The 115343-nt window shown below is 34.7% G+C and carries 95 protein-coding genes and 1 tRNA gene (1 of these 96 running past the window's edge); 36 read left to right on the top strand and 60 right to left on the bottom strand.

The genetic code is table 11. The features are described from left to right. Positions 1-234: 234 nt before the first annotated feature. The 11 genes from Q0871_RS16080 to xerA form a co-directional block, all read right to left on the bottom strand. On the bottom strand, positions 235-924 hold the full coding sequence (locus Q0871_RS16080) for an elongation factor Tu (RefSeq protein ID WP_299325439.1): 690 nt from the start codon (positions 922-924) through the stop codon (positions 235-237). A 192-nt stretch (positions 925-1116) separates the two neighbouring features. Then, complete coding sequence (locus tag Q0871_RS16085) at positions 1117-2589, bottom strand: amidase (protein ID WP_367275157.1); 1473 nt, start codon at positions 2587-2589, stop codon at positions 1117-1119. A 233-nt stretch (positions 2590-2822) separates the two neighbouring features. Then, positions 2823-3566, bottom strand: coding sequence for a hypothetical protein (locus Q0871_RS16090; protein WP_299325441.1), 744 nt, complete (start codon positions 3564-3566; stop codon positions 2823-2825). Positions 3567-4015: 449 nt separating this feature from the next. Further along, complete coding sequence (locus tag Q0871_RS16095) at positions 4016-4486, bottom strand: type II secretion system protein GspG (protein WP_299325443.1); 471 nt, start codon at positions 4484-4486, stop codon at positions 4016-4018. Positions 4487-5280: 794 nt separating this feature from the next. Then, on the bottom strand, positions 5281-5925 hold the full coding sequence (locus Q0871_RS16100; RefSeq protein ID WP_299325445.1) for a DUF6000 family protein: 645 nt from the start codon (positions 5923-5925) through the stop codon (positions 5281-5283). 136 nt (positions 5926-6061) lie between these two features. Further along, positions 6062-6628, bottom strand: a complete 567-nt coding sequence (locus Q0871_RS16105) for a hypothetical protein (protein ID WP_299325447.1) — start codon at positions 6626-6628, stop codon at positions 6062-6064. A gap of 1311 nt (positions 6629-7939) precedes the next feature. Beyond that, positions 7940-8692 carry an endonuclease NucS domain-containing protein gene (locus Q0871_RS16110; protein WP_299325449.1) on the bottom strand — a complete coding sequence of 251 codons (753 nt, stop codon included), beginning with the start codon at positions 8690-8692 and terminating at the stop codon, positions 7940-7942. Positions 8693-8888: 196 nt separating this feature from the next. Continuing rightward, positions 8889-9593, bottom strand: a complete 705-nt coding sequence (locus Q0871_RS16115; RefSeq protein ID WP_299325451.1) for a hypothetical protein — start codon at positions 9591-9593, stop codon at positions 8889-8891. 12 nt (positions 9594-9605) lie between these two features. Beyond that, positions 9606-9674 (bottom strand) — tRNA-OTHER (locus tag Q0871_RS16120). Positions 9675-9688: 14 nt separating this feature from the next. After that, positions 9689-9952, bottom strand: coding sequence for a hypothetical protein (locus tag Q0871_RS16125; protein WP_299325453.1), 264 nt, complete (start codon positions 9950-9952; stop codon positions 9689-9691). Between the two features lie 89 nt (positions 9953-10041). Beyond that, the gene (gene xerA / locus Q0871_RS16130) at positions 10042-11169 is read right to left on the bottom strand and encodes a site-specific tyrosine recombinase/integron integrase (RefSeq protein ID WP_299325455.1); all 1128 of its coding nucleotides are present in this window, start codon (positions 11167-11169) and stop codon (positions 10042-10044) included. An 83-nt stretch (positions 11170-11252) separates the two neighbouring features. Between xerA and Q0871_RS16135 the strand changes: the two genes are divergently transcribed. Next, positions 11253-11624, top strand: coding sequence for a hypothetical protein (locus Q0871_RS16135; protein ID WP_299325457.1), 372 nt, complete (start codon positions 11253-11255; stop codon positions 11622-11624). Positions 11625-11702: 78 nt separating this feature from the next. Here Q0871_RS16135 and Q0871_RS16140 read toward each other — a convergent pair whose 3' ends face one another. Continuing rightward, entirely contained in the window at positions 11703-12326 is a 624-nt protein-coding gene (locus Q0871_RS16140; RefSeq protein WP_299325459.1) for an HmuY family protein, read from the bottom strand. Positions 12327-12362: 36 nt separating this feature from the next. Next, a complete protein-coding gene (locus Q0871_RS16145) occupies positions 12363-14477 on the bottom strand; it encodes a TonB-dependent receptor (RefSeq protein ID WP_299325461.1) in 2115 nt (704 codons plus the stop codon). Positions 14478-14592: 115 nt separating this feature from the next. Between Q0871_RS16145 and Q0871_RS16150 the strand changes: the two genes are divergently transcribed. From Q0871_RS16150 to Q0871_RS16165, 4 genes are all read left to right on the top strand, one after another. After that, a complete protein-coding gene (locus Q0871_RS16150; RefSeq protein WP_299325463.1) occupies positions 14593-15498 on the top strand; it encodes a DUF6607 family protein in 906 nt (301 codons plus the stop codon). A gap of 4 nt (positions 15499-15502) precedes the next feature. Next, the gene (locus Q0871_RS16155) at positions 15503-17005 is read left to right on the top strand and encodes an ankyrin repeat domain-containing protein (protein WP_299325465.1); all 1503 of its coding nucleotides are present in this window, start codon (positions 15503-15505) and stop codon (positions 17003-17005) included. Between the two features lie 51 nt (positions 17006-17056). After that, a complete protein-coding gene (locus Q0871_RS16160; protein WP_299325467.1) occupies positions 17057-17542 on the top strand; it encodes a DUF2271 domain-containing protein in 486 nt (161 codons plus the stop codon). A 319-nt stretch (positions 17543-17861) separates the two neighbouring features. Then, complete coding sequence (locus Q0871_RS16165) at positions 17862-20057, top strand: PepSY domain-containing protein (RefSeq protein ID WP_299325471.1); 2196 nt, start codon at positions 17862-17864, stop codon at positions 20055-20057. Between the two features lie 154 nt (positions 20058-20211). Here the strand turns inward: Q0871_RS16165 and Q0871_RS16170 are convergent, their stop codons facing one another. The 3 genes from Q0871_RS16170 to Q0871_RS16180 all read right to left on the bottom strand — a co-directional run bounded on the left by Q0871_RS16170 (position 20212) and on the right by Q0871_RS16180 (position 24007). After that, positions 20212-22179 (bottom strand): heavy metal translocating P-type ATPase, encoded by a 1968-nt coding sequence (locus Q0871_RS16170; protein ID WP_299325472.1) that lies wholly within the window; start codon positions 22177-22179, stop codon positions 20212-20214. A 44-nt stretch (positions 22180-22223) separates the two neighbouring features. Further along, a complete protein-coding gene (locus tag Q0871_RS16175) occupies positions 22224-22640 on the bottom strand; it encodes a Fur family transcriptional regulator (protein WP_299325475.1) in 417 nt (138 codons plus the stop codon). Positions 22641-23035: 395 nt separating this feature from the next. Further along, positions 23036-24007 (bottom strand): succinylglutamate desuccinylase/aspartoacylase family protein, encoded by a 972-nt coding sequence (locus tag Q0871_RS16180; protein WP_299325477.1) that lies wholly within the window; start codon positions 24005-24007, stop codon positions 23036-23038. Between the two features lie 232 nt (positions 24008-24239). Between Q0871_RS16180 and Q0871_RS16185 the strand changes: the two genes are divergently transcribed. The 4 genes from Q0871_RS16185 (at position 24240) to Q0871_RS16200 (ending at position 28422) form a co-directional block, all read left to right on the top strand. Continuing rightward, entirely contained in the window at positions 24240-25448 is a 1209-nt protein-coding gene (locus Q0871_RS16185; RefSeq protein WP_299325479.1) for a thioredoxin domain-containing protein, read from the top strand. Then, positions 25429-26367, top strand: coding sequence for a hypothetical protein (locus Q0871_RS16190; RefSeq protein ID WP_299325483.1), 939 nt, complete (start codon positions 25429-25431; stop codon positions 26365-26367). The genes Q0871_RS16185 and Q0871_RS16190 overlap by 20 nt, the downstream gene beginning before the upstream one ends. Before the next feature lie 66 nt (positions 26368-26433). After that, positions 26434-27189: a sulfite exporter TauE/SafE family protein gene (locus tag Q0871_RS16195; RefSeq protein ID WP_299325485.1), complete on the top strand. Its 756-nt coding sequence runs from the start codon at positions 26434-26436 to the stop codon at positions 27187-27189. 39 nt (positions 27190-27228) lie between these two features. Further along, positions 27229-28422, top strand: coding sequence for a DegT/DnrJ/EryC1/StrS aminotransferase family protein (locus tag Q0871_RS16200; RefSeq protein WP_299325487.1), 1194 nt, complete (start codon positions 27229-27231; stop codon positions 28420-28422). Positions 28423-28426: 4 nt separating this feature from the next. On the opposite strand, the gene ribB is transcribed toward Q0871_RS16200, so the two are convergent. From ribB to Q0871_RS16255, 11 genes are all read right to left on the bottom strand, one after another. Next, complete coding sequence (gene ribB, locus Q0871_RS16205) at positions 28427-29563, bottom strand: 3,4-dihydroxy-2-butanone-4-phosphate synthase (protein WP_299325489.1); 1137 nt, start codon at positions 29561-29563, stop codon at positions 28427-28429. 2 nt (positions 29564-29565) lie between these two features. Further along, the gene (locus Q0871_RS16210; RefSeq protein WP_299325648.1) at positions 29566-31053 is read right to left on the bottom strand and encodes an LptF/LptG family permease; all 1488 of its coding nucleotides are present in this window, start codon (positions 31051-31053) and stop codon (positions 29566-29568) included. Between the two features lie 26 nt (positions 31054-31079). Next, entirely contained in the window at positions 31080-31724 is a 645-nt protein-coding gene (locus Q0871_RS16215) for an outer membrane lipoprotein carrier protein LolA (RefSeq protein ID WP_299325650.1), read from the bottom strand. 13 nt (positions 31725-31737) lie between these two features. Beyond that, complete coding sequence (locus Q0871_RS16220; RefSeq protein ID WP_299325491.1) at positions 31738-34125, bottom strand: DNA translocase FtsK; 2388 nt, start codon at positions 34123-34125, stop codon at positions 31738-31740. 64 nt (positions 34126-34189) lie between these two features. Beyond that, positions 34190-34555, bottom strand: a complete 366-nt coding sequence (locus tag Q0871_RS16225; protein ID WP_299325493.1) for a diacylglycerol kinase — start codon at positions 34553-34555, stop codon at positions 34190-34192. A gap of 15 nt (positions 34556-34570) precedes the next feature. Further along, entirely contained in the window at positions 34571-35074 is a 504-nt protein-coding gene (gene tpx, locus Q0871_RS16230; RefSeq protein WP_133673810.1) for a thiol peroxidase, read from the bottom strand. Positions 35075-35195: 121 nt separating this feature from the next. Further along, on the bottom strand, positions 35196-35453 hold the full coding sequence (locus tag Q0871_RS16235; RefSeq protein WP_299325496.1) for a hypothetical protein: 258 nt from the start codon (positions 35451-35453) through the stop codon (positions 35196-35198). Continuing rightward, positions 35434-35748, bottom strand: a complete 315-nt coding sequence (locus Q0871_RS16240) for a thioredoxin family protein (RefSeq protein WP_036153842.1) — start codon at positions 35746-35748, stop codon at positions 35434-35436. The genes Q0871_RS16235 and Q0871_RS16240 overlap by 20 nt, the downstream gene beginning before the upstream one ends. Positions 35749-35817: 69 nt before the next feature. Continuing rightward, on the bottom strand, positions 35818-36462 hold the full coding sequence (locus tag Q0871_RS16245; protein ID WP_299325502.1) for a peroxiredoxin: 645 nt from the start codon (positions 36460-36462) through the stop codon (positions 35818-35820). A gap of 223 nt (positions 36463-36685) precedes the next feature. After that, a complete protein-coding gene (gene nhaC, locus Q0871_RS16250) occupies positions 36686-38164 on the bottom strand; it encodes a Na+/H+ antiporter NhaC (RefSeq protein WP_299325504.1) in 1479 nt (492 codons plus the stop codon). 75 nt (positions 38165-38239) lie between these two features. Beyond that, entirely contained in the window at positions 38240-39460 is a 1221-nt protein-coding gene (locus tag Q0871_RS16255; RefSeq protein ID WP_299325506.1) for an aminotransferase class I/II-fold pyridoxal phosphate-dependent enzyme, read from the bottom strand. Between the two features lie 150 nt (positions 39461-39610). On the opposite strand from Q0871_RS16255, the gene Q0871_RS16260 reads away from it, so the two are divergent. After that, positions 39611-40069 (top strand): Lrp/AsnC family transcriptional regulator, encoded by a 459-nt coding sequence (locus tag Q0871_RS16260; protein ID WP_299325508.1) that lies wholly within the window; start codon positions 39611-39613, stop codon positions 40067-40069. A 48-nt stretch (positions 40070-40117) separates the two neighbouring features. Next, entirely contained in the window at positions 40118-41524 is a 1407-nt protein-coding gene (gene lpdA, locus Q0871_RS16265) for a dihydrolipoyl dehydrogenase (protein WP_299325510.1), read from the top strand. Between the two features lie 73 nt (positions 41525-41597). Here the strand turns inward: lpdA and Q0871_RS16270 are convergent, their stop codons facing one another. After that, positions 41598-42782, bottom strand: coding sequence for a heparan-alpha-glucosaminide N-acetyltransferase domain-containing protein (locus Q0871_RS16270; protein ID WP_299325512.1), 1185 nt, complete (start codon positions 42780-42782; stop codon positions 41598-41600). 129 nt (positions 42783-42911) lie between these two features. Here Q0871_RS16270 and Q0871_RS16275 point away from each other — a divergent pair, with 129 nt between their 5' ends. From Q0871_RS16275 to Q0871_RS16295, 5 genes are all read left to right on the top strand, one after another. Next, positions 42912-43448, top strand: a complete 537-nt coding sequence (locus tag Q0871_RS16275) for an NADPH-dependent FMN reductase (protein WP_299325514.1) — start codon at positions 42912-42914, stop codon at positions 43446-43448. Positions 43449-43524: 76 nt separating this feature from the next. Further along, positions 43525-44835 (top strand): tRNA lysidine(34) synthetase TilS, encoded by a 1311-nt coding sequence (gene tilS / locus Q0871_RS16280; protein WP_299325517.1) that lies wholly within the window; start codon positions 43525-43527, stop codon positions 44833-44835. Then, positions 44832-46796, top strand: a complete 1965-nt coding sequence (locus tag Q0871_RS16285) for a cytochrome c biogenesis protein CcdA (RefSeq protein ID WP_299325518.1) — start codon at positions 44832-44834, stop codon at positions 46794-46796. The genes tilS and Q0871_RS16285 overlap by 4 nt, the downstream gene beginning before the upstream one ends. Positions 46797-46903: 107 nt before the next feature. Beyond that, positions 46904-49297, top strand: coding sequence for a penicillin acylase family protein (locus Q0871_RS16290; RefSeq protein WP_299325520.1), 2394 nt, complete (start codon positions 46904-46906; stop codon positions 49295-49297). 2 nt (positions 49298-49299) lie between these two features. Next, positions 49300-50835 carry a YifB family Mg chelatase-like AAA ATPase gene (locus Q0871_RS16295; protein ID WP_299325522.1) on the top strand — a complete coding sequence of 512 codons (1536 nt, stop codon included), beginning with the start codon at positions 49300-49302 and terminating at the stop codon, positions 50833-50835. Positions 50836-50865: 30 nt separating this feature from the next. On the opposite strand, the gene Q0871_RS16300 is transcribed toward Q0871_RS16295, so the two are convergent. From Q0871_RS16300 to Q0871_RS16310, 3 genes are all read right to left on the bottom strand, one after another. Continuing rightward, complete coding sequence (locus Q0871_RS16300) at positions 50866-52296, bottom strand: M20 family peptidase (RefSeq protein ID WP_299325524.1); 1431 nt, start codon at positions 52294-52296, stop codon at positions 50866-50868. A 169-nt stretch (positions 52297-52465) separates the two neighbouring features. Further along, positions 52466-53029 carry a hypothetical protein gene (locus Q0871_RS16305; RefSeq protein ID WP_299325526.1) on the bottom strand — a complete coding sequence of 188 codons (564 nt, stop codon included), beginning with the start codon at positions 53027-53029 and terminating at the stop codon, positions 52466-52468. A 10-nt stretch (positions 53030-53039) separates the two neighbouring features. After that, positions 53040-53486, bottom strand: a complete 447-nt coding sequence (locus Q0871_RS16310; RefSeq protein ID WP_133687347.1) for a hypothetical protein — start codon at positions 53484-53486, stop codon at positions 53040-53042. Between the two features lie 214 nt (positions 53487-53700). On the opposite strand from Q0871_RS16310, the gene Q0871_RS16315 reads away from it, so the two are divergent. The 11 genes from Q0871_RS16315 to Q0871_RS16365 all read left to right on the top strand — a co-directional run bounded on the left by Q0871_RS16315 (position 53701) and on the right by Q0871_RS16365 (position 66896). Next, entirely contained in the window at positions 53701-54894 is a 1194-nt protein-coding gene (locus Q0871_RS16315; protein ID WP_299325531.1) for an Nramp family divalent metal transporter, read from the top strand. Next, positions 54895-55638: a 5-oxoprolinase subunit PxpA gene (gene pxpA / locus Q0871_RS16320; protein WP_299325533.1), complete on the top strand. Its 744-nt coding sequence runs from the start codon at positions 54895-54897 to the stop codon at positions 55636-55638. Further along, positions 55635-56372 (top strand): 5-oxoprolinase subunit PxpB, encoded by a 738-nt coding sequence (pxpB, locus tag Q0871_RS16325; RefSeq protein WP_299325536.1) that lies wholly within the window; start codon positions 55635-55637, stop codon positions 56370-56372. The genes pxpA and pxpB overlap by 4 nt, the downstream gene beginning before the upstream one ends. Beyond that, on the top strand, positions 56365-57204 hold the full coding sequence (locus Q0871_RS16330; RefSeq protein ID WP_299325538.1) for a biotin-dependent carboxyltransferase family protein: 840 nt from the start codon (positions 56365-56367) through the stop codon (positions 57202-57204). Before pxpB ends, Q0871_RS16330 begins: the two co-directional genes overlap by 8 nt. A gap of 390 nt (positions 57205-57594) precedes the next feature. Continuing rightward, positions 57595-59271 (top strand): dihydroxy-acid dehydratase, encoded by a 1677-nt coding sequence (ilvD, locus tag Q0871_RS16335; protein WP_299325540.1) that lies wholly within the window; start codon positions 57595-57597, stop codon positions 59269-59271. A gap of 93 nt (positions 59272-59364) precedes the next feature. Beyond that, positions 59365-61098 carry a biosynthetic-type acetolactate synthase large subunit gene (ilvB, locus tag Q0871_RS16340; protein ID WP_299325542.1) on the top strand — a complete coding sequence of 578 codons (1734 nt, stop codon included), beginning with the start codon at positions 59365-59367 and terminating at the stop codon, positions 61096-61098. Between the two features lie 21 nt (positions 61099-61119). After that, complete coding sequence (locus Q0871_RS16345) at positions 61120-61698, top strand: O-methyltransferase (protein ID WP_299325544.1); 579 nt, start codon at positions 61120-61122, stop codon at positions 61696-61698. A gap of 62 nt (positions 61699-61760) precedes the next feature. Next, positions 61761-62279, top strand: coding sequence for an acetolactate synthase small subunit (ilvN, locus tag Q0871_RS16350; protein ID WP_299325546.1), 519 nt, complete (start codon positions 61761-61763; stop codon positions 62277-62279). 40 nt (positions 62280-62319) lie between these two features. After that, the gene (gene ilvC, locus Q0871_RS16355) at positions 62320-63795 is read left to right on the top strand and encodes a ketol-acid reductoisomerase (RefSeq protein ID WP_299325548.1); all 1476 of its coding nucleotides are present in this window, start codon (positions 62320-62322) and stop codon (positions 63793-63795) included. A 156-nt stretch (positions 63796-63951) separates the two neighbouring features. Beyond that, positions 63952-65217 (top strand): threonine ammonia-lyase, encoded by a 1266-nt coding sequence (gene ilvA / locus Q0871_RS16360; protein WP_299325550.1) that lies wholly within the window; start codon positions 63952-63954, stop codon positions 65215-65217. A 92-nt stretch (positions 65218-65309) separates the two neighbouring features. Continuing rightward, positions 65310-66896: an NADP-dependent glyceraldehyde-3-phosphate dehydrogenase gene (locus Q0871_RS16365; protein WP_299325552.1), complete on the top strand. Its 1587-nt coding sequence runs from the start codon at positions 65310-65312 to the stop codon at positions 66894-66896. 35 nt (positions 66897-66931) lie between these two features. On the opposite strand, the gene Q0871_RS16370 is transcribed toward Q0871_RS16365, so the two are convergent. Continuing rightward, positions 66932-67570 (bottom strand): hypothetical protein, encoded by a 639-nt coding sequence (locus tag Q0871_RS16370; RefSeq protein ID WP_299325554.1) that lies wholly within the window; start codon positions 67568-67570, stop codon positions 66932-66934. Positions 67571-67677: 107 nt separating this feature from the next. Continuing rightward, positions 67678-69831 (bottom strand): TonB-dependent receptor, encoded by a 2154-nt coding sequence (locus tag Q0871_RS16375; RefSeq protein ID WP_299325556.1) that lies wholly within the window; start codon positions 69829-69831, stop codon positions 67678-67680. A 252-nt stretch (positions 69832-70083) separates the two neighbouring features. On the opposite strand from Q0871_RS16375, the gene Q0871_RS16380 reads away from it, so the two are divergent. After that, on the top strand, positions 70084-71283 hold the full coding sequence (locus tag Q0871_RS16380) for an MFS transporter (RefSeq protein WP_299325558.1): 1200 nt from the start codon (positions 70084-70086) through the stop codon (positions 71281-71283). Between the two features lie 203 nt (positions 71284-71486). Then, positions 71487-72755, top strand: coding sequence for a serine hydrolase (locus tag Q0871_RS16385; protein WP_299325560.1), 1269 nt, complete (start codon positions 71487-71489; stop codon positions 72753-72755). A gap of 74 nt (positions 72756-72829) precedes the next feature. Here the strand turns inward: Q0871_RS16385 and leuB are convergent, their stop codons facing one another. The 4 genes from leuB to leuC form a co-directional block, all read right to left on the bottom strand. Continuing rightward, positions 72830-73885 carry a 3-isopropylmalate dehydrogenase gene (leuB, locus tag Q0871_RS16390; protein WP_299325562.1) on the bottom strand — a complete coding sequence of 352 codons (1056 nt, stop codon included), beginning with the start codon at positions 73883-73885 and terminating at the stop codon, positions 72830-72832. A gap of 56 nt (positions 73886-73941) precedes the next feature. Further along, complete coding sequence (locus Q0871_RS16395; RefSeq protein ID WP_299325564.1) at positions 73942-75459, bottom strand: alpha-isopropylmalate synthase regulatory domain-containing protein; 1518 nt, start codon at positions 75457-75459, stop codon at positions 73942-73944. Between the two features lie 83 nt (positions 75460-75542). Beyond that, positions 75543-76139, bottom strand: a complete 597-nt coding sequence (gene leuD, locus Q0871_RS16400) for a 3-isopropylmalate dehydratase small subunit (RefSeq protein WP_299325566.1) — start codon at positions 76137-76139, stop codon at positions 75543-75545. Between the two features lie 99 nt (positions 76140-76238). Further along, positions 76239-77651 (bottom strand): 3-isopropylmalate dehydratase large subunit, encoded by a 1413-nt coding sequence (gene leuC / locus Q0871_RS16405; RefSeq protein ID WP_299325568.1) that lies wholly within the window; start codon positions 77649-77651, stop codon positions 76239-76241. 172 nt (positions 77652-77823) lie between these two features. On the opposite strand from leuC, the gene Q0871_RS16410 reads away from it, so the two are divergent. Further along, positions 77824-78261, top strand: coding sequence for a DUF3592 domain-containing protein (locus Q0871_RS16410; RefSeq protein ID WP_299325570.1), 438 nt, complete (start codon positions 77824-77826; stop codon positions 78259-78261). 68 nt (positions 78262-78329) lie between these two features. Here the strand turns inward: Q0871_RS16410 and recG are convergent, their stop codons facing one another. Further along, positions 78330-80435 carry an ATP-dependent DNA helicase RecG gene (gene recG / locus Q0871_RS16415; RefSeq protein WP_299325572.1) on the bottom strand — a complete coding sequence of 702 codons (2106 nt, stop codon included), beginning with the start codon at positions 80433-80435 and terminating at the stop codon, positions 78330-78332. Between the two features lie 78 nt (positions 80436-80513). Here recG and Q0871_RS16420 point away from each other — a divergent pair, with 78 nt between their 5' ends. Further along, positions 80514-82583, top strand: coding sequence for a M1 family metallopeptidase (locus Q0871_RS16420; RefSeq protein ID WP_299325574.1), 2070 nt, complete (start codon positions 80514-80516; stop codon positions 82581-82583). Positions 82584-82585: 2 nt separating this feature from the next. Continuing rightward, on the top strand, positions 82586-83500 hold the full coding sequence (locus tag Q0871_RS16425) for a patatin-like phospholipase family protein (protein WP_073246758.1): 915 nt from the start codon (positions 82586-82588) through the stop codon (positions 83498-83500). Between the two features lie 93 nt (positions 83501-83593). On the opposite strand, the gene Q0871_RS16430 is transcribed toward Q0871_RS16425, so the two are convergent. The 4 genes from Q0871_RS16430 to Q0871_RS16445 all read right to left on the bottom strand — a co-directional run bounded on the left by Q0871_RS16430 (position 83594) and on the right by Q0871_RS16445 (position 87863). Further along, positions 83594-84112 carry a hypothetical protein gene (locus Q0871_RS16430; RefSeq protein WP_133673845.1) on the bottom strand — a complete coding sequence of 173 codons (519 nt, stop codon included), beginning with the start codon at positions 84110-84112 and terminating at the stop codon, positions 83594-83596. A gap of 82 nt (positions 84113-84194) precedes the next feature. After that, positions 84195-84965, bottom strand: coding sequence for a hypothetical protein (locus tag Q0871_RS16435; RefSeq protein WP_299325583.1), 771 nt, complete (start codon positions 84963-84965; stop codon positions 84195-84197). Positions 84966-84990: 25 nt separating this feature from the next. Beyond that, complete coding sequence (locus Q0871_RS16440) at positions 84991-86547, bottom strand: FMN-binding glutamate synthase family protein (protein ID WP_299325585.1); 1557 nt, start codon at positions 86545-86547, stop codon at positions 84991-84993. Positions 86548-86552: 5 nt separating this feature from the next. Continuing rightward, complete coding sequence (locus Q0871_RS16445) at positions 86553-87863, bottom strand: amidohydrolase (protein WP_299325587.1); 1311 nt, start codon at positions 87861-87863, stop codon at positions 86553-86555. 208 nt (positions 87864-88071) lie between these two features. Here Q0871_RS16445 and Q0871_RS16450 point away from each other — a divergent pair, with 208 nt between their 5' ends. Next, the gene (locus Q0871_RS16450; RefSeq protein WP_299325589.1) at positions 88072-90399 is read left to right on the top strand and encodes an ATP-dependent helicase; all 2328 of its coding nucleotides are present in this window, start codon (positions 88072-88074) and stop codon (positions 90397-90399) included. A gap of 45 nt (positions 90400-90444) precedes the next feature. Next, positions 90445-91068, top strand: coding sequence for an L-threonylcarbamoyladenylate synthase (locus Q0871_RS16455; protein ID WP_299325591.1), 624 nt, complete (start codon positions 90445-90447; stop codon positions 91066-91068). A gap of 77 nt (positions 91069-91145) precedes the next feature. On the opposite strand, the gene Q0871_RS16460 is transcribed toward Q0871_RS16455, so the two are convergent. The 3 genes from Q0871_RS16460 to Q0871_RS16470 all read right to left on the bottom strand — a co-directional run bounded on the left by Q0871_RS16460 (position 91146) and on the right by Q0871_RS16470 (position 93561). Continuing rightward, on the bottom strand, positions 91146-92000 hold the full coding sequence (locus Q0871_RS16460) for an OmpA family protein (RefSeq protein ID WP_073246774.1): 855 nt from the start codon (positions 91998-92000) through the stop codon (positions 91146-91148). Positions 92001-92100: 100 nt separating this feature from the next. Continuing rightward, positions 92101-93102 carry a glycosyltransferase family 2 protein gene (locus Q0871_RS16465; protein ID WP_299325595.1) on the bottom strand — a complete coding sequence of 334 codons (1002 nt, stop codon included), beginning with the start codon at positions 93100-93102 and terminating at the stop codon, positions 92101-92103. Positions 93103-93114: 12 nt separating this feature from the next. Further along, the gene (locus Q0871_RS16470; RefSeq protein WP_299325597.1) at positions 93115-93561 is read right to left on the bottom strand and encodes a type I restriction enzyme HsdR N-terminal domain-containing protein; all 447 of its coding nucleotides are present in this window, start codon (positions 93559-93561) and stop codon (positions 93115-93117) included. A 26-nt stretch (positions 93562-93587) separates the two neighbouring features. Here Q0871_RS16470 and holA point away from each other — a divergent pair, with 26 nt between their 5' ends. After that, positions 93588-94589, top strand: coding sequence for a DNA polymerase III subunit delta (gene holA, locus Q0871_RS16475; RefSeq protein WP_299325600.1), 1002 nt, complete (start codon positions 93588-93590; stop codon positions 94587-94589). Positions 94590-94592: 3 nt separating this feature from the next. On the opposite strand, the gene Q0871_RS16480 is transcribed toward holA, so the two are convergent. From Q0871_RS16480 to Q0871_RS16515, 8 genes are all read right to left on the bottom strand, one after another. Then, positions 94593-94970 carry a DoxX family protein gene (locus tag Q0871_RS16480; RefSeq protein WP_299325602.1) on the bottom strand — a complete coding sequence of 126 codons (378 nt, stop codon included), beginning with the start codon at positions 94968-94970 and terminating at the stop codon, positions 94593-94595. Between the two features lie 236 nt (positions 94971-95206). Further along, positions 95207-97618: a thiamine pyrophosphate-dependent enzyme gene (locus Q0871_RS16485; protein WP_299325604.1), complete on the bottom strand. Its 2412-nt coding sequence runs from the start codon at positions 97616-97618 to the stop codon at positions 95207-95209. A gap of 157 nt (positions 97619-97775) precedes the next feature. Further along, on the bottom strand, positions 97776-100595 hold the full coding sequence (locus tag Q0871_RS16490; RefSeq protein ID WP_299325606.1) for a metalloprotease: 2820 nt from the start codon (positions 100593-100595) through the stop codon (positions 97776-97778). Between the two features lie 38 nt (positions 100596-100633). Continuing rightward, complete coding sequence (locus tag Q0871_RS16495; protein ID WP_068482968.1) at positions 100634-101320, bottom strand: TIGR00730 family Rossman fold protein; 687 nt, start codon at positions 101318-101320, stop codon at positions 100634-100636. Positions 101321-101351: 31 nt separating this feature from the next. Further along, positions 101352-104183, bottom strand: coding sequence for an excinuclease ABC subunit UvrA (gene uvrA / locus Q0871_RS16500; protein WP_299325610.1), 2832 nt, complete (start codon positions 104181-104183; stop codon positions 101352-101354). Positions 104184-104360: 177 nt separating this feature from the next. Then, positions 104361-105197: a universal stress protein gene (locus tag Q0871_RS16505; RefSeq protein ID WP_299325612.1), complete on the bottom strand. Its 837-nt coding sequence runs from the start codon at positions 105195-105197 to the stop codon at positions 104361-104363. Positions 105198-105265: 68 nt separating this feature from the next. After that, positions 105266-106318 (bottom strand): response regulator, encoded by a 1053-nt coding sequence (locus Q0871_RS16510; protein ID WP_299325614.1) that lies wholly within the window; start codon positions 106316-106318, stop codon positions 105266-105268. Between the two features lie 3 nt (positions 106319-106321). After that, positions 106322-107833, bottom strand: coding sequence for a PAS domain-containing sensor histidine kinase (locus tag Q0871_RS16515; RefSeq protein WP_299325616.1), 1512 nt, complete (start codon positions 107831-107833; stop codon positions 106322-106324). 93 nt (positions 107834-107926) lie between these two features. Here Q0871_RS16515 and Q0871_RS16520 point away from each other — a divergent pair, with 93 nt between their 5' ends. Continuing rightward, positions 107927-108328: a hypothetical protein gene (locus Q0871_RS16520; protein ID WP_299325618.1), complete on the top strand. Its 402-nt coding sequence runs from the start codon at positions 107927-107929 to the stop codon at positions 108326-108328. Here the strand turns inward: Q0871_RS16520 and Q0871_RS16525 are convergent. The 7 genes from Q0871_RS16525 to Q0871_RS16555 form a co-directional block, all read right to left on the bottom strand. Then, positions 108325-109806 (bottom strand): mannitol dehydrogenase family protein, encoded by a 1482-nt coding sequence (locus Q0871_RS16525; RefSeq protein ID WP_299325620.1) that lies wholly within the window; start codon positions 109804-109806, stop codon positions 108325-108327. The genes Q0871_RS16520 and Q0871_RS16525 overlap by 4 nt on opposite strands. Next, positions 109799-111526 carry a hypothetical protein gene (locus Q0871_RS16530; RefSeq protein WP_299325621.1) on the bottom strand — a complete coding sequence of 576 codons (1728 nt, stop codon included), beginning with the start codon at positions 111524-111526 and terminating at the stop codon, positions 109799-109801. The genes Q0871_RS16525 and Q0871_RS16530 overlap by 8 nt, the downstream gene beginning before the upstream one ends. 201 nt (positions 111527-111727) lie before the next feature. Next, positions 111728-112543 (bottom strand): hypothetical protein, encoded by an 816-nt coding sequence (locus tag Q0871_RS16535; protein ID WP_299325622.1) that lies wholly within the window; start codon positions 112541-112543, stop codon positions 111728-111730. Positions 112544-112564: 21 nt separating this feature from the next. Next, on the bottom strand, positions 112565-113299 hold the full coding sequence (locus Q0871_RS16540) for an SDR family oxidoreductase (protein ID WP_299325624.1): 735 nt from the start codon (positions 113297-113299) through the stop codon (positions 112565-112567). Between the two features lie 33 nt (positions 113300-113332). After that, positions 113333-114112: a haloacid dehalogenase type II gene (locus Q0871_RS16545; RefSeq protein ID WP_299325626.1), complete on the bottom strand. Its 780-nt coding sequence runs from the start codon at positions 114110-114112 to the stop codon at positions 113333-113335. A 51-nt stretch (positions 114113-114163) separates the two neighbouring features. Next, a complete protein-coding gene (locus Q0871_RS16550) occupies positions 114164-114766 on the bottom strand; it encodes a TetR/AcrR family transcriptional regulator (RefSeq protein ID WP_299325628.1) in 603 nt (200 codons plus the stop codon). Positions 114767-114925: 159 nt separating this feature from the next. Then, positions 114926-115343, bottom strand: the 3' end of a protein-coding gene (locus Q0871_RS16555; RefSeq protein WP_299325630.1) for an AraC family transcriptional regulator. The gene runs 497 nt beyond the window's last position; 418 of the gene's 915 nt are visible here — the last part of the coding sequence; the start codon falls outside the window, past its right edge; its stop codon occupies positions 114926-114928.

Raw genomic sequence — 115343 nt, forward strand, 5'->3', positions numbered from 1 at the left:
CGCGGGATAACAGTTTGATAAATCAACCTGTTTCCTAAATTATTAAAGAAAAAACTTGTTTTTCAACACAGTACCTATGATTAGTACGGGAATAAAAAGGCACTTTTGTTTCCGTTTAAGCGATTAGCCGAATCTTTTTGTTTGTTTTTATTTTTCTATTTAAAAGCCAAATCCAAAAGATTTGGCGGACTCAATAAATATACCCAAACTTAGGATTAAACACCAAAGCCCGTATTAATTATAGCCATTGTTACCTGCTGGCTTTTCCAGAGTTTCGTTTCCGAACTCATTATTAAAGTCCCTGACCCGTATAGATTTTTCGTTTCCCCCGATATATTTATATTCCGCACACATTAGAATGTCTCTCCAATCAGTTTTTGCCATTTGAAATACTTTCTTTCTGTCAATTTTACCGATTGTAAATAAATATATAATTGCTCTTATTAATCTAGGGTTTCTTAATGAATCTTCTGACATGATTAGTTCTTGCAATTCACTTATTATTTTAAAATCTGTTCTTAAACCTCCATAAACAATTTTTATTCTATCAAGAATGTCTTTCGGATATAAGTTTAGGTTTATTAATTCCTGTTTGATTTTTGGGTCAGATTTTAAGTCACTATTAATAATTTCTATAATTTGTCCATAACCAACGGTTCTTGGACCTTCACAGAATTTAAACTCCATATTTTCATACAATCTGTTTGAAAAATACTCCGTACTTAAAATTGCAATTTTGGCTTTTATTTTTTCTCCTGGTTCGACCGTATCTTTTCCGATATAAGTTTGTTGTCCTGTAGTTAAAATCTCGGGATAATTTTCAAATTCGATATGAGGGCGATATCCAGATTTTGCATAGCCTTTCCGACCTCCTTTTTCAGTAGTTAGAAATTCTAATTCAGCAATAAAATCTATTCCAGTCATATTTTTTTTCAGCTTGCAGGTAACGGTCTAGTATAAGAATAGTAAGGGATTAAAATGCACTTACTTTCGGTTTTAGCACTTAGCCAAATTTACAATTTTACCGTTATTTTTGTTTTAATCGTCAAATTGTAAATTTGGCGAACTTTGTTAATATGCACCAACTTTGGGTTTGGCACTTAACCCTTATTATTTTTATACATTGTTGGCAACAGTAACTTTTTCAGGTATTTCAAATCCATTCGTAAATTGCTCTAAATATTTCGCTATTTCTAATAGTTTTTTGTCAGTCCATTTTCTTGAATGAATTTGCATTCCTACTGGCATTCCATTTTTCTTTTTCCCAATTGGAATTACTACTATTGGGTGTCCAGAAAATGCAGAAGTAAAATTAAAAGAAGCGATTGCTTTAGTATAGCCAACTTTCTTTTTGTTTACAATAAAGGGTTTTCCTGCTCTTTGATGCTTGTATGCTTCAAAAGAACAAACAGGCGTTATCCAAAGGTCATATTTAGTTAAAAAGTTATCATATATTTCTGAAAACTTATCTTTGTAATCAATTGCTTTTGCGTATTTGATATTAGATAATCTTTGTCCGATTGCCATTCCTTTTGCCCATAAATGGTCTCTATACTTTAGTCTAATAAACGAATACATAAAAGTTGCCAAAAGAGGTGCTTTCGGATTATTAATGCCGATTTCAAAACCTATTATTTTACTGCATTCAACATATGCTTTTTCCTCATCATATATTGGATGGTCATTTTTAAAATTGTGAGGCTCTTTTTTTATTTTAGATATAAATTCTCTAAACAATGCTAAATACTCATTATCAACTTCGGTTTTATTTATTGTTTCTGAATATGCGATGTTTAAAGGTTTTTTATCATCCCATTGAGAACTATTGAAATCAATTTGAGGAAGTTCAGGAAGTTGATATTTTGAATTATTCCCGAGTACTTGCATCATCAATATCAAGTCATCAACATTTTTAGCTAAAGGACCAGGTGTTACAATATGTCGTCTGCCTTGTGGTTTTTTATGTACTTTTAAATGTCCTCTATTAGAAAGATAATTTTCTGTTGGTCTTAAACCACAAATACCATTAAAATGAGCAGGAACTCTAATTGAGCCACCTGCATCAGCTCCTAACTCTAATGGACTAAAGCCAGAAGAAACAGAAACAGCAGAACCACCAGAACTTCCGCCCGCAACTCTTGATAAATCATAAGGATTATTTGTTTGCCCATTCCAAAAGTTGGTACTTTGCCAATCTATACAATAAAGTGCTGTATTGGTTTTTCCAATGATTATTGCTCCTTCTTTTTTGAGTCTTTTTACTAATTCGGCATCTTCTGTCGCAATATAATTTCTTAAAAAGGGGTCTCCATTTGAGTTTTTTAATCCTTTTACTAAAAAACTATCTTTTATTGTCATTGGAAGTCCGTGAAGCAATCCAAGTTCTTTCCCAAGTTTAATGTCTTCGTCTTTTAGCAATGCTTCTCTTAGAATTTCTTCTTCGTTTTTTAAATCACAGATTGCATTTATTTTTGGGTTATTCTTTTTTATATGATTCAAAAAAGCAGTAACAACTTCAACTACTGAAATTTTCTTTGACTTGATGTTCTCAACAAGTTCATTCGCGGATGTAAATACTATATTTTTCAGGGTTCTGTTTTTATTGTTGCCAACGTCTCGGCTATGGTTAGTACGGGAATTAAAAAGCGATTAATTTCCGATTAAGCACTTAGCCAAAACTTTTTATTTTGTTTTATTTTTTCATTTTAAAGCCAAATCAAAAGATTTGGCGGACTTCATTTAAAGCTCGAAACTTTAGGTTAAGCACCAAAACCCGTATTAATTATAGCCATTGTTATGCACTTTTCTTTCTTTATTCTAATCTAACTTTTTAAATATTCAAACAATAAACCTGAACAGTTTTGGTTCTTCCACAATTCAAAAGAAACTAATTTGTTTTGAGGCAAAAGTCTATTTCTGTCAATATTCAAGTCAACACCAGCCAATAACCCAAGTTTATTTTTATTTGCAATTTCAATGAAACGAATTATTGCTTCTGCAATTTCATTATTTTCAAATTTCAAATTTTCTTTATCCAAAAACAGAAGTTCAATATCCTCATTAGATATCCAATTTGATATGCCAAATGTATCTTGCATAAAGAAATTATTCCAAGAATCTAAGTTACCAATTATGTTGTGCGAATAAGTGTTTGTTTTTAACTCAAAATTACGAGCGACACCTCCTTTTCCTAGAGGTATATGAGGGTAGAAGTCAGAGCATTTTTCAAAAACATAATACTCAAAGAAGCTACAAAACTCGTAATGTCCTTTAAGTTTACCTATAAAATCTAGTTGTAAACTCCAGTTATGAAGTGAATGAAAAGCTGAGTGTTTTTTAAAACTGTCATCAAAAGAATTAGAAATTTCATATATGTTTTCAAGCTGTGAAAGTGCCATTTCATTGACTTCTTTTACCGTAAGATGTCCAATCCCACCAATAATATTGTTTTTTAAAAATTCCTTATATGATGGAATTAAGTCGCCAATTTGTCCTTTAAGTTCTTGAATAGTTTCAGAATAAAACTTGTCTTGGTCAAATAAATGTAATGTACACCAATATCCCATTTTTCTAAATTTTTACTTCATTGTGCATAACGTGTTTGTGTATGATTTCGTTGCGTGGTTTAAGCACTAAAGTTAGCAAATAAATCACAGATAGAAAGTCCGCGAGGACTTTCGTAAGTAGGCTATAACTAGCAATGAATTATACACGGTGTTGTAGCACGTTTTTATTTATGCTACACTCAATATATTTATCATTCCTCCAAAGATTATTAAAATTACCATTGTCAAATAACTTCGTTTGTTGGATATTTTTCTGTTCATTAATTTTATTCCAAAATATATGTTTACAATACTTAAGATAATATTTAAGAATATTACCCAATTCGGATACATAAAAGCAAAAAGTATATCTGTATAATGATATTTGTAATAAAGCAATATCATTTCATAAATCCAGTAAACAGATAATATTATTTGAATTAAACCTAAAACTGTATTAATCTTGTTTTTCATTTCACAGACTTAATATCATCTTCAGTTCCAAATTGTCCGTCAGAGCCAGCAGATGTGATTAAAAATCTGTTTCCATTTTCGATAATCTTAAATTCATATTCTTGATTCCAAGCATCTTTTTTCCAATCTTGTCTTAAAGGACTATTTCCGATTAATTCATTCAGTTCTGTTGGATATTTTCCTAAATTTTTATTCCAATTTTCCATTCTTTCGCTCATTTCCGATATTTCTTTTTGCGTTTTTTCTGGAAATACAGATTTTCTTTGATAAGTAAAAAACAAAATAGCACTTAAACTCCCAATAACTAAAACAGAAATAAACATTAATGCACTTGGTTGCATAAAATATTTTTGAATCGGTCTTTTAATTCCGTCTTCTTTTTCCTTTTTTGTAATTCGTTTTTGATGCTTATAATCTTCACGAATTAGTCCAAATTCCGCTAAAGTCGAAAGTATTAATTCTATCATTTAGTTCGTTTCTCAAATGTGCTACAACGTCAAAGCTATGAGTAGTGCGTTTGAGAAATCCGACGGATTTCCGGTTACGCGCTTAGCTAAAGCTTTTGGTTTTGATTTGTTTTTGGTTCTGTCCAAAGCTAAATCCAACAGATTTAGCGACCTGATAAATATAGCCAAACCATTTTATAAAAGCCCAAGCAACGCATTACTTATAGGTCATGTTAGCGGCATTAAGCAGCGCATACCAGACCGCACGGACAAGCCGAACGAACAATACCAGTAGTTTTGCCGCTTTTTCCATCCAGCGACAGACTTGACGGACATAAATATAGTTTAGTCGACTAATAATACCTAAACAAAGAATTACGAACCAAAAGTCCGTCTGCATAACGATTGCGCACAGATTGCGTTCTGGCGGCAAAAGGGAAAACCCCGAAAGTTGCTCTTTTTTTAAGCCCGAACCAAAAAATCAGGACTTGTTTAAAATACTGAAACCGTGGATTTTTTGCTTTTCTGATAAACGTTATTACTTAAGAACTATTTGTCTTTTTTAGCACCTAAAAGCAAAAAAGGAGTAGGGTAGAAGTTGCTCTAATTTTTATTTGCTTATTACCGCTAACGGTTTAGCTATGAACAGTACGGGAGCAAACTAGCGTTTGCTTTCCGCCACGCACATAGCGAAATCTTTTTGTTTTGATTTATTTTTTCCTGTCCAGAGCAAAATCCAAAAGATTTTGCGGACTTCATAAAAATACACAAACCTCAGCGTTTAAACCCAAAGCCCGTATTGTTTATAGGTTTTGTTATCTGCTGGCTTTTATGCGCTCGAGTTGTACCATTTGATTTTCAAATCCGCTAAAACTTAATTCAATATCCTGCGCATATTTATCTGAAACCCATTCTTTGAATTTTGGCATATATTCTTCAAACAGATTTGTACCGTTTTGCTTGTCAGTCCATTTGATTGCTGACATAGCAACACGTTGGTCAAAATGCAAATCTTTCTTGGTTAGATAATAATCCAAATATCTTTTGAGGTAGTTGATTCCTTTCTCAGTATTGAATGAAGCTAGCGCAAAACAATATCCTCCACCTGCATAGCAAACTTCACTTTTCAATAGATGAGTTCCAATAATATCTTCTAATTCAACATAATTTTCGATTGCTGAAAAATAAGCTCCTACAATTCTAGTTCTCCAATTAAAGTCTCCAAAAAGTTGTTTCGCAATTTCAATATTTACCTCTGACTTTACTTTAGAATAGTTTGAAATAAATTCATCCGTATTATGTATTCCGACCATATAAAAAGGTATAACCCATTTGTCAATAAATTTTTTATCAATTTCAGATTCCGATTTATATGATTCTAGTTCTTCAAATGGATTTTGATGTCTAACAGTCGCACCAGCGCTATGTAATTCAATTGCTTTTTTAGTTTTGTCGTCCATCTAAATTTGTTTTTTGAGCTTGCAGATAACGGTCTTGTGTATGGTTAGTTGCGTGTTTAAGCAACTAATTTAGTAAACAAAAACGAACGCGAGAAAATTCCGAAGGAATTTTCCAAATAGGCAACGACCAAAGCAATTAATTATACACGTTGTTGCCAACAGTACTTTCTTCGATTATCGACTGTATTTCCTTTATTAAAACTCCCTTTGTTTGAGAAACATTCCAATTCTTTTTTCCGGTCAAAGTGATATAGAAAGTTTTAGTTTCCGATTCTTTTATTAAATACAACATTAATGTTCCTCTGTCATTTGTTTTAGAATTTCCACTATACCAAATAAAAAGTCCGTCAGTTGAAAAGTCCGAAATAAATCTTTTCAGATTGTCTTTACTTTCTTGTATTATATGCAATGCGTTTTGGTTTTCCTTTTTCACGTACTGTTCAGACGTTTTTTGATAAAATTCAGATGATTCGACACGATTCGGATGAAAAGGTGGAATAGTTAAAATATCTTGAAAATTCCACGATGAAATTGCGTGCAATTCTGTTCCAGCATAATTCATCCACTTTCCGTCAAACCAATTGTCAATTCGATTCACATAAATGTCTTTCGGATTCCAAAGGTTAATTCGGTTCTGAATTATTTTCTCGCAGTTGAGAATAAAAATCTGATTATCGTTTTCTTTTTCTGTCAGCAGTTTCATTTGCGGTATTGTTGGCAACGGCTCGGCTATGATTAGTGTGGGGCGGTGGTTTACAATTCCCATTGAGTCACAGCTCGTAGCCAAATCTTTTTGTTTTGTTTTAATTTTTCTTTTCTAAAGCAAAATCCCAAAGATTTTGCGACCTCATAAATATACACAGACCTTAGCTCAAAAACCTAAACCCCACATTAATTATAGGTCTTGTTAGCTGCTGTGGTTCTACCCGAGTAAGCACGTACTTTTCCGTTTTGCCGACCACTTTATAAATACCACATTTGAGTGAGTTGAATTTCTCATATTTCTAAAAGCTTTCTGATTAGTTTTATACGTTTGAGTAGAGTCCATTTGCGCAACGATTAGGTATGCTTAGTGTCCATTTACGCAAACAAGCTAAAGAGTCCATCTGCGTAACGATTAGATAGGAGTGAAGTCCATTTGAGTTCAGATTAGGATTTCTTTATAATTATTATGCAGCAGTATTTGTAAACAGCGAATTTTAGAAAAAAGAAATAAGGGAATTATTTTCCACTAGAAACTTTTTTTTTTTTTTTTTTTTTTACCATTGCAGCTAACGGTGAGGCTATGCGTAGTGTGGGTTTAGGTTTTCGTAAACTCTCCGCTATGCAATTAGCCAAATCTTTTTGTTTTGTTTTTTCTTTTTATTGTTTAAAGCAAAATCCCAAAGATTTTGCGGACATCATAAAAATATGCAAACCTTTTGATTAATCACCTTAGCCCACATTACGTATAGGTCTTGTTAGCATTAGTGATTCTCGTTCTGATTGGCACGTTTTGCTTGCGTTTTGATTTTTACTTTTTTGACTTCTTATAATTTTACTTTACTCAACTTTTGATTTACTCCGTCACCGTTCTGCTTACGTTCTAATCAGCATACTTTTCGCAACAATTAGATTCGCATAAAGTCCATTTGCATAAACAAGCTAAGAAGTCCATTAGCGCAACAGTTGCGTTTGAGTGTGTCCATCTGCGTTCTGATTGCGATTAGTTTCACAATTTATAAACCACTTTTATGCAGAAAATGAATTTTTAAACAGCCGAACTACTAGATTTATATTCCGCTAAAATATTTTTTTTTATCATTAATGCTAACGTCTCGGCTATGGTTAGTGCGGGAATAAAAGAGCACTTTTGTTTCCGTTTAAGCGATTAGCCGAATCTTTTTGTTTGTTTTTATTTTTCTATTTAAAAGCCAAATCCAAAAGATTTGGCGGACTTCATAAATATACCCAAACTTAGGGTTAAGCACCGAAACCCGTATTAATTATAGGCATTGTTGGGCATAGTATTTTTTTAATCATCGTTTAATTCTAATTTCATTTTGTAAGTTTTCAGTCCAATTTTATCAGTGGTTTTAATTGCACTTCTTAAACTTTGGTCCATTTCTCCAGCTATTATAAAACCTTTGATTTTTCTTTCTGGAAATTTCTCCATTAATAAACCAATATACATTGAGATTTGACCAAAAACTTTATAATTTGCTATTCCAGATTTCAGTTCGATAACTAATAAATCTCCATTATGTTTTTCAAGAAGTATGTCAATCCTTTTTCCACCAATTAGATATTCAACACCTTCATTGTTTTCCCCAATAATTTTATATTCAGGAAACAAATCATTGATTTGAGAAACCATTGAATTTTTTAAATCCTTTTCGTAACTAAAATTTGTCCATGTTTCGATATTGTCAATTTCTTCCTCAAGTGATTGTTTAATGTCAAAAGATTTGGAAGAATTCTCACTTGGTATAAAGTTTGAATTTTTATAAGATATATATAATTTCACAGCTTGTTTCAAAGTTGCTGAACCTGTTCTTACATTTCCGTTGATTGGAATCTTATGTTTAGCTTCTAGGTTGTTTCTTTGGTCTTCTGTTGAATAACTTAACCTTTCTAAAAGTGAGAAGCCTTTGTCTTTTACATAATGTTCATCTAAATCTCCTTCATAATTTTCTACTGTTCTACAGTTTGAAATTCTACTTTGAATAGTTCTAAAATCACTCCCATTTTCTTCATCTAACCAAATCTTAAATTCTTCTAAATTCATTCTTTTTTGCGGTATGTCAATATTATGCCCAACGGTTAGTATATGAAAAGTAGGGCAGTTGGTAAGCTCTTACTTTCGGTTTTGCACTTAGCCATATTTTTCATTTTATTTTTATCTTTTCGTTTTCTAAAATACAAATTAAAAATATGGCGGTCTTCACAAAAAAGCACTAGCCTTTGTTTAAGCACTTTTCGCCCTATTTTTTATATACATTGTTATAAGCTTTTTTTAATATTCTTTCTTTCCTTTTTTCAATAGTCCAATCTTTACTTTTCATTATATACTCTTCGAGACTTACTAAGTTAGACCAATAAAAATTATGAAAACCAACTTGAGGAGATTGAACTAAGTCTCGTATTATGTACGAAAGGTATTGATGAACCTCTGACCAAATTGTTAGTTTAATTACATTTAGTTCCTTGAGTCTTAATGTAGTGTTTTCATTTTCTTTAGTATTGTCACTATTTAAAGCGTGAACCCATTGACCGTGAGCTATTTTATTTCTTAGCTCCTGAGGTTTTTCAATATATTCTTTTATGATTTTGTGAATTTTGTTTCTTCGATTCAATAAATCAGGAATATTTTCCCAATCACCAACTTTAGTCATTGCTTTGTCAATCATCAATTTCCAACTAATAGCTATAGACCTTTGTTTCTTTATCAATTCAATTTCTGTAAAAGAGAAACCATTAGGTGTATGTAAAATCTGAATAAATTGAGCTTCTGAGAATGTACAATAAAGTAAAGCCAATAATTTTGTTTTTATCTCTATTTGATAATCATTATTCTTCCTTTTGAATTCAGAGTTTATATCTTTAATGAGATTATTTTTAACTTGCTTTAACTGCCTTACGTTTTTACTTTGAAGAACATATAAGTCATAAATTTCCTCTTTAGTCATAAAATCATTTTGTGGGGGAGACGAGACTCGAACTCGTCATCTCTAAAAATAGCGCATTAGTCCCAAGTTATGCTATCTCCCATATTTTTAAGTTATCATTTACATTTAGGGGCACATTGTGCAGTCCATTTTTGTGAATATTCTTTGTCACAATCCTTACCTCCATCAGCTTTACATTTCGCTAATTCAGTCATAAGTTTTTGTGTACATTGAATACACGCATTATCTTTTTCTAGTCCTTTTTCTTGAAGCTTATTAATCATTTCTATTGATTTAGCTTCTGTCATTGTTTCTTCTTTTTTTGATTGCCCGCAACTAAGTAGTAACAAGGAAATAGATAGTACATAAAGTAGTTTCATAATATTGTTTTTAATGATTTACAGTTTTTTTAAATTGCTTATAACAATTGTATATATGCACAATTGCACATATTTCTACTTTAGCTACACTAATCTAGTAGATTTTTTATTGACTTAAAAGTATTTGTTGCGACATGAGTGTATATTTCTGTTGTTTTGCTTGAGCCATGACCTAATAATACTTGAATTTGTCTAAGGTCTACATTAGATTCTAACAAATGTGTCGCAAAACTATGTCTAAGGGTATGCGGAGTTACCTTTTGTAAAATTCCTGCTTTGTAGGCAGCTTGCCTTACTATCTGTATTATACTTGTTGCACTGTATTCATTGCCTTTACGGCCTTCAAACAAAAATTCCTTAGGGTTCCATTCTTTAAAATATAGCCGTAAATCTTGCACCACTGTTTCAGATAATAGTGTTACCCGGTCTTTATTACCTTTGGCACACTTTACATTAATGAGCATTCGTTTGCTATCTATGTCCTTAATTCTTAGGTTTATAAGTTCACTTCTACGTAAGCCTGCACTATATAATAAAGCCAATATACATTTATGTTTTAGATTCGTTGTGCAATTAAGCATTTCAATAACCTCTTCTTTTGAAATTACGGTAGGTAGCTTATGTTCCTTTCTTGGTCTTTCAATGTCATAAAAACGATTGGGCATACCAAGAACGGTCTCATAGTAGAATTTAATTGCATTTATGGTTTGGTTTAAATAAGAGTTAGAAACGTTTCTTCGTATTAACTTTTGAAGATATGTTCTTACATCACTTTCATTTAGGGTAGTTAAATCTCTGTCCTTAAAATGATTAATGAACATTTCAAAAAAGTTGACATACGTTTTTACGGTGCTGTTAGCATATCTTTTAAGCTCTAGTTTTAATAGGTATTCCTCTGGGCAAACCCTATAACCTTCAGGTGTATTTCTTTCTCTAAACCACTGTACGTCTACAATTTCATTATTTGTGTTTATAGGTCTATTACTTAAAAATTTATTATAGTTGATCCAAACAACACCTTTAAATGTGTTGAATATAATACCAAGGTTTTTCTTTGTATTGTGAATGTAAACCATATGGTATTTATTACTCCACCTAGGTTCAGGAAGCCCTTTAATCAAGTTTTGTATAAGCTTGTCTTGGGTAAATTGTATGCCGATCATCTTTTGATCTTTGATCATTAGATGATGTAGCGTAATGGATTTTGGTGTTTTCATAATGCCAAGAGTACTAATTAATAAAACATAAAGTAGAATATTATGCGTATATTATTCGCATAATATTCGTCTAATTAGTTTGTATGAAAAAAACATGTCCAGAATGTAATGAAGAGGTTATCGGTAGAGCGGATAAAGTTTTCTGCTCAATAAAATGCAAATCCATACAGCAATATGAAAAAAGTCAGAAAGAAAACACCTTTTATTTTATGGTCGATAAGCAGTTGAAGAAAAATAGAAAAATATTAAAGCGCTATAATAGATCTGGATTTACCACTATAAGAAAAAATATACTTTTAGAGGATGGCTTTAATCCCAGATTTTTTACACATTATTGGAAGAATCAAAAAAATGATGTGTACCTGTTCTGTTATGATTTTGGATTTTTAAAAATCAATAAAAACGAGACAACTAAATATGTAATTGTACAATGGCAGGATTATATGAACGAGTAGCTATTTGTTTAATGACGACGAAAAAGGGCAACCCTAACGTTGCCCTTTTTTAATGTTTTGATTCTGAATTTTATAAAACTATTCTAAAGATGTGTCACCTTCATTTTGGTTGTATACATAGTTAAAAGTGTAATATGGTGTTGCATCGGCAAATGGATCAGGCACTGCTGGGGCATCTTGGTAGTAGCTTATAAATTCCACTTTAGCGTAATTACCTTCTGTAGTTTTAAAAACAAACACTTTACCAGGTATAGCGGTAACGGTAAAGCTTTCAGAATTGTAATTGTACCAGCCATTATCGCTACCTGTTGGTATGGCAAATGATGTTTCTGAGTCTTGGCTGAAAGTAAGGTCAGCGGCAGAGGTTACACTGGTAAATGTTCCAGTTACTATTGCAGCGCTAACATCTCCGTTTCTTGTTGGTTCATCTGTTGTACCTGTTGCAACGCCACCGTTTACTGCAATTGTTGTTCCTCTAAAGGCAATGTCCCAATCAGTATCACTAGTGGTTTCTGCGCCTGTTTCAAAATCGAATTTGGTGAATTCGCCACCAACGGGTTCGCCTTGTCCTCCTGTTTGTGGGGCGTATAGATTGCTTACCGTTTCAGTTAATAAGGGTTCTGCTGGGGTGATGTCATCGTCGTTGCTACAAGAGGCGAATGCCACTGCTAAAAATGCTACTGCTAAAATGTTCTTCGTCATGGTCATGTAATTAATACCTGCGCGTGGTCAGGTGGGTTAAAATTGATAATTTAGTTTTAGGTATCCTTGAATTCCCGGCATTGTCGGGATATTGTTATCGGTATAGTCCAAAAGGTTATTTGCACCTACCTGTAATGTGAGATTTTTATAAAATATTTTGCTTATCGCTGCATTTACGGTTACGAAACCATCTATGAAACTGGTATCATAATTATCTATGAGGTCGTTGCCATTGGTGTCATATTGGGCGTATTTACTTCTATATAATATCCGCATATTTACATTGGTGCTAGTATTAGGTATATCATAATACACCTTAAAATTAGCATTGTGTCGAGAGCGATTCACCAAGCCGAAATAGTCTGACTGTGCTAGTGCAACCGACTGCCCACTTTCAGCATCCCGCACAAATACTTGATTATCTGCTACATCTTGTTTTTTCTGCTTGTCAAAAGCATATAGCAATTGGTACCCGGCACTAATGTTCAGTTCATCGGTAAGTTTGAAGCTTGAATTGATTTCAAAGCCTGTGGTATATATTTCATCAAAATTCATGTAACTGAATACATTTTGACCATTTATTTTACGGGCGATAATGCGTGTATCTATCAAGTTTTTGAAATCGTTTCTAAAGAAATTTACCTCTGTATTTCCACGACCGTGCTTTAGATTAAAACCTAGGTTGTACCCAATAGAACTTTCTGCTTCTAAAGGTTTGTTAAGTTCATCTTCGGTAACCAATACACTAAGGATCTGTTCTTGTTCTACTAACTCTTGTAGTTTGTCTAAAGCTACATTATAGCCTAGTACGGTGTATCCAACGGCAGAATTGGTAAAGTCGAAATACAGCTGCCTAAAATCTGGTGCTTTAAAACCGTAGCCAACAGAACCCTTGATCGATAGATTGTTATTTAATTGGTGACGCAAAGCCAATTTAGGGCTGAACTGGTTGTTGTATTCTGAGTGATTATCAAACCGTGCACCGGCTATAATATTCAACTTTTCAATAGGATTAAAATCGTACTGTGCATAAAGGTATTGAGAGGTGAAGTTGACTGTTTCATCAAAATATGTTCTGTCTAGCTCATCTAATTGTAAACCCATACCAGCAGTTAAAGTTCCGTTTTGTAACCCAGTATTATTTTCGTTTTTAGATGCAAATGTGTAGCTGCCACGTACCTCTGGGCGAAATAGTTTTTGGTTAAAATCACTATCACTCAATACATCTGTAGAAATAGGATCTGCCAATAATTCTGTAGCCATATAATTTGTATAATAAAGCTCGTAGGCCATGGTAAGATTTGGGGTCCATTTATGGTCTAGTCTGGCGTGAGTGTTCCATTCACGTTCTTTGGTATCACCTGTATATTGTATACTGTCTAGTGTAAAACCTGCATCTTGGTTTTGATCATAAAAACGTGCGGAGGTGAATAGGGATAGTTTATCGTTGAAATCATAATACAAACGACCATTTAAAGTGTAGTTGGTAAACGGATTCACGGTTTGCCCTTCTACATCTTCATTTAGATCATACCCGTTAGATGAAAATCTATTAGCGAAAAATCCGTAACGAAACTTTTTAAATGCTTGTTTCAAATCTAGATTAATATCCTGTTGAGTGAAGCTTCCTATTCTGTAAGATGCATTACCACTTAAGGCTTCCGTTTGTGGTTTTCCCGTAATAATATTTATCACTCCGCCTAAGGCCTCAGAACCATATAAAGAGCTCGCCGGACCTTTAACAACTTCAATCTGTTTGATATTCCCTACGGTTAATCTGCTTAAATCAAAATTACCTGCACTTCTACCCACAAGAGGTACACCATCTATTAGAATAAGAATATAGTCAGATGCGATACCTTGTATTTGCACCCCTTGAAATCCGCTTTCATCAGCAACGGTTATTATACCTGTTTGCTCGTTCAGTATTTCATTTAAACGAACAGTACCAGATTTAATAATCTGTTTTTTGCCCACCAAGGTAACGGGTAGGGGAAGAGATGATAATTGACGCTCGGTTCTGGTCGCGGTAACAATAACTTCATCTAGTTGTTGTGATAAAATAGAGTCTTTGGAACTTTCTACCTGACTTTGAGCAAGTGTCAGTTGATAGGTAATAAGTAGTAAGTAGGGAACAAACTTATATCGCATTATTCTTATTTAGAATTATTCTTAATACTCGACAAATATATAAACAATTCTTATTTAGAATAAATAAAAATAACTATTTTTGTCATCGAACCAGAAAACAATAAATAATAATCTAATGAGAACACCCATTTCTATTGCCATGGCACTGGTTATTTTTGTAAGTGCCTTTTCACAAAAAGATAAAATGAAGAAAGATCGCGATGCAATAAAAAGCATGTGCGGTTGTTATGAAGTAACTTTTAACTTCGCAGAAACCTTTAATTATAGTACAGACTCGCTGTATAAACCATCTAAAACAAAAGTAGATAAAGGGCTAGAGTGGGCAGAGCTTATAACCGATAAGAATGACAAAATATCTATTCAACACTTGTTACAAGTTGGTGACCCTGCAGAACCTTACATTGTAAAACACTGGAGACAAGATTGGTTGTTTGAGAATACAGATTTGTACTCCTACAATGCTAATAACACTTGGACATTTAAGAAGCTGCAGGCAGATAAGGTGAAAGGGCAGTGGACACAAAAAGTATTTCAAGTAGATGATAGTCCGCGGTACGAGGGTTCTTCTACTTGGGTTCATGTAGATGGTAAAAGTTATTGGGAAAATACTGCAGATGCGCCACTACCTAGGCGTGAGTATACAACTAGAAGTGATTACAACTTAACCGTTCGTGGTAACCGTCATGAAGTAACGGATTATGGGTGGTTGCATGACCAAGATAATACTAAAGTAATGCGTGAAGCTGGTAAAGAAGATGTTATGCTTGCTCAAGAAAAGGGATATAATACTTATGTAAAAGTTGATGATAGCAGATGTGCCGCAGCTGCTGCTTGGTGGAAATCAAATACAGATAAATGGGCTTTAGTGCGTACCAAGTGGGATGATGTATATGGTCGTAATCAAGACCTTTCTTTAGAACAGAAAGTAGATAATAAAGTATTGTATAAGTATCTTTTTGATGATGAATATGATCAAAAAGGGGAGATAGAAGAAGTAATTGAATCATTTGTAAAAAAATAAGAACATGAAAACCGTAAAACAAATAGCCTTAACCGCTCTATTGTTTGTAAGCTTCACTGGTATTGCACAGCAGAAAAATGAGTTGATAGATCGTAAATTTTGGAAGAGTAATCCAGATGTTGCTACCATAAAACAAAAAATCGCTGAGGGTAATGACCCTGCTGAGATGGATAGCAATTCTTTTGATGCTACTACTTTAGCAATTACCAGTAAGGCAGATACAGAGGTAGTTAAATATTTATTATCTCTTGAAGGTAACGCTGTAGATAAGAAAACTCATGATAGTCGTATTTATTTACACTGGGCAGCGTATTCTGGCGATGCTGACTTGGTACAGTTTTTATTAGATAAAGGTGCATCGGTTACGGCTTTGGATAGTCATAGATATACACCGCTTGCTTTTGGAGCAAATGCTGGACTTACAAACCCTGCAATTTATAATGCTTTTGAAAAGAAAGGTGTGAATTTAGTGGAGGAGAAAAATGAACATGGTGCTAATGTTTTACTATTGGCTGCACCTTCTCTTAAGACAGAAAAAGAATTGAATTTCTTCCTAGATAAAGGTTTGGCTTTAGATAGTAAAGATGAAGATGGTAACGGAATTTTCAACTACGCTTCTAAAAAAGGAAATATAGATTTTTTAAATCTTCTTATTAAAAAGGGAGTTGATTACAAGTCACTTAATGATAATGGAGGTAATGCTTTTATGTTCGCATCGCAAGGTGGCCGCGGATTCAGTAATGGCCTACCAGTCTATAGCTATTTAAAAGGTCTTGGTTTGGAACCTAATATTGTAGAGAAAAATGGGAGCACACCGTTGCACCGTTTAGCTTTTGGTACTAAAGATGCTGCTATTATTGAGCTTTTCTTAAATGCTGGTGCAGATGTAAACCAAGCGGATGAAAAAGGGAATACTCCGTTTTTAAACGCTGCTGCTAGAAACCAGCTTTCTATGGTTCAATTATTATCTAAAAATGTGAAGGATATCAATGCTGCCAACAAGAGTGGGGAAACTGCACTTATGCTAGCGGCTCATAGTAACAAGGCAGATGTGGTTGAGTTTTTAATAAGTAAGGGAGCGGATATCAATGCTCAAGATACTGCCGGTAATACGGCTGCTTACTTTTTGGCAGATTCGTATAATAAAAGAAACGCCAAGGCTTTTGATGCTAAGTTAGCTTTATTGAAGTCTAAAGGATTAAAATTCAATACCGTTCAAGGTGAAGGTAATACGTTATATCATGTGGCTGCTAAGAAAAATAACCTTGAGTTATTGAAAAAAGTGTCCGATTTTAATATCGATGTCAATGCTAAGAACGATGAAGGTTTAACTGCTTTACATGTAGCTGCAATGAAGGCAGAGAATGATAAGTTGCTTAAATTCTTACTTGCTAAAGGTGCGGATGCAAAGAGTACAACTGATTTTGATGAAACGGTATATGATTTGGCTAGTGAAAACGAATTATTGCAAAAAGAGAATAAGTCTCTTAATTTCTTAAAGCAATAGAATCCTAAATCATATTTATAAATCTCTTATAGAGAACAAAATTTTATATACATGAACAAATTTTTAAAATATATTCCGGCAATTCTATTGGTCGGGTCCTTATTGACCGCATTCAATCCTGTAGATAAGACTCCTGTAAAGTGTCTAATACAATTAACAAATTATTCAGGTGAAGGTGCTTATTTAATCGTATCTATTGTTGATGCCGATAATGAATATGTAGAAACGATTTACGTTCAAGGTAAAGACAGCGAATGGTATAGTGAAATTACAGAGTGGTGGAAATTCTACGGAAAAAATCGCCCGAATATAGATGCTATTTCTGGTGAGACTATTAGTGGTGGAGAACGTGCACTGAATGTTTTGCAAATTCCTACGGATAAAATAGACCAAGGTTATCAACTACGTTTTGAAACTTCTGTTGAGGATCAAGGGTATTATGCAGATGATATTCAGTTTCCGTTAACCACAGAAAACTTAACCACCAAAGTAGAGGGTAAAGGTTTTATTCGTTACGTACGTATGTTGCCTCAGTAATTGTTTTAAATTATTGTTTTTGCGAAGAGCATTTCACGACGAAGCAATCTGCTGAATAATAGTTGCATGTGAGTTTTGCGTGACCATGAATCAGAATGACGTCTTTGCGAGGAGCATTTTGCGACGAAGTAATCTGTCAAATTTATGTAGTGTATGAGTTCTCGGCTACAAATAAACAGATTACTTTATTATGTTCGTAATAACGTTTTACAGTTAATGCGTTTATTTTTTACAATCACAATTATAAATTCCAGAATGTCTTAGTACAGACATTCTGGAATTTTTAAAATAATAAGATCACAAAATTACATTTCCATTTATGACCATTTCTATTTGGCGCTTTAGTCATCTTACGCTTGCCCTGGTTTCTTCACTATTCTTGATAGTGGCTTCCGTGACCGGAATCATTTTAGCGGTAGAGCCCATTTCTCACCAAGCAAAAGGCTATGCGGTAGAAAATTGGGAAGAAGTATCATTGGCAACTACTATAGATGCATTAAAGAATTCTTATGATGAGGTTTTAGAATTAGAAGTAGAATCATCAGGATTCGTAAAGGCTTCTGTTTTGACTATGGAGATGGAAACATTAGATATATATGTGAACCCTATTACAGGTGAACAATTAGGTGAGGTTGAAGAACGACCGTACATATATACATTTGCAACTAACGTACACCGTTCTTTATTTCTAAAAAGTATAGGTCGATTTTTTGTTGGTCTTATTTCTTTACTCTTATGTATTATTGCGATTACCGGGCTTGTGCTGCTTGCTAAGCGCCAAGGCGGATTCTTAAAATTATTTTCGAAAGTCCAGAAAGATTATTTTGAGTTACGATACCATGTACTATTAAGTAGGTGGTTCTTTATTCCTATTATAATTCTTGCTTCTACCGGAGTTTACCTATCCGCCGAGAAGTTTAATTTATTGCCGGATACTGTAGTCGAGAAGCAAGATGTTGCTCCTAATGGAGCCTCTAAGGTTTATGAACATATTACCGAGGTTCTATTTTTTAAGGAAACTACTTTGTCAGATATTAGACAGGTAGAATTTCCTTTTTCTAGTGATCCAGAAGAATATTACCTTATTGCTTTACAGAATAAAGAGGTTGACGTAAATCAGCAAACGGGTGCTATAGTACGTAGTGCAGATTACCCTTTTATTACATTGGCTTCAAGGTTAAGTTTGGTATTGCACACGGGTGAGGGTAATGTCTTCTGGTCTATTGTATTGTTGCTTTCAAGTGCCTCTATTCTGTTTTTTATGTATTCAGGTTTTGTAATGACATTGAAGCGAAGAAAGAAAGCAAAACGGATAATACAAATATCAGATAAAGATGAATGTGAGTATATAATCTTAGTAGGTTCGGAGAGTGGTACCGCGTTCGATTTTGCACAGCGTTTTTATAATGGATTAACAAAGGTTGGAAGGAAAGTCTATTTATCAGAGCTTAATAACTATACTGAATATGCAAAGGCGATCAAAATTATTATATTTACTTCTACCTATGGTGAAGGCGAGCCGCCAACGAATGCACGTAAATTTTCTGAGTTGTTTTCGAGGATACAACAACCGAACAAGATCGATTTTTGGGTAATTGGTTTTGGTTCATTAGATTATCCAGATTACTGTAAGTTTGCTATTGAGATAGATGATCAAATAGCATCAGCGAAGAATTTTCAACAGCAATTGCCTTTGTTTAAAATTAATAAAGCCGATTTCGATTCTTTTGAACTTTGGATGATACAATTCTCTAATAAAGTCGGATTCACAATTCCTGTAGAAAGACCTCTTTTAAAAAAGAAAAAGTATAAGAAAGTAGAGTTTGAAGTTTTGGAGCGAACCAATTTAAATGTTGATGATACGTTCTTGTTAAAACTAAAATCAAAATCTAATGTTGATTTCACTTCGGGAGATTTATTAGAAGTATTTCCAAATGATGATGATATCGTTCGTCAATATTCAATTGCCAGAATTGACGATACTGTTTTACTTAGTATTAAAAAACACGAGTTAGGGAGAGGTTCTAATTACCTATTCGGATTAAAAGTTGGCGAAACTATAAAAGCTGCACTAGACAGAAACGGAGACTTCCATTTTTCGAAAAATACAAAAAATTCAATTTTCATCTCAAATGGCACCGGTATAGCTCCATTCTTAGGAATGATCTCTGAAAATACAACTCAGAATATCTCTATGTTCTGGGGAGGACGTGAAAAGGCTTCTATGGAGATTTATAATTCCGTTTTTGAGAAAGAAGTCTCAAATCATGGAAATATAAATGTATTTACTTCATTCTCCAGGGAAGGTGAAAAGCAATACGTTCAAGATGTCGTTTTTGAGCAAAAAGAATTAGTATTGAAAACCATTAACCAAAATGGCACAATTATGATTTGTGGGTCACTGGCTATGCAACATGATGTTCTTGATGTATTAGAAAGAATATTGCAAGGCAACCAAAAAGTCAGTTTTGAAGCTTTTGAAAAAAGCGGTCAGCTAAAAACAGATTGTTATTAAACGAATTGCGAAGAGTCTTTCGTGACGAAGTAGTCTGTCGAATTTCTGTACAATCTGTATTTAGGGTCAGTATGTCACATTGAGCGCAGTCGAAATGCAATGCTTGTGAGATTCTAACTTAAAAGTTCTCGACTAAGCTCGAAATGACATTAGTTTATTTCCATTGCATCCTCTGCAATCGCACTGCATTCAAAATTGCTAAAAGCGCAACACCAACATCGGCAAAAACAGCTTCCCACATAGTGGCTAATCCGCCGGCACCCATAGCTAAAACAATAAATTTTACTCCGAAAGCTAGGGCAATATTTTGCCATACAATTTTTCGTGTAGAATTCCCGATTTTGATTGCGGTAGCAATCTTAGAAGGCTGATCGTTTTGTATAATAACATCGGCAGTTTCAATGGCGACATCACTACCAAGTCCGCCCATAGCAATACCGACATCACTAATGGCTAGAACTGGAGCATCGTTAATTCCGTCACCTACAAAAGCAATTTTGGTATTCGATTGTTTTTTAAGTTTCTCTACTTCTTCTAGTTTTTCTTCCGGTAATAATCCGCCTTTTGCCCAGTCAATTCCTAATTCTTTCGCCACTTGTTGGGTAATGGAATCGGTATCTCCAGAAAGCATGATAATTTTATCAATACCTGCTTTACGCATATTGGCAATGGCTTCGAATGCATCATCTTTTAATTCGTCAGCTACGGTCACATAACCTGCAAATTTTCCATCTATCGCCATCATTACAATAGATTCTACAATGCTATCAGTTGCTGCGGGGACTTCAATTTGGTTCGCGATCATCAACGCCTTATTACCGACCAAGACCAATTTTTCGTTAACCGTTCCTTGTAATCCCTTACCGGCAATTTCGATAACATCCGTAGCTTTAAACTTGTCTCCCCCTGCCTTATATTCCAAAATTGCCTTTGCAATAGGGTGTGTAGATTGTTCTTCAATAGCGATCAAGTACTTTATGAATTCGTCTTCGGTAAAGATCTGATCTTTAATAAGATCCTTAATCTTAAAAACCCCTTTTGTTACAGTGCCTGTTTTGTCCATTACCACCGTATTCACTTTGGTCATGGTGTCTAAAAAAGATGCGCCTTTAAATAGAATTCCGTTACGTGAAGCTGCTCCTAATCCGCCAAAATACCCTAACGGAATAGAAATTACCAACGCACACGGACAAGAAATCACAAGGAAAATCAGGGCTCTATATAGCCAATCTTGAAAAACATAATTCTCGACAAAAAAGTAAGGTAGAAAGGTTAGTGCAATAGCTAGGTAGGTGACAATTGGGGTGTAAATTTTTGCGAATTTTCTAATAAAGAGTTCTGTCTTTGATTTTCTAGCGGTGGCGTTTTGTACCATATCTAGAATACGAGCAATAGAACTGTCTTTGAAAACCTTTGTGGTTTCAATTTCAATTACTCCATCTAAATTGATGCTTCCGCCGTATATGGCATCTCCTTTTTTAAGGGCATCAGGTTTGCTTTCTCCTGTTAAGGCTGCGGTATTAAATGATCCCTTTTCTGAGAGTAATATACCGTCTAGCGGGACTTTCTCGCCAACTCTAACTTGTATTTTTTCTCCCACATTAACCTCTTCTGGAGATATAGAAATAAATTGATGATTACGGAAAACCAAGGCTTGATCCGGCTGTAGATCAAGTAAAGCTTTAATGTTGCCTTTAGCACGCTGAACCGCAGCACTTTGAAAAAGTTCACCCACTGCGTAGAATACCATTACTGCGACACCTTCTGGATATTCGCCAATACCAAAAGCCCCGATAGTAGCAACACCCATTAAAAAGAATTCGGTAAAGAAATTCCCTTTTTTAATGCTTTTCCATCCTTCTTTTAATACAGGTAAGCCAACGGGAATGTATGCGATAATGTACCATGCCAATCGTACGTAACCTTTAAAGAATGGTAATGCATTAAAATAGTCTAACATCATGCCAATAACTAGCATGATAAAACTGATAATTGCTGGTAGATATATTTTAAAGTTTGATGTATGTTGTGGTGCTTCGTGCGTATGTTCGTCCCCACAGCAATGACCACATGAACTTTGGGGTGCTGTAAATGGTTGTAAATCTATTTTCTTCTTTTTCATAATGCCTGCAAGGTCTGAAAAGAGATCGTGCAACAGAAGTGCATTTAATGGTCGCTACACGAATCGCATATACCTTTAATAACCAAATTGGCATCTTCGGCAATATAACCTGCGGGTAAATTGATATGCGGAATTTTATGTTCCGTTAAGCAAACGGTTTTATCACATTGACTACAGTGAAAATGCAGGTGTAAGTCTTGATCGATCTCACAATTACAACCGGGCTCGCAAAGTGCGAATTTGGAAATATTTGTACCATCATCTATTTGATGAACAATGCCTTTTTCTTCAAATGTTTTTAAAGTTCTATACAGTGTGGTTCGCTCCGCTTTTTCAAAAGCATTCTCAATATCGGTAAGCGCTACGGCATTTTGCTTGCCTGCCATGAATTTGTAAATAAGTATACGCATAGCAGTAGGGCGTACACTTTTATTATCTAATGTTTTTTCTATTTCAGTCATTCAAAAACGGAGTTTAAAAATACGCTTAACACTAATGTAATCAATGTTTTAAAAGATTTCAACTTGAGAGGATCTTTAACTTTAAATTAAGCAATTTAATGTATTAAAAATTGCTTTTATTTTGTTATAAAGTGCTGAAAATTTGATAAATAACGTGTCTGAAAGTGATTTTTTGAAAATGGCGATTACCGATTAAAAAATCTGTAAATTATGGTCTTTCTTTAGTTGAAAAATGGTGATGTTTTATCTATCGTTACTACAATTTTTAAGCTGTTAGTCTAGGATTATAATGAATGGTTAATGATCCTTCAGTCAGTAAGATAGCAGATTTTAATTGCAGATGATCTTTAACTTTTAAGTCTTTGGTTTTTGAAAATTTAAAAAGCGTTTGATGTCTATTCAATATCGTAAGCAATGTGAAAAATTGCATCACCTTGATTCACAATCGGAGATTCGTTAATGCAAATTACATATCCGGTTTCTTTTGCTTTTATTTTCTTTTCAAAATAACCGAACGGGCCAGAAATGCTTCCTATTTCTTCTCCTTTTTTTACTGCTTGTCCGATTTTGATTGTTGGGTGAAACATACCCGAATGTTTTGCTCGAACCCATTTAGAGGCATGAACCAATTTAGGAACGGTTTCTTTTAATGCATAATGAGAAAGTTCTTCTTCGAAATTTCGCATACCTAGATAATGCATCATCCGCAGTGCGCCGACAATACCAGTATCGGTTATTTCACTATCAATATGAAGCGATTTTCCGCCTTCGTATAATAGTACCTTTTTATCAAGTTGATGCAATGTTTCTCGAAATGATTTTTCTCTTCCGGCAGACTTTACAATGAATTCTGCACCAAAAACTTTAGCTAACGCTAACCCGTCAACATCATCACTATCAATTCTAATTTGTGGTGCGTTAAAACGACTATCACCGCCAGTATGGTAATCTATACAGTAATCTATAACCGGTGCAATGTCTTTCACTAAATGATAGGCAAAGCGGCTTGCTAATGATCCTCTTAAGGTACCAGGAAAAACTCTGTTTAAATCTCGACCGTCAGGAAATTGACGTGCCTGGTTCAAGAATCCGAATATGTTTACCACCGGAATACAAATAACCATACCGCATTCTGGACGGTTGAACTTTTTGGAAACAATTTGTCTAACTATTTCTACACCGTTAATTTCATTACCGTGAATACCACCTGTAATGAGTAGGGTAGGACCATCTTTTTTACCGCGCTGTACAATTACCGGCACTTCAATTTTGGTTCTGGTATGTAGTTTTGCGATATCTAAATTCAATTGGGCACCTTTGCCTTTCTGAATGGTTTCTCCTAAAAGTGTGTATTTTTTATTAAACATCTTGTATTGCCTACATTAAGATTTCTACTATAACCGAAAAGGTTTCAGTTTGGTATATTCTAATCGGTAAAATTAGTGTTTAATCATGTATATAGTATTCAAAAAGTTATTTTCTAGAATGACTTATGTATGAGATAGTATTGCTTATTTTTCAGTTTAAATTTTGTTCAAATATATCTCTTCGGTAATTCGTAAAAATTAAATATATCTTTGATATTCAGATTTTAGACTTATGAAATTTAATAGCTTGTTTTTTGTTTTTATTGGTATGCTTATTTTAAGTTCTTGTAAAAATCAAAATAAGAATATAAGTGATGATGCAGCAATTGACAATCATGAATTCACCAATGATCTTATACATGAAACCAGTCCGTACTTATTACAACATGCACATAACCCTGTAGATTGGAACGCTTGGTCAGACGATGTTTTTAAAAAAGCATCCGAAGAAAATAAACTAGTGGTTTTAAGTGTGGGGTATTCTACCTGCCACTGGTGCCATGTTATGGAAGAGGAATCTTTTGAAGATACCGAAGTGGCTAAACTTATGAACTATAAGTTTGTTAGTATTAAGGTAGACCGCGAAGAACGACCAGATCTTGATATGGTCTACCAAACTGCCTTGCAATTAGTAAACGGAACGGGTGGTTGGCCTATGAACGCTATTATTATGCCTAATGGGAGTCCGGTATTTTTGGGTACATATTTTGAGAAAGAAGAATGGAAGAATATTCTAATCAAATTCAGTTCTGAATATGAAAAGAACCCTGAGAAAATGACGGAGTATGCCACCATGTTGGCAGATGGCGTTCAAGAGGTTTATGATCAGCCAGCAAAACAATTGGCAAATGCCATTACACCAGATAAGTTTGTAAACGGAATTACGGAATGGGCTACTCTTTGGGACAAACAATGGGGTGGTAACCTGGGTCAACAGAAATTTATACTACCTGCTAATTTGACTATGTTGTTAGATTATGCCGTGCTGCAACAAGATAGCGAAGCTGAAAATCATGTTATTAATACGTTGGATAAAGTGATACATGGTGGAATTTATGATCACGTAGATGGTGGTTTTTTTAGATATAGTACTGATAATACATGGAAAGTACCTCATTTTGAAAAGATGTTGTATGATAATGCACAACTCGTGTATTTACTTTCAAAAGCCTATAAGTTGACTGAAAATAAGGAGTACAAAACTAAGGTGGAGGAAACCCTTAAGTTTTTGAAGGTTGAAATGAGAAATGAAGATGGAGGTTATTTTAGCGCGATGGATGCTGATACTAACGGGGAAGAAGGAGTCTATTATGTTTGGAAGAAGGAAGAACTGCAGACGTTGTTAGGTGAAGATTTTGAATTATTCTCCAAATACTTCAATATAGAGGATAGTCAGGTTTTGGGAAGATGGAAACTATGTGTTGAACAACACCATTTCTAAAGATAAGTTTTTAAAGGAGTTCGATTTGAGTGAAGAAGCCTTTGATAAGAAAAAGGAGAGTTGGAAATCGACTTTATATCAAGCACGACAAAAAAGAGAAAAGCCCACCAAAGATTTTAAAATTTTGACATCGTGGAACGCTCTTTTGATTGATGGACTACTAGAGGCATACAAAGCTTTTGGTGATGAAAAATTTTTAACAGAGGCCGTGTCTGTATTTAATTATTTAAAGGAGTACAATTATAAAGATGCTCAATTGGTGCATTCTTATACAAATGATAGTAAGCAGAAAGAGGTATTCTTAGAAGATTATGCTTTTCTAGCCAAAAGTGCCTTTGCTTTGTATGAAGTTACTTTAGACGTCTCGTATCTACAGACTTCAAAAGAGCTAATGAATATATGTTCAGAAAAATATAAGAGTAATTCTGAGTTGTTCTATTATAATGTTTCTAATGATTTGGTGCCAAGTATAATTAATACTTCCGACGGAGTGGTGCCATCTGCGAACGCTATTATGGCACAGAATTTTTTACGAATTGGTCATTTAGAATACAATACATATTATTTAAAAAAGGCAGAGGTAATGGGTGCATTGATTACAAGTGATTTTGAAAATCATGCTGTAAGCTATGGCGCTTGGGGGTCTTTGCTTTTGCAACAAGCATATCCTTTTTATGAAATAGTGGTTGTTGGTAGTGATGCAAAAAGTATTCTGTTAGAAATGAGTGGAGCCTACATAGTCAATTCAATTATCGTCGGCTCTACTGTTGAGAGTGATATTTCCCTTTTTAAAGATCGTTTTGATGAAGATGAAACCTTTATTTATGTATGTCAGAATAACACTTGCAAACTACCTGCGAAAACAGTTTCTGATGCTTTTGGTCAGATGAAATCTTTTGGTTACCAAGGGTTTAGGTAGGTGTATGATTAGTTGATCTTTAATAGTTTTTATTGCTATTTTATTTGAGTATATAGCGCTTTTTGTATGGAAGAATGGTACGCCTACCCTTTATTGATTCTTGTTGGTTTTGTTGTTGGTTTTATCAATACGGTTGCAGGCGGTGGTTCTCTTCTTTCGTTACCAATCTTAATCTTTTTGGGGTTACCTTCTACATTAGCAAACGGTACGAATAGGGTTGCGGTAATTTTTCAAACAGCTGTAGCTACTGCTGGGTTTAAAAGTAAAGGAGTTTCTACATTTCCGTTTAATATATACTTAGGATGCGCTGCATTTTTCGGTTCTATTGTCGGAGCTCGTTTGGCGGTTGATATTAGTGCAGCACTGTTTAACAGAATTCTTGCTATTGTAATGATTTGCGTAGTACTGATAGTAGCATTCGGACCAAAAATTGGAATGAAAGAAATTCAAGAGCGACTTACCGGTAAATACTTGTGGCTCGGGATTATAGCTTTTTTCTTCTTCGGGATTTATGGCGGATTCATTAATGCGGGACTTGGATTTATAATCATACTGTTTCTACATTATGTAAATAGAATGACCTTAGTACGTTCTAATGCGACCAAAGTTGCTGTTGTTTTTATGTATATGGTTTCAGCATTGATAGTATTTGCTTGGAACGACCAAGTAAATTGGAAAATTGGCTTAATACTGGCCATTGGTAATGGTAGTGGTGCTTGGGTAGCAAGTAGGGTGTCTGTAAATATGGGAGATGGTTTCGTGAAAAAGTTCTTGATTTTTATGGTGTCGATACTAGCTGTAAAACTTTGGTTTTACCAATAATTTAACCAAAATTTGTAATACAATATAAAATACGATAGCATGCCAGGTTTTGAGTTGTTTGGAGAGAGTGAGAAAAGTCAAGTTCAAGATGTTTTAGATTCAGGTGTTTTAATGCGTTACGGCTTTGACGGCATGCGAAATAATCATTGGAAAGCATTAGAGCTTGAGGCTGCTTTATCTAAACGCATGAAATCTAAATATGCACAATTGGTAAGTAGTGGTACTGCCGCATTAACAGTTGCGCTTGCGAGTGCAGGTGTCGGGGCTGGTGACGAGGTCATCATGCCAACTTTTACATTTGTAGCAAGTTTTGAATCTATTTTGGCTATTGGTGCAATACCTATCTTGGTAAATGTAGATGATACTTTAACCTTAAGTCCTAAATCAGTTGAAAGTGCTATTACCGATAAAACTAAAGTAGTCATGCCTGTTCATATGTGTGGTTCTATGGCAGATCTTGGTGCATTGAAGACTATTTGTGATAAACATAATTTATTGCTGTTAGAAGATGCCTGTCAGGCAATAGGAGGTAGTTATGATGGTAAGCCGTTGGGTAGTTATGGTGATATAGGCTGTTTCTCGTTCGATTATGTAAAAACTATAACTTGTGGCGAAGGCGGAGCAATCATTACCAATAACGAACAATATAAAATAAATGCAGATCATTACTCTGATCATGGTCATGATCATGTAGGTAATAATCGCGGAACGGAAACGCATCCGTTTTTAGGATATAATTTTAGGATCTCAGAATTACATGCAGCTGTGGGTTGTGCACAAATTGAGCGCTTAGATGATTTCTTATCTATTCAAAAGAAAAATTACACTGTTTTAAGAGATGCCTTATCGCCGCTATCTAATATTACGTTTAGAAAAGTACCAAAAGGGGGGGTGGAGAATTATTCGTTTATCTCTATCTTTTTGCCAACTACAGAATTAGCTAAAAAAGCACATACAGCTTTAGGTGAGGCTGGTGTTGATTCGTGTTTTTATTGGTTTGATAATAACTGGCATTACTACAAAAAATGGGAGCATTTAACCCATAAAAGATCTTTAGGTAAGTTGCCGCAAGAAGTTATGAATCAGTTACCTGACTATTCACGATCAGACTTCGCAAAATCTGATGCGTGGATTGGTAGAACCATCTCATGTCTTGTAAAACTAAGCTGGACAGATGAACAGGTTGTTGAACGAGCTACTAAAATGAAAGAAGTATTAGAAAAGTTTGTATAAAACATTAATACTTCACATATTCTAAAATTTCTAATCCGTATCCGACAATACCTACGCGTTTCGCTTGGTTACTGTTGGTCATTAGTTTCATTTTGTGAATACCTAAATCGTGTAGTATTTGAGCTCCAATTCCGAAGTCACGATTATCCATTTCTATTTTAGGTGCTTTGTGAACGCCCTGTTTTTGCAATTCTTTCAACTCTTTTAATCTTGAAAGTAGATTTAGTGATTCTGAATCTTGATTGATGAAAACAATAGCCCCTTTACCTTCTTCATTAATCTTGTTGAACATATCCTCTAACTTTTCATCTGGGTTATGTGTCAATGTTCCTAAAATGTCATTGTTGATAAGGGTAGAGTTGATTCTGGTTAAGATTTTTTCATTAGAAGACCAAGAACCTTTTGTTAAGGCAATATGAATATGGTTGTTTGTTGTCTGCTTATAAGCTCTCAATCTATATTCACCAAAACGAGTGGTAATATCAAAATCTACTTCTTTATCGATTAAGCTATCGTGTTCCATTCTATAGGCAACAAGAGATTCAATTGAGACAATTTTAAGATCGAATTTTTTAGCAACTTCTACCAATTGAGGTAGTCGTGCCATGGTACCATCTTCATTCATGATCTCTACTATGATTCCTGCAGGCTGTAATCCTGCTAATCGCGCAAAATCAATGGCAGCTTCGGTGTGCCCTGTTCTTCTTAGAACTCCACCTTCTTTAGCTACTAACGGAAATATATGTCCCGGTCTAGCTAAATCATGGGGTTTGGTGTCACTTTCGGTTAATGCAATAACAGTTTTAGACCTATCACCGGCAGAAATACCTGTGGTAACTCCTTTTCCTCTTAAATCTACAGATACGGTAAATGCCGTTTCTAAAGGATCGGTATTGGTGCTAACCATCATATGTAATCCCAGATCTTTACAACGACCTTCGGTTAATGGCGCACAAATAAGGCCTCTACCGTGAGTTGCCATAAAATTGACCGTCTCAGGTGTAGCAAGTTCCGCGGCTGCTAAAAAATCTCCTTCATTTTCACGATTTTCATCATCAACTACGATAATTACCTTACCGGCGCGAATATCTTCAATCGCTTCTTCTATACTATTCAATTGTATGGTACTAAGATCTGTCATGGTTAAGAATCAGCTTTATCTTTTTTCTTAAATAATTTTTTAAAGAAATCGGCTATAAATCCGAAATCCATCAATCCTTTATCTTCTGTTGCTCTTTTGGTTAATACAACACCTAGGGGCAGCATAATCAGCGTTGCTAGCCATGCACCTAACATTGGGTGTATATTACCTTCTTTTGCATAGTTTCCTGCGAAAACTCCTATAAAATAATAAATTAGGAATAGTACTATGGCAATAACCATAGGCAACCCTAATCCTCCTTTTCTAATTATAGCACCTAATGGAGCACCTACAAAGAATAGAATGATACAAGAGAATGCTAATGCATATTTATTGTGTAGCGAAAGAATATGCATGTTGTAGATTTTATATCTTTTCTGCATTTCTTCTTTTTTACCGCTTACAGTTCCTAAAATACTAGTTGTGGCATTTTTTGCACTACTTAATATTTGAATCTGTTGCCAATCTGGAAAAAGGACAAGAAAATTATCATTAATAGAATCTTGCAATGCAATATTTTTCTTGGCAATACTGGCTTTTGCATTTAAAACTGAATCTTTTTTGCTGATCATATCCGTTTTGGTGGAATCATTGTTTTTGGCAACCAAAGGAGTAAACATGCCAGTTCTTCCTTCTATGTTTTTGGAAAATGCACGAACAATACGGTAGTTATCGCCACGTAAAGAATCAATATCTTTTGAAAGTCTCGATATATTTTTCATTTTATCGGTACTTATATCTCGTTCTTCTTCTAGATCATCATTATTTATTTCAGGAATTTCGATGTTCATGGTATAGGTGTCGAAATCTGCCTGAGCAAAAGGAAATTTCATTTTGTTATCATTACTTTTCGAGGTGATGTCTTCATAGTAATGACCATCTGTTAATACCAATTGGATAACGTCAGAGTCCTCGCTACTTATTAATTCGCCCGATTTTGATTTGATAACGGTAGTGTTCAGATTGTTTGCAGACTTTCTATGAATGATTACGTTTTTAAGAAAACGATCATTATCACCATATTTTTCATCCACCTTTATGTTCATTCCTTCAAAATCACTAAAAACGCCTTCAGAGACTACTGCTGCAGGTTTTACTTTGGCAATATTTCTACGGAGGTTATATATTTTTCTTTGTGATAGGGGAATAACGTTATTAGCAAAGAAAAATGTGACTCCACCTAAAATGGTTACGAATATGATTAAACTCAACATAGAACGTTGTAGTGAGATACCTGAAGCCTTCATTGCAGCGAATTCATAATTTTCTGCGATAGAACCAAAGGTTAAGATAGAAGATAAAAGTACGGTAAGTGGGAGTACTTTTTCAGTAAGGTCTGGCATTAAATAGAACAAGAACTTACCGATAATAACAATATCTAAACCTTTGCCCGCCAGATCATCAATAAAAAGCCAAATCGTTTGAAATATGAAGATAAACATCAATATTACAAACGAACTGACAAAATTAAAAACGAACCTTGAAAGGATATATCGGTCTAGTATTCTCAATAGTACTAATTTCTTAGAATGAAATAACCTTCATCCTTGTATTTAGCTTCATCAAAAGTAAATAAGGTTTTGGACAAAGTTTGGTCTGTTTTAAAAGAATTAACAGTGATCGTGGTTTTTGTACCGTTCTTACCTGTTTCAATTAAGTTGTAAATGTGCTTTGTGCCCATATCAATACCTAATAATCTTGATTTTATTTCAGTATCAGAATCAATAGGAGTCAACTTTACATATTGTATTTTTCTTCCTTGAATATCCTGTAGAATATCCCAAGCGTAGTTGTGTCCTTCTTTATAAAAAGTCAACATTTTTGAAGGGGTCATCGCGTTTTCATCATCAGACTTATCTTCGATAGTAACTTCTTCATTCTCTGGTACGATTGTGTATACTTTGTTACCGTCAAAAATTTGCTGAGAACCTAAGTAATTGAACATGTATTTATTGCCTGCAAGGGTAACATCGCCTCTTGTTTCTTGGTTAATTCCTGCTTCGGCATTTTTTAGATCGAATTTGAAGTCCACAAAGATATTGTCATAACTCTGAACCTTGTTGTATACTTCATCTAACAAACTTTTGGCTTTATCAGAACCTTGTGCATTTGCAAAAGTTGCTATAAGCATAATCGTAAATACAATAATAATTTTCTTCATCTTTTTTATGATATTATTCATTATCTAATATTTGTTGAAGGGCAACCATGTCGGCTACGTAAACCTGTCTTGCTTTGCTACCTTCAAACGGACCAACAATTCCCGCTGCTTCTAGTTGATCAATAATCCTTCCGGCTCTATTATACCCTAGTTTCAATTTACGTTGAATTAATGAGGCAGAACCTTGTTGGGCGATTACGATAACTTCAGCAGCTTCTCTGAACTTTGCATCCCTTTCAGATACATTATTATCAAGACTTGTGCCAGAATCTTCACCAACATACTCTGGTAGTTCATGTGCTTCTGGATAAGCTCTCTGACTACCAATGAATTCCGTTATTTTAGCAACCTCAGGAGTGTCAACAAATGCGCATTGAATACGGGTAACATCATTACCTTGTGTAAATAACATATCTCCTCTACCAATTAATTGGTCCGCACCTGCGGTATCTAAAATTGTTCTTGAATCTATTTTAGAAGTTACTCTAAAAGCTAACCTCGCAGGGAAGTTGGCTTTAATTATACCTGTAATAACGTTTACAGAAGGTCTTTGCGTCGCAATAATCAAATGTATGCCAATTGCTCTTGCCAGTTGTGCAAGTCTTGCTACGGGCGTTTCTACCTCTTTACCGGCTGTCATAATCAAATCGGCAAACTCATCAATTACCAATACAATGTATGGTAAGAATTTGTGTCCGTCATTCGGATTCAGTTTTCTAGCCTTAAACTTCGTGTTGTATTCTTTTAAGTTACGAACCATTGCTAATTTTAACAGCTCGTATCTATTATCCATTTCAATACAAAGTGAATTCAAGGTGTGAATTACTTTTGTGTTATCTGTGATAATAGCTTCTTCAGAATCTGGAAGCTTAGCTAAGAAATGACGTTCAATTTTATTGTAAAGCGTAAGTTCAACTTTCTTTGGATCGACCAAAATGAATTTTACCTCTGCCGGATGCTTTTTGTATAATAACGAAGTAAGTACGGCATTTAAACCTACCGATTTACCTTGACCTGTTGCACCTGCCATTAATAGGTGAGGCATTTTTGCTAAATCTACTACAAAGGTTTCGTTGCTAATGGTCTTACCGAATGCGATTGGTAATTCCATTTCTGCTTTTTGAAATTTGCTAGAGGCAATAACCGAACGCATTGATACGATCGATGAATTTTTGTTAGGTACTTCGATACCAATAGTTCCTTTACCAGGAATAGGAGCAATGATACGAATACCCAATGCCGCTAATGAAAGTGCAATATCATCTTCAAGATTTTTAATCTTCGATATTCTTACACCCGCTTCTGGTACTATTTCGTACAATGTTACTGTCGGGCCAATGGTTGCCTTTATTTGGGCAATTCCGATTTTATAATTTTTTAGAGTTTCAACAATTTTATTCTTATTTTCCTCTAATTCTTCTTGATTAATAGTAATACCGCCTGTAGCACCATGTTGGTCTAAAAGATCAATAGTTGGGAATTTGTAGTTCCCTAACTCTAAGGTAGGGTCAAACTCTCCAAAATCATCTACAAGTTTATTGGCAAGAATATCAATTTCTTCTGGTTCTTCAACAACCGACTCAACCTCCATTGCCAAAGTTTCTTCTGGCTCAGGTTCTGGTATGGTTACTTCAAAATCGTTAGCTTTTTTCTCTTTTTCTAAATGAGGAATTTCTGCCTTATGGGTATAAGTGTCTAAAATAACCGGAGCTTCTTCTTCTAACGAGGTAGTAAGAATGTCTTCTTTTTCTTTCTGTTCTTTCTTTTTAGTTACCTTACGTTCTTGGTTGGCTTTAAATTCCGTAGAAATAGCTTCTTTTCTAGAATTAAAGAAAGATGAAATTCCTTCAGGGGTAACGTTAAATAATCGTACTAAAATAAATATGAGTCCGAATACCAATAATAGTAAAACTCCAATTTTACCCGCATAATCTTGTAGGAAATCGTTCATTTCAAAACCTACCAATCCGCCTAAGAGTGGGCTAGCGGTGGCAAAGAAACCTAGGGCAATTGAAATCCAAATAATGAATAATAGACCCCAAATCCATTTTTTGAACAATGCTTTTAAAGGAAGCCCCAAAAAGAGGTAGATACCAGTAATACAGATTAAAAACGGAATAATTAGTGAAGCTACGCCAAAGCCCTTATACATGAAAAAGTGGCTAATACTTGCTCCGAATTTGTTCAATAAGTTTTTTGCAAGTTCATTTCGGTCTTTAAACTCAGACAATAAACTTTGGTCATCTTGCCAGTTAAAGTAAAATGAAATAAACGAAAAGAACAATGCAATACTAAAGAGCATCAATAAACTACCCAAAATGATTTTATTCTGTTTGGATAATTTAAACGGTGTTCGCTTTTTAGTAGGTTTTGGCTTTGATTTAGTTGCCTTTTTTGCCATTAAAACTTAATTCTGATGCTAAATTACAAATTTACGATGAGCTACGTGAAAACTAAGAACTAACCTATAGAATCTTGGGTAGGTAGATGATGAGTCCGACAATGGCAGAAGCTATTGAAACAAGCATTACAGCACCTGCAGAAATATCCTTTATAAATCCGATTTTGACATCAAATTCGGGTTGAATATAATCTGCAATTTTTTCAACAGCAGTATTCATGCCTTCAATTCCTAAAACAATAGCAATTGCAAATATTTGAAGTATCCATTCTGTACTCGAAATATCATAGTAGAAACCAGCGGCAGTCATTACGATAGCAATGAAGACCTGAATTTTTATACTTGCTTCGGTTCGTATTAAAAGGAAGGCGCCTTTAAGGGCAAAGCCAACACTTTTAATACGATTTACCAAAAAGGATTCTTTGGGCATGAGTGTCCTTTGTTTTTAGTTCATTAATGCCTCTAAAGCTGCTTTGTAATTTGGCTCTTCTGTAGTTTCTGCTACCTGCTCTGTATACAATACATTACCTTTTTCATCAACTACAACAACTGCTCTAGAAAGCAATGGAGCTAATGGTCCGTCAGAGAATGCTACGTTATAACCTTTTCCGAAATTACCATCTTTAAAATCAGAAAGCATTTCAACATTTTCGATTCCTTCGGCACCACAAAATCTTGCTTGTGCAAATGGTAAATCTTTAGAAATACAAAGAACAATAGTGTTGTCTAATTCAGCAGCTTCTTGATTAAACTGACGTACAGACTGTGCGCAAGTACCTGTATCAACACTTGGGAATATATTTAATACTACTCTAGAACCTTCGTAATCTGAAAGTTTTACGGTAGATAAGTCATTCTTAGTTAATTGAAATTCTGGAGCTTTTCCGCCGTTTGCAGGTAAAGTTCCTAATGTGTGTATTTCGTTTCCTTTTAGTGTAACCGAAGCCATAACTTTTATCTTTTTATAATTGAGAGTGTGAAATTATAAAATATAAAGTTGAAATGAGCGGGAATATGATAAAAAAAAGTCCTTTCATTATTGAAAGGACTTTGTATATTTTAAATAGCTATTATTTGTCTATAGAGCCTAAAACTCGCTGCATAAACTGATTCATAGCATCTTTCTTTGGGGTGCCTTGCTCTATGCTGTTCGCAACTTCAATGGCACCGTACATATTAGAAATAAGTTCGCCGATGACATCAAGCTCTTCATCTTTTAAAGAAGGTAGCTCTGTTAATGCTTCTAAAGTTTCAATAGCCTCTAGAACGAAATCGCTATCTTTTTCTTCAATGAACTCTGTCAGTAATTTAATTATGGGTAATCTCACTGATCAAATCTTTTAATAGGTCGTACTTGTTAGTCTGAACCTGATTTTTAATTTTCCCTTTCTCGAAAGAAGCGAAGGTTGGTAAGTTGCTTACGTCTGCTAGCTTTCTAGATTCAGGAAATTTTTCTGCATCTGCCAATACAAATGTAATGTCTTCATTTTGTGAAGCTTCTTTTTTGAATTTTGGCTTCATGATTCTACAGTTACCACACCATGTTGCAGAATATTGAACTACAACATTTGGATTATTATCTATGATTTCCTGTAAATTATCTTGTTCTAATTCTAATAACATAATTAAAGTTATTTAAAGATTAATAAAAAGAACATGAAGTCAATAACTTCATGTTCATGGTTGTTTTACTTAGTTAGCATGTGTAGAAAGGTAGCTAGCAACACCGTCTCTATTTGCAGACATTGCATCTTTACCTTCTTCCCAGTTTGCTGGGCATACTTCACCTTTTTCTTGTACATGCGTTAAAGCATCTACGATACGTAGGTATTCGTTGACGTTTCTACCTAAAGGCATGTTGTTGATGCTTTCGTGTTGTACAACACCTTCTTCATCAATAATATATGTTGCTCTGTAAGTTACATTATCACCTTCAACAGTTACTACATCATTTTCTTCGTCATACTTTTCATTGGTAATATCTAATATACCTAAAGTAGAAGCTAAGTTTCTGTTGCTGTCTGCTAATATTGGGTAAGTAACACCTTCAATACCACCATTATCTTTTGCAGTACTTAACCATGCAAAATGTACTTCTGGAGTATCACATGAAGCACCGATTACAATTGTATTTCTTTTTACGAATTCACCAATAGCAGCTTGAAATGCGTGTAATTCTGTAGGGCAAACAAAAGTAAAATCTTTTGGGTACCAAAAAAGAACCACTTTTTTATTATTTTTTTGAGCTTCTTCTAATACGTTAAGTTTAAAAGTGTCGCCCATGTCGTTCATTGCGTTAACACTAAGATTTGGGAATTTTTTTCCTACAAATGCCATAATATGTTTTCGTTTTATAATTAATTATAAAGCAAAATTAAGACAAGATATGGCGTTTACAGACTTTCTAAATTAGTATTTTCAATGCAACAATAACTATTTTGAATAGCTAATGGTAATGCTATGTTTTGGTAAGAATTACGTAATTTTTAGCTTTTAAAATTACCAGATCGACAGAAATATATTATCTGAAGTGCTAATAACTTAGAATGGAATTTTTTAATTATTTAGAGGCTAATTTTTTAATCTTAATATTGAATCCGGCGAAGATGAAAGTCATTATCGGACTCAACCAATTGAAGATGGCATACACGAAATATTCAGCTACACCAACACCTAATACGCCACTATGGTAAGCTCCACAAGTGTTGTAAGGTATTAGCACTGATGTTACCGTACCTGTATCTTCTAAGGTTCTACTTAAATTTTCGGGTGCTAGCCCTCTATCTTTAAATGCTTTTGAGAACATTTTCCCTGGTACTACAATTGCCAAGTACTGATCAGATGCGGTACCGTTTAAAACGATACAGCTTATACCTGTGCTAAAGAATAGACCGAATGTCGATTTTGCCATTTTAAGCAGGGACTTAGTAATTCTTGATAGTGCACCAATACCATCCATAATTCCACCAAAAAACATAGCGCAGATAATTAGCCAAATGGTACCTAGCATACCTGTCATTCCTTTTGAAGAAAACAAATCGCTCAACGCTTTATTGTCGGTTGGCACATCTGTATTAACGGTTATAGCTTTTAGTATTCCTTGGTATCCAGATTGAAAAGTTAATTCTGTAGCTCCCGTGATACCCGCAACTACGTTAGGTTGAAAAATTAACGCAAATAAAGCAGCCAATAGCGTACCTATTAATAAGGCTACTAATGGCGGAGTCTTTTTAACGATTAAAAATATAACCGCTACGGGTACCAAAAATAACCAACCGTTAATATCAAAAGAGGAGTCGATAGATGCCAGTATAGCATCTACATCTGCGTCTCCACTAGTTTCTAAGCTAAAACCGATGATTAAAAATACGATTAGCGTAACTGAAATGGTAGGTACAGTTGTCCACATCATATACTTAATATGAGAAAACAATTCGCCACCTGCCATTGCCGGTGCTAAATTTGTAGTATCACTTAATGGAGAAAGTTTATCACCAAAATATGCGCCAGATAGTACGGCACCAGCGGTCATTCCTAAAGAAATACCTAATGCTTCGCCGATACCTATTAATGCAATACCTACGGTAGCAGACGTTGTCCAGCTGCTACCCGTTGCAACAGAAATTACAGCGCAAATAATTACACAAGCCGCTAAAAATATAGTGGGATTAAGAATTTGAAGTCCGTAATAAATCATTGCAGGTATAATACCACTAACAAGCCATGTACCTGCCAGTGCACCAACCATAAGCAAAATTAATAATGCACCAGTGGTAGATCGAATGTTCTCTTCTACTTCGGCTATCATTTGCTTATATGAAACCTTATTGGCAAACCCAACAATAGCTGCAATTGCTCCGCCCATTAAAAGTATGAACTGATTTGAGCCACTTAAGGCATCATCACCAAATACATAAACGTTATATGCTAACATAGCAACTAGGGCTATAACGGGAATTAAGGCGGCAAATATGCTTAATTCTTTATTGTCAACGATATGCTCGTTTTCCCTGTGTTCATTGGTATTTTGGTCTGACATTAAAAGATAGTTTGGTTTCTACGTAATATTACGATTTCTGTTACTGATGTGCAAACCTATTATAGAATTGAAAGATTATACATTTATGCTTTTGACATCCAGTATATTAAGGTCTTCAAGACATTCTCTCATTAAGGTATAGGTTCTTTGAATATCATCGTCTAATCCAATTGAAAATCGAATTAAACCGTTTCCAAGTCCCATTTCTTCTTGTTCCTCTAACGGAATTTCAGAAGATGTCGAACTTCCGGGTGCGCTGAATAATGTCTTGTAAAACCCAAGGCTTACTGCTAAATAGCCTAATTTTCTTTCTTGCATTAATTCCATCAGTGCATTGGCATTTTCTAAAGTACCTACATCCATTGTAATTAATCCTCCATATCCGTATTCCGGATTCATTTGATCTTCCATAATCAAATGCCCTGGGTGAGAGGGAAGTCCTGGATATACAACTCTTAATCCGTCTTTTTCAAAATTCTCAGCTAAGAATTGTGCATTTTCACTATGCTTTTTCATACGAATATGTAACGTACGCATGTTCTTCAAAATCGAAGCTGCACGCATACTATCTAGAGTGCTGCCTAAAAGCATTCCTGCACCATTATTTACATCTTTAAGGCTAAGGCAGAAATCTGTAGTACCACAAACAACACCTGCAACGCAATCGCTAGTTCCGTTAATGAATTTTGTAAGACTATGAATAACGATGTCCGCTCCTAATTTTGCTGGTGAAACGGTTAATGGAGAAAAAGTATTGTCAACTATTAGTGGCAATTCATTTTTTTTGCTAATGCGTGAGAGTGCAGATATATCGGCAACCTCTAAAAGCGGATTACTTACACTTTCGCAGTATATCATTTTAGTCTTTGGTGTAATAGCTGCTGCTACGGCATCAAGATTTGTAATGTCTAGGAAGGTAGTTTTAATTCCGAATTTGATCAAGAAGTTTTTCATGAACGCATACGTGCCGCCATAAATAGTTCTGCTACTGATAATATGGTCGCCAGCATTACATAATTGTAAAATAACAGCTGTAATAGCGCCCATACCGCTAGCGGTTACATTTGCACTCTCGGTGCCTTCTAAAGCTGCTAGTGCCTCGCCTAAATATAAATTAGAAGGTGAAGAATGTCTGCTATACAAATAACAACCCTCAGTATTTCCTTCAAATGTATCGAACATTGTTTTTGCCGATATAAAGGTATAAGTTGATGAATCGGAAATTGAAGGATTTACTCCGCCATATTCTCCGAAGTATTGTAGGTCTTGTAAGTCATTGCTGTTTTTGTGGCTCATGGGTTATTTTTTTCAGTAAAAATACCGTTTGAGTGTAAAATTGTCAATATGAAGTTGTTTTATTAGTTTTTAAAACTATATTTAAATTTATAATAGATTTTTAATCTATTATTGTGTGTTTTATAACAACTAGACAGAATTATATTCATTATGAAACTAGACCAAATAGATAATAGTCTTTTAGAGTTACTGCAGGCAGATAGTAAAAAGACGACTAAAGAATATGCTTTAAAACTAGGACTCTCTACAACTGCTATTTACGAACGTATAAAAAGATTAGAAAGAGTTGGTGCCATTAGGAGTTACGTAGCTTTGGTCGATAAAGCTATTTTAGATAGGAACTTTACGGTGTTTTGTCATGTAAAACTTGTACAACATGTAAAGGATAATATAGCACAATTTGAAGCTCAAGTTATGCGTTTACAAGAGGTGGTAGAATGTCATCATTTAAGTGGAGATTATGATTATTTATTGAAAATTCACGTTCAAGATATGGATGCATACCGAAATTTCATGGTCAATAAATTGACGACCATGAATCATATTGGTAGTACTCAAAGCTCTTTTACCATAAAAGAGGTAAAGCATTCTACGGCTATACCCCTTTAAAACTAAAAATAGTATTAATTTTGTAGGACATTAGAAAACTAAAATTTTATGAATCAATATGATGTAGCCATTATAGGCTCAGGACCTGGAGGATACGTAGCAGCAATACGTTGTGCTCAATTAGGAATGAAAACAGCAATAATTGAAAAATATTCCACCCTAGGCGGAACATGTTTAAATGTTGGGTGTATTCCTTCTAAGGCGATGTTAGATTCTTCTCATCATTACGAGGATGCAACTAAACATTTTGAAGAGCATGGTATTGAAATTCCTGGTGAGATTAAAGTGAACTTGGAAAAAATGATTGCTCGTAAGCAAGGTGTTGTTGATCAAACAACTAAGGGAATTGAGTTCTTGATGGACAAGAATAAGATTACCGTTTATGAAGGCTTAGGTAGCTTTAAGGACGCTACGCATTTGAACATCAAAAAGAACGATGGTAAAACAGAAGAAATAGAAGCCAAAAATATTATTATTGCTACAGGTTCTAAACCATCTACTTTACCTTTTATAAAATTAGACAAAGAACGTATCATTACCTCTACAGAAGCTTTAGAGCTTAAAGAGATACCAAAACACATGATTGTTATTGGTGGTGGAGTAATTGGTTTAGAATTAGGACAGGTTTACAAAAGACTTGGTGCAGATGTTACTGTAGTTGAGTTTATGGATCGTATTATTCCTGGTATGGATGCTGCGCTTTCTAAGGAGTTGACTAAGGTGTTGAAAAAGCAAAAAGTAAAATTTGCATTATCGCACAAAGTAAAGTCGGTTGAAAGAAAAGGCGGTCAGGTGATCGTTAAGGCTGATAACAAAAAAGGAGAGGAAGTTGTTTTTGAAGGTGATTATTGTTTAGTTGCTGTAGGTAGAAAACCATATACTGACGGATTGAATGCTGATGCTGCAGGTGTAAAGCTTGACGAAAGAGGTAAAGTAATTGTTGATGAGCATTTGAAAACAAGTGTCGATAATATATATGCTATCGGTGATGTAATTAAAGGTGCTATGTTGGCTCATAAAGCTGAAGAAGAAGGTACTTTGGTTGCTGAAATATTAGCAGGTCAAAAACCACATATCGATTATAACTTAATACCTGGTGTAGTATATACATGGCCAGAGGTTGCAGCTGTTGGTAAAACAGAAGAGGAGCTGAAGGAAGCAGGAGTAGAGTATAAGGTAGGTCAATTTCCAATGCGTGCATTAGGTCGTGCTAGGGCAAGTATGGATACTGACGGATTTGTAAAGATCCTAGCGGATAAAAAGACAGATGAAGTTTTAGGTGTGCATATGGTTGGTGCTCGTTGTGCAGATTTAATTGCTGAAGCAGTAACTGCGATGGAGTTTAGAGCGTCTGCTGAAGATATTTCTAGAATGAGCCATGCTCACCCAACATATGCAGAAGCGGTCAAAGAAGCGGCGTTAGCGGCTACAGATGATCGTGCATTGCATGTTTAATCAGAATAAATTTTTTGATATAAAAAAGGCAGCCAATTGGCTGCCTTTTTTTGTTTTTTAGTAAAATGTGAACTTAGTTTTTAATTAGACCTAGAACACGTAATACCTTTTCTGTAGCTGTTCTCAAAACTTCAAAAGCGATAATTGCAAACTGCTCTAAGTAAATTCTTGTAGCCGATAATATTGAACGTACGTTTATTTTTAATTCCGCTTTATGGTCTTCATATTTTAAAGCTAAATAGGTGCTCGAAATCATAAATAAAATTGCGCCAGGTACCACCAAGTACGGATTCAATGAATGATGAAAAAAACGATACAGACCTACACCAGTAAAACTGCCATATAAAATAATGAAATGAATAATATAGATTGATAAGGTACTTTGACCTATTCTTAACCATGTTGTATTCATTAAAAATTTTCTTAGCAAAATGAATATGGAGAAAACAATTAGAACATCTCCCAAACGAATGAATAAGTAGTTGTTGTCATTTATAGCTTGAAAAAATTGGATACCCGTAACATCATAAACCGATAGGAAAAAATCTGAAGAAAGAAATATCAAAGTCAATCCCGTTGCAACATAAGTTGGTATAATGAAATTGTATAAATTTTTACTGTCTTGATATTTAGAAAATAAAACGGACATAAAACTACCAATAGTAGCGTAGCCCAACCATGGTATAATGGTAAAAACAGATCCATTGGCTTTGGTTAAGTAATTTGCGAATACTTGAGGTAGAAACTCAAAACTAGATGCTTTATACATAGGTTCAAAAATGAACAATGCTAGGGTAGTGGATACCAAAATTGTTGGAAAAATCCATTTTTGCTTAGCAAAAGTTAAGATATAGAAACCAATTATAAATAATAACGAAAGACCAATGCAGTGTAGGACATCTACCAAATAGAAAGAATCATATATTTCACCTTTGATCAAGCCAAAAAGATTCATTCGTAAAAGGTATGCGATGACCAATAATTCAAATCCGCGTTTAATTCCCTTTTTAACTCGTGGGTTCGCCCAGCCGGTTTGCTTAGATCTTATTAATAAAAATGTAAAAATGAATCCTGATACGGTAAAGAATACTGGTGCAGTAATTCCTCTAAAATATTTCCAGGTATTAAACAACATATTAGAGTTGTCTCTAAAGGCATTATCAAGAAGACCATCAATAAAATGACCCTGTAGCATCATTAAGATAGCCCACGCCCTAATGGCGTCTAAAAAAAACAATCTGGACTTAGAGTTGCTCATTATCACAATTATATCCTATATACTTATAAAACAGTATGTTTGGATGTTTAAAGCGACAAAATTAGATAAAATATAACTAAGGTTTGTAGTAATTCAATTAAATTAGCAATCACACATTAAAATAGGTCTATGAGTTATGTTTTAGCATTTGCAGGTAGTAATTCTTCAGTTTCCATTAATTATAAATTGGTTAAGTATACAGCTACATTAGTAAAAGGGCAAGAAGTGAGGTTGAGAGACCTTTCTAAATATCCATTTCCAATGTATAGTCAAGATGCAGAAAATGAAAACGGATTCTCTAATTCTTTGATGGAATTCAATAACGAAATAGCCAATTCTAAAGGATTGATTATTGCTGTAAATGAACATAATAGTTACCCATCTGCATACTTTAAGAATACTATGGATTGGTTATCTCGACTAGATTCTAAGTTTTTTGCCGATAAGAAGATTTTATTGATGGCAACCTCAAACGGTGGTCGAGGTGCTATTGGCGCTTTAGAGGTGGCAGAAAAAATGATCGCTAGATTTCAGGGTGTCGTAGTTGAATCTTTTTCATTACCTCATTATAACGAGAATTTTGATGAATTAAAAGGAATTACTAATGCTGAATTGGCTGAAATTCATGCTGCTAAAGTAGCTTCTTTTGTAAAGTCTATTTCTTAAAATTATAAAAAAGAGCATAAGTTAAATAAACCTTAGGCTTCCCTATTAAACTAGGGGACTTTCTTACCTTTATTGCGTGTTAGAGGCATTCAAAAATCATATTGAAAATTTTTTTCCAGAATTGTTAGATACTCACTTCATCATTGCATGTAGTGGCGGTCTAGATAGTACTGCGCTTGTGGAGCTTTGTCATCAAGCCAATTTGAAATTTTCTATAGCACATTGTAATTTTAGATTGCGTGGCAAAGCTAGCGACGGCGATGAGGCTTTTGTACGTGATTATGCCCAAAAAATAGAAAAAGAGGTCTTTGTAACCCAGTTTGATACTCTTAGTTATGTACATCAGCAAAAAGTTTCTGTACAAATGGCGGCCCGTGAACTTCGTTATGCTTGGTTCGATCAATTACTAAAAGAAAATAAGGGTACTTATCTATTAACTGCTCATCATGCCAACGATAATTTAGAAACTTTTATAATCAATTTATCCCGAGGTACAGGTATTGATGGCTTAACAGGTATACCTGCTAAAATAAATGATATACGAAGACCTTTGTTGCCTTTTACAAGGCAAGAACTGGAATCTTTTGCACAGGTAGAAAAAATGGAATGGCGTGAAGATGGCAGTAATGCCGATGCAAAATATTTACGTAACAAAATTCGATTAGAGATTATTCCGAAGTTGAATGAATTACATCCTACTTTTTCAGATAATTTTAAAAATACGCTAGATTATTTAAAGCAAACCGAAACTATTGCTTCGGCATACTTTGAGAAATTAAAGAAAGATCTTTTTGTTGATAAAGGCGATAAGTTTGAAATTGAAATTAAAAAATTAAAAGAATTACATCCGCTTTCAACTTATTTACATGGCTTGTTTAGGGCTTATGGATTTAAAGAAATGGATAATCTTGAAGTATTGTTAGACGGACTTTCGGGTAAGCAATTGTCTTCTAGTACTAATGTACTAGTTAAAAATCGTGATGTATTGATTTTAACTTCAAACGTGGAAAGTAAATTGAATACTCAGGAGTATCTGATTACGGAAGAAGAAGTACCTTTGAACCTTCCGTTAAACTTGAAATTTTCGGTGGTACCTGAACGTTATAATAATACTGATAATGTAATCTTTGTACAAAAGAGTACATTAAAGTATCCGCTGACGGTAAGAAAATGGAAAACTGGCGACTATTTTTATCCGATAGGTTTAAACCGGAAAAAGAAATTGTCAAAATTTTTTAAAGACGAAAAAGTAGATGTCTTGTCTAAAGAAGAAACTTGGTTGTTATGCTCAGAAGGGCAAATTGTTTGGGTTATTGGTATGCGTGCAGACCATCGTTTTATAGTTGAAGATACTGCTCAAGATATTATAAAAATAGAATTTACATGATTAGATTTTTTGCATTATTACTATTTATTGTTGTGTTACCGTTGGGTGTTTTTGCACAAACAGAAGATGAGCCCGTAGTTTGGGAGCAGCAGATTAATAAAATATCTGAATCGGAATATGAGCTGGTAATGCAAGCCAAAATCTTAGATGGTTGGCACATGTATTCTCAATTTACATCTGAATTCGGCTCCTTGCCAAGCGAGTTTACTTATAATGGCAACGGTACTTTATATGAACTTATTGATGGTACAGAAGAGAGTGAGACTATAAAAAAATATAGTGAGATTTTTGAAGTTGAAGAAACCTATTTTAAAGAAGATGCAACCTTTACACAGCGTATTAAAATAGTAGACCCAGCAATAAATCAAATTGATGTTGACTTGTTTTTTCAAGTATGTGAAGAAGTTTGTATCCCTATTGATAAAAAGTTCATCTTTACCTTAGATGGTTCTGCAGCTGAAGCAATTGTAGCGACTGTTGATGATAGAAGTTTGGCTTTAGGGCAAGAGTTAAGATTAGATTTAAAGAATAGAGAACTGCTAACTCAGGGTCAAGATAACATTGCAGAGACTACTAATATTTGGGTAATTTTCGGATTAGGTTTTCTTGGTGGATTAATAGCTTTATTGACACCTTGTGTGTTTCCAATGATTCCCCTAACAGTATCATTCTTTACCAAGCACTCTAAGAATAAATCGAAAGGAATCGTAAATGCATTGCTTTATGGTTTCTTTATTATTCTAATCTACTTTTTATTGAGTTTGCCATTTCATTTGTTCGATTCTGTAGATTCTCAAATTCTAAATTCTATCGCTACTAATGTTTGGTTGAATTTATTATTCTTCGTGATATTTATATTCTTCGCTTTTTCATTTTTTGGATACTATGAATTGACGTTACCAAACTCATGGGCAAATAAAATGGATGATGCATCGTCTAAGGTTGGCGGAGTGTTAGGTATCTTTTTTATGGCCGTTACACTGGCTATTGTGTCCTTCTCATGTACAGGTCCTATTTTAGGCGGATTATTAGGTGGTACCACATTGGCAGAAGGTGAAGTTGCTACGAATCTTACCGCTGGTATGACAGGTTTTGGTGTTGCATTGGCATTGCCTTTTGCATTATTTGCTTTATTCCCGGCATGGTTAAATTCACTTCCAAAATCTGGGGGATGGATGACCACGGTTAAAGTTGTATTAGGCTTCTTAGAAATTGGTTTAGCGCTAAAATTCTTGTCGAACGCAGATTTAGTAGGCCATTGGGGAATTTTAAAGCGAGAAGTATTTTTAGGAATTTGGATTGTTTTAGGAATAGCAATGACATTGTATTTATTCGGATTATATAAATTCCCGCATGATGGTCCTATTAAAAAGTTGTCTCTTGGTAGAAAAGTTGCTGCCTTTATCAGTGCAGCTTTTACAATTTATATGATATTGGGAGTGACTAATATTACGAACCTAAAATTGTTAAGCGGCTTTCCGCCGCCAGAGTTTTACAGCGTTTTTGAACAAGAAACCGATTGTCCCTTAGGTATTGATTGCTTTAAAGATTTTGATGAGGGTCTTGCGTATGCGAAAGAAGTGAACAAACCTATTCTATTAGATTTTACGGGTTGGGCTTGTGTCAACTGTAGAAAGATGGAAGAGAATGTTTGGAGCGATGCAGAAGTATTTCCGATTATAAAGGATAATTATGTGCTCATTTCTTTATATACCGACGACCGAGAAGAATTGCCTGAAGCTGAACAATTCAATTTTCAGTATGATAGCGGTCGGGTTAAAGAAATTAATAACATTGCCCAAAAGTGGGGGACCTTTCAAGATGTAAACTTCAGCTCTATTTCTCAGCCATTTTATGTTTTGCTTTCGCCAGATTTGAAAGTACTAAATACATCTATTCAAAATTCAGATGTACCAACCTATAAAAATTGGTTGTTAGAAGGTTTAAAAAATAATAATTGATTGATAAGTTTTGTAGGGTGTTGACTACTTGTCAATAAAAAGCAGAGCTACGAAGAGTTTATTGTAAAAAATAGTTTTAACTTGGGAACGTTTCCCCAAACTAAACTATGAAAACATTAAAAAAAATAGGAGCACTCCTGTTGGTTATTGTTACCCTTCTGATCATTGTTATCGGAGTATTTGCGTATACTTTAAAACCAGATTATTCTGGTGAAAAGGAATTAATAGACCTTCAAAAAGAAGTTACCGTGTACTACGATCAATACGGTATTCCACACCTTTACGGTGAAAATGAAAAAGATGCTTTTAGAACTTTAGGCTATGTTCATGCTCAGGATCGCCTATGGCAAATGGAGCTGTTACGAAGAATTGCCAGTGGTGGCTTATCTGAAGTTTTTGGTGCCGATTTAATTGGAACAGATAAATTCTTTTTATCACTTGGTATAGCAGATGCTTCTAAAATATCAGCCTCTAATGTTAATGATAGTGATGCCGGAGTTATTTTGTCAAAAGCATACTTAGATGGTATTAATCAATTTATAAATGAAGGACCAACACCTGTTGAGTTTTATCTTACCGGTATTGAAAAGAAAGAATTTGTTTTAGAAGATATCTACAATACTATTGGCTATATGGCTTTTAGTTTTGCAATGGCTCACAAGACAGATCCTCTTTTGACTACCATAAACACCAAACTAGGAACTGAATACTTGAATGATTTATATGTTGGCTCAAGTACAGAAACAGAGTGGATAAAGAATTATAACCCATCGCAGTCAGACTCTATTCAGAATAACCTAACAACAGCTGTCAATAAAGCATTAGGAGTATTAGATATTCCGTTATTTGAAGGGAGTAATAGCTGGGTAATTGCACCTGAAAAAACGAAGAATGGCAAGGTGATTTTAGCTAATGATCCTCACATTGGTTTTTCTCAGCCATCTGTTTGGTTTGAAGCTCATATTGAAACCCCAACATACTCAAAGTACGGATATCATATAGCAGGTATACCATTTCCACTTTTAGGGCATAATAGAAAAGTGGCCTACGGTATTACCATGTTCGAGAACGATGATGTTGATTTCTATTACGAGCAGAACAATCCTGAAAATGAGAATCAATACTTATCTGAAAATGGGTATGTAGATTATGAGATTATTACAAAGAAGTTCAAAGTAAAAGATTCATCTGAAGTTGAGTTTTCGTATAAAAAATCGAACCACGGACCAATTTTGAACGGAATTGCAGATCAGGTGCAAGGCGAACGACCAATTGCCATGTCATGGTTATATACTCAAATGGATAATAAAGTTATAGATGCTTTATTCGGTTTAAGCCATTCTAATAATCTTACGGAGTTTAAGGCTGCTTTACCAAAAATTCATGCGCCAGGTTTAAATATCATGTACGGAGATGACGACGGCAATGTAGCGTGGTTTGCCACAGCTCAGCTTTATAAAATTCCTGATTCAATAAATACAAAATTGATTTTTGAAGTAGGAGAAGGACTTCCGGTAGAAAAAGAATTTATTGGTTTTAATGAGAATCCGCAGGCAATAAATCCGCCTAATAATTATGTATACTCAGCCAACAATCAACCAGATTCTATTGCAGGTATGTTATACCCAGGTTACTACCTACCTGAAAACAGGGGAAAACGAATAGTGCAGTTATTAGAACCTAAGAATGATTGGGATTTAAATACTGCAAGTGAAATGATTACAGATGTTATTTCTGCTGTAGACCCAGAAATTGTAACCAATTTATCTAAATATTTAGATGTATCATTATTGAGTGAAAACGGATTAAAAGCTATCGACAGTTTAAAAATGTGGAAAGGTGACTATGAACTTTCATCAATAGAGGCTACCATTTATAACAGATGGGTGTATTACTTTTTAGAGAATACTTTTGAAGATGAATTGGAAACGGAGTTGTTTAATCAGTTTTTAGGAACCCATTTTACAAAAAGATTAATAGCACCATTATCTAAAGACGAGGAGTCAGTTTGGTTAGATAATGTTAATACTGCCGATGTTCAAGAAACCATGGCAGATATAGTAAATATGTCTTTTATGGAGGCTGTATTTTCTTTAGAAAAAGATTTTGGTAATGATATGGATTATTGGCAATGGGAGAGAGTGCATAGTATTGAACATCCCCATCCTATTGGTCAAATAGCAGCCTTACGTTCCTTTTTTAATGTTGGTCCATTTCCCGTAAATGGTACAAGAGAGGTAATAAACAACTTGGCATTTTCGTACGATAGAACAGGTTTTTACAAAACTAATGTAGGTCCTTCTACTAGAAGACTTGTAGATTTCTCTGATGTAGAGAATAGCATTAGTATTTTGCCTACGGGACAATCTGGTAACCCGTTTAGTAAACACTACAGAGATCAAGCGGAAATGTACGTTAATGGAGAGTTCCGTAAAATGTTGATGAATACAGCTGAAATTCAAAAGAGTAAAGAAATCCTTACATTTAAGCCAAAGGATTAAAAATGCTTACAAAAGTTTATGGGAGTGCAGTGTTTGGTGTAGAGGCCACAACAATAATTGTTGAAGTAAATATCGATAAGGGAATCGGTTATCATTTAGTAGGGCTGCCGGACAATGCTATTAAAGAAAGTAATTATAGAATAGCAGCTGCATTACAGAACAACGGTTATAAAATTCCAGGTAAAAAAATCACCATAAATATGGCGCCTGCAGATCTTCGTAAAGAAGGTTCTGCTTATGACCTTACCTTGGCTATAGGAATTTTAGCGGCATCAAGTCAAATTAAATCTGAGGATATTGAAAAATATATCATCATGGGTGAGCTGTCTTTAGATGGTAGTTTGCAGCCTATAACGGGAGCATTGCCTATTGCAATAAAAGCACAGCAAGAAGGATTTACCGGTTTCATTTTGCCAACTGCAAATGCAAAAGAAGCTGCTATTGTTGGAGATTTGAAAGTGTACGGCATAGATAATATCAAGCAAGTTTTAGACTTCTTTGACCAAGGTATTCCGCTTGAGCAAACGATAATAGATACCAGAGAAGAGTTTTATAAGAGTTTAGATTTTCCAGAATTTGATTTCTCTGATGTAAAGGGACAAGAAAGTATTAAGCGCTGTATGGAGATTGCAGCAGCAGGCGGACATAATATAATCTTGATTGGACCACCAGGTGCTGGTAAGACTATGTTAGCAAAGCGGTTACCTTCTATTTTACCACCAATGACTTTGCATGAGGCTTTGGAAACTACTAAAATACATAGTGTAGTTGGTAAAATTAAGAATATGGGGTTAATGAGTCAAAGACCTTTTAGAAGTCCTCATCATACAATATCAGATGTCGCTTTAGTAGGTGGTGGTTCATACCCGCAACCTGGTGAAATTTCCCTTTCTCACAACGGTGTGTTATTCTTAGATGAATTGCCAGAATTTAAACGCGGTGTGTTAGAAGTTATGCGCCAACCGTTAGAAGATAGAGAGGTTACTATTTCTCGTGCTCGTTTTACGGTAACTTATCCAAGTAGTTTTATGTTGGTGGCTAGTATGAATCCAAGTCCGGGTGGTTATTTCAATGACCCAGATGCTCCGGTAACTTCATCGCCTGCAGAAATGCAACGGTATTTAAGTAAAATATCTGGCCCGCTTTTAGATCGAATCGATATTCATATAGAGGTTACTCCGGTTCCTTTTGAAAAGCTATCCGAAGAACGAAAAGGAGAGGGGAGTGTTGAAATTAGAAAGCGTGTAACAGCAGGTAGAGAAATACAAACAGCAAGATTCGAAGGATTGGAAAATGTGCACTATAATGCTCAAATGAATACGAAACAGATTCGTGAATATTGTAAGCTGGATGATAAGTCTAAAGCGCTATTGAAAAATGCGATGGAGCGTTTGAATCTTTCTGCTAGGGCCTATGACAGAATTTTGAAAGTAGCAAGAACTATTGCTGATTTAGCCGGTGAGCAGGCATTGAACGGTAATCATATTTCAGAGGCCATTCAATACCGTTCACTCGACAGAGAGGGTTGGTTGGGGTAATTGTTTTTGTTTATGATGTTTTAATTTAACTCAATTAAATTTTTTAATTAGTTGATAACTAAATTGAATTAGTTCCTTGTAGTTTTCTTTGTTGATTTTTTCGTCTATACCATGAAAACGTGTAAGTGATTTTGGATTTAAGCGAATAGGATAAAAACGATAAACATCGTCAGAGACATCATAGAAGTATCTGGCATCTGTTCCGCCACCTGTTAATCCTGGAACAACAATAGATGTAGGAAAAACAGATCGTATTGTTTTTTCAATTGTTTTAAAAGATTCAGACTCTATAGAGGAAATAGGGGAAGGGTTAGTTAAGAAACCCACAGGTTCTACTTTTATCTTATCGCTTATGATATTTTCTATATGTTTTTTAACGCCCTCAATATTTTCTCCAGGTAGAATTCTAAAATTAATAGTTGCCTCAGCAACTGTTGGTATTACATTGTTCTTTAGGCCACCATCAATAATAGTTGGTGCGGTTGTAGTATGTGCGTTTAAAGCTTCAAGAATTGGGCCTTTAAATAGCCATGGATTTGCAAAAGCAATTTTTTTTGTAAAGGGTAATTCTGCTCCTAAATAATCTAATTGATGATTAACTGGTTCTACCAATTTGTAAGGAAATTGATTGTTTTCTAATTCAACAATAGCTTTTGCTAGCATGCCAATAGTATTTTCTTTTGGAGGGGCAGAGCTATGACCACCGTTTGTCTCTACTGTAAGTTTAAAAGAAGCAAATCCTTTTTCTCCCAAATTTAATATTGCAACTGTATTGTCAATTCCAGGTATTAGACCATCTGCTAAAAAACCACCCTCATCTATGGTCATAGCAGCTTTAACACCACGCTCTTTTAATAATGAAGCGATTTTTGCAGCGCCATTAGATCCGCCAACTTCTTCATCGTGACCAAAAGTAAGGTATATAGTTCTAGAAGGAGTATAAGATTCTTTTAGTAATTGTTCTACCGATTCCATTAGTGCTATTAGGGATGCTTTATCGTCTAATGCCCCTCTACCTATGATGTGGGTGTCTGTAATTTCACCATCAAAGGGTCCTGCTTCCCAATCGCCCAGTGTAGGTTCGTCAACGGGAACAACATCTTGATGCGACATTAAAATTATAGGTTTTTTGTTTTTGTCAGATCCTTTCCAGGTATATAATAAACTATATTCATTTACTTTTTCTAGAGTAAGGTGTTCATGAGTAAGTGGATATGTTTCCTTTAAAAAATCATGAAAACCATGAAAAGCTGTTGAATCTGGTATTGCATCTTCACTATAAGAGATGGTAGGGTATTGTATGGCTTTTGAAAGATTAGTAAATACCTTATCAGATATTGGCAATTCTTTTATTGGTTCTGAAGAAACCTGTTTAGAGGTTAATGAAAAAGTATTAAATAATAATAAAATACAAAGTAGAAGTAGTATTACTAATAATATACCGTAAATGAATTTTTTCATAACTTTTTAATTGTGCTCAATTGTTTTGGTAGAGCAGCAATATTATGAATTAATTTGTATAGATATTGAATTGATTTAATTATTGTTAAATTCTAATTATAGATATCTTTTTATTAAGTAATTCTATGATTAAAGTGTATTTTTTTAGATGTTATTAGTGCTCTAGTTGCTATGAATATAACTCTTCATTATTAATATCGTCTTCGTTGTTATTGGGTGCTGTAAAAATATCTTTAAGTATGTAACTGGTTACAATGGTAAGACCAAGTGTAAGGGTCGGTATTGCGTAATCCCAACTTAATAACTTCATTAGGCCACCACAGATAAGGGTAATTACACCTATTACCATAACAAAATTCCATATAATTTCGGTCGTGCTATTCTTATCGCCATCGTCTTTAGACATAAAGTAAGAGGTGCCTTCCATCGCAAACCATGCTATGAAGGTGAATGCGGTACCGATTTGAAAAAATAAGGTATGGGTAAAATCTAAAATTGTTAATAGTCCGTTGGTCGTCCAAAAAAGTACCAATGCCATTTTAATTAAATCAATGGTCTTTTTTTCTTCTTTTTTTAAGAAGCGGAATCCGTACAAAATAAGAATCGCTGCAAACGACATGAAAATAATTCCTTCAGAAAAAGGCCAATGAAGTATTCGCATTACCACACCGATTAAAAGGGTGGCTATTGCTGCTCTAATCGGATTTCTAAATGCTTTTTTAGAATTTTCCATATCTGGTTTTTTAGTTAATAACTTTAATGTTGGCTTTTAGACCTTGCATTATTCCGATGATATTGTTTACGGTCTCATTTAAGTAATACCGTACTACGATATGCGGAATTCTAATGGTTGTAAATCCATTTTTAAAGGAGTGCATCGCTTCTTCTAAATTGTTGATAGCCTCGTGTTCGGTCAGCTTGTCATATTCAGAGTCAATTTCAATATTAAGTTTTACACGAGAAATAGCAATATCGATCGATTTTTTACCATCCCACCATTCTAACATGGGGTTTACACCAGCTTCTTTCAGTGCATAATATAGCTGAATAGCTTCTAAAGGTGTATTGTGTTTATTAATCAATAACTTAATACGTTCATGGTGCTTCATGCAAAGCTCTACGCCAGCACTCTCCATTGCATTTTTGTGGTCTAAATAACCGAGTTCTTTGTTACATTCTAAGCAAATCATTAATAGGTTAAGTTTAAGGTTTGGGGATAGCTATAACCCGGTTATTTTTGGATTAGTATGTAATCTCGATGAACGACATCCAAGTTTTAGACGAACTGCATTTTTTTAGATAAACGGCATTTTGAAATGTTAAAATTGTGGTGAAATTGATGCTACGTATGGTGAGAATATTCAGATTAACCAATTATATTTACAAGAACGATAAATTTACTAGATGTTTAAGAAATTAGGTCCGGGTGTACTGGTAGCCGCAGCGTTTATTGGTCCTGGTACGGTTACGGCATGTACCTTGGCAGGAGTCAATTTTGGGTTTAGTTTACTGTGGGCCATGTTGTTATCTATTATAGCAACCTACGTTCTTCAAGAGATGTCTGCCCGTTTAGGTATCGTAACTCAGAAGGGTTTGGCAGATGTAATCAAACAAGAGCTTCATAATCCTTGGATTCGCAATAGTGTTATAGCATTAATCTTTTCTGCCATTATTATTGGTAATGCCTCTTATGAAGCAGGTAATATAGGTGGCGCTACCTTGGGTATGGAAGCATTATTTGGTATGACTTATAGTAAAATATATCCTTTTATATTAGGTGGCTTGGCTTTTATATTATTGTACTTAGGTAGTTATAAATCTTTGGAGAAGGTGTTTATAGTACTTGTACTTATTATGAGTTTATCTTTTGTAATGACGGCAATTTTGACCAAGCCAGATATATGGGAGCTTATTAAAGGATTGTTTATTCCCACAATACCAGAAAAGGGTATTCTTACTGTAATTGCTTTGGTTGGTACTACCGTAGTGCCTTATAATCTTTTTCTGCATGCAGCATTGGTAAGTGAGAAGTGGAAATCTAAAGACGATTTAAATTTAGCTAAGCGAGACACGCTAGTTTCAATAATTTTAGGCGGACTTGTTTCTGTCAGTATAATTATATCTGCTGCAGCCATCAACTCTGCAGAAGTAAACAATGTTATGGATATGGCAAAAGCCTTAGAGCCTTTATACGGTTCTGCTGCATTGTATTTTTTGGGTATAGGTATGTGTGCAGCAGGTATTACTTCTGCGATTACTGCACCTTTGGCTGCTGCCTATGTTGCAAATAGTTGTTTTGGTTGGAAAGCCGGCTTTAAAGATGCTAAGTTTAGAATGATATGGATAACAATTTTAATTTTAGGAGTGTTCTTTTTATCCTTCGGAATTAAACCTATTGAAATTATAAAATTTGCACAGATTACTAACGGATTGCTTTTGCCCATTATCGCAGTATTTCTATTGTGGGTAGTAAATAGAGCTGGTGTTATGGGTAAATATAAAAACAGTGTATTGCAAAATGTATTTGGTATACTGATTATTCTGCTTTCCGTTTTATTAGGTGCTAAAAGTATCTTAACCGTATTAGGCTTTTTATAGATGACAAAACATTTTATTGATATTAACTGTGATGTAGGGGAAGGTGTAGGTAATGAAGAAAAGTTATTTCCGCTCATCAGTTCTTGTAATATCGCTTGTGGTGGTCATGCAGGTTCTAAAGAGAGTATACTATTTTGTTTAGAATTGGCAAAGAAGTTTAATGTAAAGGTAGGTGCACATCCATCATATCCTGATAGAGAAAACTTTGGTCGTTTTTCTATGAACTTGTCTGAAGATGAATTAATTCTTAGTATAAAACAACAAATGCATTTGTTTGTGTCTTTATGTAGTCAGATAGATATTGAATTGCATCACATTAAACCTCACGGGGCACTATATAATGATATCGCTAAAGACGAACGTTTAGCGACCACGTTTTTAACAGCATTAAATGAATATAAAAAAAGCGTAATGTTATATGTTCCTTTTGGTAGTATTATTCAAAGATTGGCATTAGAAAACGGATTTAAAATTCTAGTTGAAGCCTTCGCTGATAGAAATTATAATACTGATTTGAGTTTAGTTTCTAGAAAAGAAAGCAATGCCTTAATAACCGATGGTAAAGAGGTGCTAATTCATCTATTAAGAATGTACAAAGAAAATGAGGTAAAAACGGTAAAGGGAGAAAATATTCCTATTATCGCAAATACCTATTGTATTCATGGCGATACAATTACAGCATTGCAAATTTTGGTGTATCTTTCAAATGAATTACCTCATCATAATCTGCTAATAAAATCGTGAATTCCCCTAAAATAAATATTAAACCATTTGGAGTACATTCTGTTTTAATTGAATGGCCAAATGAGGTCAGTGAAATCATATTAGAAAAGATATTACATTTTGAACGGTTTTTAAATAAAGAAGTGTTTACGAATAAGGAGTGGGAGTTGGTGCCTTCTTATAATTCACTTTTAATTATTAATAGGACAAAACAAATAGATTTTCAGAAGTTGTCTTCTGATATAAACAACTGGTATGTACAGTTAAAAGAATCTCCAAAACCAGATAGGTACTTATGGCGGTTACCTGTTTGCTATGATTTAGAATTTGGTTTGGACCTTGAAGAGGTCGCAAATCACTTTCATAAAACAAAAGAAGAGATTATAGCCTTGCATACTGGGACTACTTATACAGTATTCGGTATTGGATTTTTACCTGGCTTTATGTATTTAGGCGGTATTAAAAAAGAATTAGAGATGCCAAGAAAAGCTACGCCTAGACCCAAAGTGGTTAAAGGAGCTGTTGGTATTGCAGGTAAACAAGCGGGAATCTATCCGCAAGAATCACCAGGGGGTTGGAATATCCTCGGCAATTGCGCAGTGCCTATTTTTGATGCATCCAAAGAGAATCCATGTTTTGTAAGTGTTGGCGATAAAATTGAATTCTATAAGATATCAAGAGCAGAACATGACCTTCATAGAATAGAAGCAGAAGTTGGAATATATAAACCTGAAAAAATTAAGATAGATGCTTAAAGTTCTAAAAGCAGGTTTTTATACCACGTTACAAGATGCAGGTAGATTCCATTATAGAAATAAAGGAGTGCCAGTATCTGGCGTTATGGACGAAATGTCCGTTTTTAAAATAAATTCTTTATTAGAAAACCATGAGTCATCTGCTGTACTAGAGATAACGATGACCGGACCAACGCTACTCTTTGAAAAAGAAACCTATATAGCGCTTGGTGGGGCAAAAATGTCTGCAACCCTTAATAATTTGCCTATTCAAAATTATAAAGTATATGAGATTAAAGAGGGGGATATACTTTCTTTTGGTCGTCTAGAAAAAGGGTTTAGATCATACCTTGCCGTGAAAGGCGGATTTACTTCTAAAGAAATTTTGGGTAGCAGATCATTTTATAAGCCAATAACCAAAATCAATAGATTAATTGATAATGATAATGTGCCTTTTTCGCTTGCGAAAGATTTTCAGCCAAAAATATCAGAAATTAAGGTGGCGTCATTTTTAGATGAATCTGTTTTAGAAGTAAACAAGGCGCCAGAGTTTGATATATTGAGCGATAAGCAATTAGAAGAAATTTTTTCTAAGACATTTACAGTCGCTCATGAAAATAATAGAATGGCATATCAGCTAACAGAAACGATAACACCGCATACATACTCAATGCTTACCTCTGCAACTATACCTGGTACGGTACAATTGACACCGGCGGGTAAATTAATTGTACTGATGAAAGACGGACAAACAACTGGCGGATACTTAAGAGCTGTTCAATTAACAGATAAGGCAATATGCATTCTAGCACAAAAAAAAGGCGGGGATCCTATTAGCTTTAAATTGGTTTAATTTATTACTTTTTGAACCCATTTTGTTAAAGGGCTATTTGTCATCTATATTTTCAGTACTATTGTAGTATGAAATTACCAAATCTAAAAATTGAGCTAGTCATTGTCATTCCAAATTTGGGATGATATAGCTTTTCAATATGTAGAAAAACCTGTATCAGATATATTTGATGCAGGTTTTTTTATGTTTTATAGATAATTGCACACAGTTTTGAAGTATTGAATGTGGTATAAAACATTGTTTTAATTACCTTAAAATCAATTATTTAAGTTGTTTTTTAGTGAAGTGAATTTGTATTGTCAAATATTGTTAAAATTAGAAATTTTTATAAACTTTTATCTTTGATTAAGGAGTATTGAAAAATCAAGATAAGCATACGAGAATTATATTATGGAGTTGAACAAACATAGTAAGAATGTAACCCAAGATCCAACACAACCTGCAGCACAAGCAATGCTTTACGCTATAGGTTTAACTGAAGAAGATTTAAAGAAGCCATTAATTGGTATTGGTAGTACAGGTTATGAGGGTAACCCTTGTAATATGCACTTAAATGACTTGGCACAAGAAGTTAAAGTTGGTGTCAATGGTAGCGGTTTAGTCGGGCTTGTATTTAATACTATCGGTGTAAGTGATGGTATATCTATGGGTACATACGGTATGCGTTATTCTTTACCTTCTAGAGATATTATTGCCGATTCTATGGAGACTGTGGTTCAAGCGATGAATTATGATGGTTTGGTTACTGTTGTAGGTTGTGATAAGAATATGCCTGGAGCACTTATGGCAATGATTCGTTTAAATAGACCATCTGTTTTAGTTTATGGTGGTACCATTGCTTCGGGTTGTTTTAAAGATAAAAAATTAGATGTAGTATCTGCTTTTGAGGCATGGGGAGAGAAGGTTGCCGGTACTATGAATGAAGAGGATTATAAAGGAGTTATTCAGAACGCATGTCCTGGAGCGGGTGCTTGTGGTGGTATGTATACTGCAAATACAATGGCGTCAGCTATAGAAGCCTTGGGTATGGCAATGCCTTATAATTCGTCTAACCCTGCTATTGGAAAAGATAAGCAATATGATGCTATAAACTCTGGTAAGGCTTTAAGAAACCTTTTAGAGAAAGATATTAAGCCAAGCGATATCATTACCCGTAAATCTATGGAGAATGCTATTCGTTTGCTGACACTTTTAGGAGGATCAACTAATGCCGTACTTCACTTTTTAGCAATTGCTAAAGCTGCTGATGTAGATTTTACATTAGATGATTTTCAAAAAATTAGTGACACCACTCCGTTCTTAGCAGATTTAAAGCCAAGTGGTAAATTCTTAATGGAAGATGTTCACCGTGTAGGTGGCGTACCTGCCGTCATGAAGTTTATGCTAGATAATGATATGCTACATGGAGATTGTCTTACCGTTACAGGTAAAACAATTGCTGAGAATTTAGCTGATGTTCCTGGTTTATTAGAACACCAACAAGTTATAAAACCACTTAGTAATCCTATAAAAGCAACTGGTCACTTACGTATTCTTTATGGTAACCTTGCCACAGAAGGTGCTGTGGCAAAAATTACAGGTAAAGAAGGATTGTATTTTTCTGGTCCGGCAAAAGTATATAATGACGAGTTTCTTGCGAATGCAGGTATCGGTAGAGGTGAAGTGAAAAAAGGTGATGTTGTGGTTATCCGTTATGAAGGACCAAAAGGAGGACCGGGTATGCCAGAAATGTTGAAGCCAACTGCAGCTATTATGGGTGCTGGTCTAGGTAAAGATGTTGCTTTAATTACAGATGGTCGTTTTTCTGGTGGCACACATGGTTTTGTGGTAGGTCACGTAGCTCCAGAAGCTCAAGATGGAGGAACAATTGGTTTATTGGAAGACGGAGATATTATTACCATTGATGCGGAGAAGAATGAGATTTCGGTTAACCTAACGGATGAGCAATTAGCGGAAAGAAAAAAGAATTGGAAACAGCCGGAATTAAAGGTGAAAAGAGGAAGCTTATACAAATATGCCCGTATGGTATCATCAGCATCTAAAGGTTGTGTTACCGATGAATTTTAAATAACACCGACTAGATTTTAATTAGTTCTAGTAGGATTTTAATATCAGGCTATTGTAACTCTTATATGCAATGCTTGAATTTGATTATTAATTATGGAAACAGTAAAAGAGAAGAAAAAAGGTACAGATTCCAAGAAAACTATTAAGATTTCTGGAGCAGAGGCAATAATTCATTGTTTGTTGGCCGAAGGGGTCGAAACAATGTATGGCTACCCTGGTGGCGCAATTATGCCCGTCTACGATGAACTATATAAGTTTCAAGATAAGTTAACGCATATTCTTGCTAGACATGAACAGGGTGCTACGCATGCTGCTCAAGGGTATGCTCGTGTTTCAGGTAGAGTGGGTGTTGCAATAGCAACCTCTGGTCCTGGAGCAACAAATTTGGTGACAGGTCTTGCAGATGCGCAGATAGATTCAACTCCAATGGTTTGTATTACAGGTCAAGTTACTAGACAATTACTTGGTACCGATGCTTTTCAAGAAACTGATATTATTGGTATTTCTACTCCGGTAACGAAATGGAACTATCAAATAACCGAAGCTTCTGAAATACCAGAAGTAATGGCGAAAGCATTTTACATTGCTAAATCTGGTAGGCCAGGTCCGGTATTAATTGATATTACTAAAAATGCACAAATAGATGCTTTCGATTTCTCTTATGAGAAATGTACAGCTGTTCGTAGTTATAAGCCGGTTCCAAAACCAAAAATAAGTGCTATTCAATCAGCTGCAGATTTAATCAACAGCGCCAAAAAACCATTCATTGTATGGGGGCAAGGTGTTATTCTTGGGAAAGCTGAGCAAGAGTTGAAAGCTTTAGTTGAAAAGTCGGGTATACCTGCAGCTTGGACTATTATGGGAGCTTCGGCTTTAGATACTTCTCATCCATTAAATGTAGGTATGGTAGGTATGCATGGTAATTATGGTCCTAACGTTTTGACCAATGAATGCGATTTACTAATTGCTATAGGTATGCGTTTTGATGATCGTGTAACTGGTAATTTAGATTTTTATGCAAAACAAGCTAAAGTAATTCACTTTGAAATTGACCCTGCTGAGATAAATAAGAATGTGCATGCAGATGTTGCGGTTTTAGGTAACTCAAAAGAAACTTTAGGGTTGTTACTGCCACTAGTAAATGAAAATAAGCATGATGCTTGGCATAATATCTTCAAAGAGAAATATAAAATTGAGTTCGATACTATTATAAAAAATGATATTCATCCTACCAAAGAAGGTTTAACTATGGGCGAGGTGATTGAAGAAATTAATTTGGCTTCAAATAACAAAGCGGTTATCGTTTCTGACGTAGGTCAACATCAAATGATTGCTTGTAGATATGCTAAATTCTCCCAGTCTAAAAGTAATATCACCTCTGGCGGATTAGGTACTATGGGTTTTGCTTTACCAGCAGCTATCGGTGCTAAAATGGGCGCTATGGATAGGGAAGTGGTTGCTATTATTGGCGATGGCGGTTATCAAATGACCATTCAAGAATTGGGTGTAATTTTTCAACATAAAGTACCTGTTAAGATTGTTGTTTTAAATAATGAGCATTTAGGAATGGTTCGCCAATGGCAAGAGTTGTTCTTTGAGAAAAGATATGCATCGACGGTTATGGTGAATCCTGATTTTGTAAAAATTGCTGAAGGTTATAGTATTGAGGCAAAAAGAATTTCTGAGCGTAAAGATTTAAAATCTACCATTCAAGAAATGATGGCCTCTAAAGAACCTTATTTCTTAGAGGTTAAGGTAGAACAAGAAGACAACGTATTTCCAATGATACCTTCTGGAGCTTCGGTTTCTGATGTTAGATTGAAATAAATAAGAGAAAAGAATAATCTCATGAACGATACTAACATACAAGACATTCCAAAAATACATACGGAAATTACACGTAAATCTGAAGAGATAGGATTCACGATGCCGTCAGACTTGCACGTAGGTAGCTTTCTCAAGACCTTAATAGCTTCCAAGCCAAAAGGTAGATTTTTAGAAATTGGTACTGGTATTGGTCTTAGTCTTTCTTGGATGATAGAGGGTATGGATGCGGATTCTAAATTGATATCAGTAGATAACGACCCTGCGTTAATTTCTATCGTTACTAGTTATTTTGGTAGTGATGATAGGGTTGAGGTTATTTGTCAAGATGGTACAGATTGGATAAAAGATTATTCAGGAGCAAAATTCGATTTGATTTTTGCCGATGCTTGGCCAGGTAAGTATAGTGAAATTGATGAGGTTTTGGATTTACTTCAGGTTGGCGGATTTTACATTATCGATGATATGACTAAGCAACCCAATTGGCCAACCGGTCATGAAGATAATGTTATTGAATTGACTGCATATTTAGAACAACGTGAAGATTTACAATTGACCAAAATGAATTGGTCTACTGGCTTAATAATGGCCGTAAAGAAGTAGTAAGGATAAATAATAATGACACCATAAAATCCTTTTTAAAAAGGAGTAGGTAATGAAAGCTTATGGAAAATCAATGGTTTACAATATCAGTATATTCAGAAAATAATGTTGGATTACTGAACAGGATTTCAGGTATATTTTTAAAGAGACATATAAATATTGAAAGTTTAAATGTATCTAAGTCAGAAATTGACGATGTTTCTAAATTTACGATAGTAGCATATACTACTGAAAAGTGGGTGCATAATATTGTCGGTCAAATAGAAAAACAAATTGAGGTTATAAAGGCATATTATCATACTGATGATGAAACTATTTATCAAGAATCAGTTTTGTTCAAAATAGCATCGGGACTTCTGTTTGACGAGCGTCAAATTCAGAACATCATAAAAGATAACAATGCACAGATTGTTACAGTATCAAGAGACTTTTTTGTAATCGCAAAAAGCGGTAGAAGAAATGAAATTGATGAAATGCATGATCAATTAAAACCTTATGGCATTATGCAGTTCGTACGATCTGGCCGTATATCAGTTACTAAAGATGAAATGAAAATTTCAGCTATACTAAAAGAATTTTAAATAAATAATCTAAACAATAATCAAATAAAGTAAATACAAAATGGCCAATTATTTTAATACGCTATCATTAAGGGATAAATTAACGCAACTTGGAAAATGCCGCTTCATGGATTCGTCTGAGTTTGCAGATGGCGTAAATGCTTTAAAAGGCAAAAAAATTGTAATCGTAGGTTGTGGTGCTCAGGGTTTGAACCAAGGGTTGAACATGAGGGATTCTGGTTTAGATATCTCTTACACACTTCGTGATGCTGCAATAAAAGAAAAAAGACAATCTTTTGTAAATGCATCTGAAAACGGATTTACAGTTGGTACTTATCAAGAATTAATACCTTCTGCTGATGTTGTAATAAACCTTACTCCAGATAAACAACATACTGCTGTTGTTAGTTCGGTAATGCCATTAATGAAAAAAGGTGCTACACTTTCTTATTCTCACGGTTTTAATATTGTTGAAGAAGGTATGCAAATACGTGAAGATATCACGGTTATTATGGTTGCTCCAAAATGTCCGGGATCAGAAGTACGTGAAGAATATAAAAGAGGTTTTGGTGTACCAACATTAATTGCGGTTCACCCAGATAATGACCCTCAGGGTAAAGGATTAGAGCAGGCTAAAGCATATGCTGTTGGTACTGGTGGCGATAGAGCAGGTGTATTAATGTCTTCTTTTGTAGCTGAAGTAAAATCAGATTTAATGGGCGAGCAAACTATACTTTGTGGTTTGTTACAAACAGGATCTATTCTTTGTTTTGACAAAATGATCGAAAAAGGAATTGATGCCGGTTATGCTTCTAAGTTAATCCAATACGGATGGGAAACTATAACTGAAGGAATGAAGTATGGTGGTATTACACACATGATGGATCGTCTTACAAATCCTGCAAAAGTTAAAGCTTTTGAGCTTTCAGAAGAATTAAAAGATATTATGCGTCCGTTGTTCCAAAAGCATATGGATGATATTATGACTGGTCATTTCTCAAAAACTATGATGGAAGATTGGGCAAATGATGATAAGAACTTATTAACGTGGAGAGCTGCAACTGGTGAAACTGCTTTTGAGAAAACAGCTGCAGGTAGTCAAGAGATTACTGAGCAAGAGTTTTATGATAACGGTGTGTTAATGGTAGCTATGGTAAGAGCTGGTGTAGAATTGGCTTTTGAGGCAATGACAGAATCTGGTATTATTGCTGAGTCTGCATACTATGAGTCTTTACACGAAACTCCGTTAATTGCAAATACCATCGCTCGCAAGAAATTATTTGAAATGAACCGTGTTATTTCTGATACAGCTGAATATGGTTGCTATCTTTTTGATCATGCATGTAAACCTTTATTGACTGACTTCATGAAGGGAATAGATACTGATGTAATTGGTACTAATTTCTCTGGCGATATTGATAATGACGTTGATAATGCACAGTTAATTGCTATAAATAAGGCATTACGTACGCATCCGGTAGAAATAGTTGGTACTCGTTTACGTGAGTCAATGACGGCAATGAAGCCTATCGTATAAAGTTATAATCCTTTATAGCTATACCGATTGTCCGGTTGAGTACATTCTAAAAATTATCATTCTTCATTGGGTTGTAGTTTTAAAAGAAATGTTCTCAAGCGGACAATTTAGGTTTTATGCGAGTTATAAGTTTTTTAATAACAGAATGCAAATAATATGAAAGGGATAAAGCCGACATATTTTCCAAAATTAGATGATGTCTTACAAGCTGCACAAACCATTTCTGAAATTTCAGAAGTAACTCCGCTAACAGATAGTATTCGTTTGTCAAAACAATACAACTGTCAAGTTCGTTTAAAGCGTGAAGATTTACAGCGAGTACGTTCTTATAAAATTAGAGGTGCCTTTAATAAAATAAGCTCCTTAACCGAAGAAGAACGGGCAAAAGGTGTCATTTGTGCAAGTGCAGGTAATCATGCCCAGGGTGTCGCATTTGCTTGCTTCCATTTAAAAATTAAGGGTACTATTTATATGCCTTCGGTTACACCAAAACAAAAAGTAGAACAAACGAAACTGTTTGGTGGTGAATGGGTTGAAATAGTTTTGGAAGGCGATACTTTTGATGATGCCTCAATGGCAGCTAGAACTTATGGTGATAAATACGGAATAATATTTGTGCATCCGTTCGATGACCCTAAAATTATAGAGGGTCAGGCTACTGTTGGTCTTGAGTTGATTTCGCAATCAAAAACACCTATAGATTATCTTTTCGTTTGCATTGGTGGTGGTGGTCTAGCATCTGGACTTATTAGTGTTTTTAGTGAGCTTTCGCCGAGTACTAAAATTATTGGGGTAGAACCAAAAGGTGCGCCGTCTATGAAAACATCAATAGATACGGGAGAAGTAGTTTCGCTTGATCATATAGATAAGTTTATTGATGGTGCAGCGGTCAAAAAAGTAGGTAACTTAACCTATGCTATCTGTAACTATTATTTAGATAACATGATTACGGTAGATGAAGGCAAAGCATGCCAAACTATTCTAGATCTCTATAATAGGGATGCTATTGTGGTTGAACCTGCTGGAGCTTTATCTATTGCAGCTTTAGATGATTATAAAGAAGAAATTGCTGGTAAAAATGTAGTGTGTATTATTGGTGGTAGTAATAATGATATCACTAGAACGGCTGAAATTAAGGAAAGAGCATTACTATATGGAAAACTAAAGCATTATTTTATCATTAGATTCCCTCAAAGACCAGGTGCGTTAAAAGAGTTTGTGGTTGACATTCTTGGACCAACGGATGACATTACCCATTTCGAGTATTCAAAGAAATCTACTAGAGAAAATGCGCCGGCAGTGGTAGGTATAGAATTAAAGAATCCAGACGACTTGCAGCCATTGATAGAACGTATGAAATCTAACAATTTCTATGGAGAATATATAAATGATAAACCGGACTTGTTTGAGTATTTGGTTTAAACTACTTTTAATACAACAGATTCAATTTCTAGTATTTTTTAGAAATCAATCTATAATTCAATTATCAATCATAGTACAAAATAGAAAATGAAATGAGCGATATTAAGATTCCAGAAGAATTTCAAATTACATCAATTATAGACCAAAAACATTATTTGGTCAACGGAGAATTAAAGGAGTGGAAGGGTGAGACTACAGAAGTATATTCTACCATATCTTCAACAAAAGAATACAAATCAACATTACTGGGTAGTATTCCAGATTTGCAGGAGGCAGAAGCGTTAGATGCCTTAGATGGTGCCTTAAAAGCATATGATAAAGGGCAAGGAGTGTGGCCAACAATGCATGTTAAAGACCGTATTGAATGTATGGAGGTTTTTGTTGCAAAAATGAAAACTAAAAGAGAGGAAGTAGTTAAATTGTTAATGTGGGAAATTGGTAAATCCTTACCAGACTCTCAGAAAGAATTTGACCGTACCGTTGAATATATTGAAGATACTATTGAAGACTATAAGCAATTAGATCGTGATGCTGCAAAGTTTACGAAACATGATGGTGTGTATGCGCATATTAAAAGAGGACCTTTAGGTGTTGTATTATGTTTAGGACCTTACAACTATCCGTTAAATGAAACTTTTGCTTTGTTGATTCCTGCAATTATTATGGGGAACACCACCATCTTTAAACCTGCAAAGCATGGTGTTTTATTGATTACTCCACTTTTAGAAGCTTTTCAAACAAGTTTTCCAAAAGGTGTGGTAAATGTGTTATTTGGTCGCGGTAGAACTGTTGCTGCACCAATTATGCAAACGGGTAAAGTAGATGTACTGGCTTTAATAGGTAATAGTAAATCTGCTAATGCGCTACAGGATCAACACCCAAAGAGCAATAGATTACGTTTAGTACTAGGTCTAGAGGCTAAGAACCCTGCAATTATTTTACCAGATGCCGATTTAGATTTAACCATAAATGAATGTCTGGCAGGTACCTTGTCTTTTAACGGTCAACGTTGTACTGCATTGAAAGTGGTGTATGTTCATGAAGAAATCAGTGCGGAGTTCAATAAGAATTTTGCCAGTAAAGTAGATGAGTTGAAATTTGGAAATCCTTGGGAAGACGGAGTAAAATTAACTCCATTACCAGAACCTGATAAGGCTGCCTATATTCAAGGTTTAATTGATGATGCGCTTTCAAAAGGTGCAAAAATCATCAACAAAAAAGGAGGTAAGCATTTTGATAATTATATATGGCCTGCAGTTCTTTACCCAGTTACTAAAGACATGCGTGTGTATCAAGAAGAGCAATTTGGACCTATTATCCCTATAGTACCATTCTCTGATATTGAAGAACCTTTAGATGATATGGCAGAAAGTAATTACGGTCAACAAGTAAGCCTATTCGGTAAAGATGTTTATGCACTTTCTCCATTAATAGATACCTTGGTAAACTTGGTTTGTCGTGTAAATTTAAATAGTTCTTGCCAAAGAGGACCAGATGTATACCCGTTTACGGGAAGAAAAGATTCTGCACAAGCAACCTTAAGTGTTCATGATGCATTACGTTCGTTCTCTATTAGAACTTTTGTAGCATTTAAAGACAATGAGTTAAATACTGAAATTATTCAGAATTTATTGGAAGCCAAACTTTCTAATTTTGTGAGTACTGATTATATATTATAAAGGTCTTTAACTTAGACTATAAAAAACCTCTCCTATTAATTAGGGGAGGTTTCTTTTTTACAATTAGCACTGATCTCGCTAGCTCTTTCTAAACCGGAATATGGGTAGTAGGGTATTGTTTGTTCTTCTTCATTGAATAATACAATGGCACGTTCAACATCTTCACAATAGGGTGCTATAGATTTACCGAAGAATTTAGCTGCGCCCATATCCCATTCAGTCTTGCCTAATAGTACTCTTGGATTGCTTGGTGCAATTGCTAGTGCCTTTTGATAGATAGCTACATTTTCTCCAGACAAAGTCATACCGTATTTTGCACCATCAAAAGCAATGTAGGCTGTGTTCAATAGCGCATATGTAATCATTATTTCAGGATTGTTTTCTGATATTTCCGAGGCGTTATCTAAAAATTCTTTCGCCCTTGTCAGCTTTGTATTTAATAACGCTTCGTCTTTTAAACCAAAACTGCTTACTATTTCTATTAATCCGGCATAATAGGGTGGTAGCCAATTATCGGTTTCTGCAGATGCTATTCTTTCAAATAGTTGCACAGCCTCCGTGTTTTTTTGTTGCTCCCATAAAGCAAAAGCTTCATTCATACCTTTTTCATATGGTGTTTGTGCACTTAGGCTTAGCGTAAAAATAAATGTGGCAATTAATAGTACTGTTTTCATGATGTAAAGTTTTTAGTTATTTATTGATGTTCAAATATCTTTTTATTCCGTTGCTTTTTATAAAATAGATGACCCAGTTGTAGGTTATTGGTGTTGAATTGTAATTTTTAAAGATTATCTAATTGGTTGTCATTTTTATTGTCACTTATTGTCCAGAAGAAACCTATGAAAAAGAAACGATCTGCAGCGGGGGTAATGGTTCTTCTGTCAAATAAACCATCTGTATTGGTTTGATTGGCATACTGATAACCGTTTACATTTTTAGTTCCTAATACATTACTTACCGATACGTATAATATTTTCTGCGGACTAATTAAGTACGCGTAATTTGCATTTAAAGAATTGAAACTTTTTGCTTCCTCCGTTAAGAATCCTCCTAAATTTGGGTCTGTGTATTTTCTTCCAGATGAATAATTATAGCTAAAGCCCAATTGACTTTTCCAATCTTCAATCCAACGTTTTACTACTAAAGATGCGTTGTGTTTTGATGCGAAATCAGGAGTAGCATTTGTTGGGTAATTCTGGTAATCTCTTTCAGTATCTAGATAGGAGTATGACATCCAATACTCAGTATTTTTAATGGACTTATTATCTCTCCAGAATATATCCAATCCTTTTGCATAACCACTTCCACTATTGTTGTAAGTTGAAGTCGGCAGTGCGAAGGGTGTGTCGTATTTTACTAAATCACCATACTCTTTGTAATATGCTTCTGCTCTAAATATTTGTTTGTTTTTTACATATTGATAATTGGCTATGTAATGGGTTGTATTCTCAGCAGTAAAATCAGAATTGTATTTTAAGTAATCGTTCTTCGGATTTTGAAAGAATTCACCATATGCCAAAGAGAATTGAGAATTTGCACCGGATTTATAGGCTAGTGATAATCTTGGTGAAAGATTGAATTCTTGTAATAGTTCAGAATATTCTCCTCTTAATCCAATCTTAGTAGCAAGTTTTTTCGAAAAGAAAATATCTGTTTCTACAAAGCTGCTGAATATATTATTATCAAATTCATAATCGTCTTCAAAATTAGAATCTTCGAAGTTCTCTGTGAAGTTTGTTGCGAAATATTCTGTCCCAAAGTTCAATTTGTAGCGACTAGAAAAGAACTTTTTGAAAGCGATTTTTAGATGTGCCGAGTTTTCAATATCTGTGATGTCAGAATTATTATATTTTATTTCAGAGCGGTCATTGGCGAAACTAATACCTGTTGCAATGCTCCAGTCTTTTTCTAAGAAATCTTGGTAAGAGGAGTTGATGTACAGATTTCTATTTTTAAGTCCGAAACGTATACCATCAGCTACATTAATATCTTCTTGTGTTAGATCAAAGTCTACCGAACTGTATGCTCCATAAACTTTTAAAAGTCCGTCGTTATTGAATTTATATCTATAAACCGCTTCACCACCTACAGATTCTACAGGTTTATGCCATTCATTATTATCAGGATACAGTTTTTGATAAGGAGTTAAATTGATATAGGACGTATTTAAGCTAAGTGAACTTTTCTTCCATTTTTGGGTATTTCCAAGTCCCAGGCCAACGGTCATAATAGAAATTTCAGTTTTCTCTTCTTGTGGTTCGTTTATACTATTTAAAAGTAAAACACTTGATAAGGCTTGTCCGTATTCAGCTGAATATCCTCCGGTAGAAAATGTAATTCCTTTAAATAGAAATGGAGATAGCCTACCTCTTGTGGGTATGTTGTTTGCAGAAGGGGAGTAGGGTGTAAATACACGCATACCGTCTACAAAAATTTGTGTTTCTTCTGCGCCACCACCTCTAACGAATAACCTTCCGTCTTCGGCAACATTTGATGTTCCTGGTAATGTTTGCAAAGCGCCAACAAAATCCCCTAAAGCTCCTGCTGTGGTTACAATATCTAAAGGTTTTAATGCGGTAACCTTGGCGTTGTCGCCAGCATTGAACGTTCCGGCATTTACGGTTACGGCATCTAGGGTATTCACATCATCTTTGAGTTTTATGGTTATGGTATTGAGCTTCGTGACATCATCTGCTTTAGAATAAGTCTCAAATGAAATGGAAGACGCAATTAATGTTTGTAAGCCGGTTGCGGTTGTTTCAAATGTAAATGTGCCATCTTCACTGGTAGCAGTACCGTCATAAGTACCTTTTAGATAAACACTTGCTCCCATAATTGGCAAGCCTTGTTGATCAATAATTTTGCCCGAAATGGTTGATTGTGAGAATGCATTGGAACATAAAACTGTAAGTAATAAGAATAATAGCGTCTTCATTGTTGATTATATTTTGATTGATATCACAAATATGAATCGTAATTGAAGTTTTGAATAAATTGATTTTCTCAGTTGTAGAATTTCTATACTGAAATGTAAAAACTGAATATATGTTGCCAATTCACACGGTTAATTATTAACATAAATATGGTAATTCATGCGTGTTTTAACCGGGATATTGGTTTTAACTTTGTCTTTTTAAAATTGATCGAGAACCTATAGTATATATGTTAAACTTAAAATTTATAAGTTATGGATGCTATAAAATCAAATAAGAAAGCATTATTTGCTTTAGCCATCGGAGGTTTTGGAATAGGACTTACCGAATTTGTTATTATGGGAATTTTGACAGAAGTTTCTGGGTCATTAGGAATAACAATTCCGCAGGCAGGTCACTTTATTGCAGCTTATGCATTGGGCGTTGTAGTAGGTGCACCATTATTAACAGGCTTAGGTTCTAAGCTTACGCCTAAGAAAATGCTGTTCTTATTAATGATATGGTTTACAGTATTTAATACCTTGTCCGGACTTGCTACAGGTTATACCAGTTTGTTGTTTATGAGATTTTTATCTGGTATTCCGCACGGTGCTTTTTTTGGTATCGGTGCTGTAGTAGCTACAAAATTGGCTAAAAAAGGCAAAGGTGCGCAAGCTATTTCAATTATGTTTTCCGGTCTTACGGTAGCCAATGTTATTGGTGTGCCAATAGGAACATATTTAGGGCAGCAGTTCAGCTGGAGTGTTTCTTTCTACCTAGTAGGCTTTGTTGGTTTATTGGCTTTAGGAAGCATTTACCTATGGATGCCAAAAATTGAAGTAGACGAAACCGAAGAGAAAGTAAGTGTTTCTAAAGGATTAAAGAATACTGAACTTTGGGCATTAATTGCACTGACCACTATAGGTACAGGCGGATTCTTTGCTTGGTACAGTTACGTAGCCCCTTTAATTACAGATGTCGCTGGTTTGCCAAACCATTTTGTTGGTTACGCTATGATGTTGGCTGGCTTAGGTATGGTAGTTGGTAATTTTTTAGGTGCGAAGATGGCAGAGTTATTCTCACCCTTGAAAGCGGTAATCATTAGCTTGTCGGTTATGTGCGGTATTTTATTGTTGAATATGGTTATTGCAACTAACCCATATTTATTAATGGTATTGACTTTTGTTATTGGAGCAATTTCATTTACTGTAGCCACACCTATTCAAATGGCAATTATTAAAACATCAAAAGGATCAGAAATGCTGGGTTCTTCAATGAACCAAAGTGCGTTTAACATGGGTAATGCTTCTGGGGCTTATTTAGCTGGCTTGCCAATAGCATTTGGGTATGGAATTGTTTACTCTAGTTTAGTAGGCGCTATTTTAGCTTTTTCCGGTGTTGCAATCGCTGTAGCTATTTTGATAGCTAGAAAGAGAAAAGAAATTAAATATAGAAAAATGGCGATGAGCTGTTAGTCTTTATTTTTATAAATTTTAAAAAAGGAACTTCAAAATGGGGTTCCTTTTTTTTGTCTAAATATTCAGCCGCATGCTTATTTTCAATTTATTTTCTTGCCTTGTAATCAGTTGGTTTGATTGTTAAATTTTTCATTTTATGTAGTTCATCGGTAATTTTATCCATTTTATCACGTTGTTAGAGTACCAAAACTTACAATGCTGTGTCACGTACCAAACTATTTCTGGGAGCCATAATTATTGTTCTTTTACTTTTTGTTCTTACGGCTTCTTCATTTAAGCCAGAGCATTCTAAAGCTATCATTGCAGATCCTAATCCTGTTAAAACTCTTGCGGAGAAAAGGGAGATTAAACTCTATAACATACGTCAAAAAGCATTGAACGATGCCTTGACCGATTATTTCAACAAAGCTATTTCAGCTGGAGATATCGTAGGAGCAGGTGTAAGTATAGTAAACGGTGATTCCGTTATCTTATCCGATGGATATGGTAAGCGAAGTTCTAATGGTAGTGAAACGGTAGACGAGGAAACCTTATTTAGATTAGGTTCTATCTCAAAAGGCTTTACCGGTGTTTTAGCAGCTAATTTAGAAAGCGAAGGTAAATTACACCTAAATGATAAAGTGGCAGATTATTTACCAAATTTCCATTTTGGTAATCAACAGAATACTCAAAAAATAGAAGTAGCACATTTACTTTCTCACACTACAGGAACTCCATACCACAGTTATACAGATTTAGTGGAGGCGGGTTACACCATGTCTTCGATTAGCGAAAAATTCGATAAAATAAATCCGATAGCCGAACCCGGTTCTCAATATAGCTATCAAAATGCCATGTTTTCTGTTTCACAAGAAGTGATGTTGAAAGCAACAGGAAAAGATATTCAAATGCTTTTAGAAGAAAAATTCTTTAGACCCTTGGGTATGACTTCTGTGTCTATGGATCATAAGACATTAATGCAAAATGAAAATATTGCGCTACCACATATTAGAAGAGGTCATCGATTGAGAACAGTTTTGCCAAGAGATAACTACTATAATGCTATTGCTGCCGGTGGTATCAATGCAAATTCTGAAGATATGGCTAAGTGGATGCGTTTCTTATTAGGTCATAATCCTGATATAATGTCTAGAGACAATATGGCTCAGGTATTTAAACCTTTTGTAGAATTAAATGGTCATAGAAAATATTATCAAAAATGGCCAGGACATGTGAGTTCAGGTTATGGATTTGGTTGGAGAATACACACTGTAAAAGAGAATGAGAATGCGCCTGTGGAAACTATTTGGCATCATGGTGGTAGTGTTAACAACTACAGAAATGAAATTGCGCTTTTTCCAGATTCGGATTTAGGTATTTGTGTACTAATCAACGGACCATCGAAATTGGTTAAAACCGTAATTCCTGATTTACGTGCGATTGTTAAAAGTATTTATGAACAAGAAATTGCAATAGCTACAAGTATTTAAGTAAACCGTAGCTATCAGATATAAAAAATCCCTTTAATCTTTGATTAAAGGGATTTTTATTTATAGTATATTTCTTAAATGTTGCTAGCTAACCAATCGCCAACTTCACTTGTTTTATAACTTTTGCCACCATCGGCAAGATCTTCGGTTACGTAACCTTCTGCTAATGATTTGTTGACTACGCGTCTAATTTCTTCAGCTTCTTCTGTCATATTCATATCTTCAAAAAGCATAGCTGCAGAAAGTACGGTAGCTAACGGGTTAGCGATGTCTTTACCAGCTGCTTGTGGATACGAACCATGAATAGGTTCGTATAAAGATACTTTACTACCTACAGATGATGAAGGCATAAGTCCCATAGAACCTGCAATTACAGATGCCTCATCAGTTAAAATATCACCGAACAAGTTTGCTGTAATGATTACATCATATCCTTTTGGCCATTGAATTAAGCGCATTGCAACCGCATCAATGAATTCATAAGTAACTTCCACCTCTGGATAATCTTTTTCCATAGCCTGTACAGTCTCTCTCCAAAGTCTTGATGATTCCAATACGTTGGCTTTATCAACACAACATAATTTTTTAGAACGCTTCATAGCGAAATCAAAACCTTTTTTAGCTAATCTTTCGATTTCAAAACGTTGGTAGGTCATAGTATCAAAGGCGGTATTACTGTCATCTTTTCTTCCTCGTTCACCAAAGTAGATGCCACCAGTTAATTCTCTTAAGATTATTAAATCAGTACCTTCAATACGTTCTCTTTTTAAAGGAGATTTATCGATTAGAGAAGGAAAAGTAAAGGTTGGTCTAACATTGGCAAACAAACCTAATTTCTGTCTCATCTTCAATAACCCTTGCTCTGGACGAACTTTTGCAGAAGGGTCATTATCAAAACGTGGGTGGCCTATAGCGCCAAAAAGAACTGCATCCGCATTTGCACATATTTCATGTGTCTCATCTGGGTAAGGCTCACCAACGGCATCAATGGCCGCTGCACCTGTAAGAGCAGGTTTCCAAGTAATATGGTGCTCATACTTTTTTGCAATGGCATCACATACTTTTACTGCTTGATCAATAACTTCAGGACCGATACCATCACCGGCCAATAAGGCAATATCTAATTTCATTTGATGTGTTTGTATGTTGCTAAGACCTACTTATAAAAAGTAGTAAAGCAATCTGTTTAAATTATATTCAACATTTTTTCGGTAGCTTTAATCGCACTAACCGTTTGGTCAGAATCTAAACCTCTTGACGTAAATTCTTTTCCATCCAATTCCCAAGTGATAACTGTTTCGCACAATGCATCGGAAGTACTACCTGGTGGTATTCTAACAGCATAATCAGTTAATTTTGGGAGTATTTTCTTCTTTGCAATGTATACTTTTTTTAAAGCATTCATAAAAGCATCATACTGTCCGTCTCCTTGTGCATGTGCTTCATATATTTTACCATCTACTTCTACAGATAGGGTAGTGGAAGGCATTAAGCCTTTAGCATGTGTTAATACGTAAGATTTTACAAAAACTCTTTGTTTGTAATCTGCAGTATCCAAAACATCAGAAATAATAAAAGGAAGGTCATCTTTAGTAACACGTTCTTTTTTATCTCCTAATTCAATAATACGTGCAGTAACTTTTTTTAATTCCTCATTGTTTAAGGTTAAACCAAGTTCTTGCAGGTTTTTTTGAATGTTGGCTTTACCAGACATTTTACCTAATGCATATTTTCTTTTTCTGCCAAAACGTTCTGGCATTAGATCACTGAAATATAAATTGTTTTTGCTGTCGCCATCGGCATGTATACCGGCAGTTTGGGTAAACACATTATCACCAACAATAGGCTTGTTTGCCGGTATGGTAAAGCCTGTAAAGGCAGATACCAACTTACTTACTTTATATAACGAGGTTTCGTTTACACTAATTTCTACTTCTGGCAAAAAATCATTGATAACCGCTACAGCACTTGCCATAGGTGCGTTACCAGCTCTTTCGCCCATACCGTTTACGGTAAGGTGTAAACCATGGCAGCCAGCTTTTACAGCTTCCATAATATTAGCAACACCCAAATCATAATCATTATGACCGTGGAAATCGAAATGTAAACTAGGATACTTTTGTACTATTTCAGATAAATACGCATATGTTTCGGTGTGCGTTAAAATACCTAATGTATCTGGCAGTAATATTCTTTTTACATTTTGAGTGGATAGAAAATCTAGAAACTCAAAAACATATTCTTTTGAATTTCGCATTCCGTTACTCCAATCCTCCAAATAGATATTATTGATAATACCTCTTTCTGTGGCTTGTTTAAAAATTTCGGCGATTTCAGAAAAATGTTGCTCGGGAGTTTTCTTTAATTGATACTTTAAATGGTTCATGGAACCTTTGGTCAGTAAATTTTGAGAAATCGCTCCAGATTTCTGCATCCAATCTAATGAAATACCTCCATCTACAAAAGTTAGTACTTCTACACGTTCTAAATAACCTTTTTCACCAGCCCATTCGGTAATCTTCTGAACAGCTTCAAGCTCTCCATCAGAAACGCGAGCAGATGCAATTTCAATTCGGTCTACTTTCAGTTCTTCTAAAAGTAGTTTTGCCAAGGTCAGTTTTTCTGATGCAGAAAAGGATACGCCTGAAGTTTGTTCACCATCCCTTAGGGTGGTATCCATTATTTCTAACTTTCTTTTTTTCATGTGTTCTAAATGCCATTTTTCGATTTGAAAAATGGCATTGGGTTAGTTAACGTAAATGCTTTGTATTGTTTTGATATATGAGTTTATAGCGGAGTACTCTCTGCGAATGTTTCAATATCTTTTTTGATGTTCAATAAATAATCGATATCATCAAAACCGTTAAGCATGTTGTTTTTCTTGTAGCCGTTAATATCAAAAGACTCACTTTCGCCTGTTGATAGTAAAGTGATATTTTGCTCTTTTAGATTAACCTCTAACTCTGTAGTTGGGTCTGCTTCTGTAGCATCAAAGATTTTCTGTAAAAATTCGGCACTTACCTGTACAGGTAATACACCGATGTTAAGACAGTTACCTCTAAAGATATCTGCGAAGAAACTTGAAACTACACATCTAAATCCGTAATCATAAACTGCCCAAGCAGCATGCTCACGAGATGATCCCGAACCAAAGTTTTTACCACCTACTAATATTTTACCACTGAACTTATCTTGGTTCAAAACAAAATCTTCTTTTAAGGTATTGTCTTGGTTGTAACGCCAATCTCTAAAAAGGTTGTCGCCAAAACCAACACGCTCTGTTGCCTTTAAAAATCGTGCAGGTATAATTTGATCTGTATCTACGTTTTCTATAGGTAAAGGAACCGCAGTTGAAGTTAATATGTCGAATTTATCGTATGCCATTTTTTATAGCTTTTTGCTCATGGGTGTTAGCCAATAGCTTGTATTATTATAATTGTTATTGTGCTAAAAGCCAAGGGCTAATAGCGAAAGGTAAACTTGTTATACAAGTTCTACCATTAATTCTCTTGGGTCAGTTACTTTACCGGTAACGGCAGCTGCAGCAGCAACTAACGGACTAGCTAATAACGTTCTTGAACCAGGTCCTTGTCTACCTTCAAAGTTTCTGTTCGATGTACTTACCGCTAATTTTCCAGCTGGTACCTTATCATCGTTCATTGCCAAACAAGCAGAACAACCAGGCTCACGAAGTTCAAAACCAGATTCGGTCAAAATATCAAGAATTCCTTCATCTTTAATAGCAGCCTCAACTTTATGAGATCCAGGTACTAACCATGCCGTAACATTGTCAGCCTTTTTTCTGCCTTTTACGATAGAGGCAAAAGCTCTAAAATCTTCTATACGACCATTTGTACAACTTCCTAGGAAAACAAAATCAATAGGTTTGCCCATCATACTATCGCCTTCATTGAAATCCATATACTTCAATGATTTCTGGTATGTAGTAGCACCACCTTGAACGTCATTTGCCATAGGAATATCATTTGAAATTCCCATTCCCATTCCTGGGTTGGTACCGTATGTAATCATAGGTTCAATAAGAGAACCATCAAAAGTTAATTCTTTATCGAAAATGGCATCTTCATCGGTATATAATGTTTCCCAATATGCCATTGCTTTATCCCAATCTGCACCTTTTGGAGTAAACTCGCGATCTTTTACATATTCAAATGTTTTTTCATCAGGAGCGATCATACCTCCACGGGCACCCATTTCAATACTTAAGTTACAAACGGTCATACGACCTTCCATACTCATGTCTCTGAAAATTTCTCCAGCATATTCTACAAAATACCCGGTTGCACCAGAAGTCGTTAATTGAGAAATGATAAATAAAGCCACATCTTTAGGTGTAACCCCTTTACTCATTTTACCGTTAATATTAATACGCATTCTCTTAGGCTTAGGCTGCATAATACATTGTGTAGCCAATACCATTTCAACTTCAGATGTACCAATACCAAAAGCAATTGCACCAAAAGCACCGTGTGTAGAAGTATGTGAATCTCCACAAACAATAGTAGCACCTGGTTGGGTAATACCGTATTCAGGACCTACAACGTGTACAATACCATTTTTTGCATGGCCTAATCCCCAATAAGAAATACCATATTCATTAGCATTTTCTTCTAACATTCTTAACTGGTTTGCAGAAAGTGGATCTGCAACCGGTAAATGTTGGTTAATAGTTGGAGTGTTATGGTCAGCTGTTGCAAATGTTTTCTCAGGATGCATAACAGGAATATTTCTGTTCTTAATACCTAGAAAAGCAACAGGGCTTGTTACTTCATGAACCATGTGTCTGTCAATGAACAGTACATCAGGACCATCTTGTATTTTATGTACTACGTGGGAATCCCACACTTTGTCAAATAATGTTTTTGTTGCGCTCATATTCTTTCTAATCTAAGTTCACAAATCTATTAAAAACAAGGGTTTCTTAGAAATTAACACACTTGTAAATTACGATGTTCAAAATGTAATTATCTGTTAATTTTAAAATATTCAGGGTTTTATTTCGTTTTGAACAAAGTGAATTTAATAATTTATATCATTAATAATTATAATGAAAAATCATAGTATTTTGTTCGTTTATATCATGCTAGTTTGTAGCTTGATTTTATTAATATTTGGAGGGTCTCAAATTTATAGAAAGCTAAAAGTTGAAAATTCTGGAATTCAGACAGAAGGTGTGATTACTGAATATCTTTCAAAAACAAAAAGTTCACAAGCAATATTTGGCAGTAAAAAGCTAGTATACTCACCTTCATTTTCTTTTGTTACAAAAGATAATTTTAAGTTTACCTTAAATAATGGTAATTATCAAGATTTTAAACCATATGAAATAGGTGAAAGTGTGCTTTTGAAATATGATATTGATGAGCCAAAAAATGTTTATATAGATAACCAGTATCTATGGAAATTTACTTCATTGCTCATAACAATAGCTTCTATATTGTTTGTTGTTTCAATTTATGAACTTCGCACACGGATTAATAATTAGTCTAAATGATTGTATCTTTTTAAGCTTTTATGAAACAAACGATTGGGTTTGTTTTAATGAAACTGTTGTTAACTAATATATGTCCAGATATTTTTATGCTTCACCAACTGGGCGTACATATGTCTAATAATTAGATTCTCTGATTTACTTAAAGATGGGTCTTCTTTTAGTAGTTGCAAGGCGTGGTAACGAGCAGATTTTAAGATATCGTTATCCTTAACGATATCGGCTATTTTTAAATTTAATAGTCCGCTTTGTTGGGTTCCCATAATATCGCCGGGACCTCGAAGTTTTAGATCAACCTCTGCAATTTCAAATCCGTCATTGGTGGCTACCATGGTTTCTAGTCTAGTCTTAGCTTCGCTAGATAATTTATGACTCGTCATCAGAATACAAAAGCTTTGATCGGCACCACGCCCAACACGACCACGTAACTGATGTAATTGCGAAAGACCAAAACGTTCCGCACTTTCAATAATCATTACTGAAGCATTAGGTACGTTAACCCCAACTTCAATAACGGTGGTTGCAACCATAATTTGAGTTTCGCCCTGTACAAAACGGTTCATTTCAAACTCCTTGTCCGCTGGTTTCATTTGACCGTGAACAATAGAAATCTGATATTTTGGCTGTGGAAAATCACGAGCAATACTCTCATATCCATCCATTAGATCTTTATAATCCATTGCTTCAGACTCTTGAATTAATGGGTAAACCACATATATCTGTCTGCCTTTTTCAATCTCATCTCGTATAAATGCAAAAACCTTTAATCTATTGGCATCATAACGGTGTACTGTTTTTATAGGTTTACGCCCGGGTGGTAATTCATCTATAACAGAGATATCTAAATCACCATACAAACTCATTGCCAATGTTCTAGGTATTGGTGTTGCTGTCATTACCAAAATATGTGGCGGAAACTCATTTTTATGCCATAATTTAGAACGCTGGGCTACGCCAAAACGATGCTGCTCATCAATAATGGCGATACCTAAATTTTTGTATTTTACTTTATCTTCTAATAAGGCGTGAGTGCCTATTAGAATATTCAACTCTCCGTTTTCTAATTGTTCATGGATAGGTTTACGAGCCGATTTTTTGACGGAACCTGTTAATAGAGCACAAGTAATCTCCGTTCCTTCCAGCAATTCAGAAATGCCTTGATAATGCTGGTTGGCTAGAATTTCTGTGGGTGCCATAAGACAAGCTTGAAATCCGTTATCAATTGCCAAAAGCATTGTCATTACGGCAACAATGGTTTTACCCGATCCTACATCGCCCTGTAATAACCTGTTCATTTGGGCATTGCTGCCGAGGTCTGCGCGAATTTCTTTAATTACTCGTTTCTGAGCACCAGTAAGTTCAAAAGGTAATTTATTAGAGTAAAAATCTTTAAAATAGTCACCTACTTCATTGAAAGGGAAGCCCTTAATTTTTTTCTTTCGAGATACATTTTTACCTATCAGCTGTAGTTGAATATAGAATAACTCTTCAAACTTTAAGCGAAATTGTGCCTTCGCCAATAACTCTTGACTTTTAGGGAAATGTATATTGAATAATGCTTCCGGTTTTGGTAGTAGTTTTAATTCGTACAGTAATTTATCCGATAGGCTTTCAGAAAATTTACCGTTCACCTCCATAAAAAGCTGTTGTAAAATCTTACTGATTACCTTATTTGTTATGCCTTTGTTACTTAGTTTTTCTGTGGATGGGTACACAGGTTGCATATACACTTTAGTGCCTTGTTGATGTGCAGACAAGGGTTCCATTTCTGGGTGCGGCATTGAAAATGTGCCATTGTACCAATTGCATTTTCCAAAAATTACATAAGGTATGTTCAGTTTAAGGTTTTCTCGCAACCATTTTTGCCCCCTAAACCAAACCAATTCTATTTCGCCGGTATCATCTTTAAAACGGGCTACTAAGCGCGAACCCTTCTTTTGTTCAACTGTTTTTAAGTGAACGACCTTACCAATTATTTGAACATCGGCACTGCTGCGTTGTAGCTGACTAATTTTATAATATTGGGTCTTATCTATATATCGATTAGGGAAAAGATTCAGCAAATCTTGACAGGTTTCAATCCCCAATTCAGACTTTAAGGTTTCAGCCCTATTTGGACCAACACCTTTTAGGTATACAACAGGGGTTTGCAAGAAGTTTGCGTTCATGGCACTAAAATAGTCTTTAGGTAGAATTGCGACAAACTAAAGTATTAAATTTGAGTTTCTACTAGCTTATTAATTTGTATGAAAAAAATAGTTCTAGCCTTTATTCTTTGTTTTTATTTCAGTTCTTATGGTCAACATCAAGATAAAGTAGATTTTATAAAAGGGAAGGTTTACTTAGGTCCATTACCTAAAGAGAAAAAGATAAAAGGTGGAGTGATCTATCGTTTTAATGTGTTACAAAATGTTGATTCCGTATTTTTTGATGCAAAGAATATGGATTTTTCAAAAGTAGAACTTGATGGGAAAAAGATAGTTTTTACTGCTACAGAAAAGACAATTTCCATTAAACATAAATTCAAAAAGGGAGAATCGCATAAACTGTTTCTTGAATATGTGGCGAAACCCAAACAAACGGTCTATTTCATTGGTTGGGATGATGATGTGGAAGGCAATGAACAAATATGGACGCAAGGGCAAGGAAAATACACCAGCCATTGGCTCCCTAGTTTTGATGATATGGAAGAAAAGGTAGAATTTGATTTTACAATTGAAGCCGATAAAAAATATCAAGTAATTGCGAATGGTAACCTACTTTTAAAAACTGATAATGATGAGGAAGATGCTATTTGGTTATTTGATATGAAAAAACCAATGAGTAGTTATTTGTTGGCGTTCGCTATAGGCAATTACAATAAGCAAGTTTTGAAATCTGATAGCGGAGTAAGAATTGAAAATTACTATTACCCTAATGATAGTCTAAAAGTGGAACCTACTTATAGATATACAAAAAGGATATTTGATTTTTTAGAAAATGAAATTGGCGTGGGGTATCCTTGGCAAGATTATAAGCAGGTTCCTGTACATGATTTTTTATATGCCGGTATGGAAAATACTAGCGCTACTTTTTTCTCTGATGCTTATGTCATTGATTCCACTTCGTTTATTGATAGAAATTATGTGAACATTAATGCACATGAATTGGCGCATCAATGGTTTGGTAATTTTGTTACCGAAAAAAACAGCGAGCATCATTGGTTACATGAGGGTTTTGCTACTTACTACGCATATTTGGCTGAGAAGGAGATTTTTGGTGATGATCATTTTTTCTGGAAGTTATTTGAAACGTCTAAAACTCTTAATAATATTTCAGAAAAAGGTGAAGGGGAGAGCTTATTGAACCCGAAAGCTAGTAGCCTAACTTTCTATGAAAAAGGAGCTTGGGCTTTAGCTGTCTTAAAAGATAAAATAGGAGAAGAGAATTTTAAAACCGGAATTAGAAATTACTTGAATAAATATCAGTTCCAAAATGTGACTGTTGCAGAATTTATTGCTGAAATGGAGGAAACTTGCAATTATGATTTAAGTGATTTTAAAGCTATTTGGTTAGAAGGAGACGTATTTCCAATTGATGCTGCGAAAGATTATTTAATGAAAAATAGTTCATCAGTAAGAATGTATTATGTCTTAAAACATGATGATGAGAAAAATTTTAATTCCCCTGAAATTTTAAACGATTCAGAATTAGCTACGGAATTGAAGTTAGAATTGCTTCAACAAAAAGGTGATTTTCCTGAATTAGAACTTTTGCCTTTAATTGCTAGTGAAGATATTAGAATACGGCAATTTATTGCTCAGAAAATGGGTGTAATTCCTGAGGGTTTAAAAGAGTATGCAGAGCCGTTGTTATTAGATGATAGTTATATTACCGATGAATTAATGCTTTATAATCTATGGTCCAGTTTTGATTATGATAGAAGTACTTATCTAGAAAAAACTAAAGATATAATTGGTTTGCCAAATAAGAATGTGCGTTTGCTTTGGCTGACATTGGCATTGTTTACTCCTGATTATAATCCTACAGAAAGTGTTTATTATCATCGAGAGCTTGTTGGTTATACTAACACTATTTATAATCCAGAAGTTCGGCAAACAGCGTTTCAGTATTTATCTGAAATTAAAGCCCTCAATGATGATGCTTATATAAATTTGATAAAGGCAACCAACCATCATTCTTGGCAGTTTAGAAATTATGCCAGACAGTTATTTGATACCTTATGGAATGATGAAGAACAGAAAAAAGAAATTGAAAAGGTAGCAATTCAACTAAATTCATCAGATTTGCGTTATCTTAAAACGAAATTAAAGTAATAATGAAAGCATTGGTTATTTCTGGTGGTGGTAGTAAAGGAGCCTTTGCAGGTGGTGTTGCCCAATACCTTATTCAAGAACAAGGAAAAAAGTATGATATTTTTGTAGGCACTTCTACGGGGAGCTTACTTATTTCTCATTTAGCTTTGGGTAAGCTAGATAAGATTAAAGAAATTTATTCTAATGTTAATCAAAAAAGCATATTTAATAATTGTCCTTTTTTGGTAAAGAATATTCGAGGCAACGAAGAGATTTCTATAAATCACTGGAATGTTCTTAGAAATTTCATGAGCGGTAAAAAGACTTTTGGTGAAAGTGAAAATTTGCGTAAGCTTATTGAGAACAGTCTAACTATTGAGGAGTTTGAAACTTTAAAAAACGGAGATTCTGATGTTGTTATAACCGTTTCTAATTTATCATTGAATCAAGTAGAGTATAAATCTATTAAAGATTGTACGTACGAAGATTATTGCGATTGGATATGGATTTCAGCCAACTACACGCCGTTTATGAGTTTGGTTCGTAAAAATTATTGTGAGTATGCCGATGGTGGTTTAGGTAGTATTGTACCTATCGAAGAGGCAATTAAAAGAGGCGCAACTGAGGTAGATGTTGTTGTCTTACATACCGAAGTAAATTATATGAATAGGGTGGCATCTCGTAATCCGTTCGAGCTAATTACGAATATGTTGAGTTTTATTCTTGATCGAATTGAAAATCAAAATATTAGAATAGGTAAATTGGTTGCTAATCAAAAGAATGCCATTATCAATCTTTTCTATACACCAACAATATTAACTACCAATTCTTTAATATTCGATAAAGCAAAAATGACACTGTGGTGGAAGAGAGGTTATCTGTATGCTAAAAATAAGAATGAAGAAACAAACCCAATAGAACCCAACGAGCATGAATAGTGTTCTCTGAAAAATAGGCTTAAATGTATAGCTACAAACAAAAAATGCTTTCCATCCGGAAAGCATTTTTTTATTTCAGTATAATTTTAATTTCTACCATAAGTCGCCAATTTCTCTTTTTACAAAAGATAGGGCAGTAGCAGATGGTGAAGTTTTGTCCATTGTTTCGTTTAAAATATCTTCTCTCAGTTTATCCGCAGTTTCTGTATTACTCATTGCTGCTTTTCTGATCATTTGAATCGTTGCACTTTTTGCCGCTTTAATAATATTCCAACATTCATCTGTCATGTAAATTTGCTGCGAAAGGTTATGGTCAAACTCAGTTTCTATACTTTTAACTAACAAATTCTCATATGCGTTTTTATCATCACTTTGTGGCGCTACACGCACTACTAAGCTAGGTATTGCAATACGTTCTAAGAATAACGCCATTCTTTCATAAGCTTGTAAACGAACTGGTAGCGTGTCTTTTTGAGAATCTTTATGTAAAAGAAAACGTCTTCTACCTTCTTCATTATTAGTATGCATTCTAAAGAAATAGAAAGCTATTGCACCAGTAACAACTGAAGGTATTAAATAAGCGAAAAGTTGAAAAATTTGGTCGGAGTTCATTTTTTAATTAGTTATTAATTACGAAATAAGAACGTCCAAATTTCTCAATTAGTATAGTGTTTTATCGATGAAATACAAGTATTTAGTTTTTAGCGTCTCCCTTAGCCATATCATAAAATGCTTTATAATCTGGTTGAAACTTTATTTGTAGTGATTCTCGTAAGCCACCATCTTGAGCAACAGCTATAATTCGTTCACCATTTACACCAAAGTCTTTTATTAAAATACTAGCAACTGCCGTCGCTTGCTGTATGGCAATATTCATTTCGCCAGTAATATTTAAACTAGCAACAGTAATAACACTATTAGGATTTGCATTTGCAACCTTCGCCACATTTTCTATCCATCCCATTGATTCGCTAGACAGATTAACGCCAACACCATCGGTAAAAAAATAGTCTAGTTTTTCAGAAATAATTACAGAGCCATCAGCTACACCAACTTTTGCATTTTCTCCTAAAACTTGCTTTGCGTTTGTCAATATTACAACAGCGGTAGAATCATTACTAGCAACAGCATCTGTAACACCTTTTAGTTGCTTTTCTTTTCTATCTAAAGCAGCCATGGTCTTATTGATGTTCTCAGAATTCTGACTAGATAAGGCTGCAAAACTATTCAAGTTCTTCATTAATGTAGCGTTTGCATCTTGTAGCTCCGTCACTTGAGATTGATACTCATTCGAACGTTGATCTGCCAACTTTTCATTGTGCTGAGAAGTGCTGACCATTCTAGATATAGAATCTAGTTTATATTTTAATTCTTGATTCTGTTTAATCAGTTCACTTTTTTTCTGAGCCTGAATCGCATTTAATCCTAAAAGAAATATAGCTGAATAAATAAAAAAACGTTTCATATGAATATGCATTAAATAGGTTAATCTAAATTTTGCCGCCAAGATACGAACAGTCTTTTAATTGTTGAACTCCTGTAAACGGTACTTTTGCTTTATTATAGCCGTAAGTAGAGGCTAAACTTTTATTTAGGTCGTTATCATCTACGTTAACTTGCACATCGTCCATTGTAAATTGACTAGGGTGTTCATAGCCAGCAGCATGTGTAATTTCTAAAAATTCTTTTCTGAACGTATTAAAATATTGCGCTAGTCTGTCTGATTTTAAAGGCACATTAATACCTTTTTGTAACCATTTACTTTGGGTCGCAATACCTGTTGGACAGGTATTGGTATGGCAAACTTGCGCTTGAATACAACCAATACTCATCATAGCTTCACGAGCAACATTTATACAATCTACACCCATTGCAAATGCCATGGCAGCTTTTGCAGGGAAACCTAATTTACCTGACCCTATAAATACAATACGTTCGGTAAGATGTCTGTTTAAGAAAACTCTATACAAGCTAGAGAAACCATATACCCATGGTAATGATACGTGATCGGCAAATGATGGGGGAGCGGCACCAGTACCACCTTCACCACCATCTACGGTAATGAAATCAGGACCTTTACCTGTAGCTACCATCAAATCAGCCAATTCTTCCCACTGATCTAGCTTTCCTATAGCACCTTTAATTCCTACTGGTAAACCTGTTTCATTGGCGATATCTTCTATAAGTGCCATTAGCTCGGTTACATTAGAAAATGCTTTGTGCGTAGCTGGTGATAATACATCTTTACCAACTTCAACACCTCTAATTTCGGCAAGTTCAGGGGTGATTTTTGCTCCAGGTAATACTCCGCCTTTTCCTGGTTTTGCACCTTGAGATAATTTTATTTCAATAGCTTTTATACACGGATTGTCCTCAACTAGCTTTTTCATTTTCTCCATTGAGAAATTGCCATCTTCGGTTCTTACACCGAAATAACCGGTACCAAAGTGAAATACAATATCACCACCATGTTTATGGTAAGGTGATAAACCACCTTCACCAGTATTATGATAAGCTCCCGCTTTTTTAACTCCTTTGTTCATTGCTTCTACAGCTGCTGCTGATAATGAACCAAAACTCATTGCAGATACATTTACAACACTACCTGGTCTAAATGGTTTTCTACGGTTGTTGTGCTGACCTATAACTTTGGCACATGGAATAAAGTTGGGTTCTGAATCATTTGGGTGCCCAGAAGGTACTTCGTAACCCATCATTCTGTTTTTGACGAATATATGCTGATGGGCATATAAATCTCGATCAGAACCAAACCCTTCGTAGTTGTTCTCTTTCTTTGCAGAAGCATAGATCCAGCCTCTTTCAATTCTGTTAAAAGGTAACTCTTCTCTGTTATTAGCAACAAAATATTGGCGCATTTCCGGACCAATACTTTCTAACCAATAGCGTAGATGCCCTACAACAGGAAAGTTATGTTTAATGGTATGCCGTTTCTGAATAAAAATATCCCAGATCGCAACTATGAAAAGAAATAAAAAAATCCAAGTCCACCATGGTGGACTTGGAATAGCATTTAAAAAATCGTTCATCAAAATTATCCTTTTGGTTTTATATCTAGAAGTGGTGTTTGGTCACTATTTAGGTAATCTAAACTCATTTCTGTTAATGTGCGAACTCCTAAAAGTAATCCGCTATCATCAATCAAAAAATCTGGTGTATGGTGCGGAAATGATTCTGTTGTTCCAGGGGTCATTCCTCCTAAGAAAAAGAAGAATCCTGGTGCTTCTCTTTGAAAATATGAGAAATCTTCGGCACCGGTTACTGCTTTTTGAAATTGAACATTTTCATCACCAGCTACTCTTTTAATAGTAGGAAGCATTTGTTCTACTAGTTCAGGATTGTTATACGTAATATCTGTTGCATCAGTAATTACACATGTAGCTTCACCACCGTAGGCTTTGGCAATATCACTAACCATTTCTACCATACGGGCGTTAAGCTTGTCTTTCATGTCATAGTCTAACGTTCTAATTGTACCTATCATCTCTGCAGATTCAGGTATAATATTAAAACGTACACCACTTTTAATTTTACCAACTGTAATTACTGCGGCTTCATTGGTTAGGTCTGTTTCTCTACTGATAATTGTTTGTAGACCATCGATAATTTTAGCGCTAATCAAAATTGGATCAACACCTGACCATGGTTGAGAACCGTGAGATTGTTTTCCTTTTACATTTATAACAAATTGTTGAGCAGCGGCCATTGTACCACCAGATTTGTAACGAATGACCCCAACCGGAGTTTGAGAGTTAATGTGTAATCCGAAAATTGCATCTACTTTTGGGCTGTTCATGACACCTTCTTTTACCATTAAAAGAGCTCCACCTTCTTCACCTGGTGGCGGTCCTTCTTCTGCTGGTTGAAAGATAAACTTCACAGTTCCTTTTATCTTATCCTTGTTTTTAGACATTACTTCTGCAACTCCCATTAAAATAGCTGTATGCGTATCATGCCCACAAGCATGCATAACTCCTACTTTTTCACCCATAAATTCAGAAGTTACATTTGACTTATACGGTAAATCGTTACGCTCTGTAACCGGTAAGGCATCTATATCTGCTCTTAATGCTACTACTTTACCAGGTAAATCTCCCTTTAGAAGACCAACTACACCGGTATGCGCAACACCAGTTTGAACTTCAATTCCCAAAGATTTTAAATGCTTGGCAATTTTTTCTGCTGTTTTGAATTCACGATTCCCTAATTCCGGATTCTGATGAATTTCTCTTCTCCAATCAACTACCTTGCTTTCAATAGCTATGTAGTCTTTTTCAAGATTTGGTCCTTGTGCCTGAACGGTAAAACCGAAAAGAACGAGGGCCAATAAACCTAGTTTTCTCATAATCAGTATTTAATATTAAAATGTTCTCTATGTTTCAGTGGGTCATTTAAGACTTAAATGCATCAACTGGTATTCTCTTTTTGCGGAATTAAAGTTTAAATATATTCAAAATGAAAAGAAATACCATCTATTGTTTACAAATCTAAAACACTTCACTTTTACTATCCCTCAATTATGGCTAAATTTACATCACTAAAAGAAAGAAAATTTGAGCTCATTTATAGATGAATTGAACGATGCCCAAAAGGCTCCTGTTTTGCATAAAGACGGACCTTTAATGGTTATTGCTGGTGCTGGGTCGGGTAAAACTCGTGTACTAACTTATAGAATTGCACACCTTATGGCACAGGGGGTAGATTCTTTTAATATTTTATCGTTAACATTTACCAATAAGGCAGCACGTGAAATGAAGGCACGTATTGCTAATATTGTGGGTAATGCTGAAGCAAAAAATCTTTGGATGGGAACTTTTCACTCCGTTTTTGCAAAGTTATTACGTATTGATGGTGATAAACTAGGATATCCAGCCAATTTTACCATTTATGATACGCAAGATTCTCAGCGATTATTAGCTTCGATTATTAAGGAAATGGGGCTTGATAAGGATATTTATAAATACAAGCAGATTCAAAATAGAATTTCTTCTTTCAAGAATAGTTTGATCACGGTAAAAGCTTACCGTAATGATGCAGATTTGGTAGAGCAAGATGCTATGGCGAAAAAGCCTAGAACAGGTGATATATACGAAAATTATGTAGAACGTTGTTATAAGGCAGGCGCGATGGACTTTGATGATTTACTGCTACGAACCAACGAGCTATTAACACGTTTTCCTGATGTGTTGGCGAAGTATCAAGATCGATTTAGATACATATTGGTTGATGAGTATCAAGATACTAACCACTCTCAATATTTAATCGTAAAGGCTTTGGCTGATCGTTTTCAGAATATATGTGTGGTAGGGGATGATGCGCAAAGTATTTATTCTTTTAGGGGAGCCAATATTAGTAATATTTTGAATTTTCAAAAAGATTACGATAATGTAGGTATGTATCGTTTAGAGCAAAATTACCGTTCTACCCGAAATATTGTAAACGCTGCGAACTCCGTAATCGGAAAAAATCAAAATCAAATTGAAAAAGTAGTTTGGACGGATAATGATGATGGTCCCGCTATTAAAATTCATAGAAGTACTACCGATGCCGAAGAAGGTAGGTTTGTAGCAAATTCTATTTGGGAACATAGAATGCAACAACAAATGACCAATGGTCAATTTTGTATATTATATAGAACAAACTCCCAATCTAGGGCTATGGAAGATGCCTTGCGTAAAAGAGATATTCCGTATCGTATTTATGGCGGACTCTCATTTTACCAACGTAAAGAAATTAAAGATGTGTTGTCTTACTTGCGTTTGGTCATTAATCCTAAAGATGAAGAAGCTTTAAAAAGGGTGATAAACTTCCCTGCAAGGGGTATTGGTGGTACTACTCTCGATAGATTAGTTGTTGCTGCCAATCATTACAACCGTTCCATTTTTGAGGTTATGGAAAATATAGACCGCATCGATTTAAAAATAAATGCGGGTACTAAACGTAAATTAACAGACTTTGTAACCATGATCAAGAGTTTTCAGGTCATGAACCAAACTGTAGATGCCTTTGCATTATCTGAACATGTAGCCAAAAAAACCGGTGTTCTTTTAGAGTTTAAGAAGGATGGAACTCCTGAAGGTATTGGTAAAATGGAGAATATTGAAGAGCTATTAAATGGTATAAAAGATTTTGTTGAGGGTCAGAAAGAGATTGATGAAGCAACAGGAAACATTAGCGAATTCTTAGAAGATGTTGCACTTGCTACCGATTTGGATAATGATACTGGTGATGACGATAGGGTTGCATTGATGACCATTCACTTGGCAAAAGGACTTGAATTTCCGTACGTATACATTGTTGGTATGGAAGAAGATTTGTTTCCGTCTGGTATGAGTATGAGTACGCGTAGTGAATTGGAAGAGGAGCGAAGGTTGTTCTATGTTGCTTTGACAAGGGCAGAGAAACAAGCGTATTTAACATATACCCAGAATAGATATCGTTGGGGTAAATTGATAGATGCAGAACCTAGTCGATTCTTAGAGGAAATAGATGAGAAGTATGTTGAGAATCTTACACCTGTAGATGGAGGTTATAGATATAAATCGCTTATAAATGCAGATATTTTTGGTGAAGTAGATAAGAGTAGATTACGTCAACAAAAACCAGCAAGAGGTACACCGCCAATTGTAGGGCAGCCTAATACCGGTCAGCTTAAAAAATTACGTAAATTAAAACCACAATTGGCAGAGCCAGTAGGAAATACCAATAAAATTGATCCTAATCTTACTGTAGGTTCTTTAATTAATCATACCCGTTTTGGTCGTGGTAAGGTAGTAAAGATAGAAGGTTCAGGTAATGATAGAAAAGCAGAAATAATGTTCGATAAAGGCGATATTAAAAAACTATTGCTTCGCTTTGCCAAGTTAGAGGTATTGGGATAGATTTATTATATTTAATATCAACTAGGTTTTTTAAACCTAAATGCAATGGCAGAATTCATTAAAATATACGAAGAGAACCCTAACCCTAAAGAAATTAAAAGGGTAGTGGCGGTATTGCGTAAAGGTGGCTTGGTTATTTATCCAACCGATACGGTTTACGGTTTAGGTTGTGACATTACAAATACCAAGGCATTAGAGAAAATTGCTCGTATAAAAGGTATAAAATTAGCGAAAGCAAATTGGTCTTTTATATGTACAGATCTTAGTAATCTTTCAGATTATGTTAGGCAAATTGATACTGCTACATTCAAAATATTGAAAAGAGCTTTACCAGGGCCTTATACGTTCATTTTACCAGGTAATAATAATCTACCGAAAGAATTTAAAAAGAAGAAAACCGTTGGTATTCGCGTGCCAGATAATAGTATTGTTAAAGCTTTGGTTGAAGAATTAGGTAACCCTATTGTTTCAACTTCTATTCATGATGAAGATGATGTATTGGAGTATACTACCGATCCAGAATTAATTTATGAGAAATGGGATAATCTTGTTGATGTTGTTATAGATGGTGGTTACGGCGGCAATGTTGGTTCTACGATTATAGACGTTTCTACAGGCGGATTACCAGAAGTTATTCGTGAGGGTAAAGGAAGTTTAGATATTATATAGATAGTCTCTTACCTAAATTATAAGCATAAAAAAAGCGGCTCAATTGAGCCGCTTTAATTTTATATACTAATCATGTATTATTTGTTGATTGCAGGATCTTTCATTCCTTCTTCAATCATGCTGTAGAACTGATCAATTTTTGGAAGAACAACGATACGAGTTCTTCTATTTTTAGATTTTTCAGTTGTAGAAATTGGAACATATTCTGACCTACCTGCGGCAGTCATACGCTTAGGGTCTACATTGAAATCATTTTGAAGTATACGTACAACAGCAGTAGCACGTTTAACACTTAAATCCCAGTTGTCTAATAAAGAACCGTTACCTCTATAAGGTACGTTGTCTGTGTGACCTTCTACTAAGAATTCAAAATCAGGCTTGTTGTTTACAACTTTAGCAACTTTACCTAATACTTCTTTAGCTCTGCTTGTAACATTGTAGCTACCGCTGCTAAATAATAATTTGTCTGAAATAGAAACGAAAACAACACCTTTTTCAACGCTAATTTCGATATCCTCATCATCCAAGTTTCCTAAAACACCTTTTAAGCTCTGTACCAAAGAAAGGTTTACAGAATCTCTACGTGTAATAGCATCATTTAACTTACGAATAGTTAAATCTTTTTCTTGTAAGCTCTCTAATGACTTCTCTAAGTTTTCAGCACCTTTGGTAGTCAAAGTTGTTAAGTTACCCATGTTGTTGATTAACTCTTGGTTGTTTGCCTTTAAAAACGAATTCTGATCTTCTAAAGTTTGAAGTCTAGATGAAGCAGTTGCTTTTTCTTCTAAACAATCATTTAATTTTACTGTCGCTGAATTCAATAAATCTTGTGCACTTTTGTGCTTAGCTTCAAGATCTGCATACTTTTTTGAAGATACACAAGATGAAAGTAAAAGCGTTACTGCAAGACATCCTAATAATACTTTTTTCATAATTCTATTCTATTATACTAATTTAGTGGTTTACTCAATTTTTCGCATCTAAGCGACTTCAAAATTATATAATTACAAAGTTACTTATATGACATGTTAGTTAATCTTTTACTAAAATGTTAAAATTGCTTATCCTATGTACGAAGTAAGACCATACTATGGACTTCGTAGCGTAATATTTTCTGAGAAATTGGGTTTTTTCTCTCTTTTTATACATTTTCCTAAACTGTCTGTAAAAGCTTAAATGCGCCCTAAAAATAGCGAAAAAGTGTTTAAATCTTAACTGGAAAAGAAATCGTATTGCCGCTATACCATCTAAGAGTAATCTTAAGAAAATAATTACAAAAGCTTTTCTTCTAGGAAGGTTTTTGGTGATAGAGAATAATGTGTTTCTGAAATTGAGATAAGTTTTTTTCGGGTTCATATTACTAAGTGTAGAACCGCCTAAGTGATAAACACTAGATGTGCCTACATAAAATATTTTATAACCATGGTTTTTTGCACGCCAGCATAAATCTACTTCTTCTTGATGGGCGAAGTAATCTTCATCGAAGCCTTTTAATTCATGAAATACTTCTTTTTTGATGAACATACAGGCTCCGGTAGCCCAAAATATTTCTCTTATGTCATCGTATTGACCTTCATCTTTTTCTAAGGTCTGAAAAACTCTGCCTCTACAGAACGGATACCCTAGTTGGTCAATGAAACCACCAGCGGCACCAGCATATTCAAAATGATCTTTTTTAAGTAGATCTAAAATCTTGGGTTGTATAATAGCAGCTTCAGGTACATTAGTAAATGTCTCTATAATAGGAGTAAGCCAATTAGGGGAAACTTCTACATCTGAGTTTAAAAGACAATATATATCCGCGTCAACATATTTTAATGCATCATTATAGCCTTTTGTAAAGCCTCCGTTTATGGTATTTTGAATAATTTTAACTGTTGGATAGTTGGCTTTGATAAATGCAACAGAGCCATCTGTTGAAGCGTTGTCTGCTACGTATATATCTGCATCAGGAGAATCATTGATAACAGAGGGCAAGTACCTTTCTAAAAGCACTTCACCATTCCAGTTTAATATGACTACGGCTATCTTCAAAACGATCGCAAATTAACGGCTAAAATCAGGAATCTCTTGCATAAATACATATTTTTCCGCAACAAAGTCTGTTTGGCAGTAATAATGAGAGAGTCCGTTCGTGACCATTAAGTAAGTAGCATTCAATTTAAAATTGTATTGAGCTATTTGATCAAAGGTCATTTGAGATATTGAAACTTCGGGTGCTTTGCATTCTACTAGTATAAGAAGTTCACCATTTGGTTTAAATACGACCACATCATATCTTTTCTTTAAACCGTTAAGTGTTATTTGCTTTTCAACGTTGATATGACTCAAAGGATATTTCTTTTCTTGTATAAGAAACTGAACTACATGTTGCCGAACCCACTCTTCGGGAGTAAGCACTAAAAATTTTTTACGTATAACGTCAAAGATCAAGGTTCTATTTTCGCTATTTTTGATCCTGAAAGTGTGGCTAGGGAAATTTAGTGGCTGCATTATACAAAGTTGATGATTTTTTCTGAATGGATGAAGCCGTACAAATAGTCAATGCAATTAAGAAAGGGCAGATCAGCCCTATTTATTTCCTCTATGGGGAAGAAGCTTATTTTATTGATAAAATTTCTGATTATATAGGTGCCAATGTGTTGACCGAAGAAGAGAAGGGTTTCAACCAAATGGTGCTTTATGGTCGCGATGTTTCTATTGAAGATATTGTAGGTAATGCAAAACGCTACCCGATGATGGCCGAACGTCAAGTCGTTATAGTAAAAGAGGCACAACACCTTTCACGTACTATAGAGAATCTTTGTTCGTATGCTGAGAATCCACAGCAATCTACCGTACTTGTTATTTGTTATAAATACAAGAAGTTAGATAAGCGTAAAAAGCTACACAAGATTATTAAAAAGAACGGTGTAGTTTTTGAGAGTAAAAAATTATATGAGAACCAGGTTAGCGATTGGCTAAGAAAGCATTTGGTAAGCCGAGGATACACCATATCTCACAAAGCTGCTTTATTGCTGGTAGAATATTTGGGTACCGATTTAGGTAAGATTAGCAAAGAACTTGATAAGCTAAAATTAGTTCTTCCCAAACAGACAGAGATAAACCCTCAGCATATTGAAGAGCATATTGGTATCAGTAAAGATTATAATAATTTTGAGTTGAAAAGGGCTATTGGTGATAGAGACATCGTGAAAGCGACTAAAATTATCAATTACTTTGCTCAGAACCCGAAAGACAATCCATTTATATTAACGATTACCTTATTACATTCATTTTTCACACAGTTGTTACAGTATCACGGACTTTCTGATCATTCGCCTAAAAGTGTAGCTAGTGCATTACGTATTAACCCTTACTTTGTAAGTGAAATACAAACTGCGGCACGTAATTACCCAATGAAGAAAGTAAGTGGAATCATTTCTAGTCTTCGTGAAATGGATTTAAAAGGAAAAGGAGTAGGGGCAACGCCAATGAAGGAAGCCGATTTACTTAAAGAACTACTTTATAAAATAGTATAGCGATTACTTTTTGTCGATTCCGAATTTACCGGGACCTACTAATGATATAGTTATAAAAGCTACTAAATAAAACAATGCCTTTTCTTTTGTACTGAAATCATCGGCACCATGAGCAACAAATGCCGCAACTGCCATTGTAATAGCTGCAGGTATTGCTGCCAAACGCGATTTAAAACCTATAATGATTAAAATAGGGCAAATGAACTCGCCTATTACAGCTAAAAATAATGAAGGGGCTGCACCAATACCAAAAGGATCAGCAAATTGGAAATCACCAGCAATAAGCTTTTGAAATTTAGGAAGACCATGGGTTAACATCATGGCTGAAATTGCTATTCTAAAAAAAGCTAGACCAATATCTTTTAATAAAGTGTTTTTCATGAATACTCATTATATTCCTTAAAAGTATCGATTTTTTTTTGTTTTTTCAGATATGTTGATGTTCGTATAGTGTCAAATGACTTATTTTTTTAAATGAAATATTCGTGTCGCTTAGTTTTCAGTAGTTTGAGAGGTATCTAACTTTTAATAAATTATATAAATATTTTTGAGCAAGAAATTAGAGCCTAAAAAAATCCCAATTTACATGGGATTTTTCTTACTTAAAAGTGTCGTAATTAGCGTAATTTTGGATAGTCATTAGGATTGACTTCATGCATTATCGCATATACCTTTTCAAAAATATCTTCTCTATTTGGTTTAGAAAAATAATCGCCATCAGTACCGTAAGCAGGTCTATGTGCTTTTGCACTTAAGGTTTGTGGTGAACTGTCTAAATACTCAAATGCACCTTGTTTTTCTAAAATTTCGTTTAAAAGATATGCAGAACATCCGCCAGGTACATCTTCATCTATTACTAATAAACGGTTTGTCTTTTTAACACTTTCTAATACTTCCATTTCAATATCAAATGGTAATAACGTTTGCGCATCTATTACTTCGGCATCAATACCAACCTCAATTAATTCTTTGGCTGCTTTTTCAACGATACGCAATGTTGATCCATAAGAGACCAAAGTAATATCGCAACCTTCTTTTATGGTTTCAACTCTACCGATGGGAGTACAAAACTCACCAAGATTTTTAGGTTTCTTTTCCTTTAATCTATATCCGTTTAAACTTTCTATAACCAATGCAGGTTCATCACTCTTTAAAAGTGTGTTGTAAAAACCGGCAGCTTGTGTCATGTTTCTTGGAGCCAAAATATACATTCCTCTCAATAAATGTATTAATCCGCCCATTTCTGATCCCGAATGCCAAATACCTTCTAGTCTGTGACCTCTTGTTCTAATGATTAACGGTGCTTTTTGCTTACCAGCTGTTCTATATAGTAATGTGGCTAAATCATCTGTAAGAGTAGATAGCGCGTAAAATATATAATCTAAGTATTGAATTTCGGCAATTGGTCTAAGACCTCTTAACGCCATACCTATTCCTTGACCAATTATAGTTGTTTCGCGTATACCGGTATCTGCAACTCGTATTTTACCATATTTTTCTTGCATACCCTCAAGACCTTGGTTTACATCACCAATGGCACCTGTATCTTCTCCAAAAATTAGGGTGTTAGGATATTTTTCAAATAACTTGTCAAAATTGTCTCTAAGAATAACTCTACCATCTACCTGCTCTTCATCGTCATTGTATATTGGGGTAATGGCAGTAATGTTTGTCGCTTTATTGTCATTCTCACTATAAAGATACGAGCTGAATTTATTCTGAGATTCTTTTAGAAAAGTAGAAGTCCATTGAATTAAATCTTGCTTTTCTTGCGTATTTTCTCCTAGTAAATAACGTAAAGATTTTCTTGCTGAAATTGCCAAATCTTTTCTAAGTGGCTCTTCAACTGCAATTAAATCATTCTTTAATTTATTTAGGAAATTCTTGTTGGCACTTTTAGAAGCTGCTTTTTCTATTATGTTGATTAAAACAGACTTCTCAGTTAGGTTGTCTTTCAAATACTCATCCCAAGCTTGTTTTTTAGCTTCTCTAACGCTACGCTTAATTCTTTTTTCAATAGATTCTAATTCTTCTGAAGTAGCAATGCCAGAATCTAAAATCCATTCTTTAAAACGTTTATTACAATCATGGTCACGTTCCCATTCTAAACGCTTATTGTCTTTATAGCGCTCATGTGAGCCAGAAGTAGAGTGACCTTGAGGCTGCGTTAATTCGTTTACATGAATTAATACCGGTACATGTTCTTGTCTTGCAATGTCTGCCGCATTTTCATAGGCATGCATTAATGCAGTATAGTCCCAACCTTTTACTCTTAAGATTTCATATCCTTTTTCGGTTTCAGTTCTTTGAAAACCTGAAAGAATTTCTGAAATATTTTCTTTTGTAGTGTGAAATTTTGCGGGTACCGAGATGCCATATTCATCATCCCAAATACTTATTACCATGGGTACTTGTAGAACACCTGCTGCATTTATAGTTTCAAAAAACATGCCTTCACTAGTACTAGCATTACCAATGGTGCCCCATGCAATTTCGTTTCCGTCTACCGAAAACTTGGCGCTATCTAAACCTTTTTGATTTCTATATACCTTAGATGCTTGGGCCAATCCTAAAAGACGTGGCATTTGCCCTGCAGTACATGAAATATCTCCACTACTGTTTTTTTGTTTTGTTAAATCTTTCCAACTGCCATCTGCATTTAAACTATGCGTTAAAAAGTGACCTCCCATTTGCCTACCGGCACTCATTGGTTCTTTTTCTATATCAGTTGTAGCGTATAATGCGTGAAAGAATTCTTTAGGTTGCAAAAGACCTAATGCCATCATGAATGTTTGGTCTCTGTAGTAACCACTTCTAAAATCACCATTTTTAAAAGAACGGGCCATTGCTAATTGTGGTAGCTCTTTTCCGTCTCCAAAGATGCCGAACTTTGCTTTACCGGTAAGGACTTCTTTTCTTCCCAATAAGCTACAGGTTCTGCTTAAAAAAGCGACTTCATAGTCATTGATAATTTGTTCTTTGAAATCTTCAAAAGAAATGTCATTACTGGTTTTAGAAGAAACATCCATGTATTATACGTGTTTATACAAAATTACCGAATCAAGTACTTTTTAGCAACGCTGTAGCCAGTTAATTTATTCCATATTTTTCAACAAATTTGATATTTTATTGAAAATATCTGAATTTAAGCTATTAGAAATACTATCCGTATTAAGATTTGATAGTTTAAAACCATTTTCTTGTGAATAGTCCTGTGAGGGTTTTTGGACTAACGGTAATAATAAATCTAATTCTCTCGCCGTAGTTAGGCTGAGAAATTTCCCAACCATTATTGGAGTGTAAGGGTAGGTAGAGTTCGAAGTAGTCGGTTACTAGATTTAAACGTACACCAGAATCATAAACAAACTTACCATCAAGCCCTTTATTTTTTACCAAACCGGCATCTCCGTATAATTCAATCCATTTCCACACATTAAAACTACCGTTGACGGTCGCCATCCAATCATTGGAGAATCTGTAACGCTGGTCTAAGAAGGATTTAAATCCGCCTTCGGCGATAATAATTTGCTGACTGTAAATACCCGAATCTTCTGAGCGTCCTAAATATCCGTAATCAAAAAGATAATCTGTTGGGCGGTCAAGGGCAAAGCTGAAGAAATCTGTCTCTGTATTGTTGCTAAGAAATTTACCCGCAAAAAATCGAAGATTTAATTGCCTGTTGTTTTCAAATAGTTTTCGATATTCATATTCAAACGATAACTTACTAAAACTGCCTGCTAATTGAAAATCTGCAAACCAGGAATTATAATCTAATATGCCATTATTTCTACTGGTATATCGTGCGTTAAATACACTGTAATCAGGGTTTTCGGGGTCATTCGCTAAACTTAAAAGTGCAGGGTCAAAATCTCTAAAAATGTTTACATATCTGAAGGATAAAAACTCTCTTTTGTTCGATAATAAATCTGCTGGTCTAAAACCAAAGCTTACCGAGGGAGTTATAGATGAATACCTAGAGTTTTCATTAAAGTGAGAGGTGCCGGCACCTATATTATATTGCGCAACATATAACCCGCTTTTACTGAGGTATTTTCTATAACTGAACTTTCCAGATCCTACGAATGCTTTTTCTTTAAAAGAGTAAGAGGGTGAGAAGTCATATACAAATGGTCTTTCCAGTAAGGTTTTGTTATACAAACGCATACCTGGGGTCCAACCATCATAAACATTAAAACTTAAAACAGGAACATAGAATACTTGATTGTAATATGGGTTTTCGGCATCTTTAAAGAAGGTGAACTTTAATTTTTTGTTACTTGATAAAAATCCTTTTAAAGATTTCCAATTGTCACGTTGATTGAATTCTGGTATTTTTTGATCATAATTTAACACCAGTCTATCCTCTTCTTTATTAGGTATAGAGAAGGTTTCTTCTAACTCAATATCTTTGAACCAATATTCAGAAACTACCGAATCTTTTTTAAGTCCGAATACAGAAATGGGCACATTGGTACCTTCTTTATTTTTTATGGTTACATGTAATGAATCTGTTTTTTTCTTTACTTTTTTAATTTTAAAGTCAATTTTACGATCTGTAGAAACATAATCTTTAAAAAACCAATTGATATCTTGTTCGGTAGAACGTTTTAAAATCGATTCAAAATCATGAACCTTTACCGTGTTTAGTTGATAGTATTCAAAAAATGTCTTAATACTTTGGTCTACATGATCTTTGCCAATGTAATCAGCTAAATATGCCAAGCCTAAACCAGCCTTATACTTATTTGCTATTTTCTGATTAAATTTTATAAGCGAATCGTTTGACGTTTGAAGTGCTTGATCTAAATTTTTTCGGGCAGTTAGATTATATAAAAAAGAATACTGATCATTAAAATCCATCTTTGCCAATTCAAAACTTCTAAAGCCCCATATTTTAGAAAGTTTACCCATTAATTTTTGGTCTGGGTAGTATTGCTCTATATACGCTATCATTAAATAATTGGCAATAGCGCTATTTAACCATTGTTCTTTACGAGGGTTTAAGAACATAGTTTCCCTTAATATACTATTGATTGACGTTTTTAAGAATTTCATTTCAAATTGAAATTGTTCTTGATAAGGCCGTATAAATGAGGGTAGTTGATTTATGCCATAAAGTGGGTCTTTATTATAATCGAGTTCACTAACCAATATTTTTTCATGAGGATAGTCGCCAAGGTTGGTATGAATGAAATTAGCGACTTTATTTATTGATAGACCTTGACCAATTGGGCTATATCTAGGTGCGCTAAAATCTGTCAAAAAAGTCATGTACGGTGTTCTATGCGTATAGAATTTTTTTTGTGTATTCAGAATAATTTCTCCGCCACGCTGTAAGTTTCCTTTTAATTTGGCAAATTGTCCGTTTGGGAATGATGATTCATTATCTACATCAAAGTTTGAAGCAAGGTATAAGCTATCTGGATATTTGAAATTAATGGTGGTATTAGTTTCGTTCATATAAAGATCCTCAAGATTTTTATTTGAATATAAATGCCATTTACCATCATATACAGCCGGTGTTAAATACCAATCTTTTAGGTAGTAATCACCTCTGCTACCGTAGCCATAAGGAGTGTATTTATTTGGTGGTAATTTCACCTTATAGGTGATGAAAATTTTTGTTGATGTATTTGGCAATAATAAATCGTCTAACGTGACTTTTAAAATATCTTTACCTTCTGTTCTGCTCCATTCTAGTCCGTTGTAAGAATCATCGACAACACTAATAATAGTGGTTTTCCCTCGTTCATCCGCTTTTGCTAAATGAAGCGATTTTTTAAATTCTTGGGCAAATCTCTTCGCTAGTCCTGTGTTTTTATCTGAATAGGCATTTGCCCAATCATTAAAATAAATGACACCTAAGTTGTAGTTAGACTTGTTGTAATAGGTGAATTCTTGACGAATATCCAATTCATTGGTATACTCGTTTAGGCTAACGGTAAGTTCTGTTTCATACTGTGCATAGCAAGTAGCTACATTGGTAACTAATGTTACTATGCACAAGCAGAAAAGTAATTTTAAATTGTGTGTCAAGGTCTGAATTAAAAATTAGGACTCATGCTGTGCCCTTTATAAAATGAATCTATAATTTCAACAACCTCTTCTTCTGTATCTACTATTTTAATAAGATTTAAATCTTCAGGACTAATAGTTCCCATTTTAAGCATAGTGCCTTTTACCCAATCCATAAGTCCGGTCCAGAATTCACTACCCACTAAAATAATAGGGAATTTCCCTATTTTATGCGTTTGTATTAATGTAATGGCTTCAAAAAGCTCATCTAATGTTCCAAATCCGCCGGGCATAACCACAAAACCTTGAGAGTATTTTACGAACATTACCTTTCTTACGAAGAAGTAATCGAAATCTAAACTCTTGTCATTATCGATATACGGATTGTCATGTTGCTCAAAAGGTAAGTCGATATTTAAACCTACAGATGTACCACCGGCAAGGTTTGCACCTCTATTTCCAGCTTCCATAATACCTGGTCCACCACCGGTAATAACTCCGTAACCTGCTTCTGCAATAGATTTCGCAATTGATACTGCTAGTTTGTAATATGGGTCTTCTTCTTTTGTTCTGGCAGAACCAAAAATAGATACACATGGTCCAATTTTACTCATACGTTCAAAACCATTTACAAACTCGCCCATTATTTTAAAAATAGCCCAAGAGTCATTGGTCTTTATTTCGTTCCAGCCTTTATGATGTTTTTCTGATCTCATTCTTTATTTTATATTCTATTTAGAAAGATTATTATTTTAATTCTCTCTTTAAAAACTTTGCGGTGTAGCTTTTCTTGTCTTTTGCGACTTGCTCTGGTGTGCCTTTTGCTACTAACTGCCCTCCTGAGCGTCCACCTTCGTAACCAATATCAATGATATAATCTACCATTTTAATTACATCCATATTATGCTCAATAACCAATACGGTATTTCCTTTGTCTGCTAAAGTATTCAAAACTTCCATTAATACCCTAATATCTTCAAAATGAAGTCCGGTTGTAGGCTCATCTAAAATATAGAACGTATTGCCCGTATCTCTCTTGGAAAGCTCGGTCGCCAGCTTTATTCTTTGTGCCTCACCACCAGAAAGGGTAGTAGACTGCTGCCCCAGTGAAATATAACCCAAGCCAACATCTTGTATGGTCTTTAACTTACGATGTATTTTAGGAATAAGTTCAAAAAATGACACAGCTTCGTTAATGGTCATTTCTAAAACATCTGAAATGGACTTGCCTTTATAGCGTATTTCTAGTGTTTCTCTATTAAATCTTTTACCGTTACATGTTTCACATTCTACATAAACATCTGGCAAGAAATTCATTTCTATAACTCGTAATCCTCCTCCTTGACAAGTTTCACAACGCCCGCCTTTTACATTAAAACTAAATCTACCAGGTTTATAGCCTCGAATAGAAGCTTCTGTAGTCTTTGCGAACAACGAACGTATTTCGCTGAAAACACCAGTGTAGGTTGCCGGGTTTGATCTTGGTGTTCTACCAATAGGCGATTGGTTGATATCTATAACTTTATCTATATGTTCTAACCCCGTAATTTTCTTATATGGCATCGGTATTTTAACACCATTGAAATAATGGGCGTTCATTATAGGATAAAGTGTTTCGTTGATTAAAGTCGATTTACCACTACCGGATACTCCTGTTACACCGATCATTTTTCCCAGAGGAAATTTGACGGTCAAATTTTTTAAGTTATTTCCTGTACAACCAGATAATACTATTTCTTTGCCATTACCAGGTCTTCTCTTTTTAGGTACTTCAATCTCCTTTACACCGGTCATATAATCGGCAGTAAGGGTATGAACATTTTTCAATTCTTCGGGCGTGCCTTGAGATATAATCTCGCCACCGTTTTTACCTGCTTTCGGGCCAATATCAATTACATGATCAGCTCTTTCTATCATATCTCGGTCATGTTCAACTACGATAACAGAATTACCAATGTCGCGTAATGACTCTAATGATTTAATCAATCGTTCATTATCTCGTTGGTGTAGTCCGATACTTGGCTCATCTAGAATATAAAGTACACCCACCAATTGCGATCCAATTTGGGTAGCTAATCTTATACGTTGTGCTTCACCACCAGATAACGATTTAGAGCTTCTGTTCAATGATAAATAATCCAGACCTACATCTAGTAGAAATTGTATTCTTGTACTTATCTCTTTTATGATTTCTTCAGCGATCTTCAACTGATTACCAGTAAGCTTTTTGTCTAAACCATTAAAGAAAGTTGATAATTCTACAATATCTAAATTAGCTAATTCTGCAATATTTTTATCTTCTATTTTAAAGTATAGCGATTCTTTTCTAAGACGGAAACCTGTACATGACGGACACGTAATTCTGTCCATATATTCTTTAGCCCATCTTTTAATTGAAGTGGAAGCAGCTTCTTCAAATTGATTTTTTATGAAATTAGAAATTCCTTCATAATCAATTTTATAAGTGCGTTTTACACCTAAAGTTTTTGAGTCTACTACGAAACTTTCTTTCCCACCATTTAAAAGAATGTCAATAGCTTCAGCTGGAATAGAATCTATAGGATCTGTTATTTGAAAATTATAGCGTTCAGCAATAGTCTCGATCTGTTTAAATGCCCAAGATTTTTTATAATCTCCTAATGGTGCTATTCCACCGCCTTTAATAGATAGTTTTTTATTAGGGAATATCTTCTTTTCATTTACTTCGTACACATGGCCTAAACCACTGCAATAAAGACACATGCCCTTTGGTGAATTAAATGAAAATGTATTTGGCTCAGGGGTAGGATAGGAGATGCCCGTTGAAGGGCACATTAAATCTCTACTAAAATATCTCGGTAGATCGGTACCTTCTTCTAAAACCATTAATACATTGTCGCCACTATACATGGCTGTATTAATAGTTTCTGATAAACGTTTATGAAAATCTTCGCTTTCAACAACTTTCAATCGGTCAATGACAATCTCTATATCATGAACCTTATAACGATCCACTTTCATGCCTTTGACGATATCCTTTACTTCACCATCAACCCGAACCTTTACGAAACCTTGCTTCGCAATTTGTTCAAATAGTTCTCGATAGTGCCCTTTTCTAGATTTAATTACCGGTGCAAGTATGTTTATCTTCTTTCCGTTATATGATTCAATGATCAAGTTTTTAATTTGCTCATCGCTATAACTAACCATTTTTTCGCCTGTATTGTAACTATGTGCATCTGCTGCACGGGCAAAAAGTAGTCTTAAGAAATCATATATTTCGGTAATAGTGCCAACGGTAGATCTTGGCGATTTAGAGGTCGTCTTTTGTTCTATAGCGATTACAGGAGATAGACCATCAATTTTATCAACATCTGGTCGTTCTAAGCCTCCCAAAAATTGTCTGGCATATGCAGAGAAGGTTTCTATATAGCGTCTTTGCCCTTCAGCATAAATAGTGTCAAAAGCCAACGAAGATTTGCCACTACCAGATAAGCCGGTTATAACAACCAGTTTGTCTCGGGGAATGGTAACATCTATATTCTTAAGATTATGAACGCGTGCGCCCTTAACTTCTATATTTTCTTCAAAATTAATCATGTATTCATAGCAAAGTTGCAAAAGTACGATTTTGAGTGCTAATTACATACGTTCTTATATTCTTTGAAAAGGCTGGATATCTTAAATTATTGATGCAATCGCGAAATAGAGGTTTAATAATATTTTTAGCTGATGAATAATTAAGGCAACGGAAATAAAGGTGCCGCTCAGTTTGTTTTATTCATGCATTACAAATAATGGTACCGAAGTTTGATGGCTTAGTTCTTCAACCGAGTTGTTAAAGAAAATCTGCTGAAACAAGTTTAAATTTTTTGCAACCATTGTCAGCATTTCAATTTTATTTTCAGTGATATAATCTAATATTGAGTCTCTAACATTTTTACCTAGAATATGATTAAAGCTATGGTTGTCAATAAATAGCTCTTTTAAATAATCGTTTAGATAGGCTTGGTTGATTAATTGCGAATTTGAAAAATTAGGTTTTGTCTGGGTTACATGAATGACATCTAATTTTGCATTTGAAATTTCAAGTATTTCTGTAATTGAGTTTAAAATAGGGTAGGTGTAGAACAGGTTGAAATCTGTCGGAAAGGCAACTTTATTAGGTGCCTTTGCAATAGCATTTTCAGGTATTACTAATACGTTACAAACTACTTTGGTTATTACATTGCCCGTATTGGTGCCTAAAAATGAGGTCTTCAAACCTGTGGCTCCTTTAGTACCCATTACTATTATATCAATTTTTTTGGATTCAACCGTTTTTTTAATATGGTCAATTAAATTGCCATACTCTTCTAGTGCAATAAATTGATGTAGTTGGTTAGCGTATAAACTTGATATTTTTTTTAAAAGTACTTGTAATTTTTCTTTAGCTGTGATTCTATTTGGTCTAGTCATCACCAATAATGAATTACCTTGAATATCTGAATTACTCAATTCATCAACGTGTAGTATGTAAAATATGCACTGTTCATTAGTGAACAGATTTACTGCATATTCAAGCGCATTCCATGAGTTGCTAGAAAAATTTGTGGGAATTAAAATATGTTTCATTCAATCGACTTACTACGCAAAAGTAAATCGTTATTGAAACGTGATAAATGATAAATATCAGATATCGTCTAATTTACATATTGTAATGCTTTAAGTTCTAAGATTTGAATATTTCTACCTTCAACGGCAATAAGACCTTCTTTTTTAAAGCCAGATAATGTACGTATTAAACTTTCTGTAGCTATACCTGCAACACTGGCAAGGTCGTTACGCGAAATTCTAATGGGCTCATCTGATTTGGTATTCATAATATCTGCAAATTGTAGGATAGTTTGCGCTGTTTTTCTACGTACAGAACTATATGCCATTTGTAATAACTGTGCCTTAATATTAGAGATATTCGCAGATAAAAGCTCCATGAGTTCTAATGAAATTGTCTTGTTCTCGTTCAATATTTCTTTTAGGCTTTCTTTTGAAATACCTGCGAGTTCAACATCTTCAAGAGCAGTTGAAGATTCTTGATAAGGAACATTGTTTAGGAAAGAAGTAAAACCTAAAAAGTCATCTGCTTTAGCTAAAGAAGTTATTAATTCTTTTCCGTCGGGATCCATATTATAACACTTCACAAGCCCCTTTAAAACAAGGTAAATTTTGTTAGAGCGTGAACTTTCTTCATATATTTTTTCACCTTGTTTAATATGTATAATCTCACCATTATCATCAAAGAAGTTTTTAAGTTCATGAATGGTTCTCATTTCATTTTCTGAAACACCGTGTTCTTTTGATGTTTCATCTTGCATGCGAACTAGTAGTTCGGCCTTGGCCAACCTACTTTCTACGGCACTCATTAGATCTTCTTCTTCAAAGGGTTTGGTTAGATAGTCATCTGCACCTAAATCCATTCCTTTTCTAATTTCTTTATGCTCTGTTTTTGCAGATAGAAAAATAAACGGTATTTGTTTTGTCTTTTCATTGTTCGATAAATTTTCCAAAACCCCATAACCATCAACCTCTGGCATCATAATATCACAGATAATTAAGTCTGGTAAATTTTCTATGGCCGCCTCAATACCAATTCTTCCGTTTGATGCAGTAATTACACTATAATCTGATAATTCTAAAAGCTCTTCAGTATTCTCGCGTAAGGCTTTGTCGTCCTCAATCAATAAAATTCTTTTCATCTTTTAGTTGGTTGTTAATTTTGGGATATGTAGTGTGAAGGTTGATCCAATACTTTCTGTACTTGAAAATTCAAGACTTCCACCTAAGTTCTCAATATGCTGTTTTGCAATATTTAACCCTATTCCAGTTCCTTGTGTCAATAATGCGTTCTCTGCTCTAAAATAACGATTAAATACATGTTTTTGCTCTTCTTCTGGTATTCCAATGCCTTCATCTATAACTTTAATGGCGTAACCGGTATCGTTAATTTCAACCTTAATGTCAATTGTAGAATCTTCTGGAGAATATTTGATAGCATTATGTATCAAATTTGACAACGCCAATTCTAAGGTTTTTTCATCAAATTTAATATTTAGCTCGTCTATGTTTTCTGGGTAACTTATTTGTTGTCCAGATTTAAGTAACATGTTAGAGTTATATACTACTTCATTTACAGTTTTACTCAATGGAAATTCTTCAACTTTATAATTCACCTTACCAGATTCTAAACGCTCCACAGATAGAAAATCGTTAAGAATGGTATCTAAATATTTTACTTTGTTCTTAATTGTGGTTACGTGCTTATCTCTTTTAGGCTGTTGTTCCGTTTCTTTATATTTACCCAGTAAGGTTATTGAGGTTAATATACTACTAAGCGGGGTTTTGAATTCGTGTGATACTAATGATAAAAAACGTGTTTTAAGTTCGTTAAGCTCTTTCTCAACAGCTAACGCTTCTGTAAGTTGGTGGGTACGTTCTTCTACTATTTTTTCTAAATTTTCTGTGTAATTTTTTCTTTCTGTAATATCCAGAATAAAGGCAACAAAAACTTTTTGGTCAAGTAAATTCGATAATTGTAGATGTACTTCAACTGGGTATGTGGTGCCATCTTTTCTGCCATGTCTGGTTTCAAACTTAACCTTGGCAGTTTCATCTTTTAATAATGGTGTTATTAAATCTTCGAATTGAGAAATATTCATTTCAGGCTTAAGATCAACCGGAGTCATAGAGTACAACTCTTCAAATGAATACCCAATATTTCTTTGTGCCTCTTTGTTAATATTTAAAAACTTATAGGTTTCTGCATCAAAAACAAAGATTTCATTCAGCGATTCATCAAAAATACGTGCCCAATGACTTAATTCTTCTTCTCTATTCTTGCGTTCGGTAATGTTGATAACCAATGCCATAACATATGTGGAACCGTAGAATTCAAACGGATTCAAACCTGCCTCAACAGGAAATTCTTTGCCATCTTTACAGATGCCGTGTAAATTTCTACCATGACCCATTTGACGTTTACCACTTTTAGCAATAAAATCATCTACGTGTGCATCATGACCTGCATGATATCTTTTGGGTATAAGAATATCTAATGGCTTACCAATTAATTCATCTTTTTCATAGCCAAACATTTGTTGAGAAGATGTATTTGTGGCTACAATAATTTGATCGGCATTGACAACGATAATACCTTCAGAAACACCTTCTGATAATAAATTGAATATGTCACTGTTGTCTTGAAAATCCTGCATATATCAAATATATCAATTACTACTGATTTTTGTCATATTAAAACAACATCCAACTTTATATTTTTACTTAGAATTCTACTAAAGCTGGATAAGATGGAAAATACTGCGAAAACTATGAACGGTCTTTATGAAAATTTAGGCAAGTTGTTCTATGCCGTTGCCATGAGCGATGGCACTGTGCATAACAATGAATGGGAAAAGGTTAAGGAGTATGTAAAGGAAGATTGGTTGTATATAGATGATTTTACCGATAGTTACGGTACCGATGCCGCAAACCAAATAGAAATTGTGTTTGATGTGCTAATGGAGTCTTCAATAACTAGTGAGGAATGTTTTAATGATTTTAAGGAATTTTATAAAATACATCCTCATGCATTTTCTGATAAAATAAAAACCTTGACCAAAAAGACGGCCAAGGCTATTGCAAGTTCATTCTCAGGCAACAATAAATCTGAGTTGATATTATTGGCTAAAATTGATTTATTATTAAATTAAGCTTGTTTCATTAATTTCTTTATATCATTATCTGCATAAATTTTCTGAACCATTTCGCTATATAGATTGGTAAATTTATCTTCGTTAATCAGGTTGCCAAATAACGATTCTTGTCTAATAAAGGCTAATGGGTCAGTTTCTGTTTTGCTTGCTGCTTCATGCAGTTGTTCTTGCATGGCATCAATGATTTCAATAGCGTTTCCATTTTTATCAATTCCCTTGTCACTGTAATAGCACCATGCCGCAATAACTAAAGTTGCGTAGGTAATGCTTCCACCATTCGCTATATTATCTTGAATGGTAGCAATTAAGAATTTCGGCAATTTTGCAGAACTCTCAGAGCAGATTCGGCTTACGCTATCTTTAATATTAGGGTTCGCAAAACGTTCTTGTAAACTGTCTTTGTATGCCGTTAAATCTATACCTTCTAGCTGATCTAAAACCGGAGTAGCTTCTTGATCCATGAACGCTCTTAAATAGGTTACGAATACCTCGTCTTCCATACAGGCATTTATTGTAGGGTGACCATGAATAGCCCCTAAAAGCCCAAGTACAGAATGACCTGCATTTAATAAACGAAGTTTCATTTTTTCATACGGCTTAACATCTGGTACAAACTGTACGCCAACTTTTTCAAATTCTGGTCTGCCGTTAGAAAAATTATCTTCAATTACCCATTGAATAAAAGGCTCACATGTTACAGGCCATTCGTCTTTTAAACCATATGTGCTCTCTAAATATTCAATGTCCGAAGGTGTGGTGACAGGTGTAATACGATCTACCATGCTATTTGGAAAACAGACTTCCTTTTCGATATATGCAGCCAGTTCTTTATCTTGTCTGTTTGCGAAAGCAAGTAGCATCTTTCTGGTAACATCACCATTGTGTTCAATGTTGTCACAAGACATTACAGTAAAAGGAGATAAGCTTGACGCTCTTCTTTTCTTAATGGCAGCAGTTAAAAATCCGTAAATGGTTCTAGGGCTGTTCGGATGTTGTAATTCGTGCTGTACATCTGTATTTTCAAAATCAAATTCACCCGTTGACGAATTAAAATTATAGCCGCCCTCTGTAATGGTCAAGGAAACTATTTTTGTGTCAGGATGAACCATTTGGTCAATTACCAAATCGGGAGTGTCATGACCAAGTTTAAAATCGATAATAGAACCTATTACTTGTGAATCTATTTTTCCATCAGGATGCTTTATAATGAGTGTGTAAAGTCCGTCTTGTTTTTGAAGAACATCATGAATTTTTTGATCTCCTTTTCTTAGACCAATACCACAAATTCCCCAATCAGATACACCTTCTTTTTCTTGTAAGAGGTGCGTGTAATATGCTTCGTGTGCTCTATGAAAACCACCAACACCAACATGCACAATTCCTGCCTTTAGAGATTTTCTATCAAATGTAGGAATTGGAATTTGCTTGCTTAACGTTGCTAAATTCTCTTTGTTCAGCATGATTTCTTTATTCATTTTTAGCTTTGTTTATTGATTTTACACGTAATAATGCCCAGTATGCAGTAACGAAATAAGTAATCGTACAAATAAATGCATACGTATAAAATAGTTCTCTATTGTTGATGTAGCTATTCTCATTTGCACTGTCGAATAAAACAATACCTGCCAAGATCAACGTAATTATAAGGGCAACAAGAGATACCAACTTCAAAATCTTTGAGAATACGGTAGTATCTTTCTTTGGTGTTGTTTCTAATTTGCTTTTTTCTTCTTGAAAAGCCACAATTTTCTCATTGCGTATTCTTTCTTGTTCTTCCGCCTCAGGATATTTCTCTTTTGCTCCGTAACGTCCGGCTAACAAAGTATAAACTCCGATAGTGAAAATCCATGTTGGAATAAACAAATAGAAGAAAGACATTACATTAAAAGCATTTAGTCCAAAACCGAAAACCAATCCTAATCCCCATGAAACAATAGCGGGTGTACTAAACGTTAAATTTCGGTATTGAGACCAATAACGTGTGTATCCGATTCTTGGGAATATCTGATGCTCTGCAAATACAATTGCACCAACGGGTACTACCAATAAACCTGCGTAGGTTAATAGTGGTAAAATCTGTGAAAATACAAATGGGAAACAGGCTATGGCAATAGTGATTAAACCAACAACAATAGTTGTCTTTTTACGTGAATGATTATAGAAAATGGCTTGTGCCGCTAAGCCAGCTCTGTATAAATTAGTAATTGCTGTTGTCCAACCTGCTACGATTACGATTACGAAACCAGACCAACCTAACGCGTAAAATGCAACATCGCCCGGATCAAGTTCAACTATTGTTTTGCCTATTATTACAGCAGCACCAGCTCCCATAATACCTGCAGCAATCCATGCAACATAATGTCCGAACATCATACCTGTACTCGTCGCTAGAGCGTAAGATTTCTTTTTGGCAAAACGTAATAACGCCATATCGATCAAACCAAAATGTGTTATTGAATTTGCCGCCCATGCAAAACCTATGACTTCTATAAGACCAATGCCGGGTTCGCCGGCACTATCAACTCCTGTCCATATAGATTGATCTCCTAGCGATATTAAATCGTTCCATCCGTTAGGTAATGTTGTTCCTAAAACATCTAAAGAAAGAGCAGGTAGTAAAACCATTGCGCCACTGGTGAACATCACGAATAACCACGGGGCACATATGCCTGAAAATTCTGATACAGCATTAAATCCGTATAACGCAATTGATACGACAACAACACCAACTAAGAATACAATGAGCACAAACCACAAATTTGTGGGGTACCAGTTTAATTGTGCGGGTATATCGAAAGCAAATCGAACGGCAGTTGAAGAAACCGTAATCATGGCCGCCGATATTACAGAGAAAATAATGACGTTAGCCCAATTATAAAGCTTGGTCATAGAATCTCCTGCAATTTTATTTAAGTAAGTATATAAACTTAATCTTGTTTCTACAGCAATAGGCGAAGTAATAAGTGTCCAGCTCAGTACTGCTAAGATATTACCGATCAATAGACCAAGAATAATGTCCATTGTTTTTGCGCCAAGAGCTACAAACGTTGCTCCGATCACAAACTCTGTGGCTGCTACATGTTCTGCAGCATACAAACCTGCAAAATGTGTCCAATCATGTAGCTTATGTTTTGCAACAGGTAATTGTTCTTCGTTTAAATTTTCAAACGTGGAGTAGTCTTTGTTTACTGACATAAGTTGAGTTGGTAGTTAGGTTATTAATTAAAAATAAAGTTGAGTGCTGTTTAAAAGCCTTTACGTATTTGTTGGTTTTTAAACAGGCTTGCAATGTATTTAATTTTGTTAAGAACCTTTTACTAAAACTTGTTAATCTTCAAATTCTTTACCTAAGCCAATTAATTAAGCTTTTATGTAGATGTGGTTTTAAATAGTTACTTATTTTTCAAATTCAGTTCTTTTTAATCCGTTATTGAATTTTATGTTAGACCAATTAACAGTTATCCATGGGGCATCACTAACTGCGGCTTCCCAAGTAGATTTCTTATATTTTCGCTTAGTTGGGAAAAGCATTCCGTCAATATCTTCATATTCTAAAGTCATTAAATTTGGAGTTTCCATTGCACCAAAGTCTGCAACGGTAAATAAAAATTGATCCACAAGAGATGTATTTTTATTAATGTAAAGCTGATAAATATCTGTAGGATTAGCGTCTCCAAAATTGAAAGATACTTTTACAATTTCATAAGGTGTGTTATTCAAGGTTTCTTCGCCTAAATACTCATACGAAACGCCCTTGTCCATTAACTTTTGAAACATGGTAAACCAATAAAAGTTAGTGGGTCTGTTAAAAGCAACTCTTTTTAAGGCAATGCTATCATTTAGTATTTTACCGTTATGTTTTAACCAGAATTCTTTACCATCATAACCTTGTTCAATTGTGCCCTGTAAGTCACTTAAGGTTCTTTGATGTTGTTCGTATTTTCCATAAGATAATTCACCATCGAAAATGTATTTTTCAGTAGAAATATCTGTTTTACCATCGGGTGTTTGGTAGGTATAGGTATACACTACATCTTTTTTGTTTCGAAGGGTTTTATAGTCACCTACTTTTTCTATCATTTTAGAAACTAACTCATGCCCTTTGTTTTTATAAGAAACTGCTTTGATTAATTCTTTTTCATCTCGGTTTTCGCTTTTGCAAGAAATTATTATAATACTTAATACGATTAGTGTATTTAATTTAAATCTCATATGTGGTTATTAATTTTGTGGTTAAACGAGTGCACCATTAGCGCCAATGACTTGACCAGAAATCCATTTAGAGTCATCACTGGCTAAAAATAAGGCAACTCTAGCAATATCAATTGGTTTAGCTAATCTATTAAACGCATTCATACTGCTTAATTTGGCTATAAATTCATCGGTCTTTCCTTTTAAGAACAATTCTGTTTCTGTAGCTCCTGGTGCTAGTGCATTTACAGAGATACCTCTTCCAATTTCTTTTGAAAATACCCTTGTCATTTGTTCAACAGCTGCTTTTGATGCTGAATAGAGAGCATATGTTGGGAACATTAATTTTACAGTACTAGAAGATATATTAATGATATTACCGTTATCGGCTAATTTACTTTCAGCTTCTTGTAATGTGTTGAAAATACCTCTTACATTAACGTCAAACTGTTTGCTAAAATCTTCTTGGGTATTGTCTTTAAGTACTTTAGAAATCATTACTCCGGCATTGTTAATTAGTACGTCTACCTTGCCAAAAGATTTTATGGTTTCATCAAACAATTGAGATACTTGTTCTCTGTTACTAACATCGGCTTTAATAGCAATGGCGTTACCACCATTGCTTTCAATTTTATTTACTGTGGCATTTGCTTCATCTTCACTATTAGAATGATTGACAACAATTTTGGCTCCATTTTCGGCTAATAGGAAAGCAATTTCTTGTCCTATACCTCGTGATGCACCTGTAACTATCACCACTTTGTTTTCTAATTTCATAGTTTAAGTTTTTATTGATTTATAAGACAATAGTTATAAACTGATCAATTTATTGGCAACTAATTTTAAATTGGACTCATTAATTTCTGGAGTAGGAGATAAGGGGTATAACTGCGCACCAGGTCTACTTATAAATGCTCCTCTCCAATTTGCCCATAATGCTCCAGATATATCCCAACCGTGAGCAGCTACAAGCAGGCACTCTTTTGGCTGAATGTTCATTTTTCTGGCAGCCCAGTTATACGCATCTACATGTGGTTTAAATTTTCCTATATCTTCAATACTCAAGCGTTGATCAAAATATTTGGTCAACCCAGAATTTTTAAATTGAGTTTCAACGCCTTTGTTCGATGAGTTGGTGAAAGAAACCAATGTATAGCCCGCATCTTTTAAAGATTGTAAAGCTGATGGTACTTCTGGATGAGCAGGTAAAGAACGTATAGGGTCTACAATAGATTTTTTGGCTTCTTCATGGCTTAGCGTAATACCGTTATTTGCAGCAACCATTTGTAAAGCTGCAGCACCGATAATGGCAAAATCATTGTATTGATTTGCAACTGTTGATACTAAAGAGTATTGCAACATGGTCGTAAACCAAAGTGGTAGCAAATCATTTCTGCCATTTAAAGCTTTTGCAACACTGTCTTTCATTGCTGTTAAATCTAACAGGGTTTCATTAACATCAAAAAAAAGGACTTTTGGTCTTTCAAATAATTGTTCTTTTTTATTGGTAAACCCCATGGCAGGGATGGTTGCACCGGCGGCACCAAGTATGGTAGATTTTTTAATGAAGTCTCTTCTGTCTTTGTTCATAGGATTAAGATTATAAAAACATTCTATGTAGTATGTTTTTGGGTAAAAAAATTATTGTTTTATCTGTTTTAAGTAAATAGATAGTCCCTTTAGGTATTCATCAATCACTTTATCATCATCATAAAGCTTACGAATTCCGCGTATGCCTTCAAAAGCGCTAATTAAATAAATAGCAGCTGCGGCACTTGAAATATCTTTTTTAATAGAATGCTCCGTCTTTCCTCTTTCTATTAACTCTATAAGTGCTCTTTTCCATTCCTCAATAATGTTTTTCAGTGCTTTTTGATATACCTTTTCATTATCCCCAATTTCATTGATGAGATTATTTGTTGGGCAACCGTGTTTCTTCTCGTAGATTGTAAAAGACTTAAGGTTGTTTAGAAAAGTTTCTTCTAAAATAGTATATGCATTACCATTTTGATAAAGCGGATACACCATTCTTTTTTGAACTCTACTTTGTAACTTTTGGGTAATAACGGCTATGCCTAATTCTTTTTTATTTGCGTAGTGGTGGTAGAAGGCACCTTTGGTCAAGGTGGTTGCCTTCATTATTTTTTCAATACTAGTAGTTTTAAAACCGTCTTCATAAAACAACTTAAATGCCTCATTGAGAATGAGTTGTTTTGATAGCTCAGATTTTAATGCCTGCTTCATACCGTAAAGATGCTCAATAAAATACGGTATAGAATGTTTTTAGAGGTATTTAACCTATTCTTAACTACAAAAAAATCAGTTTGCTTCAACCTAAAACCATTTAGGTATTTAGTAAAATAGGATAAGAAATAATGATGGGTGATGTGCTTAGAGTGATTTCTAATTGAGATTTAATCGATACTCATTAGGGCTCATAGAGGTTTTCTTTTTGAAGATTTTACTGAAATACTGCGGATATTCAAACCCAAGTGAATATGCTATTTCACTAGCACTTTTCGTTGAGTTTAAAAGTTTGTTCTTGGCTTTTTCTATGATGTATTGATGAATATGGTCTTGCGTTCCTTGTCCAGTTTCTTTTCTAAGTAAATCGCTCAAGTATTTAGCCGATATATTTAATGCTTCTCCACAATATTGAACCGTTGGTATACCAAGTTCAATTTGTTTGTTTTGGATGTAGTACTCTTTTAATAGTGTATTAAAATTGCTAACTATGTCTTTGTTTAAATTGGTTCTTGTATAAAATTGTCGGTCATAAAACCTGATACAATAATTAAGTAACAATTCTAAATTAGAGATA

This window comes from uncultured Maribacter sp. (assembly GCF_947500985.1).
GTDB lineage: Bacteria > Bacteroidota > Bacteroidia > Flavobacteriales > Flavobacteriaceae > Maribacter.

Coding starts and splice junctions, on each gene's coding strand:
- Q0871_RS16145 (WP_299325461.1), bottom strand. CDS start 14,477: ATGCGATATAAGTTTGTTCCCTACTTACTACTTATTACCTATCAACTG.
- Q0871_RS16110 (WP_299325449.1), bottom strand. CDS start 8,692: ATGAATTTAGAAGAATTTAAGATTTGGTTAGATGAAGAAAATGGGAGT.
- Q0871_RS16525 (WP_299325620.1), bottom strand. CDS start 109,806: ATGAATAAAGAAATCATGCTGAACAAAGAGAATTTAGCAACGTTAAGC.
- Q0871_RS16165 (WP_299325471.1), top strand. CDS start 17,862: ATGACCATTTCTATTTGGCGCTTTAGTCATCTTACGCTTGCCCTGGTT.
- Q0871_RS16135 (WP_299325457.1), top strand. CDS start 11,253: ATGAAAAAAACATGTCCAGAATGTAATGAAGAGGTTATCGGTAGAGCG.
- Q0871_RS16460 (WP_073246774.1), bottom strand. CDS start 92,000: ATGAAAAAAGTATTATTAGGATGTCTTGCAGTAACGCTTTTACTTTCA.
- Q0871_RS16345 (WP_299325544.1), top strand. CDS start 61,120: ATGAACGATACTAACATACAAGACATTCCAAAAATACATACGGAAATT.
- Q0871_RS16425 (WP_073246758.1), top strand. CDS start 82,586: ATGAAAGCATTGGTTATTTCTGGTGGTGGTAGTAAAGGAGCCTTTGCA.
- Q0871_RS16305 (WP_299325526.1), bottom strand. CDS start 53,029: ATGGAAAATTCTAAAAAAGCATTTAGAAATCCGATTAGAGCAGCAATA.
- uvrA (WP_299325610.1), bottom strand. CDS start 104,183: ATGATTAATTTTGAAGAAAATATAGAAGTTAAGGGCGCACGCGTTCAT.
- Q0871_RS16255 (WP_299325506.1), bottom strand. CDS start 39,460: ATGAGCCACAAAAACAGCAATGACTTACAAGACCTACAATACTTCGGA.
- Q0871_RS16195 (WP_299325485.1), top strand. CDS start 26,434: ATGGAAGAATGGTACGCCTACCCTTTATTGATTCTTGTTGGTTTTGTT.
- Q0871_RS16125 (WP_299325453.1), bottom strand. CDS start 9,952: ATGAAACTACTTTATGTACTATCTATTTCCTTGTTACTACTTAGTTGC.
- Q0871_RS16470 (WP_299325597.1), bottom strand. CDS start 93,561: ATGCAGCCACTAAATTTCCCTAGCCACACTTTCAGGATCAAAAATAGC.
- Q0871_RS16365 (WP_299325552.1), top strand. CDS start 65,310: ATGAGCGATATTAAGATTCCAGAAGAATTTCAAATTACATCAATTATA.
- Q0871_RS16310 (WP_133687347.1), bottom strand. CDS start 53,486: ATGATTTGCTTAGAATGTAACAAAGAACTCGGTTATTTAGACCACAAA.
- Q0871_RS16480 (WP_299325602.1), bottom strand. CDS start 94,970: ATGAAAAACACTTTATTAAAAGATATTGGTCTAGCTTTTTTTAGAATA.
- ilvC (WP_299325548.1), top strand. CDS start 62,320: ATGGCCAATTATTTTAATACGCTATCATTAAGGGATAAATTAACGCAA.
- recG (WP_299325572.1), bottom strand. CDS start 80,435: ATGAACGCAAACTTCTTGCAAACCCCTGTTGTATACCTAAAAGGTGTT.
- lpdA (WP_299325510.1), top strand. CDS start 40,118: ATGAATCAATATGATGTAGCCATTATAGGCTCAGGACCTGGAGGATAC.
- leuD (WP_299325566.1), bottom strand. CDS start 76,139: ATGGCATACGATAAATTCGACATATTAACTTCAACTGCGGTTCCTTTA.
- Q0871_RS16080 (WP_299325439.1), bottom strand. CDS start 924: ATGACTGGAATAGATTTTATTGCTGAATTAGAATTTCTAACTACTGAA.
- Q0871_RS16515 (WP_299325616.1), bottom strand. CDS start 107,833: ATGCAGGATTTTCAAGACAACAGTGACATATTCAATTTATTATCAGAA.
- Q0871_RS16375 (WP_299325556.1), bottom strand. CDS start 69,831: ATGAAGACGCTATTATTCTTATTACTTACAGTTTTATGTTCCAATGCA.
- Q0871_RS16225 (WP_299325493.1), bottom strand. CDS start 34,555: ATGCCCAAAGAATCCTTTTTGGTAAATCGTATTAAAAGTGTTGGCTTT.
- Q0871_RS16420 (WP_299325574.1), top strand. CDS start 80,514: ATGAAAAAAATAGTTCTAGCCTTTATTCTTTGTTTTTATTTCAGTTCT.
- Q0871_RS16275 (WP_299325514.1), top strand. CDS start 42,912: ATGAGTTATGTTTTAGCATTTGCAGGTAGTAATTCTTCAGTTTCCATT.
- nhaC (WP_299325504.1), bottom strand. CDS start 38,164: ATGTCAGACCAAAATACCAATGAACACAGGGAAAACGAGCATATCGTT.
- Q0871_RS16105 (WP_299325447.1), bottom strand. CDS start 6,628: ATGAAACTGCTGACAGAAAAAGAAAACGATAATCAGATTTTTATTCTC.
- Q0871_RS16440 (WP_299325585.1), bottom strand. CDS start 86,547: ATGAACGATTTTTTAAATGCTATTCCAAGTCCACCATGGTGGACTTGG.
- Q0871_RS16330 (WP_299325538.1), top strand. CDS start 56,365: ATGCTTAAAGTTCTAAAAGCAGGTTTTTATACCACGTTACAAGATGCA.
- Q0871_RS16215 (WP_299325650.1), bottom strand. CDS start 31,724: ATGAAGAAAATTATTATTGTATTTACGATTATGCTTATAGCAACTTTT.
- Q0871_RS16115 (WP_299325451.1), bottom strand. CDS start 9,593: ATGACTAAAGAGGAAATTTATGACTTATATGTTCTTCAAAGTAAAAAC.
- tpx (WP_133673810.1), bottom strand. CDS start 35,074: ATGGCTTCGGTTACACTAAAAGGAAACGAAATACACACATTAGGAACT.
- Q0871_RS16245 (WP_299325502.1), bottom strand. CDS start 36,462: ATGGCATTTGTAGGAAAAAAATTCCCAAATCTTAGTGTTAACGCAATG.
- Q0871_RS16170 (WP_299325472.1), bottom strand. CDS start 22,179: ATGAAAAAGAAGAAAATAGATTTACAACCATTTACAGCACCCCAAAGT.
- Q0871_RS16180 (WP_299325477.1), bottom strand. CDS start 24,007: ATGTTTAATAAAAAATACACACTTTTAGGAGAAACCATTCAGAAAGGC.
- Q0871_RS16445 (WP_299325587.1), bottom strand. CDS start 87,863: ATGAGAAAACTAGGTTTATTGGCCCTCGTTCTTTTCGGTTTTACCGTT.
- Q0871_RS16410 (WP_299325570.1), top strand. CDS start 77,824: ATGAAAAATCATAGTATTTTGTTCGTTTATATCATGCTAGTTTGTAGC.
- Q0871_RS16540 (WP_299325624.1), bottom strand. CDS start 113,299: ATGAAATTAGAAAACAAAGTGGTGATAGTTACAGGTGCATCACGAGGT.
- Q0871_RS16520 (WP_299325618.1), top strand. CDS start 107,927: ATGGAAAATACTGCGAAAACTATGAACGGTCTTTATGAAAATTTAGGC.
- ilvA (WP_299325550.1), top strand. CDS start 63,952: ATGAAAGGGATAAAGCCGACATATTTTCCAAAATTAGATGATGTCTTA.
- Q0871_RS16430 (WP_133673845.1), bottom strand. CDS start 84,112: ATGAACTCCGACCAAATTTTTCAACTTTTCGCTTATTTAATACCTTCA.
- Q0871_RS16510 (WP_299325614.1), bottom strand. CDS start 106,318: ATGAAAAGAATTTTATTGATTGAGGACGACAAAGCCTTACGCGAGAAT.
- Q0871_RS16300 (WP_299325524.1), bottom strand. CDS start 52,296: ATGAAAAAATTCATTTACGGTATATTATTAGTAATACTACTTCTACTT.
- Q0871_RS16240 (WP_036153842.1), bottom strand. CDS start 35,748: ATGTTATTAGAATTAGAACAAGATAATTTACAGGAAATCATAGATAAT.
- Q0871_RS16160 (WP_299325467.1), top strand. CDS start 17,057: ATGAACAAATTTTTAAAATATATTCCGGCAATTCTATTGGTCGGGTCC.
- Q0871_RS16545 (WP_299325626.1), bottom strand. CDS start 114,112: ATGAACAAAGACAGAAGAGACTTCATTAAAAAATCTACCATACTTGGT.
- Q0871_RS16270 (WP_299325512.1), bottom strand. CDS start 42,782: ATGAGCAACTCTAAGTCCAGATTGTTTTTTTTAGACGCCATTAGGGCG.
- Q0871_RS16455 (WP_299325591.1), top strand. CDS start 90,445: ATGGCAGAATTCATTAAAATATACGAAGAGAACCCTAACCCTAAAGAA.
- holA (WP_299325600.1), top strand. CDS start 93,588: ATGGATGAAGCCGTACAAATAGTCAATGCAATTAAGAAAGGGCAGATC.
- Q0871_RS16090 (WP_299325441.1), bottom strand. CDS start 3,566: ATGGGATATTGGTGTACATTACATTTATTTGACCAAGACAAGTTTTAT.
- Q0871_RS16260 (WP_299325508.1), top strand. CDS start 39,611: ATGAAACTAGACCAAATAGATAATAGTCTTTTAGAGTTACTGCAGGCA.
- leuC (WP_299325568.1), bottom strand. CDS start 77,651: ATGAGCGCAACAAAAACATTATTTGACAAAGTGTGGGATTCCCACGTA.
- Q0871_RS16175 (WP_299325475.1), bottom strand. CDS start 22,640: ATGACTGAAATAGAAAAAACATTAGATAATAAAAGTGTACGCCCTACT.
- Q0871_RS16290 (WP_299325520.1), top strand. CDS start 46,904: ATGAAAACATTAAAAAAAATAGGAGCACTCCTGTTGGTTATTGTTACC.
- pxpA (WP_299325533.1), top strand. CDS start 54,895: ATGACAAAACATTTTATTGATATTAACTGTGATGTAGGGGAAGGTGTA.
- Q0871_RS16485 (WP_299325604.1), bottom strand. CDS start 97,618: ATGGATGTTTCTTCTAAAACCAGTAATGACATTTCTTTTGAAGATTTC.
- Q0871_RS16150 (WP_299325463.1), top strand. CDS start 14,593: ATGAGAACACCCATTTCTATTGCCATGGCACTGGTTATTTTTGTAAGT.
- ribB (WP_299325489.1), bottom strand. CDS start 29,563: ATGACAGATCTTAGTACCATACAATTGAATAGTATAGAAGAAGCGATT.
- xerA (WP_299325455.1), bottom strand. CDS start 11,169: ATGAAAACACCAAAATCCATTACGCTACATCATCTAATGATCAAAGAT.
- ilvD (WP_299325540.1), top strand. CDS start 57,595: ATGGAGTTGAACAAACATAGTAAGAATGTAACCCAAGATCCAACACAA.
- Q0871_RS16535 (WP_299325622.1), bottom strand. CDS start 112,543: ATGAGATTTAAATTAAATACACTAATCGTATTAAGTATTATAATAATT.
- Q0871_RS16370 (WP_299325554.1), bottom strand. CDS start 67,570: ATGAAAACAGTACTATTAATTGCCACATTTATTTTTACGCTAAGCCTA.
- Q0871_RS16435 (WP_299325583.1), bottom strand. CDS start 84,965: ATGAAACGTTTTTTTATTTATTCAGCTATATTTCTTTTAGGATTAAAT.
- Q0871_RS16155 (WP_299325465.1), top strand. CDS start 15,503: ATGAAAACCGTAAAACAAATAGCCTTAACCGCTCTATTGTTTGTAAGC.
- Q0871_RS16200 (WP_299325487.1), top strand. CDS start 27,229: ATGCCAGGTTTTGAGTTGTTTGGAGAGAGTGAGAAAAGTCAAGTTCAA.
- ilvB (WP_299325542.1), top strand. CDS start 59,365: ATGGAAACAGTAAAAGAGAAGAAAAAAGGTACAGATTCCAAGAAAACT.
- Q0871_RS16505 (WP_299325612.1), bottom strand. CDS start 105,197: ATGAAACATATTTTAATTCCCACAAATTTTTCTAGCAACTCATGGAAT.
- Q0871_RS16550 (WP_299325628.1), bottom strand. CDS start 114,766: ATGAAGCAGGCATTAAAATCTGAGCTATCAAAACAACTCATTCTCAAT.
- Q0871_RS16380 (WP_299325558.1), top strand. CDS start 70,084: ATGGATGCTATAAAATCAAATAAGAAAGCATTATTTGCTTTAGCCATC.
- Q0871_RS16295 (WP_299325522.1), top strand. CDS start 49,300: ATGCTTACAAAAGTTTATGGGAGTGCAGTGTTTGGTGTAGAGGCCACA.
- Q0871_RS16495 (WP_068482968.1), bottom strand. CDS start 101,320: ATGAGATCAGAAAAACATCATAAAGGCTGGAACGAAATAAAGACCAAT.
- Q0871_RS16315 (WP_299325531.1), top strand. CDS start 53,701: ATGTTTAAGAAATTAGGTCCGGGTGTACTGGTAGCCGCAGCGTTTATT.
- Q0871_RS16140 (WP_299325459.1), bottom strand. CDS start 12,326: ATGACGAAGAACATTTTAGCAGTAGCATTTTTAGCAGTGGCATTCGCC.
- Q0871_RS16100 (WP_299325445.1), bottom strand. CDS start 5,925: ATGGACGACAAAACTAAAAAAGCAATTGAATTACATAGCGCTGGTGCG.
- Q0871_RS16285 (WP_299325518.1), top strand. CDS start 44,832: ATGATTAGATTTTTTGCATTATTACTATTTATTGTTGTGTTACCGTTG.
- Q0871_RS16095 (WP_299325443.1), bottom strand. CDS start 4,486: ATGATAGAATTAATACTTTCGACTTTAGCGGAATTTGGACTAATTCGT.
- ilvN (WP_299325546.1), top strand. CDS start 61,761: ATGGAAAATCAATGGTTTACAATATCAGTATATTCAGAAAATAATGTT.
- Q0871_RS16220 (WP_299325491.1), bottom strand. CDS start 34,125: ATGGCAAAAAAGGCAACTAAATCAAAGCCAAAACCTACTAAAAAGCGA.
- Q0871_RS16185 (WP_299325479.1), top strand. CDS start 24,240: ATGAAATTTAATAGCTTGTTTTTTGTTTTTATTGGTATGCTTATTTTA.
- leuB (WP_299325562.1), bottom strand. CDS start 73,885: ATGAAATTAGATATTGCCTTATTGGCCGGTGATGGTATCGGTCCTGAA.
- Q0871_RS16530 (WP_299325621.1), bottom strand. CDS start 111,526: ATGTCAGTAAACAAAGACTACTCCACGTTTGAAAATTTAAACGAAGAA.
- Q0871_RS16395 (WP_299325564.1), bottom strand. CDS start 75,459: ATGAAAAAAAGAAAGTTAGAAATAATGGATACCACCCTAAGGGATGGT.